General features: G+C 68.7%; 109 protein-coding genes and 1 tRNA gene (2 of these 110 cut by a window edge). 71 read left to right on the plus strand and 39 right to left on the minus strand.

The genetic code is table 11. The annotated features are described in order from the left end of the window. The 5 genes from ABU113_RS02460 to phbB all read left to right on the plus strand — a co-directional run. Positions 1 to 416: the 3' portion of an acyl-CoA dehydrogenase family protein gene (locus ABU113_RS02460; RefSeq protein ID WP_454557887.1), read on the plus strand. The gene continues 724 nt to the left of window position 1, outside the view; 416 of the gene's 1,140 nt are visible here — the last part of the coding sequence; its start codon lies off the left edge, out of view; it ends in the stop codon at positions 414 to 416. Positions 417 to 440: 24 nt separating this feature from the next. Further along, positions 441 to 2,174 (plus strand): class I adenylate-forming enzyme family protein, encoded by a 1,734-nt coding sequence (locus tag ABU113_RS02465; RefSeq protein WP_454557888.1) that lies wholly within the window; start codon positions 441 to 443, stop codon positions 2,172 to 2,174. 70 nt (positions 2,175 to 2,244) lie between these two features. Further along, complete coding sequence (locus ABU113_RS02470) at positions 2,245 to 4,542, plus strand: molybdopterin cofactor-binding domain-containing protein (RefSeq protein WP_454557889.1); 2,298 nt, start codon at positions 2,245 to 2,247, stop codon at positions 4,540 to 4,542. 47 nt (positions 4,543 to 4,589) lie between these two features. Then, positions 4,590 to 5,618 (plus strand): ferrochelatase, encoded by a 1,029-nt coding sequence (gene hemH / locus ABU113_RS02475; RefSeq protein ID WP_454557890.1) that lies wholly within the window; start codon positions 4,590 to 4,592, stop codon positions 5,616 to 5,618. A 158-nt stretch (positions 5,619 to 5,776) separates the two neighbouring features. Then, positions 5,777 to 6,499: an acetoacetyl-CoA reductase gene (gene phbB / locus ABU113_RS02480; RefSeq protein WP_454557891.1), complete on the plus strand. Its 723-nt coding sequence runs from the start codon at positions 5,777 to 5,779 to the stop codon at positions 6,497 to 6,499. A gap of 104 nt (positions 6,500 to 6,603) precedes the next feature. Here phbB and ABU113_RS02485 read toward each other — a convergent pair whose 3' ends face one another. The 3 genes from ABU113_RS02485 to purF are packed head-to-tail and all read right to left on the minus strand — an operon-like array spanning position 6,604 to position 9,733. Further along, the gene (locus ABU113_RS02485; protein ID WP_454557892.1) at positions 6,604 to 7,542 is read right to left on the minus strand and encodes a TraB/GumN family protein; all 939 of its coding nucleotides are present in this window, start codon (positions 7,540 to 7,542) and stop codon (positions 6,604 to 6,606) included. A gap of 2 nt (positions 7,543 to 7,544) precedes the next feature. Next, positions 7,545 to 8,261, minus strand: coding sequence for an SDR family NAD(P)-dependent oxidoreductase (locus ABU113_RS02490; protein ID WP_454557893.1), 717 nt, complete (start codon positions 8,259 to 8,261; stop codon positions 7,545 to 7,547). Beyond that, positions 8,258 to 9,733, minus strand: coding sequence for an amidophosphoribosyltransferase (gene purF / locus ABU113_RS02495; protein ID WP_454557894.1), 1,476 nt, complete (start codon positions 9,731 to 9,733; stop codon positions 8,258 to 8,260). Before purF ends, ABU113_RS02490 begins: the two co-directional genes overlap by 4 nt. A 188-nt stretch (positions 9,734 to 9,921) precedes the next feature. On the opposite strand from purF, the gene hisI reads away from it, so the two are divergent. Beyond that, positions 9,922 to 10,371 carry a phosphoribosyl-AMP cyclohydrolase gene (gene hisI, locus ABU113_RS02500; RefSeq protein WP_454557895.1) on the plus strand — a complete coding sequence of 150 codons (450 nt, stop codon included), beginning with the start codon at positions 9,922 to 9,924 and terminating at the stop codon, positions 10,369 to 10,371. 35 nt (positions 10,372 to 10,406) lie between these two features. Here the strand turns inward: hisI and ABU113_RS02505 are convergent, their stop codons facing one another. From ABU113_RS02505 to purB, 6 genes are all read right to left on the minus strand, one after another. Then, entirely contained in the window at positions 10,407 to 10,919 is a 513-nt protein-coding gene (locus ABU113_RS02505) for a hypothetical protein (protein WP_454557896.1), read from the minus strand. A 197-nt stretch (positions 10,920 to 11,116) separates the two neighbouring features. Next, positions 11,117 to 13,480, minus strand: coding sequence for an ATP-dependent Clp protease ATP-binding subunit ClpA (gene clpA, locus ABU113_RS02510; protein WP_454557897.1), 2,364 nt, complete (start codon positions 13,478 to 13,480; stop codon positions 11,117 to 11,119). 106 nt (positions 13,481 to 13,586) lie between these two features. Continuing rightward, on the minus strand, positions 13,587 to 14,300 hold the full coding sequence (locus ABU113_RS02515; RefSeq protein ID WP_454557898.1) for a transposase: 714 nt from the start codon (positions 14,298 to 14,300) through the stop codon (positions 13,587 to 13,589). Positions 14,301 to 14,398: 98 nt separating this feature from the next. Beyond that, positions 14,399 to 15,115, minus strand: a complete 717-nt coding sequence (locus tag ABU113_RS02520) for a DUF2971 domain-containing protein (protein WP_454557899.1) — start codon at positions 15,113 to 15,115, stop codon at positions 14,399 to 14,401. Positions 15,116 to 15,377: 262 nt separating this feature from the next. Further along, positions 15,378 to 15,710: a hypothetical protein gene (locus ABU113_RS02525; protein WP_454557900.1), complete on the minus strand. Its 333-nt coding sequence runs from the start codon at positions 15,708 to 15,710 to the stop codon at positions 15,378 to 15,380. Beyond that, the gene (purB, locus tag ABU113_RS02530; protein WP_454557901.1) at positions 15,670 to 16,974 is read right to left on the minus strand and encodes an adenylosuccinate lyase; all 1,305 of its coding nucleotides are present in this window, start codon (positions 16,972 to 16,974) and stop codon (positions 15,670 to 15,672) included. Before purB ends, ABU113_RS02525 begins: the two co-directional genes overlap by 41 nt. Positions 16,975 to 17,276: 302 nt before the next feature. Between purB and ABU113_RS02535 the strand changes: the two genes are divergently transcribed. Further along, positions 17,277 to 17,367: transfer RNA gene (locus ABU113_RS02535), tRNA-Ser, on the plus strand. A gap of 53 nt (positions 17,368 to 17,420) precedes the next feature. Here ABU113_RS02535 and ABU113_RS02540 read toward each other — a convergent pair. The 4 genes from ABU113_RS02540 to ABU113_RS02555 all read right to left on the minus strand — a co-directional run bounded on the left by ABU113_RS02540 (position 17,421) and on the right by ABU113_RS02555 (position 20,928). After that, complete coding sequence (locus ABU113_RS02540; protein ID WP_454557902.1) at positions 17,421 to 18,173, minus strand: class I SAM-dependent methyltransferase; 753 nt, start codon at positions 18,171 to 18,173, stop codon at positions 17,421 to 17,423. Next, complete coding sequence (locus tag ABU113_RS02545; RefSeq protein WP_454557903.1) at positions 18,170 to 18,604, minus strand: DUF2794 domain-containing protein; 435 nt, start codon at positions 18,602 to 18,604, stop codon at positions 18,170 to 18,172. Before ABU113_RS02545 ends, ABU113_RS02540 begins: the two co-directional genes overlap by 4 nt. 216 nt (positions 18,605 to 18,820) lie before the next feature. After that, entirely contained in the window at positions 18,821 to 19,552 is a 732-nt protein-coding gene (gene epsC / locus ABU113_RS02550) for a serine O-acetyltransferase EpsC (protein ID WP_454557904.1), read from the minus strand. A 95-nt stretch (positions 19,553 to 19,647) separates the two neighbouring features. After that, the gene (locus ABU113_RS02555; RefSeq protein WP_454557905.1) at positions 19,648 to 20,928 is read right to left on the minus strand and encodes a dicarboxylate/amino acid:cation symporter; all 1,281 of its coding nucleotides are present in this window, start codon (positions 20,926 to 20,928) and stop codon (positions 19,648 to 19,650) included. A 297-nt stretch (positions 20,929 to 21,225) separates the two neighbouring features. Here ABU113_RS02555 and ABU113_RS02560 point away from each other — a divergent pair, with 297 nt between their 5' ends. From ABU113_RS02560 to ABU113_RS02570, 3 genes are all read left to right on the plus strand, one after another. Further along, complete coding sequence (locus ABU113_RS02560; RefSeq protein ID WP_454557906.1) at positions 21,226 to 21,978, plus strand: sulfite exporter TauE/SafE family protein; 753 nt, start codon at positions 21,226 to 21,228, stop codon at positions 21,976 to 21,978. A 261-nt stretch (positions 21,979 to 22,239) separates the two neighbouring features. Next, positions 22,240 to 23,181, plus strand: a complete 942-nt coding sequence (locus ABU113_RS02565) for a hydrogen peroxide-inducible genes activator (RefSeq protein WP_454557907.1) — start codon at positions 22,240 to 22,242, stop codon at positions 23,179 to 23,181. A gap of 299 nt (positions 23,182 to 23,480) precedes the next feature. Further along, positions 23,481 to 24,632 (plus strand): acyl-CoA dehydrogenase family protein, encoded by a 1,152-nt coding sequence (locus ABU113_RS02570; protein ID WP_454557908.1) that lies wholly within the window; start codon positions 23,481 to 23,483, stop codon positions 24,630 to 24,632. A gap of 39 nt (positions 24,633 to 24,671) precedes the next feature. On the opposite strand, the gene ABU113_RS02575 is transcribed toward ABU113_RS02570, so the two are convergent. Further along, positions 24,672 to 26,252 carry an ABC-F family ATP-binding cassette domain-containing protein gene (locus ABU113_RS02575; protein ID WP_454557909.1) on the minus strand — a complete coding sequence of 527 codons (1,581 nt, stop codon included), beginning with the start codon at positions 26,250 to 26,252 and terminating at the stop codon, positions 24,672 to 24,674. 245 nt (positions 26,253 to 26,497) lie between these two features. Between ABU113_RS02575 and ABU113_RS02580 the strand changes: the two genes are divergently transcribed. The 10 genes from ABU113_RS02580 (at position 26,498) to pheT (ending at position 36,094) form a co-directional block, all read left to right on the plus strand. Then, positions 26,498 to 27,958, plus strand: coding sequence for a coniferyl aldehyde dehydrogenase (locus ABU113_RS02580; protein ID WP_454557910.1), 1,461 nt, complete (start codon positions 26,498 to 26,500; stop codon positions 27,956 to 27,958). Between the two features lie 265 nt (positions 27,959 to 28,223). Next, positions 28,224 to 28,994, plus strand: a complete 771-nt coding sequence (gene hisN, locus ABU113_RS02585) for a histidinol-phosphatase (RefSeq protein ID WP_454558022.1) — start codon at positions 28,224 to 28,226, stop codon at positions 28,992 to 28,994. Positions 28,995 to 29,014: 20 nt separating this feature from the next. After that, entirely contained in the window at positions 29,015 to 29,422 is a 408-nt protein-coding gene (locus ABU113_RS02590; RefSeq protein ID WP_454557911.1) for a VOC family protein, read from the plus strand. Between the two features lie 203 nt (positions 29,423 to 29,625). Continuing rightward, positions 29,626 to 29,835, plus strand: coding sequence for a cold-shock protein (locus ABU113_RS02595; protein WP_454557912.1), 210 nt, complete (start codon positions 29,626 to 29,628; stop codon positions 29,833 to 29,835). Positions 29,836 to 29,900: 65 nt separating this feature from the next. Continuing rightward, complete coding sequence (gene infA / locus ABU113_RS02600; RefSeq protein ID WP_454557913.1) at positions 29,901 to 30,179, plus strand: translation initiation factor IF-1; 279 nt, start codon at positions 29,901 to 29,903, stop codon at positions 30,177 to 30,179. A gap of 139 nt (positions 30,180 to 30,318) precedes the next feature. After that, positions 30,319 to 31,818, plus strand: coding sequence for a diguanylate cyclase domain-containing protein (locus ABU113_RS02605; RefSeq protein WP_454557914.1), 1,500 nt, complete (start codon positions 30,319 to 30,321; stop codon positions 31,816 to 31,818). A 154-nt stretch (positions 31,819 to 31,972) separates the two neighbouring features. Continuing rightward, on the plus strand, positions 31,973 to 32,176 hold the full coding sequence (gene rpmI, locus ABU113_RS02610; RefSeq protein WP_454557915.1) for a 50S ribosomal protein L35: 204 nt from the start codon (positions 31,973 to 31,975) through the stop codon (positions 32,174 to 32,176). A 22-nt stretch (positions 32,177 to 32,198) separates the two neighbouring features. Continuing rightward, the gene (gene rplT / locus ABU113_RS02615; RefSeq protein ID WP_454557916.1) at positions 32,199 to 32,561 is read left to right on the plus strand and encodes a 50S ribosomal protein L20; all 363 of its coding nucleotides are present in this window, start codon (positions 32,199 to 32,201) and stop codon (positions 32,559 to 32,561) included. Between the two features lie 81 nt (positions 32,562 to 32,642). Further along, positions 32,643 to 33,719 (plus strand): phenylalanine--tRNA ligase subunit alpha, encoded by a 1,077-nt coding sequence (gene pheS / locus ABU113_RS02620; protein ID WP_454557917.1) that lies wholly within the window; start codon positions 32,643 to 32,645, stop codon positions 33,717 to 33,719. After that, positions 33,716 to 36,094 carry a phenylalanine--tRNA ligase subunit beta gene (gene pheT / locus ABU113_RS02625; RefSeq protein ID WP_454557918.1) on the plus strand — a complete coding sequence of 793 codons (2,379 nt, stop codon included), beginning with the start codon at positions 33,716 to 33,718 and terminating at the stop codon, positions 36,092 to 36,094. Before pheS ends, pheT begins: the two co-directional genes overlap by 4 nt. Before the next feature lie 28 nt (positions 36,095 to 36,122). Here the strand turns inward: pheT and ABU113_RS02630 are convergent, their stop codons facing one another. Both ABU113_RS02630 and ABU113_RS02635 read right to left on the minus strand, forming a co-directional pair. Next, positions 36,123 to 37,274 carry a GGDEF domain-containing protein gene (locus tag ABU113_RS02630; RefSeq protein ID WP_454557919.1) on the minus strand — a complete coding sequence of 384 codons (1,152 nt, stop codon included), beginning with the start codon at positions 37,272 to 37,274 and terminating at the stop codon, positions 36,123 to 36,125. A gap of 156 nt (positions 37,275 to 37,430) precedes the next feature. Continuing rightward, positions 37,431 to 38,375 (minus strand): SMP-30/gluconolactonase/LRE family protein, encoded by a 945-nt coding sequence (locus ABU113_RS02635; RefSeq protein ID WP_454557920.1) that lies wholly within the window; start codon positions 38,373 to 38,375, stop codon positions 37,431 to 37,433. Between the two features lie 160 nt (positions 38,376 to 38,535). Between ABU113_RS02635 and rmuC the strand changes: the two genes are divergently transcribed. The 6 genes from rmuC (at position 38,536) to ABU113_RS02665 (ending at position 48,539) form a co-directional block, all read left to right on the plus strand. Beyond that, positions 38,536 to 39,972 (plus strand): DNA recombination protein RmuC, encoded by a 1,437-nt coding sequence (gene rmuC, locus ABU113_RS02640; protein ID WP_454557921.1) that lies wholly within the window; start codon positions 38,536 to 38,538, stop codon positions 39,970 to 39,972. A 114-nt stretch (positions 39,973 to 40,086) separates the two neighbouring features. Then, positions 40,087 to 42,582 (plus strand): ATP-binding protein, encoded by a 2,496-nt coding sequence (locus ABU113_RS02645; RefSeq protein ID WP_454557922.1) that lies wholly within the window; start codon positions 40,087 to 40,089, stop codon positions 42,580 to 42,582. A gap of 145 nt (positions 42,583 to 42,727) precedes the next feature. Further along, complete coding sequence (recA, locus tag ABU113_RS02650) at positions 42,728 to 43,792, plus strand: recombinase RecA (RefSeq protein ID WP_454557923.1); 1,065 nt, start codon at positions 42,728 to 42,730, stop codon at positions 43,790 to 43,792. 45 nt (positions 43,793 to 43,837) lie between these two features. Continuing rightward, positions 43,838 to 44,227, plus strand: coding sequence for a VOC family protein (locus ABU113_RS02655; RefSeq protein ID WP_454557924.1), 390 nt, complete (start codon positions 43,838 to 43,840; stop codon positions 44,225 to 44,227). 378 nt (positions 44,228 to 44,605) lie between these two features. Next, positions 44,606 to 47,263, plus strand: a complete 2,658-nt coding sequence (gene alaS, locus ABU113_RS02660) for an alanine--tRNA ligase (protein ID WP_454557925.1) — start codon at positions 44,606 to 44,608, stop codon at positions 47,261 to 47,263. A gap of 37 nt (positions 47,264 to 47,300) precedes the next feature. Next, positions 47,301 to 48,539 (plus strand): ion transporter, encoded by a 1,239-nt coding sequence (locus ABU113_RS02665; RefSeq protein ID WP_454557926.1) that lies wholly within the window; start codon positions 47,301 to 47,303, stop codon positions 48,537 to 48,539. A 96-nt stretch (positions 48,540 to 48,635) separates the two neighbouring features. Here the strand turns inward: ABU113_RS02665 and ABU113_RS02670 are convergent, their stop codons facing one another. Both ABU113_RS02670 and ABU113_RS02675 read right to left on the minus strand, forming a co-directional pair. After that, on the minus strand, positions 48,636 to 49,982 hold the full coding sequence (locus ABU113_RS02670; RefSeq protein ID WP_454557927.1) for an aromatic ring-hydroxylating oxygenase subunit alpha: 1,347 nt from the start codon (positions 49,980 to 49,982) through the stop codon (positions 48,636 to 48,638). Positions 49,983 to 50,405: 423 nt separating this feature from the next. Continuing rightward, the gene (locus ABU113_RS02675) at positions 50,406 to 51,449 is read right to left on the minus strand and encodes an NADP-dependent oxidoreductase (RefSeq protein WP_454557928.1); all 1,044 of its coding nucleotides are present in this window, start codon (positions 51,447 to 51,449) and stop codon (positions 50,406 to 50,408) included. Positions 51,450 to 51,616: 167 nt separating this feature from the next. Between ABU113_RS02675 and ABU113_RS02680 the strand changes: the two genes are divergently transcribed. The 4 genes from ABU113_RS02680 to ABU113_RS02695 all read left to right on the plus strand — a co-directional run bounded on the left by ABU113_RS02680 (position 51,617) and on the right by ABU113_RS02695 (position 57,934). After that, complete coding sequence (locus tag ABU113_RS02680; protein WP_454557929.1) at positions 51,617 to 52,339, plus strand: TetR/AcrR family transcriptional regulator; 723 nt, start codon at positions 51,617 to 51,619, stop codon at positions 52,337 to 52,339. Between the two features lie 90 nt (positions 52,340 to 52,429). Next, positions 52,430 to 53,818 carry an aldehyde dehydrogenase family protein gene (locus tag ABU113_RS02685; RefSeq protein WP_454557930.1) on the plus strand — a complete coding sequence of 463 codons (1,389 nt, stop codon included), beginning with the start codon at positions 52,430 to 52,432 and terminating at the stop codon, positions 53,816 to 53,818. 254 nt (positions 53,819 to 54,072) lie between these two features. Continuing rightward, positions 54,073 to 56,535: a TonB-dependent receptor gene (locus ABU113_RS02690; protein ID WP_454557931.1), complete on the plus strand. Its 2,463-nt coding sequence runs from the start codon at positions 54,073 to 54,075 to the stop codon at positions 56,533 to 56,535. 238 nt (positions 56,536 to 56,773) lie between these two features. Next, positions 56,774 to 57,934 (plus strand): MFS transporter, encoded by a 1,161-nt coding sequence (locus ABU113_RS02695; protein ID WP_454557932.1) that lies wholly within the window; start codon positions 56,774 to 56,776, stop codon positions 57,932 to 57,934. A gap of 9 nt (positions 57,935 to 57,943) precedes the next feature. On the opposite strand, the gene pabB is transcribed toward ABU113_RS02695, so the two are convergent. Together pabB and ABU113_RS02705 are read right to left on the minus strand one after the other, a co-directional pair. After that, the gene (gene pabB, locus ABU113_RS02700; RefSeq protein ID WP_454557933.1) at positions 57,944 to 59,749 is read right to left on the minus strand and encodes an aminodeoxychorismate synthase component I; all 1,806 of its coding nucleotides are present in this window, start codon (positions 59,747 to 59,749) and stop codon (positions 57,944 to 57,946) included. A gap of 86 nt (positions 59,750 to 59,835) precedes the next feature. Further along, entirely contained in the window at positions 59,836 to 61,374 is a 1,539-nt protein-coding gene (locus ABU113_RS02705; protein ID WP_454557934.1) for a S10 family peptidase, read from the minus strand. A gap of 230 nt (positions 61,375 to 61,604) precedes the next feature. Between ABU113_RS02705 and ABU113_RS02710 the strand changes: the two genes are divergently transcribed. The 4 genes from ABU113_RS02710 to ABU113_RS02725 all read left to right on the plus strand — a co-directional run bounded on the left by ABU113_RS02710 (position 61,605) and on the right by ABU113_RS02725 (position 65,171). Continuing rightward, entirely contained in the window at positions 61,605 to 62,381 is a 777-nt protein-coding gene (locus ABU113_RS02710; protein WP_454557935.1) for a THxN family PEP-CTERM protein, read from the plus strand. A gap of 241 nt (positions 62,382 to 62,622) precedes the next feature. After that, positions 62,623 to 63,453 (plus strand): THxN family PEP-CTERM protein, encoded by an 831-nt coding sequence (locus ABU113_RS02715; protein WP_454557936.1) that lies wholly within the window; start codon positions 62,623 to 62,625, stop codon positions 63,451 to 63,453. A gap of 194 nt (positions 63,454 to 63,647) precedes the next feature. Continuing rightward, positions 63,648 to 64,331, plus strand: coding sequence for an MBL fold metallo-hydrolase (locus ABU113_RS02720; RefSeq protein WP_454557937.1), 684 nt, complete (start codon positions 63,648 to 63,650; stop codon positions 64,329 to 64,331). Between the two features lie 312 nt (positions 64,332 to 64,643). Then, the gene (locus tag ABU113_RS02725; protein WP_454557938.1) at positions 64,644 to 65,171 is read left to right on the plus strand and encodes a PAS domain-containing protein; all 528 of its coding nucleotides are present in this window, start codon (positions 64,644 to 64,646) and stop codon (positions 65,169 to 65,171) included. A gap of 175 nt (positions 65,172 to 65,346) precedes the next feature. Here ABU113_RS02725 and ABU113_RS02730 read toward each other — a convergent pair whose 3' ends face one another. Next, positions 65,347 to 66,483, minus strand: coding sequence for an acyl-CoA dehydrogenase family protein (locus ABU113_RS02730; RefSeq protein ID WP_454557939.1), 1,137 nt, complete (start codon positions 66,481 to 66,483; stop codon positions 65,347 to 65,349). Positions 66,484 to 66,642: 159 nt separating this feature from the next. Between ABU113_RS02730 and ABU113_RS02735 the strand changes: the two genes are divergently transcribed. After that, on the plus strand, positions 66,643 to 67,989 hold the full coding sequence (locus tag ABU113_RS02735) for a TlpA disulfide reductase family protein (RefSeq protein ID WP_454557940.1): 1,347 nt from the start codon (positions 66,643 to 66,645) through the stop codon (positions 67,987 to 67,989). Positions 67,990 to 68,010: 21 nt separating this feature from the next. Here ABU113_RS02735 and ABU113_RS02740 read toward each other — a convergent pair whose 3' ends face one another. Both ABU113_RS02740 and ABU113_RS02745 read right to left on the minus strand, forming a co-directional pair. Then, on the minus strand, positions 68,011 to 68,343 hold the full coding sequence (locus ABU113_RS02740) for a hypothetical protein (RefSeq protein ID WP_454557941.1): 333 nt from the start codon (positions 68,341 to 68,343) through the stop codon (positions 68,011 to 68,013). Positions 68,344 to 68,488: 145 nt separating this feature from the next. Next, entirely contained in the window at positions 68,489 to 69,052 is a 564-nt protein-coding gene (locus ABU113_RS02745; RefSeq protein ID WP_454557942.1) for a helix-turn-helix domain-containing protein, read from the minus strand. A 99-nt stretch (positions 69,053 to 69,151) separates the two neighbouring features. Between ABU113_RS02745 and ABU113_RS02750 the strand changes: the two genes are divergently transcribed. From ABU113_RS02750 to ABU113_RS02870, 25 genes are all read left to right on the plus strand, one after another. Next, entirely contained in the window at positions 69,152 to 69,862 is a 711-nt protein-coding gene (locus tag ABU113_RS02750; RefSeq protein WP_454557943.1) for a DUF6456 domain-containing protein, read from the plus strand. A 206-nt stretch (positions 69,863 to 70,068) separates the two neighbouring features. Further along, complete coding sequence (locus ABU113_RS02755) at positions 70,069 to 70,647, plus strand: hypothetical protein (RefSeq protein ID WP_454557944.1); 579 nt, start codon at positions 70,069 to 70,071, stop codon at positions 70,645 to 70,647. Beyond that, positions 70,634 to 71,956 (plus strand): DNA-packaging protein, encoded by a 1,323-nt coding sequence (locus tag ABU113_RS02760; RefSeq protein ID WP_454557945.1) that lies wholly within the window; start codon positions 70,634 to 70,636, stop codon positions 71,954 to 71,956. The genes ABU113_RS02755 and ABU113_RS02760 overlap by 14 nt, the downstream gene beginning before the upstream one ends. A gap of 30 nt (positions 71,957 to 71,986) precedes the next feature. Next, positions 71,987 to 73,174: a phage portal protein gene (locus tag ABU113_RS02765; RefSeq protein ID WP_454557946.1), complete on the plus strand. Its 1,188-nt coding sequence runs from the start codon at positions 71,987 to 71,989 to the stop codon at positions 73,172 to 73,174. Between the two features lie 133 nt (positions 73,175 to 73,307). Then, positions 73,308 to 73,736 carry a hypothetical protein gene (locus tag ABU113_RS02770; RefSeq protein ID WP_454557947.1) on the plus strand — a complete coding sequence of 143 codons (429 nt, stop codon included), beginning with the start codon at positions 73,308 to 73,310 and terminating at the stop codon, positions 73,734 to 73,736. A 171-nt stretch (positions 73,737 to 73,907) separates the two neighbouring features. Continuing rightward, positions 73,908 to 74,246 (plus strand): DUF6127 family protein, encoded by a 339-nt coding sequence (locus ABU113_RS02775; RefSeq protein WP_454557948.1) that lies wholly within the window; start codon positions 73,908 to 73,910, stop codon positions 74,244 to 74,246. A gap of 87 nt (positions 74,247 to 74,333) precedes the next feature. Beyond that, on the plus strand, positions 74,334 to 74,822 hold the full coding sequence (locus ABU113_RS02780) for an HK97 family phage prohead protease (protein WP_454557949.1): 489 nt from the start codon (positions 74,334 to 74,336) through the stop codon (positions 74,820 to 74,822). Positions 74,823 to 74,825: 3 nt separating this feature from the next. Then, entirely contained in the window at positions 74,826 to 76,019 is a 1,194-nt protein-coding gene (locus ABU113_RS02785) for a phage major capsid protein (protein ID WP_454557950.1), read from the plus strand. A gap of 80 nt (positions 76,020 to 76,099) precedes the next feature. After that, the gene (locus ABU113_RS02790; protein WP_454557951.1) at positions 76,100 to 77,233 is read left to right on the plus strand and encodes a hypothetical protein; all 1,134 of its coding nucleotides are present in this window, start codon (positions 76,100 to 76,102) and stop codon (positions 77,231 to 77,233) included. A gap of 47 nt (positions 77,234 to 77,280) precedes the next feature. Then, positions 77,281 to 77,652, plus strand: a complete 372-nt coding sequence (locus ABU113_RS02795; protein WP_454557952.1) for a hypothetical protein — start codon at positions 77,281 to 77,283, stop codon at positions 77,650 to 77,652. A gap of 375 nt (positions 77,653 to 78,027) precedes the next feature. Then, positions 78,028 to 78,309, plus strand: coding sequence for a phage fiber-tail adaptor protein (locus tag ABU113_RS02800; protein ID WP_454557953.1), 282 nt, complete (start codon positions 78,028 to 78,030; stop codon positions 78,307 to 78,309). Beyond that, positions 78,309 to 78,863 carry a head-tail connector protein gene (locus tag ABU113_RS02805; RefSeq protein ID WP_454557954.1) on the plus strand — a complete coding sequence of 185 codons (555 nt, stop codon included), beginning with the start codon at positions 78,309 to 78,311 and terminating at the stop codon, positions 78,861 to 78,863. The genes ABU113_RS02800 and ABU113_RS02805 overlap by 1 nt, the downstream gene beginning before the upstream one ends. A gap of 23 nt (positions 78,864 to 78,886) precedes the next feature. Next, on the plus strand, positions 78,887 to 79,228 hold the full coding sequence (locus ABU113_RS02810; RefSeq protein ID WP_454557955.1) for a phage head closure protein: 342 nt from the start codon (positions 78,887 to 78,889) through the stop codon (positions 79,226 to 79,228). Beyond that, positions 79,225 to 79,524, plus strand: coding sequence for an HK97-gp10 family putative phage morphogenesis protein (locus ABU113_RS02815; RefSeq protein ID WP_454557956.1), 300 nt, complete (start codon positions 79,225 to 79,227; stop codon positions 79,522 to 79,524). Before ABU113_RS02810 ends, ABU113_RS02815 begins: the two co-directional genes overlap by 4 nt. A gap of 4 nt (positions 79,525 to 79,528) precedes the next feature. Further along, entirely contained in the window at positions 79,529 to 79,930 is a 402-nt protein-coding gene (locus ABU113_RS02820) for a DUF3168 domain-containing protein (protein WP_454557957.1), read from the plus strand. Positions 79,931 to 80,100: 170 nt separating this feature from the next. Beyond that, positions 80,101 to 80,508 (plus strand): phage tail tube protein, encoded by a 408-nt coding sequence (locus tag ABU113_RS02825; RefSeq protein ID WP_454557958.1) that lies wholly within the window; start codon positions 80,101 to 80,103, stop codon positions 80,506 to 80,508. Further along, on the plus strand, positions 80,505 to 80,837 hold the full coding sequence (locus ABU113_RS02830; RefSeq protein ID WP_454557959.1) for a GTA-gp10 family protein: 333 nt from the start codon (positions 80,505 to 80,507) through the stop codon (positions 80,835 to 80,837). The genes ABU113_RS02825 and ABU113_RS02830 overlap by 4 nt, the downstream gene beginning before the upstream one ends. Further along, positions 80,834 to 81,034, plus strand: a complete 201-nt coding sequence (locus tag ABU113_RS02835) for a phage tail assembly chaperone (RefSeq protein WP_454557960.1) — start codon at positions 80,834 to 80,836, stop codon at positions 81,032 to 81,034. Before ABU113_RS02830 ends, ABU113_RS02835 begins: the two co-directional genes overlap by 4 nt. A 21-nt stretch (positions 81,035 to 81,055) precedes the next feature. Next, entirely contained in the window at positions 81,056 to 81,625 is a 570-nt protein-coding gene (locus ABU113_RS02840) for a tail tape measure protein (RefSeq protein WP_454557961.1), read from the plus strand. A 15-nt stretch (positions 81,626 to 81,640) separates the two neighbouring features. After that, positions 81,641 to 83,986 (plus strand): phage distal tail protein, Rcc01695 family, encoded by a 2,346-nt coding sequence (locus ABU113_RS02845; RefSeq protein ID WP_454557962.1) that lies wholly within the window; start codon positions 81,641 to 81,643, stop codon positions 83,984 to 83,986. Beyond that, positions 83,983 to 84,825 carry a DUF2163 domain-containing protein gene (locus ABU113_RS02850; RefSeq protein WP_454557963.1) on the plus strand — a complete coding sequence of 281 codons (843 nt, stop codon included), beginning with the start codon at positions 83,983 to 83,985 and terminating at the stop codon, positions 84,823 to 84,825. Before ABU113_RS02845 ends, ABU113_RS02850 begins: the two co-directional genes overlap by 4 nt. 1 nt (position 84,826) lies before the next feature. After that, complete coding sequence (locus ABU113_RS02855) at positions 84,827 to 85,261, plus strand: NlpC/P60 family protein (protein ID WP_454557964.1); 435 nt, start codon at positions 84,827 to 84,829, stop codon at positions 85,259 to 85,261. Between the two features lie 3 nt (positions 85,262 to 85,264). Further along, entirely contained in the window at positions 85,265 to 87,523 is a 2,259-nt protein-coding gene (locus tag ABU113_RS02860) for a GTA baseplate fiber-binding domain-containing protein (protein WP_454557965.1), read from the plus strand. A gap of 13 nt (positions 87,524 to 87,536) precedes the next feature. Further along, positions 87,537 to 88,040 carry a DUF2793 domain-containing protein gene (locus ABU113_RS02865; protein WP_454557966.1) on the plus strand — a complete coding sequence of 168 codons (504 nt, stop codon included), beginning with the start codon at positions 87,537 to 87,539 and terminating at the stop codon, positions 88,038 to 88,040. 143 nt (positions 88,041 to 88,183) lie between these two features. After that, positions 88,184 to 89,224, plus strand: a complete 1,041-nt coding sequence (locus ABU113_RS02870) for an OmpA family protein (protein ID WP_454557967.1) — start codon at positions 88,184 to 88,186, stop codon at positions 89,222 to 89,224. A gap of 278 nt (positions 89,225 to 89,502) precedes the next feature. Here ABU113_RS02870 and ABU113_RS02875 read toward each other — a convergent pair whose 3' ends face one another. The 3 genes from ABU113_RS02875 to ABU113_RS02885 all read right to left on the minus strand — a co-directional run bounded on the left by ABU113_RS02875 (position 89,503) and on the right by ABU113_RS02885 (position 90,700). Beyond that, positions 89,503 to 90,018, minus strand: a complete 516-nt coding sequence (locus ABU113_RS02875; protein WP_454557968.1) for a hypothetical protein — start codon at positions 90,016 to 90,018, stop codon at positions 89,503 to 89,505. Between the two features lie 78 nt (positions 90,019 to 90,096). Further along, positions 90,097 to 90,396: an SCP2 sterol-binding domain-containing protein gene (locus tag ABU113_RS02880; protein WP_454557969.1), complete on the minus strand. Its 300-nt coding sequence runs from the start codon at positions 90,394 to 90,396 to the stop codon at positions 90,097 to 90,099. 109 nt (positions 90,397 to 90,505) lie between these two features. Next, complete coding sequence (locus ABU113_RS02885) at positions 90,506 to 90,700, minus strand: hypothetical protein (RefSeq protein WP_454557970.1); 195 nt, start codon at positions 90,698 to 90,700, stop codon at positions 90,506 to 90,508. A gap of 677 nt (positions 90,701 to 91,377) precedes the next feature. Here ABU113_RS02885 and ABU113_RS02890 point away from each other — a divergent pair. Then, positions 91,378 to 92,607, plus strand: a complete 1,230-nt coding sequence (locus tag ABU113_RS02890) for an EAL domain-containing protein (protein WP_454557971.1) — start codon at positions 91,378 to 91,380, stop codon at positions 92,605 to 92,607. A 21-nt stretch (positions 92,608 to 92,628) separates the two neighbouring features. Here the strand turns inward: ABU113_RS02890 and lipB are convergent, their stop codons facing one another. Then, a complete protein-coding gene (gene lipB / locus ABU113_RS02895; RefSeq protein ID WP_454557972.1) occupies positions 92,629 to 93,330 on the minus strand; it encodes a lipoyl(octanoyl) transferase LipB in 702 nt (233 codons plus the stop codon). 58 nt (positions 93,331 to 93,388) lie between these two features. On the opposite strand from lipB, the gene ABU113_RS02900 reads away from it, so the two are divergent. Further along, entirely contained in the window at positions 93,389 to 93,622 is a 234-nt protein-coding gene (locus ABU113_RS02900; RefSeq protein WP_454557973.1) for a FliM/FliN family flagellar motor switch protein, read from the plus strand. 72 nt (positions 93,623 to 93,694) lie between these two features. Here ABU113_RS02900 and ABU113_RS02905 read toward each other — a convergent pair whose 3' ends face one another. Together ABU113_RS02905 and ABU113_RS02910 are read right to left on the minus strand one after the other, a co-directional pair. After that, positions 93,695 to 94,840 carry an epoxide hydrolase family protein gene (locus ABU113_RS02905; RefSeq protein ID WP_454557974.1) on the minus strand — a complete coding sequence of 382 codons (1,146 nt, stop codon included), beginning with the start codon at positions 94,838 to 94,840 and terminating at the stop codon, positions 93,695 to 93,697. Further along, positions 94,837 to 96,468 (minus strand): GMC family oxidoreductase, encoded by a 1,632-nt coding sequence (locus ABU113_RS02910; protein WP_454557975.1) that lies wholly within the window; start codon positions 96,466 to 96,468, stop codon positions 94,837 to 94,839. The genes ABU113_RS02905 and ABU113_RS02910 overlap by 4 nt, the downstream gene beginning before the upstream one ends. A gap of 251 nt (positions 96,469 to 96,719) precedes the next feature. Here ABU113_RS02910 and ABU113_RS02915 point away from each other — a divergent pair, with 251 nt between their 5' ends. Next, complete coding sequence (locus ABU113_RS02915) at positions 96,720 to 98,198, plus strand: sulfatase-like hydrolase/transferase (RefSeq protein WP_454557976.1); 1,479 nt, start codon at positions 96,720 to 96,722, stop codon at positions 98,196 to 98,198. A 143-nt stretch (positions 98,199 to 98,341) separates the two neighbouring features. Here the strand turns inward: ABU113_RS02915 and ABU113_RS02920 are convergent, their stop codons facing one another. The 4 genes from ABU113_RS02920 to ABU113_RS02935 all read right to left on the minus strand — a co-directional run bounded on the left by ABU113_RS02920 (position 98,342) and on the right by ABU113_RS02935 (position 101,525). Continuing rightward, the gene (locus ABU113_RS02920) at positions 98,342 to 99,124 is read right to left on the minus strand and encodes an SDR family NAD(P)-dependent oxidoreductase (protein ID WP_454557977.1); all 783 of its coding nucleotides are present in this window, start codon (positions 99,122 to 99,124) and stop codon (positions 98,342 to 98,344) included. Positions 99,125 to 99,281: 157 nt separating this feature from the next. After that, a complete protein-coding gene (locus ABU113_RS02925) occupies positions 99,282 to 99,458 on the minus strand; it encodes a YegP family protein (protein WP_454557978.1) in 177 nt (58 codons plus the stop codon). 108 nt (positions 99,459 to 99,566) lie between these two features. Next, positions 99,567 to 100,469 carry an RNA polymerase sigma factor RpoH gene (gene rpoH / locus ABU113_RS02930; RefSeq protein ID WP_454557979.1) on the minus strand — a complete coding sequence of 301 codons (903 nt, stop codon included), beginning with the start codon at positions 100,467 to 100,469 and terminating at the stop codon, positions 99,567 to 99,569. Positions 100,470 to 100,553: 84 nt separating this feature from the next. Beyond that, positions 100,554 to 101,525, minus strand: coding sequence for an RluA family pseudouridine synthase (locus ABU113_RS02935; RefSeq protein WP_454557980.1), 972 nt, complete (start codon positions 101,523 to 101,525; stop codon positions 100,554 to 100,556). 99 nt (positions 101,526 to 101,624) lie between these two features. On the opposite strand from ABU113_RS02935, the gene ABU113_RS02940 reads away from it, so the two are divergent. The 5 genes from ABU113_RS02940 to ABU113_RS02960 are packed head-to-tail and all read left to right on the plus strand — an operon-like array spanning position 101,625 to position 104,394. Beyond that, positions 101,625 to 102,212: a LemA family protein gene (locus ABU113_RS02940; RefSeq protein WP_454557981.1), complete on the plus strand. Its 588-nt coding sequence runs from the start codon at positions 101,625 to 101,627 to the stop codon at positions 102,210 to 102,212. Next, positions 102,209 to 103,054, plus strand: coding sequence for a TPM domain-containing protein (locus tag ABU113_RS02945; RefSeq protein WP_454557982.1), 846 nt, complete (start codon positions 102,209 to 102,211; stop codon positions 103,052 to 103,054). Before ABU113_RS02940 ends, ABU113_RS02945 begins: the two co-directional genes overlap by 4 nt. Further along, positions 103,054 to 103,671, plus strand: a complete 618-nt coding sequence (locus tag ABU113_RS02950) for a TPM domain-containing protein (protein WP_454557983.1) — start codon at positions 103,054 to 103,056, stop codon at positions 103,669 to 103,671. The genes ABU113_RS02945 and ABU113_RS02950 overlap by 1 nt, the downstream gene beginning before the upstream one ends. Before the next feature lie 11 nt (positions 103,672 to 103,682). Beyond that, positions 103,683 to 104,108 (plus strand): Mov34/MPN/PAD-1 family protein, encoded by a 426-nt coding sequence (locus tag ABU113_RS02955; protein ID WP_454557984.1) that lies wholly within the window; start codon positions 103,683 to 103,685, stop codon positions 104,106 to 104,108. A 28-nt stretch (positions 104,109 to 104,136) separates the two neighbouring features. Further along, positions 104,137 to 104,394, plus strand: coding sequence for a cold-shock protein (locus ABU113_RS02960; RefSeq protein WP_454557985.1), 258 nt, complete (start codon positions 104,137 to 104,139; stop codon positions 104,392 to 104,394). 60 nt (positions 104,395 to 104,454) lie between these two features. Here the strand turns inward: ABU113_RS02960 and ABU113_RS02965 are convergent, their stop codons facing one another. The 4 genes from ABU113_RS02965 to ABU113_RS02980 form a co-directional block, all read right to left on the minus strand. Then, positions 104,455 to 105,201 (minus strand): DUF1134 domain-containing protein, encoded by a 747-nt coding sequence (locus ABU113_RS02965; RefSeq protein ID WP_454557986.1) that lies wholly within the window; start codon positions 105,199 to 105,201, stop codon positions 104,455 to 104,457. Between the two features lie 149 nt (positions 105,202 to 105,350). Continuing rightward, positions 105,351 to 106,244: a CHAD domain-containing protein gene (locus ABU113_RS02970; protein ID WP_454557987.1), complete on the minus strand. Its 894-nt coding sequence runs from the start codon at positions 106,242 to 106,244 to the stop codon at positions 105,351 to 105,353. 83 nt (positions 106,245 to 106,327) lie between these two features. Further along, a complete protein-coding gene (locus ABU113_RS02975) occupies positions 106,328 to 106,801 on the minus strand; it encodes a Dps family protein (RefSeq protein WP_454557988.1) in 474 nt (157 codons plus the stop codon). Between the two features lie 137 nt (positions 106,802 to 106,938). Beyond that, entirely contained in the window at positions 106,939 to 107,061 is a 123-nt protein-coding gene (locus tag ABU113_RS02980) for a hypothetical protein (RefSeq protein WP_454557989.1), read from the minus strand. A 27-nt stretch (positions 107,062 to 107,088) separates the two neighbouring features. Between ABU113_RS02980 and ABU113_RS02985 the strand changes: the two genes are divergently transcribed. Both ABU113_RS02985 and ABU113_RS02990 read left to right on the plus strand, forming a co-directional pair. Continuing rightward, the gene (locus ABU113_RS02985; RefSeq protein WP_454557990.1) at positions 107,089 to 107,862 is read left to right on the plus strand and encodes an energy transducer TonB; all 774 of its coding nucleotides are present in this window, start codon (positions 107,089 to 107,091) and stop codon (positions 107,860 to 107,862) included. Positions 107,863 to 107,955: 93 nt separating this feature from the next. After that, positions 107,956 to 108,969, plus strand: a complete 1,014-nt coding sequence (locus tag ABU113_RS02990; RefSeq protein ID WP_454557991.1) for a patatin-like phospholipase family protein — start codon at positions 107,956 to 107,958, stop codon at positions 108,967 to 108,969. A gap of 27 nt (positions 108,970 to 108,996) precedes the next feature. Here the strand turns inward: ABU113_RS02990 and metC are convergent, their stop codons facing one another. Together metC and sseA are read right to left on the minus strand one after the other, a co-directional pair. Continuing rightward, positions 108,997 to 110,226 carry a cystathionine beta-lyase gene (gene metC / locus ABU113_RS02995; RefSeq protein ID WP_454557992.1) on the minus strand — a complete coding sequence of 410 codons (1,230 nt, stop codon included), beginning with the start codon at positions 110,224 to 110,226 and terminating at the stop codon, positions 108,997 to 108,999. Further along, on the minus strand, positions 110,223 to 111,062 hold the full coding sequence (gene sseA / locus ABU113_RS03000; protein WP_454557993.1) for a 3-mercaptopyruvate sulfurtransferase: 840 nt from the start codon (positions 111,060 to 111,062) through the stop codon (positions 110,223 to 110,225). Before sseA ends, metC begins: the two co-directional genes overlap by 4 nt. A gap of 380 nt (positions 111,063 to 111,442) precedes the next feature. Here sseA and ABU113_RS03005 point away from each other — a divergent pair, with 380 nt between their 5' ends. After that, positions 111,443 to 111,905: the 5' end (the start) of an aromatic ring-hydroxylating oxygenase subunit alpha gene (locus ABU113_RS03005; RefSeq protein WP_454557994.1), read on the plus strand. Its footprint extends 917 nt past the window's final position; 463 of the gene's 1,380 nt are visible here — the first part of the coding sequence; its start codon is at positions 111,443 to 111,445; the stop codon falls past the right edge of the window.

A 111,905-nucleotide genomic window follows, 5' to 3' on the forward strand; every position in this document is an offset into this window, starting at 1 on the left:
GGGCCTGTCTGGCGGCGGAGATGCTGGGCGTGGCGGCGGAATCCTTCGATCGCACGGTGGAGTATCTCAAGCAGCGCGAGCAGTTCGGCGTGCTGATCGGCAGTTTCCAGGCGTTGCAGCATCGCGCCGCGCATCTGTTCTGCGAGGTGGAGCTGGTGAAGTCGGTGGTGCTGCGGGCCTTGCAGGCGCTCGACGCCGATGATCCGCGCGCGCCTGCGTTCGCATCGCTGGCCAAGGCCAAGGCCGGTGAGGTGGTCAGGCTCGCGACCAATGAGGCCGTGCAGCTGCACGGCGGTATCGGCATGACCGACGATTTCGATGTCGGTTTTTTCATGAAGCGGGCACGCGCCGCGGCGGAGACCTTCGGCGACATCGCCTTCCATGGCGATCGCCTGGCGCGCCTGGGCGGTTATTGAGGGACAGGGAGCGGGGAGAAAGACATGAGCGTGGCATTCGACAAGACCTACGACGCCATTCTGGCCGCCATGACCGGGCCGGGTACCCAGCTGGAGGTGCATGAGGCGGCCATTGGCGGCAATACCCTGCCGATGTTCAAGAATGTGCCGGCGACCATGGCCGACTTCCTGAAGCTGGCGCTGCTGCATGGCGACAAGGAATTCATCGTCTACGAGGGCGAGCGCTATACCTTCGCCCAGACCTATGCCCGCGCCGAGGCGCTGGCCGCCTGCCTGCAGAACGACTGGCACGTCGCCAAGGGCGACCGCGTGGTGATCGCCATGCGCAACTATCCGGAATGGATTTTCGCCTTCATGGCGATCGCCATGATCGGCGCCATCGCGGTGCCGCTCAATGCCTGGTGGCAGGCCGAGGAGTTCACCTATGCGCTGTCCGACAGCGACGCCCGGCTGGCCATCGCCGACGAGGAGCGGGCCTCGCGACTGGCCCAGGTGCCGCATGAGCAGCGGCCGCCGGTGCTGGTGGTGCGGCCGTCGGGCTTCGTCAATGGCGGCATGACCGCGCTGTCGGACAGCGTGTTCGAGAGCGGTGCCAAGCCGACGCCGGTGGCCATCGACCCGGAGGACGATCTGTCGATCATGTACACCTCGGGGTCCACCGGCTATCCCAAGGGCGCGGTGTCGCGGCAGCGCGGCATGGTCTCGGCGGTGTTCAACTATACCGCCGCCGGGCTGACCATGTTGCAGATCACCATGCAGGACGCTGCCGCACGCGGCGAGACGGTCGATCCCAATGCCATGCCGCAGCCAGTGGCGCTGCTGCCGGTGCCGCTGTTCCACATTACCGGCCTGGTGCCGATCCTGCTGGTGTGTTTCGTCATCGGCCGCAAGCTGGTGATCATGCACAAGTGGGATGTGGTGACGGCCTTCCGGCTGATCGAGCAGGAGAAAGTCACCTACTTCACCGGCGTGCCGACCATGAGTCTGGAACTGATGCAGCATCCGGACCGCGACAAGTTTGACCTGTCGTCGCTGGTGGATATCGGCGGCGGCGGCGCGGCGCGGCCGGCTGAACATGTGGGCCGCCTGAAGGCGGCGTTCCCCGGCCGGAATCCGGGTATCGGCTACGGGCTGACCGAGACCAATGGTGTCGGCGCCATGAATTCCCGCGAGAGCTACTACGACAAGCCGACATCGACCGGCCGCCCGACCCGGCCGCTGGTGGAAATGAAAATCGCCGGCGATGACGGCGCGGCGCTGCCGACGGGCGCGGTGGGAGAGGTCTGCATCCGTTCGATCTGCAACGTGCGCGGCTACTGGAAGAAGCCGGAGGCGACGGCGGAAGCCTTCACCACTGACGGCTGGTTCCGTACCGGCGATCTCGGCTATCTTGATGATGAAGGCTATCTGTTCATCGTTGACCGCAAGAAGGACATCATCATTCGCGGCGGCGAGAACATCGCCTGCCTGGAGGTCGAGTCGGCGATCTATCATCACCCGGCGGTCGCCGAGGTCGCGGTGTTCGGCCTGCCCGACGAGCGGCTGGGCGAGATCGTTGGCGCGGTGGTCTATCTCAAGCCGGGCGAGCGCGTGGATGCCGAGGATCTGCGTGATTATCTGGCGCAGCACCTGGCGGCGTTCAAGATTCCCGCGCGCATCTGGCTGGTGGCGGACCCGCTGCCCAAGCTGGGTTCGGGCAAGATCGACAAGGTGATGCTGAGGAAGGCTTATCGGGAACTGGCCAAAGCCGTCGCCTGAGGCTGCGGCGACGCCGGCTGGCAGCGAAACGGGGATTCAAGTGGCGGGTGAATTGGGGTAGGGGTGGGGAATGATCGACCCGAAATCCGACCTGCCCACCGCCATCAATACGCCGCTGCCGCAACCCCGGACGACGCGCCGGCGCTTCCTCATCGGTGGCGCCGCCGGGCTTGGTCTGCTGGTCGGCTATGCCCTGTGGCCACGCAATCCGGCACTGACACTGGTGGCGCGCGACGATGAGACCATCGTCAACGCCTGGCTCAAGATCGGCGCTGACGGCCGGGTGGTGGTCGTGGTGCCGCAGGCGGAAATGGGGCAGGGCGTCTATACGTCTCTGCCGCAGATCGTCGCCGAGGAACTGGGGGCCGACTGGGCCACCGTGGCGGTGGAACCGGCGCCGCTGCATCCGGTATACGCCAACAAGCTGGCCCTGCAGGAAGGTGCCGACGTGTTGCCGGGCTTTGCCAGGGGGGTGGCGCGCTGGACGCTGGCGACCATGGCCGAGCGCTTCTCGTTGCAGATGACCGGCGGCAGCACCTCGGTGCGGGCCTTCCATGACACCTTGCGGCTGGCGGGCGCCACGGCGCGTGAAATGCTGTGCCAGGCGGCGGCGCGACGCTGGGGTATCGACATTTCGCAGTGCCGGACCGAGAACAGCGAGGTGGTGGCGGGCGAGCAGCGGCTGTCGTTCGCGCAGCTGGCGGCCGCGGCCGCGCTGGAGGAGCCGCCGGTCAACCCGAAGCTGAAGAAACGGCGGGACTTCACGCTGATCGGCAAGAGCCCGGCCCGGCTCGATCTGCCCTCGAAGGTCGACGGGTCGTCGCGCTTCGGCGTCGATGTGCGCGTGCCGGACATGGTCTATGCCTCGGTTCGCGCCGGGCCGGTCAACGGCGCGGCACTGGTCACGGTCGACGACGCGGCGGCGAAGGCCCGGCCGGGCGTGCTGGCGGTGGTGCGCGGTCCGACCTGGGCGGCGGTGGTCGCCGGCAGCTGGTGGCAGGCCAATCAGGCGCTCGACGATCTCAAGCTGACCTTCGACACCGACGGACTGGAGCACGTCGCGACCGCGGCCCTCGACAAGGCGCTGACGGAGGCGCTGGCCGGCAGTGGCCGGGTCTACGCCGAATCCGGTGATGTGGACGCCGCGCTGGGTGCCGCGACCGATGTTGTCGAGGCGTCCTACAAGGTGCCCTATCTGGCACACGCGTGTCTGGAGCCCATGACCGCCACTGCGCGGGTGACAGCGGACAAGGTCGAGGTGTGGGCGCCGGTGCAGTCGACGACGCTGGCGGTCATGGCGCTGGCGCGGGCGCTGGATGTCGCCGAGGCGCGTGTCGCCGTCTATCCGACCCTGCTGGGCGGCGGCTTTGGTCGCAAGGTCGAGACGGATGCCGTGGTGCAGGCGGCTCTGATCGCGCGCGAGGCTGGCCGGCCGGTGCAACTGCTGTGGAACCGGCAGGAGGACATAACGCAGGACAAGTTTCGCCCGGCGGTGGTGGCGCGCCTGCGTGGCGCGGTATCGAAATCGGGAGGGGTTACCGTCTGGCATCATCACATGGCCGGTGCCTCGGTCCAGGGCAGTTCCATGGCGCGGCTGATGCCCAGGGTCAGTTTCAGTGAACCCGATGTGACCTCGGTGCAGGGAGCCGTGCATCTGCCCTACGCCCTGGGTGCGCGGCGTGTCAGCCATGCGGTGGTCGACGCGCCGGTGCCGGTGGGGTCGTGGCGCTCGGTCGGTCACAGCTACAATGCCTTCTTCATCGAATGCTTCATCGACGAACTGGCGGGCGCCGCCGGCAAGGATCCGTTGCAGTTCCGCCTCGACCTGCTGAAGGAGGCGCCGGCGCATGCGGCGGTGCTCGCCCTGGCGGCGGAGAAGGCCAGTTATCTGGCGCCGTTGCCGCCGGGTCATGGGCGAGGTGTCGCGCTGCACGAGTCGTTCGGTTCCATTGTCGCCCAGGTGGCCGAGGTGTTCGTATCGGCCGAGGGCGCGCTCAGCATCAAGCGTGTCACCTGCGCCATTGACTGCGGGCCAGCCATCCACCCCGACATCATCGCCGGCCAGATGGAGGGCGGCATCATTTTCGGCCTGACCGCGGCGCTCAAGGGCGAGATCACCTTCGCCGACGGCATGACCCAGCAGACCAACTTCGATGGCTATCCGCTGCTGACACTGGCGGAGACGCCGGCGATCGACGTGCATATCGTCAGTCCGTCCAGCCGGCCGCTGGGCGGCGTCGGTGAACCCGGCACACCACCGATCGCGCCGGCTGTCGTCAACGCCATCGCGGCCGCCACCGGCATTCGCATCCGCCGGCTGCCGATCGCCGATCAGCCGCTGCGCAACAGCACGCCGATCGGGCTTTAGCCCTTGCACACGGCCTGTCGGCGCTTATCTGCGAGACCATGAGTTCAATGACCACAGACACCGCCGCCCGTCCGCCTGATCACCCGCCCGTCGCGTTTGGCCGCGTCGGCGTGCTGCTGGTCAATCTTGGCACGCCGGATGCCACCGATTTCTGGTCGGTGCGCCGTTACCTGTCGGAGTTCCTGTCCGACCGCCGGGTGGTGGAGCTGCCGCGCCTGCTGTGGCAGCCGATCCTGCAGGGGATTATCCTGACCACGCGGCCCCGACGCTCCGGCCATGCCTATGCGCAGATCTGGGATCGCAGCCGCAACCAGTCGCCACTGAAAAGCATCACCGAGGACCAGGCGGCGGCGTTGCAGGCGCTGCTGGGGCCGGATGTCGACGTCGACTGGGCGATGCGCTACGGCAACCCCTCCATCGCCGGGCGGCTGACAGCGATGAAGGCGCGCGGTTGTGATCGAATCCTGATCGCGCCGCTCTATCCGCAGTACAGCGGCGCCACCACGGCCTCGGTGGTGGACAAGGTGGGCGAGGCAATGATGGCCATGCGCTGGCAGCCGGCGCTGCGCACCTTGCCGCCCTATTACGACGATCCGGGCTATATCGCGGCACTGGCGGGCAGCGTGCGTGCGCGCATCAACACACTGGACTGGGAACCGGAGGTGCTGCTGGCCTCCTTCCATGGCATGCCGCGCCGGACGCTCGATCTTGGCGATCCCTATCACTGCCATTGCCAGAAGACCGGCCGGCTGCTGCGCGAGGCGCTGGACTGGCCCGCGGCGCGTTTCCATATCACGTTCCAGTCGCGTTTCGGGCGGGCGGAGTGGCTGCGCCCCTATACCGACCAGACGCTGCGCGCGCTGGCCGGCAAGGGCGTGAAACGGCTGGCGATCATCGCGCCGGCCTTCACCGCCGACTGCATTGAAACGCTGGAGGAGTTGTCGCTGGCCAACCGCGACCTGTTCCTCAGCCATGGCGGCGAGGCCTTCGCCTATGTCCCGTGTCTCAACGCCGGCAGTGACGGCATGGCCATGCTGGCCGGGCTGGTGCGCCGGGAGCTGCAGGGCTGGATCTGACTCCACAGGACGGGCGGCGCGCTGACGACGGGCGGCGACCCGTCACGATTGAGTCACACCTCGCTGTCATTTGCTTGGAAGCGGCCAATAAATCTGGTTAGCTCTTGATTGTGCGCTGCAACGCGCTCTAGCGTCATCACGGATCTGGAGGGGTCTTTATGTCACGAGTGGCCATAGTAACCGGCGGCACACGGGGGATTGGCGAGGCGATTTCGATCCGGCTCAAGGACATGGGCATGACCGTTGCCGCCAACTACGCCGGTAACGACGTCAAGGCCGGGGAATTCACGGCGCGCACCGGCATTCGTGCCTACAAGTGGAATGTCGCTGACCATGAAGCCTGCCAGGAGGCGGTGACACGCATCGCCGGCGAGTTGGGTCCGGTGGAGGTGCTGGTGAATAATGCCGGCATCACCCGTGACGGCACCATGCTGAAGATGACCTACGAAATGTGGAAGGAGGTCATCGACGTCAATCTCGGTGGCTGCTTCAACATGGCCAAGGCGGTGTTCGGCGGCATGCGCGAACGCGGCTTCGGCCGCATCGTCAACATCGGCTCGATCAACGGCCAGGCCGGCCAGTACGGCCAGGTCAACTATGCGGCCGCCAAATCCGGCATCCACGGCTTCACCAAGGCACTGGCGCAGGAGGGCGCCAAGTTCGGCATCACCGTCAATGCCATCGCGCCGGGTTACATCGATACCGAGATGGTCGCGGCCGTCCCCCGGGACGTGCTGGACAAGATCGTCGCCAAGATTCCGGTGGGCCGGCTCGGCCATGCCGAGGAGATCGCGCGCGGCGTCGGCTTCCTGTGTTCGGACGACGCCGGCTTCATCACCGGCTCGACCATGTCGATCAACGGCGGACAACACATGTACTGAACAGACAACGCCGCGCTTTTGGGGAGGAGTGCCGTTGGGGAAGGGGTCGCTGAAAACAGCGGCCCCTCCTTTTATGGGCGCAAAGGCCGTGGCCTGATAACGGCCTACTGACCGGGGTTGGCCAGGCGAGCGACGGTGAGCCCCTTGGCGGCGAGCAGGTTCTGCACGCTCTTGCCGCCGGCCAGGTGGCCGGCGCCGACGGCCACGAACAACCGGCCGGGCTTGGCCAGCCGCGCGGCGATCCATTCGGCCCAGCGGGCATTGCGGTCATCGATCAGCACTCTGGCCAGCAGCGGCGTCGTGCTCATTGATTCATTGAGCCGCTCGCCGACTTTCTCGACGTCACCACGCGCCCAGTCGTCGATCAGGGCGCCGGATTCCTGACGCAGCTTGCCGAAATCGTTCAGCGTCGCGGCGAGCAGCGCGGTCTCTTCCGCCGGCGGCAGGCTGGCGAAGAAGCCGAACTGCTGGCCCGGCGTTTCCAGGCCCATGATGGTCTTGCCGGCCGCGCGCGCCTGCGTTTTCAGCACTTCCTCGGCGCCGTGCCGGGGGTCGAAGCCGAGCTGGGTCAGACTGGTGACGGCAATGGTGGTGCCGGCCAGCCATGGACGCATGGTGTCCAGCGCCGCCATCGGCAGGCCGACCTGCCCGGCAACGGTCTCCAGCTGGGTCAACACCTTGGGCGGCAGCTGGTCGGTGAGCCGCCGGTCGGGCGGGTTGAGGCCGAGCTGGCGGATCAGCGGCGCGATGGCGGCCGGGTCGTCGGGCATCACGGTTTCCAGCACCAGCGTGTCGGCGGTGTCGAACGCCGCCTTCACCGGGCCGTCGAACCAGCGCAGGCCCTCGGGCAGCAGGTGGGAGGTGCCGAACAGGAAGATGACGGTGTCGTGATCGTGGATCACCCAGAGCGCCGGGGTCGCCACCGTCGCCGCCGGCGCGTCCTGGCGGGCCCGCGCGGCGGTCGCGCCGCCCAGCAGCAGGCCGCACGCGAGGACACCCGCCGTGACGGCGTTAATCAGGCCGCGCAGGCGCGACGGACGCATCGTCAGGCCTTCTGTCCGAGGTCGAGCCGGTGGCCGGTCTCGAAGTCCCGCACCAGCAGGTCGGTGATGGCGTCGGCGACCACCGCGGCGGGCTTCAGCGTCGCCGGGTCCTCGCCGGGGAAGGCGTCCTTGCGCATGGCGGTGCGGGTGGCGCCGGGGTTGACGATGGCAACCCGGACACTGGTGAGACGCGCCACTTCCTCCGCATAGCAGTCGAGCATCGTCTCCAGCCCGGCCTTGCTGGCGGCGTAGGGACCCCAGTAGGCGCGCGGCCGGGTGGCGACCGAGGAGGTCAGCGCGACGACGCGGCCGGCGGGGCTGGCCCGCAGCAGGGCGTCGAAATCACGGATCAGCCGGTAACCGGCGGTCAGGTTGGTGGCGATCACCTGATCCCAGTCCTTGGGCGGGACGTGGCTCAGTGGCGACAGCGGCCCCAGCACGGCGGCGTTCATCACCAGGATATCGAGCCTGCCCCAGCGTTCAGCGACGTGGGCGGCCAGCTGGTCGACATGCTCGCCCTGGGTGATGTCCATCGGTACGATGGTGGCCGAGCCGCCGGCGGCGTGGATCTGCTCCTCCGCGTGGGTGAGCCCGCCTTCGGTGCGGCCGACCAGCACCACGTGAGCGCCGGCCCTGGCCAGTGCCACCGCGGTGACCGCGCCGATACCCCGGCTGGCGCCGGTGACGAGCGCGATGCGATCCGCCAGCGGCTGGGTCAAATCACCCGCTCCGCCAGCAGTGACAGCTGGTCCGGACGGTCGTTGTCCTCCAGGTCGGTGAGCCGGGTCGGGTAATCGCCCGTGAAGCAGGCGTCGCAATACTGCGGCGCGTCGTCCACCCGCATGTCCTCGCCGACCGCCCGGTAGAGGCCGTTGATCGACAGGAAGGCGAGGCTGTCCACCTTGATGTAGCTGGCCATGCGTTCGACATCCATCTGCGCCGCCAGCAGCTTCGAGCGCTCCGGCGTGTCGACGCCGTAGAAGCAGCTGTGCCGGGTCGGCGGGCTGGCGATGCGCATGTGGACCTCGGCCGCGCCGGCCTCGCGCAGCATCTGCACGATCTTCACCGAGGTGGTGCCGCGGACGATCGAATCGTCGATCAGCACGATGCGCTTGCCGGCGATCTGGGCGCGGTTGGCGTTGTGCTTCAGCTTGACGCCGAGGTGGCGGATGTGGTCGCCGGGCTGGATGAAGGTGCGGCCGATATAGTGGCTGCGGATGATGCCCAGCTCGAACGGCAGACCGGAGGCCTGGGAGTACCCGATGGCCGCCGGCGTGCCGGAATCCGGCACCGGCACCACCATGTCGGCCTCGACGCCGCTTTCCAGCGCCAGCTGGGCGCCAATGCGCTTGCGGATTTCGTAGACGCTGAGGCCATCCACCACCGAATCGGGGCGGGAGAAATAGACGTGCTCGAAAATGCACGGCCGCGCCCGCACGGCGGCGAACGGCTTGTGCGACTGCAGGCCGCGCTCCGACAGCACGATCAGCTCGCCGGGGTCCAGCGAGCGGATGAAGGTGGCGCCGACGATATCCAGCGCGCAGGTCTCGGAGGCGAGAATGTACGAGTCGTTCAGCCGGCCGAGCACCAGTGGCCGCACGCCCAGCGGGTCGCGCACCGCGATCAGGCCCTCGCGGGTGAGGCAGACCAGGCTGTAGGCGCCCTCGATGCGGCGCAGGGCGTCGATGAAGCGGTCCAGCAGCGTGCGGTAGCTCGACGTCGCCACCAGGTGGATGATGACCTCGGTGTCGGAGGTCGACTGGAAGATCGAACCCTGGCGGACCAGCTGGCGGCGCAGCGTCGTCGCGTTGGTGAGGTTGCCGTTGTGGGCGACGGCGAAGCCACCGGTGGCCAGTTCGGCGAACAGCGGCTGGACGTTGCGCAGCGCCGTCTCGCCGGTGGTGGAGTAGCGGACATGACCGATGGCCGAGGTGCCGGGCAGCTTGTCGATGATCTCGGCGCGGTCGAAGTTGCCGGCGACATGCCCCATGGCGCGGTGGTTGTTGAAGTTGGCGCCGTCCCAGCTGGTGATGCCGGCGGCTTCCTGGCCGCGATGCTGCAGGGCATGCAGCCCGAGCGCGGTGATGGCGGCGGCGCCATCGGTGCCATAGATGCCGAAGATGCCGCACTCCTCGCGCAGCTTGTCGTCATCGAAGGGGTTGGTGGTAAAGGCGGCGAACGGTTGATTCATCGCGGCTTCCATACTTGCCCCCCAACGACACACGCGTCCCGCCGCCGTCCTGCCCCGGTGGTGGTGACTCGGGCGGTCATATAACTGTCTTGAGCCGCTTTGTCCTCCCCTATTGTGCGTCCGGTGCCGGACGCGCTACCAGCATCAGCGGACGGGCACCGGTCCGGACGGCAAGGGCAGGAACAGCGATGGCAGGGACGACACCGGACGACATCACCACCGCCGAGCGGGAGGAAGGCAGCCGGCTGCTGCCGCGCTTCGACGAGCGCGGCCTGGTGGCGGCGGTAGCGACCCATGCCGAGACCGGCGAGGTGCTGATGCTGGCCTACATGAACGCCGAGGCGCTGGCGCGCACCATCGCGACCGGCGAGGCGCACTACTGGTCGCGCTCGCGGGCCGAAATCTGGCACAAGGGCGCCACCTCGGGGCATGTGCAGACAGTGGTCGAACTCAGGGTCGACTGCGACCAGGACGCGGTGTGGCTGAAGGTGCTGCCGCACGGGCCGGGCCAGTGCCATGTCGGCTATCCGGGCTGTTTCTACCGGCGGGCGCCGCTCGGCCAGCCGGCGGGCGAGCCGGTGCGGCTGGAAACGGTGGAGGCCAAGGCCTACGACCCCAAGGCGGTGTACGGCCATTAACCCGGCGGAGGCGCGGGTGCTGGCGCGGCGCGGGTTCAGGCGGCGTCCTGCGTGCTCGAACGAGGGGCGACCGGCACGAACAGGTTGACGGCGCCGGGTGCCAGCGGGTCGATGTCGAGCTTGCTGCCGGTCATGGTGATTGCCTTGGCCAGTTTCCTCTTCAGGGTCGCGGCGTCGACGTTGGGCTTGTAGCCCAGCGACTTGAAACCGATCTTGACGATGCTGCGGGAGGCGGCGACCTGGACGGTCATCTGCGAACTGTCCTTGAAATAGTCGCCGATCACCAGCAGCACGTGGTTGAGCGCCGGAATATCGACCGTCAGCGCGGCGGCGGCCGGGACCACCACTTTCAGTGATCGCTGGCCGATCAGCGCCCGTTGCAGGATCGTCTTCAGGCCGGCGGCGTCGAGGTCGGTCGGGTTGGCGCTCACCAGCCCCTGGGCGAGTGCGCGTTCATAGAGCAGCATGTCCATCAGCACCGCCGCCTTGGGATTGCGCGGCGCCGCGACGGCCATCAGATGATCAACGGAAATCTCCTTGCGCGCCATACTCGTACCGTCTGTCGCCAACTGCCTCAATGCCCTGTAGGTTCGTCATCGACCGGATGACTGGCACCATCAAACGGCACAGACGTCAACGAAACGTAAATGCTTGTCCAGCCGCGCCGCCGGAGGAGACCAATGGCCCATCGGCACCGGCGACTCGCCGGACCCGCAGCGGTTGCGGGCCGGGCCGGCGTCCGGCCTCAGGCCTCGATCCTCGGCTTGCCACGGGTGCCGCCCTTGCTGGCCCCTCCCTTGCTTGCCTTGGCACTGGGGGCCGCCGGCACGATCTCGAAGGCGAGCTTGTCGTCCTTGAGATGTACCCGCACCTCGCCGCCGTTGACCAGCTTGCCGAACAGCAGCTCGTCGGCCAGCGGCTTCTTGATCTCTTCCTGGATCAGACGGGACATCGGCCGGGCGCCGTAGAGCCGGTCGTAGCCGCGCGCGGTCAGCCAGTCCTTGGCCTCGTCGGTGAGCGCGATGTGAACGTTGCGATCGGCCAGCTGCATCTCCAGCTGGAGGATGAACTTGTCGACGACGCGGGCGACCACCGGGGTCGGCAGATAGTCGAACGGGATCACCGCATCCAGACGGTTGCGGAACTCCGGCGCGAACATCCGCCTGATCGCCTCCTCGTCCTCGCCCTCGCGGGTCGAACGGCCGAACCCGATGGCATCCTTGGCCATCTCTGCGGCGCCGGCGTTGGTGGTCATGATCAGCACGACGTTGCGGAAGTCGACGGTCTTGCCGTGGTGGTCGGTCAGCCGACCGTTGTCCATCACCTGCAGCAGGATGTTGAACAGGTCCGGGTGGGCCTTCTCGATCTCGTCGAGCAGCAGCACGCAGTGGGGGTGCTGGTCGACGGCATCGGTGAGCTGGCCGCCCTGGTCGAAGCCGACATAGCCCGGCGGCGCGCCGATCAGCCGGCTGACCGAGTGGCGCTCCATATATTCCGACATGTCGAAGCGGGTGAGCGGAATGCCCATCAGTTCGGCGAGCTGCTTGGCGACCTCGGTCTTGCCGACGCCGGTGGGGCCGGAGAACAGGTAGCAGCCGATCGGCTTGTTGGGCTCGCGCAGGCCGGCGCGGCTGAGCTTGATCGCCGCCGCCAGCGCCTCGATCGCCTTGTCCTGGCCGAACACCACCCGCTTGAGCTCGCCGTCGAGGTTGGCCAGCGTCTTCTTGTCGTCGGTGGAGACCGACTTGGGCGGGATGCGGGCGATCTTGGCGACCACGCCTTCCACCTCGCGCACGCCGATGACCTTCTTGCGCTTGTTGGGCGGCACCAGCATCTGCGAGGCGCCGACCTCGTCGATGACGTCGATCGCCTTGTCCGGCAGCTTGCGGTCGTTGATGTAGCGCGCCGCCAGCTCCACCGCCGACTTGATGGCCTCGGCGGTGTACTTCACCTTGTGGTGCTCTTCGAAATAGGGCTTCAGCCCCATCATGATCTTGATCGAGTCCTCGACGGACGGCTCGTTGACGTCGATCTTCTGGAACCGGCGCAGCAGCGCCCGGTCCTTCTCGAAGTGGGAGCGGAACTCCTTGTAGGTGGTCGAGCCGATGCAGCGGATGGCGCCCGACGACAGCGCCGGTTTCAGCAGGTTGGAGGCGTCCATGGCGCCGCCGGAGGTGGCGCCGGCGCCGATGACCGTGTGAATCTCGTCGATGAACAGGATGGCGTGCGGCATCGCCTCCAGCTCGGTGACGACCGCCTTCAGCCGCTCCTCGAAGTCGCCGCGATAGCGGGTGCCAGCCAGCAGCGCGCCCATGTCCAGCGCGTAGATGACCGCCGGCTCCAGCACTTCCGGCACCTGATGTTCAATGATCTTGCGCGCTAGGCCCTCGGCGATGGCGGTCTTGCCGACGCCGGGATCGCCGACATACAGCGGGTTGTTCTTCGAGCGCCGGCAGAGAATCTGGATAGTGCGCTCGACCTCGGCCTCGCGGCCGATCAGCGGGTCGATCTTGCCGGTACGCGCCTTGTCGTTGAGGTTGACGCAGAACTGCTTGAGCGCCGAATCCTGGGGCTTGGCCTGGCCCTTGCCCTTGGCGCCCTTCGGCTCCTGTTCGTCGCGCGGCGGTGTTTCATCGGCGGTGCCGCGCACCCGGCGCGGCTCGGCGGTGCCGGTCTTGGCGATGCCGTGGGAGATGAACGACACGGCGTCCAGCCGGGTCATGTCCTGTTGCTGCAGGAAGTAGACGGCATGGCTCTCGCGTTCGGAAAACAGCGCCACCAGCACGTTGGCGCCGGTCACGTCCTCCCGGCCGGACGACTGCACATGCAGGATCGCCCGCTGCACCACCCGCTGGAAGCCGGCGGTGGGGGAGGGCTCGACGCCGTCCTCGGCCTTCAGCGAGTCCAGCTCGGTGTCGAGATACTGGCTGACCTGCTGGCCCAGTTCGTCGATGTCGACGCCGCAGGCGCGCATCACCGCGGCGGCGTCGCGGTCGCCGACCAGCGCCATCAGCAGATGTTCCAGCGTGGCATATTCGTGCCGGCGGCGCCCGGCTTCCGCCAGCGCCTTGTGCAGGGTCTGTTCGAGCTGCTTGGAGAAGGACGGCATCTACGCACTCCCGTGGGGTCAGCCGCGGGGGTGAGACCGAACCCATGCCAGAAAGATTGGACGCTTTTGCCCGGCAATCAAGAGGGAGAAAGGCCCGGGCGGCGATTCAGGGTGATGTCGCCGCCCTGCCGCCGGGCTTGCGCCCCGGCTTGCGCCCCGGCTTGCGCGGCGCCAGCGCCCGGCCGACCTCGGCCTCGCGGGCGGCGATCCAGTCCGGGTCGGCCAGCGGCCGGCCGGTGCGCAGCCGCGCCTCGATGGCCTCCACCGCCGCCGCGTCCAGCCCGCCCGCCGCCATCCCCCGGCGCAGCAGCGCCCGCCAGTTGCGCACATGCCGGCCCAGCGCCGCGACATCGGTCAGCGGATCGTCCGCCACCCGTTTGCCCGCCACATGGCTGCGCGCGCTCGACCAGTGCCAGTCGGCCGCCGTCGCCACCAGCCCCGCCGCCACCGGGTTCTGCTCGACATAACGCACCGCCGCCATCAGGTGGCCGTCGTCCATCGGGTAGCTGGCGAAACGGCCCTGGAACAGGTGGCCACGCCAGCCCTCGCGGAAGTTGACATGGCGGGTGTAGCGCCGGTGCGCCTCGCCCAGCGTCGCGCGCAGGCCGTCCGCCGTGCGCGGCACCAGCACCAGATGGACGTGGTTGTCCATCAGGCACCAGGCGAGGCAGCGGGTGTCGCTGGCCCGCGCCGCCTCGGCCAGCAGACCGAGGTAAAGCTCACGGTCGTCGTCATGGAAGAACACCGGCAGGCGACGGTTGCCGCGCTGGGTGACGTGATGAGGAACATCGGGCAGGACGATACGGGCGAGTCTGGCCATGGCCCACCGTGTCACAGCAGGCGCAGAATGTCAAAATAGGTATACTGTCCCCGGAAATTCCAGCCGCATTCTGCACCCTCGGGCGTGGGGTGCTGCCACTACACGGGCGGCGGCGCTCGCATGTCCGACCATATGACCCAGTCCTTCAAGGCGGGGGCGTAGTCGGTGACAGCAGCCACAACCGTCTGCATAAAGGAATCGTCAGCCTCGGGATGCACTCGGATGCCGACAAGGTGTTCTTCTGGAGGCCAGTCCAAAGGAAGGCCGCTCTCTTCACTGGCATCCTCATTCGTCAGCAAGATTCGAAACTCTTGCTCATATTCAAATGGGGGCCGCTTCTTCGTTATGAGGTCTTCTCGTGTGGGGGTCCGCTTGGCGCTACCGGGGTTTTCATATGATACTTTGAAGAGCTGGGGACCATGCAGCGATGCAACGAGCTTGTCGTAGGTGGTTTCGAGTGCGACACCTTCCGCTGACCCACAGTAAATCCGCCAGAGCGCGTGAGATTCATGTTCTGACGCGCGCCAGCAATTTACGAAGGTCGTTTTGCGCCACTTCGGGATAATCCGCATGGCACGCTCTATGGCAGATTCAATCGGCCCGCCGTTTAACGGTAGCTGCGGAGGCGGATGGTGCTGGATGACGTGCTGAAGTTGGTTGCCCGCTAGTGCCATTTCCCAAGGGTCGCCCAACAGATCGGCTCTGGAAAGCCATAGTTGCTTGCGTTGAAGCATCCACAGAAAGCGGGAAAATTTCATATATCGCCACATCTTATTCGGTGCGGCACTCGAATTGGTTCCAATCTGCATGGTCAACGCACCCCCTCTCATGAGGTCATATGCGCAGCATTTCAGCGGCGGTGCTAGAAATACGCTTGAAGTGCGCCAGTGGCGGCTCAGTGTCCCAAAAGGGTGTTCGCGTAAGTGACTTTAATTGTTAGGAAAAATTGGTCGGAACGAGAGGATTCGAACCTCCGAGCCCCACACCCCCAGTGTCGGGGCCGGCTACATGTCGAGATTGGCGATGGCGGCGCGCGCCCGACCCGCATCACCGTGTCGTCCAGCCGGATGCGCGCGATCACGACCGCCCCCGGCGGGCCATCCACAGGCCGAAGCCGAGCAGCAGCAGGCCGAGGAAGGATTCCCACACCGCGCGGGTGATGTCGGCGACGGCGCCGTGCGACACCTGAACCAGCGCGCTCGACAGGCTGAGTAGCGCCAGCAGCACGCAGGCCAGACCGATCCAGCGGCGCACACCGCGCCGGCGGCCGGCCATTGGCGGCGACGGCCGGGGGGCGCGCGTCGACGCCCGGCGACCGCGCGGCGTCGCGGAGTCCGCCGCGCCGGAAGCCTCGGGGGTGCCGGGCGGCTCAGGCCGCGCCGAAAACTCGCCGGAAGATGGTATCGACATGCTTGAGATGGTAGCCGAGGTCGAACAGCGCGTCGAGCTCGGCGGCGCTGAGCGCCCTGGCCACCTCGGCATCGTCCTTCAGCAGCGCCAGCAGCGACAGCGCGCCGTCGGACTCCCACACCTTCATGGCGTTGCGCTGCACCAGCCGGTAGGCGTCCTCGCGGGAGACGCCCTTCTGGGTCAGCGCCAGCAGCACCCGCTGCGAGTGGACCAGGCCGCCCATCTTGTCGAGGTTCCTGGCCATCCGCTCAGGGTAGACCACCAGCTTGTCGATGACGCCGGTCAGGCGGGCGAGCGCGAAATCCAGCGTCACCGTGGCATCGGGGCCGATCATCCGCTCCACCGACGAGTGGGAGATGTCCCGCTCGTGCCACAGCGCCACATTCTCCATCGCCGGCATCGCATAGGCGCGCACCATGCGGGCAAGCCCGGTGAGGTTCTCGGTCAGCACCGGGTTGCGCTTGTGCGGCATCGCCGACGAGCCCTTCTGGCCGGGCGAGAAATACTCCTCCGCCTCCAGCACCTCGGTACGCTGCAGGTGGCGGATTTCGACCGCCAGCCGCTCGATCGACGAGGCGATGACCGCCAGCGTGGCGAAGTACATGGCGTGGCGGTCGCGCGGGATGACCTGGGTCGACACCGGCTCCGGTTCCAGCCCCAGCGCCTTTGCGACATGCTCCTCGACGCGCGGATCGATGTTGGCGAAGGTGCCGACGGCGCCGGAGATGGCGCAGGTCGCCACTTCCTTGCGCGCCGCCACCAGCCGGTCGCGGCAGCGGCTGAACTCGGCGTAGGCCTGGGCGAGCTTCAGCCCGAAGGTCACCGGCTCGGCGTGGATGCCGTGGCTGCGGCCGATGCACGGGGTCATCTTGTATTCGAACGCCCGGCGCTTGATCGCCGCCAGCAGGGCATCGATGTCGGCGAGCAGGATGTCGGCGGCGCGCACCAGCTGGACGTTGAGGCAGGTGTCGAGCACGTCCGAGGAGGTCATGCCCTGGTGGACGAAGCGGGCCTCGGGGCCGACATACTCCGCCAGGCTGGTGAGGAAGGCGATGACGTCGTGCTTCACCTCGCGCTCGATCTCGTCGATGCGGGCGACGTCGAAGTTGCCGCGCTCCCATACCGCCTTGGCGGCCTCGGCCGGAATCACCCCCAGCTCGGCCAGCGCGTCGCAGGCGTGCGCCTCGATCTCGAACCAGATGCGGAAGCGGGCTTCCGGCTCCCACAGGGCGACCATCTCGGGGCGGGAATAGCGGGGGATCATAGGGCGAGGCCTTCCTGAAAACCGGGGAGCGGCCGCACGCCCCGGGAAGCGCGCCAGCCGGCGACAAGGCCGCTGCCTATCAAAGGCCGCCCCGCCCGGCAAGCAGGGTCTGGCGGATCGGGTCGCGGGCGGGCGGATGGCGCGGCGGCACGGGCAGGGCGGGGTAGCCGGGGGACGGCTCGGGCGGGGTGAGGTGGACGGGGTGGGCCGGCCTGACCGGCGCCCATGAGGTTCCGCTTGCGGGCGGGCGGCAAATCCGTATAGTGCGCGCCGCTTTACAGGCTCTTGCTGGTGCAGCATGCGGAGAGGTGGCCGAGTGGTCGAAGGCGCTCGCCTGGAAAGTGAGTATAGGTCAAAAGCCTATCGCGGGTTCGAATCCCGCCCTCTCCGCCACCGGCCTGCGGCGCTCGTCCGGTCGGCCGCGACCGGCCCCCGCCTCTTGTCTCCTACGCCACCCGGCCGGTGATGGTGCGCAACGGCCAGCTGACAGTGCGGCGGGCTTCCGGCGTGTCGCCCCATAGCGGCGCCAGGGTCTGCGCGAGTGCCGGCAGCGGATCGCGGCCGGTGGCGCTGCGGTAGCGCTGCACCGCCGACCAGGTGGCGAGGTAGCCGGTGAACTGCTCCAGCGTCCACGCGACAGTCATGGTGAGGGTGGGAAAGGGCACCTCGGGGAAGCGGCGCGGGATGCTGGCGTAACCGCTATCGATATGGCGGCGATCGCCTGGCCAGTAGGGGCCGATGTCGCCCCGGTAGAACTCCAGCACGGCAGTGTCGATTGCCTCGTCGATGGTCGCCAGCTCGTACATCACCGCGACGAACAGCCCGCCCGGCCGACACACCCGCGCCACTTCGTCGTAGAAGCGCGGCACGTCGAACCAGTGCAGCGCCTGGGCCACCAGCACGGCGTCCACGGTGTTGCTGTCCAGCGTCGAGGCCTCCGCCGTCGACACCGAATAGTGCACCTTCGGGTGCCGCTCGGCCGAGCCGACCTGCTGGGCGCTGGCATCGGTGGCGAACACCCGGTCGAAGGCCGCCGCCAGCCCGAGGCTGGCCTGGCCGTTGCCGCAGCCGCAGTCCCACGCCGCCTCGCGGGCCGGCGCCGCCTCGGCGATGGCGGTGAACAGCGCCGCCGGATAGCGCGGGCGATAGTCCCGGTAGAGGGCGGCATGGCGGGAGAAATGATCCTGGAAGTTGCTCAACGGTCCACCACTTTCAGAAGCTTGCGCTCCAGCAGATTGAGAATATTCGCCAGCTCGTGACCGCGCTTGAGCACGGCGCCGGCCGGCCCCAGCAGCGCGTAGGCACCCTGACGACGGGTGAGGTCGGGGCGTTTGACAATCTGGGCATCCGGTCGTTCCGAGGCGCGCTGGAAGATCGAGAAGGTCGCCTGGTCGCGGCCCATGTCGATGGCGTAGTCGCGCCAGATGCCCGAGGCGACGCCGCGCCCGTAGATGTTGAGCAGGGCGCCCAGCTCGCGGCGGTCGAACACCACCTGCGGCGTTCTGGGGGAGACCCTGTCGGGCAGGCGGTGATCGGGCAGGCGGTGGTCGGACGGGCGGTTGTCGGACAGGCCGGGCCGGTCGTCGGACGACGCGGCGGGGCCGGGCCTTATGGGTGTGACATTCTCCATGACCCGACCAATATAGTCCGATCAGGACCGCCACACAGCGACCTAGATCAACTTTCCGGGACGGATTTGGGGGGGGGCTCAGCCCACGGAATGGCGCTTGTGGGCTCAGCCGACGGAATGCCGACTTGTGGGCTTAGCCCACGGAATGCCGACTTGTGGGCTCAGCCCACGGAAGGCCGGCCTGTCGGCTCAGCCGAGGTTCGCAGACTTGTCGGCTCAGCCGACGGAATGCCGCGGCGCGTCGTCGTCGCCATTGGCCGGGGCGGCCGGGGCGGGCAGGCGGCCGGTCTGCTCGCTCTCCAGCGCGGCCAAGCGGGCGCGCAGACGCTCCATCTCGCAGCGCAGGATGTCGAACTTCTGGGTCTGCGGGTCGTACTTCTCGTCGCACGGGGTGCCGTAGGCCATGAAGTCCTGCGCGAACACCTTGGCGTCCATCAGCACCGGCTTGGCCGGGTTGCCGACCATGGTGGCGCCGTCCGCCACGTCCTTGGTCACCACCGCGTTGGCGCCGATGCGCGCCCGGGTGCCGACGGTGATCGGGCCGAGAATCTGCGCGTTGGCGCCGATGATGGCGCCGTCGCCGATGGTCGGGTGGCGCTTGCCGCCCTTGCCCGAGGAGGGGTCGACGCCGCCCAGCGTGATGCCCTGGTACATGGTGACATCATCGCCGATCTCGGCGGTCTCGCCGATCACCACGCCCATGCCGTGGTCGATGAAGAAGTTGCGGCCGATGCGGGCGCCGGGGTGAATCTCGATGCCGGTGAGGAAGCGGCTGAACTGCGACACCAGCCGGGCCAGCCAGAACAGGTGCGCTTCAAACAGCCAGTGGGCGACCCGGTGCAGCGCCACCGCGTGGACGCCGGCATAAAGCAGCACTTCCCAGCGGCTGCGCGGGGCCGGATCGCGCGCCTTGATCGAGTCCAGATAGGCCACGAGCGCGTGCATCATGGCAGGCTCCCCACAATCTTCCTTGAGCCTGGCTTATGTCAGAATTGGTGTCGGCCTGCAATCGCCAACAACGCTCCTGAAATGGGACGGATTGTTCATGAATGGCGGACAGTTGGGTCGATGCCGGCGCCCGGATCCGCGCTCGCGTGGCCGGGCCCGAGTTGCTTTTCCCACTTGGCGACCACGGCGGTGGCCACCGAGTTGCCGACGACGTTGGTGGCGGAGCGGCCCATGTCGAGGAACTGGTCCACCGCCAGCACCAGCAGCAGGCCCTCCTCGGGGATATGGAACACCGGCAGGGTGGCGGCGATCACCACCAGCGAGGCGCGCGGCACCCCGGCCATGCCCTTCGACGTCACCATCAGCAGCAGCAGCATGGTGATCTGCTGGCCTAGGCTGAGCTCGATGCCATAGACCTGGGCGATGAACAGCGCCGCGAAGGTGCAGTACATCATCGAGCCATCGAGGTTGAAGGAGTAGCCCAGCGGCAGCACGAAGCTGGAGATGCGCTTCGACACGCCGAAATGCTCCAGCCGTTCGAGGATGCGCGGGTACGCGGCCTCCGAACTGGCGGTGGAGAAGGCCAGCAGCAGCGGATCGCGCATCGCCCGCACCAGGCCGCGGATGCGGGACCCCAGCACGACGAAGCCGGCGCCCACCAGCACCAGCCACAGTACCGCCAGCGCCACATAAAAACTGCCGATGAACTTGCCGTAAGTCAGCAGCACACCCAGCCCCTGGGTGGTGATAGTGGCGGCCACCGCCGCGAACACCGCCAGCGGCGCGAGCTTCATCACGTAGCCGGTGATGGTTAGCATCACTTCCGCCATCTGCTCGGCGATATGGGCCAGCCCGCGCGCCTTGTCCCCCAGCGCGGCAATGGCGGTGCCGACGAAGATCGAGAACACGACGATCTGCAAAATCTCGTTGTTCGCCATCGCCTCGATGAACGATCGCGGGAAGACGTGGGTGATGAACTCACGGAGGTTGAGCGAGGTCGTCTTGATGCCGGCGTCCGCTCCTGCCTCGGGCAGCGGCAGCGACAGGCCGGCGCCAGGCGAGAACAGATGCACCAGTATGAGCCCGAGTGTCAGCGATACCAGCGAGGCGCCGATGAACCAGGCCATGGTTTTCACGCCGACCCGGCCGACCGACGCGGAGTCCTCCATGTGGGCGATGCCGACCACCAGCGTCGAGAACACCAGCGGCGCGATGATCATCTTGATCAGCCGCAGGAAGATGTCGGTGAGGATGGAGAAGTAGCCGGCCAAGGTCTTGGCCTGGTCCGCATCGGCACTGTAGGCATGGCCGATATAACCAACGATGATGCCCAGCAGCATGCCGATCACGATGTAGACGGTGAAACGCCGCGACATGTCGCTGCCCCCCTGGCGTGTTGTAAGACTGTCCGCACCACGGATAGGCGGCGCCCGGAGCGAGTGCAAGTCCGGTCCCGTCGTGGCTGGTCGTTCCGGCTCCCGCCGCGGTCGCCGGGTTTCGCGCGCGCGGCGGCCTGTGTCTGGTGCCGGGATGGCCCGGAGGTTTGCCGGCTTCCAAGCTTAGCTTGTCGATGCGTCAGCAAATCTGTGTTGCGCCGCGAGAGGGGCAGCCGTTAGGGTCGCGCCGTTCAGACGCCGCCCTGATCTGGGTATCAACTGGGGAATCCTTACCGCGTGCCGGATCTGTTTGCCGCCGATACCCTGATCTTTGTCGCGATCGGCTTTGTCGCGCAGCTGTTCGACGGCGCGCTGGGCATGGGCTTCGGTGTCATCAGTTATACCGTGCTCACCGGCATGGGCGTGCCGCATGCGGTGGTGTCGGCCAGTGTCAATGGCGCCAAGATATTTACCGGCTCGGCGTCCGGGCTGGCCCACATCAGCCACAAGAACATCGACTGGAAGCTCTTCGGTCTGCTCGCTGTCTGCGGTTCGGTGGGGGGCGTTGTCGGGGTGCTGGTGCTGACACGGATGCCCTCCGACATCCTCAAGCCGGTGATTGCCGTTTATCTGATCGGGGTCGGCGTCTATATCGTCTGGCGGGCCTTCCGGCACATCCAGGTGCATGTCGGCCACAAGCGTACCGCCATGGTCGGCACCGCCGGCGGCTTCCTGGAAGCCACCGCCGGCGTGTGGGGGCCGCTGGTCACCAGCAACCTGATCGCGCTGGGCGCCAACCCGCGTTATGCTGTGGGGTCGGGCAATCTGGCCGAGACGGTGGTAGCGCTTGTCGTATCGCTGATGCTGGCGCACCACATCGGGCTGGAAAACTTCTCCAAGGCGGTGCTCGGGCTGCTGATCGGCGCCATCATCGCGGCGCCGTTCGCCGCCCGCTTCGCCCGCCAGCTGCCGGCCAAGACGTTGATGGTCGGTGTCGGCCTGCTGGTCATTGTCACCAGCGTCTACCGGCTGGCCCAGACGCTGCTTTAGGCCCGGCCCTGCCTCCCGGCGGCGCCCAGCCGGGTTTAGGTCCCACGGGGATCGCTGCTCATCGCCGCAACCTCTACGTCCGAAACGTGCCGCAGGAGCGCGGCGGTACGGGTGCGCATTGGTCAGGTCAAGCTTTCGTCAGGCCCGGCAGGCCGACGTCAGGCCGGGCAGGCGGGATCAGGGCGCGCGCCGGCGCGTCCTTCAGGCTGGACTTATCGTAAAATATGCATATAATGCAGAAATAAATCGAAAGTATCGATCATGATCCTGCCGACCATCAAGCAGCTGCAATATCTCACCGCCCTGTTCGAGCATGGCCATTTCGGCAAGGCGGCGGAGGCCTGCTTCGTCACCCAGTCCACCCTGTCGGCCGGCCTGCGCGAGCTGGAAACGGCGCTGGACGCCGCCCTGGTCGAGCGCACCAAGCGGGTGGTGCGGTTCACGCCGCTGGGCGAGAAGATCGCCCGCAAGGCCTACTTGGTTCTTCGAGAGGCGACGGAAATTGCCCATCTGGCACGTGCTGCCGGCAAGCCGCTGGCCGGGGAGCTGCGGCTGGGGGTGATCCCCACCATCGCGCCGTTCTTTCTGCCCAAGGTGCTGCCGGGCCTGCGCGCCGCCTATCCCGAGCTGAAGCTCTACCTGCGCGAGGAGATGAGCCACGTCGCCTGCGACGCGCTGGCGCGCGGGCATGTCGACTGCGTGCTGCTGGCGCTGCCCTATCCGTGCGGCGACGTCGAGGTGGCGGAGCTGTTCGACGACACGCTGGTCGCCGCCTTCCACAGGCAGGACCTGCCGGCGACCACCAGCGCCGTGCTGCCCTCGACGCTGGACAACGAGCATCTGCTGCTGCTGGAGGACGGCCACTGCCTGCGCGACCATTCGCTGGCGGCCTGCGAACGGCCGGACCTGCGCGGCGACCGCGCCATCCTCGGCACCTCGCTGCACACGCTGGTGCAGATGGTGGACAACCGGCTGGGCCTCACCCTGCTGCCGCAGATGGCGATCGATGCCGGCATCCTGGAGGGCACCGACGTGGTCACCCGGCCGCTGGCGTCGGACCACACCACCCGGCGCATCGCGCTGGTGTGGCGCCGGCGCAGCCCGCGCGACGAGGAGTTCCGTCTGCTCGCCGGCTTCCTGCGCGCGGCCCACGATGAGCTGCGGACCGACGCCGTCGCACCGGCGACGCTCGCAGCGGTGTGACGTCGGACACGATCACTCCCGGCACATGGGCACTCGGCCATTGGTTGTCGCGCCCCGTCAATCTTGAACGGTAAGCGGTGGCGGCCTGATTCCGCGAGACCCGGCGTCGCCACACCGGCGGCCGGCCGGTGGCCGTGGTGGGGGCGGACCGACCCCGGCATCCGACAGGCGGCCAATCCACATCCGGCGACGCAGCCGCCGCAGGGTGTCGGGTTAGCCCTTGGGAGCCTCTTGCAGAACGGGTCGCCAGGCAAAAACAGGAGGCATTCCACGACGGTGCGCCAGCAGGGAGGGATGCCATGGCGGGGAAAGACGAGGAACTGATCGCGCGCGCCAGGGCGCTGGCCCCGGGGATCAAGGCGCGGGCGGCACAAGCCGAGCAGTTGCGCCGGCCGCATGACGACAGCATCCGCGAGCTGATCGACGCCGGCATCATCCAGATGCTGGTGCCGCGCCGCTGGGGCGGGGCGGAGGCCGACCTCGCCACCATGGTCGAGGTGGTGGAAATCATCAGCGGCGCCTGCATGTCCACCGGCTGGATCGCGTCCTTCTACATCAACCACAACCTCTACATCACCAAGATGAACGAGCGGGTGCAGGAAGAAGTGTTCGGCCCGCGCGGCTTCGCGTTGCTGCCGGCGGCCAACGCCGCGACGATGAAAGCCAAACGGGTCGACGGTGGCTGGCTGGTCAGTGGTCGCGCGCCGTGGGGCAGCGGCATCATGCACGCCGACTGGGTGTTGGTGAGCGGGATCGACGAGGCCGCCTCGCGGCTGTTCCTGCTGCCGGCGGCCGACGCCAAGGTCGCCGACGTCTGGCACTTCGCCGGCATGGCCGCCACGGGCAGTAACGACATCGTGCTCGAAGAGGTGTTCGTGCCCGAGCACCGCGCCATCGAACACGCCGAGTTCGGCCAGGGGCCGACGGAAGCCTCGCTGCGTTATGACAATCCGCTCTATTCCATTCCAATGCTGCCGATCGCCTACAACACCATCTCCGGGGTGCTGTCAGGCGGTCTGCGCGGGGCGTACGAGGAGTTCGAGGCCACTGTCACGCGGCGGGTGCGCAATTTCAGCGGCGCGGTGGTCAAGGACCAGCAGCATTTCCACATCATGCTGGGCGAGGCCCGCATCGCCACCCAGATGGCGTCCGACCTGGCGCGGCTGACGGTTGCCCGCACCACGGCCCTGGCGCGCAAGGAGCCCTTCACGCTGGAGCAGCGGCTCGACCTGAAGGCCAAGGTGGCGTTCCTGTCGCGGCTGTGCCTCGACAGTGTCAACCAGATGATGTCGCGTGCCGGCTCGTCGAGTTTCCATCACGATCGGCCGATCCAGCGTTACTGGCGCGACCTCAACACCTTGTGCACCCACGCCTTCTGGGATTGGGACGCGACGCGCGAACTGGTGGGGCGCCACCAGCTCGGGCTGGAACCCAACCATCCGCTGGCCTGAGGGGGGTGCTACACTCGCTCGACGGCGAACGCGACGGCATCACCCCGCGCGGTCGGCCTGGATGCGGTAGGCCTTGTAGTCGGCGAGGTCGCCGTCGAACGGCGAGACGCGCCCCTTGTCGATCAGCCAGTAATTGTCGACCACCGTCTCGATCAGCGCGGTGTCGTGGCTGACCAGCACCACAGCGCCGGTGAAGTCCTGCAACGCCAGCGTCAGGGCCGCGCGCACCTCCAGGTCGAGGTGGTTGGTCGGCTCGTCGAGCAGCAGCAGGTTGGGGCGGTTCCAGATGATCGTCGCCAGCACCAGGCGCGATTTCTCGCCGCCGGACATGGTGCCGGTCTCCTGGAACGCCGTCTTGTCGGTGAAGTCGAAGGTGCCGAGGTAGGTCCGCAGCTCCTGCTCGCGCGCGTTGGGCGCCACCTGCTTCATGTGCCACAGCGGCGACTGGTCCGGCCGCAGCAGTTCCAGCTGATGCTGGGCGAAGTAGCCGAGCTTGGCCTTGCGGTCGCGCTTGACCTCGCCGGACTGCGCCTCCAGCTCACCGGCGATCAGCTTGATCAGCGTCGACTTGCCGGCGCCGTTGCGGCCCAGCAGGCCGACGCGGGTGCCGCCGCCGATACGTACCGAAACGTTGGACAGGATGGTCTTGTCGCCATAGCCGATCGACGCCTTGGTGGTCTCGAACAGCGCGCTGGCCATGCCTTCCGGTTCGCGGAAGGAGAAGGTGAAGGGGGTGTCGACGTGGGCGGCGGCGACCCGCTCCAGCTTGGCCAGCGCCTTGATGCGGCTCTGTGCCTGGCGCGCCTTGGTGGCCTTGGCGCGGAAGCGGGTGATGAAGCTCTCGATGTGGGCGATCTGGCGCTGCTGCTTCTCGAACATCGCCTGCTGCTGCATCAGTCGCTCGGCGCGCTGGCGCTCATAGTCCGAGTAGGTGCCGGTGTAGAGGGTGAGCTTCTGGCCGGAAATCTCCAGGATGCGGTCGACCACCGCGTCGAGGAAGTTGCGGTCGTGGCTGATCAGCAGCACCGTGCCCTCGTAGGCCTTCAGCCAGTCCTGCAGCCACAGGATGGCCTCCAGGTCGAGGTGGTTGGTCGGCTCGTCGAGCAGCAGCAGGTCCGAGCGGCACATCAGCGCGCGGGCGAGGTTGAGGCGCATCCGCCAGCCGCCGGAGAAGGACGAGACGGTCCGGTACTGCGCTTCCTCGTCGAAGCCCAGCCCCAGCATCAGGTCGGCGGCGCGGCGTTCGGCCGAGTAGGCGTCGATGCGCATGAACTCGCCATGCACCTCGGCGATCTCGTAGCCGTCGTCGTCGGCTTCCGCCTTGGCCAGCCGGGCCTCCAGCTGGCGCAGCTCGACGTCGCCGTCGATGACGAAGTCGAGTGCCGCCCGCTCGGTCTCCTCGATCTCCTGGGCGACGTGGGCGACCGTCCAGCGGTCGGGGAACTCGACGTTGCCAGCTTCCGGCAGCAGTTCATGACGCAGCAAGGCAAACAGGCTCGACTTGCCGGTGCCGTTGCCGCCCACCAGACCCATCTTTTCGCCGGCATTGAGGTTGAAGCTGCCCTTCTCGAACAGCAGCTTGGCGCCGCGCCGGAGCGTTACCTTGTCGAAGCTGATCATCGGGCGGGGCCTGTCGTCCTGTTCGTTAACGGTTCGCGGGTGCACAAACATCCCGCCGCCCGGCGCTTATAGAGGCTCGACGCGCCGACGCCACCGGCAATTCGCTGGCCGTCGCTCGGCAGGGGGGAAGCCCGACGCCGGCGGGGGGGGCTGAATTGCGGACTGGCGCACCGCATGGGGCTGGACTATTCTGAGTGGTAATCAAAATAGACCTGTACTGAACCAGACAAGCGGGGGAGTGGACCATGGCAACGAAGGTGAACGATTTGTCTGCGGTGGAGGCGCGGGAGGCCATGCTGCGGGTGCTGGAGCGGCAGAAGGCGGCGCACCTGAAAGACAGCCCGGTGCCGGCGGCGATCCGCAAGGACCGGCTGCGCCGCGCCATCGACCTGCTGGTGGACCATGAGAAGCGGCTGGTTGACGCCATGGCGGCGGATTTCGGCCACCGCCCGACGCCGATGTCGCGTCTGACCGACATCGCCGGTTCCATCGGCCCGCTCAAGCAGGCGCTCAAGCATCTTGACCGCTGGATGCGCCCCGACAAGCGCCGGCCCAACTTCCCGTTCAACCTGCTCGGCGCCAAGGCGTGGGTGGAGTATCAGCCGCTGGGGGTGGTCGGCATCATCAGTCCGTGGAACTTCCCGGTACAGCTGACCTTCGGGCCGCTGGCCGGCGTGTTCGCTGCCGGCAATCGGGCGATGATCAAGCCGTCGGAGTACACGCCGATCACCTCCGAGTTGATGAAGGAGCTGTTCGCTTCCGTCTACGACGAGACCGAGGTGGCGACCTTCACCGGCGGCCCGGAGGTCGGTCAGGCCTTCTCCGGCCTGCCGTTCGACCATCTGCTGTTCACCGGCGCCACCTCGGTGGGCCGCCATGTGATGCGCGCGGCGGCCGACAACCTGGTGCCGGTGACGCTGGAGCTGGGCGGCAAGTCGCCGGTGATCGTCAGTCGGTCGGCCGACATCGCCCGGACCGCCGAGCGGGTGGTGGTGGGCAAGATGCTCAACGCCGGGCAGATCTGCCTGGCGCCGGACTATATGCTGGTGCCCGAGGAGAAGGCCGACGCGCTGACCGATGCCCTGGCGCAGAGCGCGGCGAAATTCTACCCGACGCTGGTCGGCAATCCGGATTACACCTCGGTCGTCAACCCGCGCCACCGCGAGCGCATCGAATCCTACGTGACGGACGCCACCGCCAAGGGCGCGCGGGCGATCACGGTCAATCCGGCGGGCGAGGACTTCAGCCAGCAGCAGGGCACCAACAAGCTGCCGCTGACCATCCTGCGCGACGTTCATGACCAGATGAAGGTGATGCAGGACGAGATTTTCGGCCCGGTGCTGCCGGTGATGACCTACCGGCAGGTTGACGAGGCCATCGACTACGTCAATGCCCATCCGCGTCCGCTGGGTCTCTACTATTTCGGTACCGACGCCGCCGAGCAGCGCCGGGTGCTCGATCGCACGACCTCGGGTGGCGTCACCGTCAATGACGTGGTGTTCCACGTCAGCCAGGAAGACCTGCCGTTCGGCGGCGTCGGTCCCGCCGGCATGGGCGCCTATCACGGCTTCGATGGCTTCAAGACGTTCAGCCACGCCAAGGCGGTGTTCCGCCAGACCGGGGTCGACGTCGCCAAGCTCGGTGGCGTCAAGCCGCCCTACGGTCCGGCGCTGGACAAGACGCTGGCGCGGGAAATCCGCAAGTAACGACGGCGGCCTGATCCCGGCGTCAGCCGGGGCCGGGCCTCTGATCGTGACGCCAGGGTGAAATATCGCTGCGCAGGCGCATCGATACGCCGCAATCGGCTCGAAATCTCTAACCTCAGCGACCGCAACCGTTGATTAACTCGACGGCCCCTGCCGTCGATTAACTTGACGGCCCCTGCCGTCGATTAACTTGACGGCCCCTGCCGTCGATGGGAGAGAGCGCGTGTCCATTGCAGCGAGAGCCTTCGTGTCCGATCCCATGGTCCTGATCCCGCAGGACATCATCGATTTCGCCGTCAGCCTGGCCGACGCCGCGCGCCCGGTCACCCGCCGCTACTACCGGTCGCCAGTGGAGGTCGACACCAAGGCCGACGCGACGCCGGTCACCATCGCCGACCGTGAGGCGGAAGCCGCCATGCGGGCGCTGATCAACCGCGAGCGCCCCGGCGATGGCATCATCGGCGAGGAACATGGCCGCGAACGGGAAGGCGCCGACTGGGTGTGGGTGCTGGACCCCATTGACGGTACCAAGTCGTTCATCGCCGGCCGGCCGATCTTCGGCACCCTGATCGCGCTGCTGTGGGAGGGGATGCCGGTGGTCGGCATCATCGATCAGCCGATCACCGGCGACCGCTGGATCGGCGTCAAGGGCCAGATGACATGGTTCAACAACGCGCCGGCGCGCACCCGCGCCTGCCCGGCGCTCAGCCAGGCGCTGCTGGCCACCACCAGCCCGGAGATGTTCTCGGAACAGGAGCGCCGGGTGTTCGAGGCGTTCCGTGATGGCGCCCGCACCACGCTCTATGGCGGCGACTGCATCAACTATGGCCTGCTGGCGTCGGGCTTTCTCGATCTGGTGATCGAGGCGGATCTCAAGCTTTACGACTATGCCGCACTGGTGCCAGTGGTGCAGGGCGCCGGCGGCATCATCACCGACTGGTCGGGCAAACCGCTGGGGCATGACAGCGATGGCCGGGTGCTGGCCTGCGGTGACCCCCGGCTGCTGGACGCCATTCTGGGCGCGACAGCCGGCTGAACCGCGCGTACTGTGCAGGCATGGCCGCACGGTTGACCCACATCGCCCTGCATGTCCGCGATCTCGACGCCAGCATCGCATTCTACCGCGACTGGTGCGGGATGCACCTGGCGCACGACCGCATTGATGCCGGTACCGGGCACCGGGTGGTGTGGCTGGCGCAGCCGGGGCAGGATAGTCGTTTCGTTATCGTGCTGATTCCCGGCGGCCACGTCGACCGTCAGGCGGCTGGTGATTTCAGCCATCTGGGCATCGCGCTGGACAGCCGGGACGCGGTCGAGGCCACGGCCGGGCGCGCCGCCGCCGCCGGCCTGCTGGCCTGGCCGGTGACCGATAATCCACCGCCCGTGGGGACCTATTGTGGTGTATGCGACCCTGATGGCCGGGTGGTCGAGTTCAGCTTCGGACAGCCGCTCGGCCAGGACTGACGGGCGGTCCGGTCGCGAACAGGCGCGGGTTGCTTGCAAAATGGTCCCGCCTGAGGTTATGGTGCGCGCGCATTTGGCCGGACGATTGGGCCGCAAGGCCGGGCCTAGCCCGGGGCGATCGGATTATCTCACCAAATCTTGCGTCGTGCGAGGTGGCATCGTGCTGCCCCGCGCATCGTTTTCTCTCTACGAAAGATAGTCCCATGCAGACTGGCACCGTGAAATGGTACAATGGTCAAAAAGGTTACGGCTTCATTCAGCCGGATGATGGCGGCAAGGACGTGTTCGTCCACGCCACGGCGCTGGAGCGCGCTGGCATGCGTTCGCTGAACGAAGGCGACAAGATCGGCTTCGAACTGCAGACCGATCAGCGTTCCAACAAGGTCTCGGCTGTCAACTTGCAGACCGTCTGAGCTTGGCCGGCGGGCAGGGCGCGACGCCCGCCCGCCATCCACCTTTTCTCGAACGGAGAAGGCTTATGGCCAAGGAAGAACTATTGCCCTTCGAAGGGCTGGTGATCGAGGTGCTGCCGGACGCGCGCTTTCGCGTCGAGCTGGACAGCGGCCACACGGTGATCGCCTACACCGCCGGCAAGATGAAGAAGAACCGCATCAAGACCCTGGCGGGTGACCGCGTGACTGTCGAGATGTCGCCCTACGACCTCGACAAGGGGCGCCTGGTGTTCCGTCACAAGGACGAGCGCTCGATGGCGGCGACCGGCCGTCCGCCGGCGCGCGGGCAGTTCAAGCGGCGCTGAGGCGCGGTGAGCCGGCCCGGGGCTGCTCACCAGCTGGATAGTCAAATCCGATTATTTTAGCCTTTTACTAATTTTCAGTCGCTATCTGTTTGGATAACGACTGGGGACGCATCCCCTGAGAGCATAGGGGATGACCACGATGCCGCTTCGGGCCGAGTTGCAACTCAAGCCATATGGCGAACATCTGGAGGTGGAGGCGACAGCCAACGCCGTGCAGGAGCGCGAGCTGTTTGCCCGGTTGATCGATCATGCGCCCGATGCGTTGGTCCTGGTGGATGAAGCGGCCTGCATCGTGCTTGCCAATACCCAGTGCGAGCGGCTGTTCGGCTACAGCCAGGAAGAACTGGTGGGGGCCTCCATCGAGCTGCTGGTGCCGGAATCGCTGCGCGCCCGTCATGTTGGCTACCGCAACGGCTTCAAGCGCGATTCGACGCCGCGCCCGATGGGCCAGACCCAGGATCTGCTCGCCCGCGCGCGTGATGGCCGGCTGATCCCGGTCGAGATCGGGCTCAGCCCGATTTCCATGGGCGACTCCCGGCTGATCCTCGCCTCGGTGCGCGATGTTACCGAAAGGCGAGCCCTTCAGGGCGAGCTGGCGCAGGCCAAGAACGCGCTGGAGGCCAAGGTGGCTGAATTGCAGTTCGTCTCCCGGCGGCTGGAACAGCAGGCCGCCGATGCGATCGCCATGGCCGAGGAGCTGCACGAGGCCCGCTTCATGCTGCATGACGCGGTGGACAGCATCAGCGAGGGCTTCGCGTTGTGGAGCGCCGACGATCATCTGCTGCACTACAATCAACGGCTGGTCAGCCTGTTCGCCGGGGTCGAGCCGATCATCCGGCCGGGCATCGGCTTTGCGGAGCTGATGACGAGGGGCAAGGAGCAGCGGATCTTCGCGCCGCTGGCACCGGAGGTGCTGGAGCGCACCCGCGCCCGCATGGCCGGCCACCGGACCGGTGGCTGTTATGAACTGCCGCTGGCGAGCGGCCGCTGGCTGCAGGTCACGGAGCGCGCGACCCCCTCGGGCCATCTGGTGGCGATCGTCACCGATATCACCGACCACAAGGCGGAAACGACGGCGATTGCGCGGCTGGCCCACCAGGACCCGCTCACCGGCCTGCCCAACCGGCTGGCCTTCCAGGCGCAGTTCAAGGCGGCGCTGGCCGGCCGCGACCCCAGCGGGGCCTGCATCGGGTTGCTGATGCTCGACCTTGATCGGTTCAAGCCGGTCAATGACAGTTTCGGCCATGCCGTTGGTGACGAGCTGCTGCGGCAGGTGGCGGCACGGCTGGCCGCCACTCTTGGTGCGCGGGGCAGTCCGGCTCGGCTGGGCGGCGATGAATTCGCTGTCATTCTGCCGGCCGTCGGTTGTGTCGACGACGTGCGAACGGTGGCGCGACGGCTGATCGCCGCTTTCGCCGCGCCCTTTCTGGTCGAGGGGCGACTGGTGGAGATTGGCGTCAGCATCGGGGCGTCGCTCTACCCGCTGCATACCGATGATCCGGAACGGTTGCTGCGGCTGGCCGACATCGCGCTTTATCAGGCCAAGGACGGCGGCCGGAGCCGGCTGTGCGTCTATGGTGACGCGAGCGAGGCGGTGGCGCGGTCCGGCGGCGCATCGTCGTCCGACTATATCATCTGACGGCGGGGGCGGGCGCAACTGTCGCCTTGCCTCGCCCGGTGGTCTTGTGTATAGCCCCTGCCTTCGTGGGATCGCCCGGCCGGTATGGGCTGCCGTGGCGATCTGTAACGCGACTCTAGACGGGGACTGTCAAGTCCTTAGGAGGTAATGCAAAATGCCCAAGTTGAAGACCAAGAGCGGGGTCAAGAAGCGTTTCAAGATCACCGCCACCGGCAAGATCAAGCATGGTGTCGCCGGCAAGCGCCACCGCCTGATCAGCCACACCGCCAACTATATCCGTCAGAACCGCGGCACGTCCGTGCTCTCCGACGCCGATACGCGCACCGTGAAAAAGTGGGCGCCCTACGGGCTCGATTGAGACAGGCTAGAGGAGAACTGACATGGCACGTGTGAAGCGCGGTCAAGCCGCTCATGCCCGTCACAAGCGGGTTCTGGACGCAGCGAAGGGCTATTATGGCCGCCGCAAGTCCACCATCAAGGTTGCGCGTCAGGCGGTCGAGAAGGCCGGCCAGTACGCTTATCGCGATCGCAAGGCGAAGAAGCGCACGTTCCGGGCGCTCTGGATCCAGCGCATCAATGCCGGTTGCCGCGAGCTGGGCATGACCTACGGTCGTTTCATGAACGGCCTGAAGCTGGCCGGCATCGAGGTCGACCGCAAGGTGCTCTCGGACATCGCCACCCGCGAACCGGCAAGCTTCAAGGCGCTCGTCGAAAAGGCGCAGTCGGCCCTGAGCGCGGCGTAAGCCGTTTTCCCGAGTTTCTCGGTATAGCGTTGAGGGGTCCGTGCGTCGCGCGGACCCCTTGTCGTTTGTCTGGACCAGATCATGACCGATATCCAATCGCTCGAAACCGAGCTGCTGGGCGCCATCGCGGCGGCCGGCACCCTTGCCGACCTTGAGGACATCCGCGTCAAGGCGCTGGGCAAGTCCGGCAGCGTCACCGCGCTGCTCAAGACGCTGGGCAGCCTCAGCCCTGAGGAGCGGCAGGTCAAAGGCCCGCGGTTCAATGGCCTGCGCGAGCAGGTGACGGCGGCGCTGACCGACCGCAAGGCGGCGCTGGAGACGGCGGCGCTGGACGCGCGGCTGGCCAGCGAGCGGGTCGACGTGACGCTGAACCCGCCGCTGGCGCCCCGGGGGTCGATCCACCCGATCAGCCAGGTGATGGACGAGCTGACCGAGATTTTCGCCGACCTCGGCTTCTCGGTGGCGGAAGGCCCGGAGATCGAGACCGACTGGCACAATTTCACCGCGCTCAACATCCCGCCGGAGCATCCGGCGCGCGCGATGCACGACACCTTCTACTTCCCGCCCGACGACAAGGGCGAGCGGCATGTGCTGCGCACCCACACCTCGCCGGTGCAGGTGCGGACCATGCTGGAAAGCAAGCCGCCGCTGCGGATCATCGCGCCGGGGCGGGTCTATCGCTGCGATTCCGATGCCACCCACACGCCGATGTTCCATCAGGTGGAAGGGCTGGTGATCGGCCGCGACATCACCATGGCCCACCTGAAGTGGACGCTGGAGACCTTCGTCAAGGCGTTCTTCGAGGTCGACCATGTGACCATGCGACTGCGGCCCAGCTACTTCCCGTTCACCGAGCCGTCGGCCGAGGTCGACGTGCAGTGCTCCTGGTCCGGTGGCGAGCTGAAGGTCGGCGAGGGCAGCGACTGGCTGGAGATTCTCGGCTGCGGCATGGTCAATCCGCATGTGCTGGAAGCCTGCAACCTTGATCCCGACGAGTGGCAGGGCTTCGCCTTCGGCTGTGGCGTCGACCGGCTGGCGATGCTGAAGTACGGCATGACCGACCTGCGCGCCTTTTTCGACGCCGACCTGCGCTGGCTGCGGCATTACGGTTTCAGTTTTCTCGACGTTCCGACGCTGTCGGGGGGAGTGGGGGCATGAAGTTCACCCTGTCCTGGCTGAAGGACCATCTCGATACCGATGCCTCGCTCGACGACATCGCCACGGCGCTGGTGCGTCTGGGCCTGGAGGTCGAGGGCATCGAGAACCCGGCCGACAAGCTGGCCGCCTTCACCATCGCCCATGTGCTGGAGGCCGAACCGCACCCCAATGCCGACAAGCTCAGGGTGCTGAAGGTGGATACCGGCGCCGGCGAGCCGGTGCAGGTGGTGTGCGGCGCCCCCAACGCGCGGGCGGGCATGAAGGCGGTGTTCGGCGCGCCCGGCGCCTATGTGCCGGGCCTCGATGTCACCCTCAAGATCTCGGCCATCCGTGGCGTCGAGAGCCGGGGCATGATGTGCTCGGGCCGCGAGCTGGAACTCTCCAGCGACCACGAGGGCATCCTCGACCTGCCGGCCGACGCGCCGGTGGGCGCGCGCTATGTCGACTGGATCGGTCTCAACGATCCGGTCATCGACGTCGCCATCACGCCGAACCGGCAGGACTGCCTGGGTGTCGCCGGCATTGCCCGCGATCTGGCGGCCGCCGGGCTCGGCACCCTCAAAACGCCGGCGGTCGAACCGGTGGCGGGCGTCTTCGCCAACCCGGTGCCGATCGCCATCACCGACACGGAAGGCTGCCCGGCCTTTCTCGGCCGGCTGGTGCGCGGGGTGACCAACGGCCCGTCGCCGGACTGGCTGCGCAAGCGGCTGACCGCCATCGGCCTGCGGCCGATCTCGGCGCTGGTCGACGTCACCCAGTATGTCATGATCGATCGCGGCCGGCCGCTGCACGTCTATGACCTCGCCAAGCTCACCGGCGGGCTGACCGCCCGGCGCGCGGGCGAGGGCGAGCAGCTGCTGGCCCTCAACGGCAAGAGCTACACGCTCGACCCGTCGGTGACGGTGATCGCCGACGACGCGGTGGCGCACGGCATCGCCGGCGTCATGGGCGGTGAGCACAGCGGCTGCACCGAGGCGACCACCGACGTCGTGATCGAGTGCGCCTGGTTCGACCCGGTGCGCATTGGCGCCACCGGCCGCAGGCTCGGCCTGACCTCGGACGCGCGCGCCCGCTTCGAGCGCGGCATCGACCCCGCCTTCGTGGCGCCGGGCATGGAGCTGGCGACGCGGATGATCCTCGACCTGTGTGGCGGCGAGGCCTCGGCCGTCACCACCGCCGGCGCCGTGCCGGCGTGCGACAAGGTGGTAAGCTATCGCCCGGCCCGGGTGGCGAGCCTGGGTGGCGTCGATGTCGACGCCGGCACCCAGCGCGACATCCTGACCCGGCTCGGCTTCACCGTCGAGGGCGACGGTGACGTCTGGTCGGTGCGGGTGCCGAGCTGGCGGCGCGACGTTGATGGCGAGCCGGACCTGGTGGAAGAAGTGCTGCGGCTGGTGGGGCTGGACGCCGTGCCGTCGACGCCGCTGCCGCGCCCGGACGGGGTGGCGCGGCCGACGGCGACGCTGGCGCAGCTGCGGGCGCGTCGGGCGCGCCGGGCGGCCGCCGCGCGCGGCTTCAACGAGGCGGTGACCTGGAGCTTTGTCGCGCCGGCCGAAGCGGCACCGTTTGGCGGTGGCACGCACACGCTGGATAACCCGATCTCGGCCGAACTTGCCGTGATGCGGCCGTCGCTGCTGCCGGGGCTGGTGCGGGCGGCGGCGCGCAACCGCGATCGCGGCGCCACGACGATCCGGCTGTTCGAGGTCGGCAAGCGATACCTCGCCGATGGCGAACGCCCGACGCTGGCGCTGGTCGCCACCGGCGAGAAGGGCGGTCGTCACTGGCAGACCGGGGCCGCGACCGGCTTCGACGTCTACGACGCCAAGGCCGAGGCGCTGGCGGTGCTGGAGGCGGCCGGCGCGCCGGTCGACCGCGTGCAGACCACGGCGGACGCGCCGGGCTGGTTCCACCCCGGCCGCTCGGGCTCGCTGCGGCTCGATCCGCGCAACCCGCTGGCCCATTTCGGCGAGCTGCATCCGGCGGTGGCGCGCGCGCTCGACATCAAGGGCACGGTGGTGGCGGTGGAGGTCTATCTCGACGCCATTCCAGCGCCCAAGGCGGTCAGGCGGGCGCGGCCGAAATATGCGCCCAGCGACCTGCAACCGGTGAGCCGCGACTTTGCTTTCATCGTCAAGGCCGAACTGGAAGCCGCCAGGCTGGTGCAGGCGGTCAGGGGCGCCGACAAGCAGGCGATCACGGCGGTCGAACTGTTCGACGTGTTCCAGGGCGCCGGCGTCGAACCGGGCATGAAGTCGCTGGCGGTGGCGGTGACGCTGCAACCGGGGGCGGCCAGCTTTACCGAGGCCGATCTCGACGCGCTGTCGGCCAGGATCGTCGCCGCGGCGGCCAAAGTGGGCGCGACCCTGCGCGGCTGAGCCTGAACGGCGGGTTGCCTGGGGCGGCTCAGACCTGCTCGGGCAGCCGGTCATCCTCGCTGGAGGCCAGCCGCACGGCATCGCGGCCGGCGTGCTTGACGGCGTAGGTCGCCTGATCGGCGCGGTAGAGCGTCACGTCCGGGGTGACGTCGAAGTCGAAATCGACCTCGGCGACGCCGATGCTGGCGGTCAGCCGGATGGCCTCGCCATTCCAGATCACCGGGGTTTCGCGCAGCAGCGTCAGGAAGCGGTGGGCCGATGGCAGGGCCTGGCTCGCCGGCGCGTGGATGACGACGACGAACTCCTCGCCGCCGAAGCGGGCGATGAGGTCGGTCTCGCGGCGGAAATGATCGCGCAGCAGGCTGGCGACATGGGCGAGGCAATGATCGCCGGCCTGGTGACCGTGGGTGTCGTTGATCTGCTTGAAATGGTCGAGGTCGATCATCAGCAGCGCCAGCGGCGTGCGCTGGCGGCGGGCCTCGTGCCAGGCCTGGTGCCATGCAAGGTCGAGGCGCCGGCGGTTGCCAAGGCCGGTCAGCGCGTCGGTGAGCGACAGCTGCTCGATCTCGCGCCGGCTTTCGATGAGCGCGTACTCGATCTCCAGCTGGTGGCCGTACTCGGCGGTATAGCGCTTGAGCGACAGCAGCACGTAGATGCCGAAGATCGCCAGTGTCAGCATGAACGGCCGCAGCGATGGCACGGCCAGCGACAGCACGACGATGGCGGGCAGGAACAGCAGCGCGACGCTGGTCAGGGCCATGCGTGGCTTCATGGCGTAGGTCGGGCTGGTGGCGGCGCCATAGGCGACCGAGCAGATGATGGCGATCAGCACCGGCGGGGTGGGGGCGGCTTCGACCAGTCCCAGCCGGACGACGATCAGGCCCCAGGCCAGCGAGCCGATATGGATCAGCGCCCAGTGTCGCTTCTCCCAGCGCGCCAGTGCCGGTTCGAGCGCGCCCAGCGGTGCCCGGTGCCAGCGCCGCGCCAGCAGCAGGATCGCGAACACGCTCACCACGATGATCGCTTCCGACGGGCTCCGGGTCAGCAGGTCGCCGGTCCAGATCAGCACCAGGCAGCCGGCGAGGTAGAAGGGAATGCCAACCAGGGAGCGGGCGTAGAGATCGCGCCACGCCCGGCGGCGGCCATATTCTTTCAGCGAGGCAGCTTCTGTATTCGGCACGCGCACACCCGACTCCGACCGGTCCCGAGGCGATGCAACGGGGGCGTGATGCATCGGGAGCGATTCGTGTGGCGTTTATCGTTAACGCAACTCCCTTAACGTGGAATGAGCGGCACGGGCCGTAAGGCCCGCCAGCGGCGATCGGGCGCAGCCGGTTCAGCGTTGCGGCGCCAGCCGCAGGCCGGGCTCCGGCCAGCGCACCCGGGCGAGTTTGCCGGTGGTGGACAGGCAGACCCAGGCATCGCGCATGTCCGTCCCGCCGAAGCAGATGTTGGTGGTCAGCAGGTCGGGGAAGGGGTGCCAGGTGATGGCGCCGGTCGCCGGGTCGACGCTAGCGATGCCCGGCCGCTCCACCAGCGTGCCGACGCAGATATTGCCGCTGGCGGTGACAGCCAGCGAATCGAGCAGGGTATGGCCGGGGAAGGAGGCGACCACCCGGCCCGGCACCAGCCCCGGCGGCGCCAGCTCGCCCGGCGCCACCACATCGAAGGCCAGCAGGTTGCGCTCGTGGGTCTGGGCGACATAGAGGGTGCGGCCGTCCGGCGACAGGCCGATGCCGTTGGGGCCGCCCAGCGGGTAGAGCGCGGCGCGGATCAGGCTGCCATCGGCCCGGGCGTAGTAGATGCCGCCATGGTCGGTGCCGGTGGCGCGGACCTTGCCGAGGTCGGTGAACCAGAAGCCGCCCTGGGCGTCGAACACGATGTCGTTGGGGCCCGACAGCGGCCGGCCGTCGACATGATCGTACAGCCGCTCGACGGCGCCGGTGTCGAGGTCGATGCGCTCGATGCGGCCGACCTCGTAGTCGGCGGCGACACCGGCGGGCACCATCAGGCCGCCATGGTCGGGCCACTCGAAGCCGCCGTTGTTGCAGACATAGAGCTTGCCGTCGGGCCCCAGCGCGGCGCCGTTGGGGCCGCCGCCCGGCGTCGCCACCACCCGCCGGCGGCCATCGGGCCACAGTCGGGTGATCCGGCCGGTCTTGATCTCGACGACGACGACGCTGCCGTCGGCCAGCCATACCGGCCCTTCGGGGAAGCCCAGCCCCTCGGCGACGATCTCCATGCCGGCGGCCAGCGCCGGCTCGTCGGACCTGTTCTCCATGTCCATCGATCTCATCCCCCGCTATGGTTGCCCCGTGATGGCTGCCGGCCAGCGTGCCGCGCCGGCCCCGCGCCGGCAATGGGCGCCGGCGGGGGGGGATGACACGGGGCGTCATTTTCCGCTTTCCTACAAGCCTGTCCGTGGGGTAGATGTTCGTCTTATGTTCTTTTGGCTGATTCTCGCGGCGGGTGCCGCACTGGTTGTAGGATCGGGCGCCGGCTGGCTGCTGTGGGGCCGGGCGCTGGCGCAGACGCGCGCCGAGCGGGACGCCCGCGCCGCCGAGGCACAGGCTGAACACGAGCGCTTCGTACGGGCCATCGGCGATCTGCGGGCCGAGCAGGAAAAGGCCGCCCGGGTGGACGCGCTGGACGCGGCGCTGGCGGCGGAACGGGGCGAGCGGATGGCGGCGCAGACCAGGCTTGCCGCCCTGGAGGCGCAGCTGGCGGAGCGCGAGCGGGCGCTGACGGAACAGAAGGCGCAGTTGCTGCAGGATTTCGAGGCGCTGGCCAACAGCGCGCTGCAACAGAGCCAGCAGCAGTTCCTGACGCTGGCCGACCAGACGCTGGCGCGCCACCGGGCCGGATCGGCGGAGGAGCTTGCCAGGAACAAGGCCGAGCTGGAATCGCTGCTGGGGCCGGTGCGCGAGACGCTGGGGCGCTATGAGACCAATCTCGCCGAAATCGAGAAGGCGCGCGCCGAGGCCTATGGCGGCCTTTCCGGCCAGCTCCAGTCGATGCTCGCCGACCAGGCGCAGCTGCGGGCGGAGACGGTGCGGCTGGTGCACGCGCTGAAGTCGGCGCCCAAGGCGCGCGGTCGCTGGGGCGAACAACAGCTGAAGAATGTGCTGGAGATGGCCGGCCTTGCCGCCTACGTCGATTTCCAGACCGAAGTGCATGTCGGCACCGACGATGGCGCGCTGCGGCCCGATGTGCTGATCCGCCTGCCCGGCGGCCGCTCGCTGGTGGTGGACGCCAAGACCTCGCTGACGGCGTTCCTGGAAGCCATGGACGCGCCCGACGAGGCCAGCCGCGCCACCCATCTGGCGGCGCATGCCCGCGCGCTGAAGGTCCACGCCGACCAGCTAGGCGCCAAGCGCTACTGGGACCAGTTCAAGGACACCGCCGACTTCGTGGTGATGTTCGTGCCTGGCGAGCATTTCGTCACCGCCGCGCTGGAGGCCGACCCCGGCTTGTGGGAATATGCCTTCGGCAAGCGGGTGCTGATCGCCACGCCGACCAACCTGATCGCCATCGCCCGCACCGTCAGCCATGTCTGGCGGCAGGAGAAGCTGGCGGTGCAGGCGCGCGAGATCGGCGGCCTGGGCAAGGAACTCTACAAGCGCATGGCCGGCATGGGGGATGCCATCACGGCGCTGGGCAAGAGCCTGTCGCAGACGGTCAACCGCTACAACGGCTTCGTCGCCTCGCTGGAGGCGCGGGTGATGCCCCAGGCGCGCAAGTTCGCCGAACTGCAACTGGAGGATGGCGCCGCCGAGCCGCTGCCGGCCATCGACAAGGTGGAGCCGGCGGTGCGGTTGCCGGACCCCGGCCGCGATCTGCGGCTGACGGCGCCGGCCGTGCCGGATGCGGCGGAATAGACGCCGGGTGTGTCGGGCGTTCCGACCGTGGCCGGCCCGATGGCGCGGACTTGACGCCGGGCGCGGTTGCAGCGACGGTCGCCTGACGATGAGGACCGACGATCGCGCGCGACGATGACCATGGCAATGACCCGCTGGCTGCTGGGCGAGGCTGACAGTCTCGACCTGCCGGACCCGATGGAGGGGCCGCCGGCGGCCCATGCCTCGCGCCAGCTGGGGGTGTCGGCGGCGCTGGCCATTGTCATGGGCATGGCCTCGGCGGCGCTGATCGGCTGGGGCACCGGCCTGTGGGAAGTGACCATCCTTTATGCCGGCCTGATCGTCGGTGCCGTCGCGGTGGCCTATGCCTGGTCCACCGGCCAGCAGCGGCGCGGCGGTGGCGCGGTCAGCCGGGCGCTGGTGCGTGCCGCGATCGATGCGCGCGACGAGGCCATTGCCGTTACCGATGCCGCCGGCAACCTGGTGTGTGCCAACGAGGCCTATGGCGAGCGCTGCGGCGGCTATCCCTCGCCCTTCCATCTTGACGGCGGCGCCGGCGAGGAAGGCTCGCCGCTTGTCGCCGCCGGCGAGCTGGCCCGCAGTGCCGGTGTCGGCGAGACGGTGATCTACCGCGGCGGCGAGGGCAGGCCGGTGGCCTTGCGGGTGGTCTGCAGACCGGCGGGCGATCCGGGCGAGCATCTGATCTGGCAGGTGTCGCCGGCGGACATGGAATCGACGTTGTCGGCGACGGTGACCGCGGTCGCCGGTCATGTCGGCGCCTGGCTGGCCGGTGCCGGTGTCGGCGCCATCGTGACGGACGCCAGCGGCCGCGTCCTGGCCGTCAACGCCACCACCGCCGCGTGGCGACAGCTGTCGATGGATCAGATGCCAGGCAGCGACATCGCCGCCATGGTGGCCGTTTCCGAGGATCGTCAGGTCTATTTCAACGCCGTCGACGGCGCGCGCATGCCGGTGCGGCTGGTGGAGCTGCCGATCGTTCCGGCGGGCGAGGTGGAGGCGGAGGGTTATCTGTTCGCGCTGATTGCCGGCGCCGAGCGAACGGTGGCCGATGCCACCCAGACCACCCGGGCGATCGATGCGCTGCTGGACAGCCTGCCGCTGGGTCTGGCGACCGTCGACCACAACAGCCGTTTCCTGCACATGGCGCCGGGCTTCTGCGCGGCGGCGGGGGTGGCGACCCCCGGCGATCTGCTCTACCCCAGCGAACTGGTGCACGAGGAAGACGCGACGATGGTCGCCGACGTGGTGCGCCGGGTGGCACTGGGGCACCTGAAGTCGCGCGACCTCCAGGTGCGGCTGCGCGGCCGGCCGGAGGATTCCATCCGCATGTCGGTGCTGCATGTCACCGGCCTGCACGAGGCGGCCGCCGTGCTGGCGCTGTGGGATGACGCCGAGCAGCGCAAGCTGCAGCAGCAGATCACCCAGGCCACCAAGATGCAGGCGGTGGGCCAGCTTGCCGGCGGCGTGGCGCACGACTTCAACAACATCCTCACCGCCATCATCGGCTATTGCGACCTGATGCTGCTGCGCCACGCGCCCGGCGACGCCGACTTCGGCGACCTCAACCAGATTCGCCAGAACGCCAACCGCGCCGCCAACCTGGTGCGCCAGCTGCTGGCCTTCTCGCGCCAGCAGACGCTGCGGCCGCAGGTGTTGCAGGTGACCGACGTGCTGGCCGAGCTGTCCAATCTGCTCAAGCGGCTGATCGGCGAGACCATCAGCCTCAGGATCAACCACGGCCGCAACCTGGGGCCGGTGCGGGTCGATCCCGGCCAGCTGGAGCAGGTGATCGTCAACCTCGTGGTCAACGCACGCGATGCCATGAACGGCGTCGGGGAACTGACCATCCGCACCTCCCAGGTGGGACCGGAGGAGGTCCGCCGGCTTGGCCACGAGATCATGCCGCCGGCCGACTATGTGGTGATCGCGGTCAGCGATACCGGCTGCGGCATTCCGCCGGAGAACCTGTCAAAAATCTTCGAGCCGTTCTTCACCACCAAAGAGGTCGGCAAGGGCACCGGGCTCGGGCTGTCGACCGTCTATGGCATCGTGAAGCAGACCGGCGGTTTCATCTTCGCCGAATCCGAGCTGGGCCGCGGCACCACCTTCATTCTCTATCTGCCGGTCCACGCGGCGGCGGAAACGCCCCAGCCGGCGGCGGCATCCGATCAGCCGCCAGGTGCGGCGGCGGCCGAGCCGGTGCCCGACCTGTGGGGCCGGGGCACGGTGCTGCTGGTGGAAGACGAGGCAATGGTGCGCGCGGTCGCCAAGCGGGCGCTGGAACGCAAGGGCTACGAGGTGCTGACCGCCACCAACGGCGAGGAAGCACTGGAGCTGCTGGAGGCGCGGGCCGAGCCGGTCGACCTGCTGATCTCCGACGTCGTGATGCCGACGATGGACGGCCCGACGCTGGTCGGCCATGCCCGCCAGCGCTACCCCGATCTGCGGATCATCTTCATTTCCGGCTACGCCGAGGAACAGCTGCGCCGCTCGATCGACGTGCCGGATGTCGCCTTCCTGCCCAAGCCCTTCTCGGTCCAGCAACTGGCGGAGGCGGTGCGCGAGGCGCTGGCGCGCGTACCGGCGGCGGCCGACACGGACGCCGGTTGATTCGGGCCGGATCAAATCCGGAACAAACCGTAAATTTTAAACGAAAATCAACCAGTTAACGATGCCGCTTGCGTGTGAGAACAAATGGCGTACAAAGACCGCATTGCGTTCAGTGCCGCTAAACTCTATGCGAGAGGACAAGACGATGGCAGCAGGGCTCCGGGTGGTCGAGAAGGACGATATGGACAAGTCGAAGGCGTTGGAAGCGGCATTGGCGCAGATCGATCGCGCGTTCGGCAAGGGCTCGGTGATGAAGCTCGGCCAGCGCTCGACGGGGATCGAGATCGAGGCGGTGTCGACCGGGTCGCTGGGCCTCGACATGGCGCTGGGCATCGGCGGCCTGCCGCGCGGCCGCATCATCGAGATCTATGGTCCGGAGTCCTCGGGCAAGACGACGCTGGCGCTGCACGCCATCGCGGAAGCCCAGAAGGCGGGTGGAACGGCGGCGTTCATCGACGCTGAACATGCCCTCGACCCGATTTATGCCCGCAAACTTGGCGTCAATATCGACGAGCTGCTGATCTCGCAGCCGGATACCGGCGAGCAGGCGCTGGAGATCGCCGACACGCTGGTCCGCTCCGGCGCCATCGACGTGCTGGTCATCGACTCGGTGGCGGCGCTGACGCCGCGGGCGGAGCTGGAGGGCGAGATGGGCGACAGCCATGTCGGCCTGCAGGCCCGCCTGATGAGCCAGGCGCTGCGCAAGCTGACCGGCTCCATCTCGAAGTCGCGGGCAATGGTGATCTTCATCAACCAGGTGCGCATGAAGATCGGCGTGATGTACGGCAACCCGGAGACGACCACGGGTGGCAACGCGCTGAAATTCTATGCGTCGATCCGCCTCGACATCCGCCGCACCGGCCAGATCAAGGACCGGGAGGACATCGTCGGCAACACCACCCGGGTCAAGGTGGTGAAGAACAAGCTGGCGCCCCCGTTCAAGCAGGTGGAGTTCGACATCATGTACGGCGCCGGCATCTCCAAGACCGGCGAGATCCTCGATCTCGGCGTCAAGGCCGGGGTGGTGGAGAAGTCGGGCGCCTGGTTCTCCTACGACAGCCAGCGCATCGGCCAGGGTCGCGAGAACGCCAAGAAGTTCCTGACCGAGAATCCCGACATGGCCAACCAGATCGAGGCCGCCATCCGTCGCAACGCCGGCCTGGTGTCGGAAGCGTTGATGGCCTCGCCGGAAGAAGACGACGACATCTGAGGGTGACGTCGGGGCGGCGGGAGACGCCGCGCGAAAGGGGTCGGCATGTTCAGTTACGTGACGCTCGGCGCCGATGACATGGCGCGCGCCATCGCCTTCTATGACGCGGTGCTCGCGCCCCTGGGGCACACGCGCTTCCACACCGACGACCAGTTCGCCGGCTGGGGCGTCTATGACGGCGGCCTGAAGCCGACCCTGTGGGTGTGCCGGCCCTTCGATGGCCAACCGGCGGGTGCGGGCAACGGCACCATGGTGTCGCTGCTGGCGCCGGACCGGCCGACGGTGGACGCCTTCCACGCCGCCGCGCTGGCCCATGGCGGCACCTGCGAGGGCGCGCCGGGCCTGCGACCCCATTACGGACCCTCCTTCTATGCCGGATATGTCCGTGATCCCGACGGCAACAAGCTGAACGCGGTCTGCTACGCGGACGCCTGAGGGCGGGCCGCGGAAGGCGGTGCCTGAGTGGTTCGGGAGCCTGAGTGGTTCGGGAGCCTGAGTGGTCTGGGGCCTGAGTGGTCTGGGGCCTGAGGTCGGGGGGCTGGGGTCGGGTGTACGCCATGGCGACGGTCGACTTCGCGCGGGGGGGCGGTGAACTCGTCTCCGACCGGCTCACACAGGACCAAGCGGTCGTCTTCGCGCGCGGGGGGACGGCAACTCCGTACGCGGCGGATTTGCGGACGGGCGCCCCGCATCCTTGCTTCCATCTCGACCGCTGACACTATATGTCGTCAGGCATGCAAGAGTCCCTGTCCCGGAGGGTTGTTCGGCAAGAACGGCGCCGGCTGGCGGGGGAAGCAACAGGTGAGGACCATCTTGGCCAGTTCTAACGAAATTCGTTCGTCGTTTCTGGAGTTTTTTCGGCGCGAGGGCCACGAGATCGTGGATTCCAGTCCGCTGGTGCCACGCAATGACCCGACGCTGATGTTCACCAACGCCGGCATGGTGCAGTTCAAGAACGTGTTCACCGGTCTGGAGAGCCGCCCCTACCGCACGGCGACGACGGCGCAGAAGTGCGTGCGGGCCGGCGGCAAGCACAACGATCTCGACAATGTCGGCTACACCGCCCGCCACCACACCTTCTTCGAGATGCTGGGCAATTTCTCGTTCGGCGACTATTTCAAGGAGCGCGCCATCGATCTCGCCTGGCGGCTGATCACCCAGGAATGGGGCGTCGACAAGAAGCGGCTGCTGGTCACCGTCTACCACGACGATGACGAGGCCTACGGGCTGTGGAAGAAGATCGCCGGCCTGCCCGATGATCGCATCGTCCGCATCGCCACCAAGGACAATTTCTGGGCCATGGGCGACACCGGCCCGTGCGGACCGTGCTCCGAGATCTTCTACGACCATGGCGCGCACATCCCCGGTGGCCCGCCGGGCTCGCCGGACGAGGATGGCGACCGCTGGGTCGAGATCTGGAACCTGGTGTTCATGCAGTATGAGCAGGTCGACGCCGACACCCGGGTCAGCCTGCCGCGCCCGTCGATCGACACCGGCATGGGGCTGGAGCGCGTCGCCGCCCTGCTGCAGGGCAAGCACGACAATTACGACACCGACACCTTCCGGGCGCTCATTCAGGCCTCGGCGGACGCCACCCGCACCGACCCGGACGGCGCCCACCGGGTGTCGCACCGGGTGATCGCCGACCATCTGCGGGCATCGAGCTTCCTGATCGCCGACGGCGTGCTGCCGGCCAACGACGGCCGCGGCTACGTGCTGCGCCGGATCATGCGCCGCGCCATGCGCCATGCCCATCTCTCGGGCGCCGCCGAGCCGCTGATGCACAGGCTGGTGGGGGCGCTGGTGCAGCAGATGGGCGCGGCCTACCCGGAGCTGGTGCGCGCCGAGGCGCTCATCCGCGAGACGCTGAAGCTGGAGGAGACGCGGTTCCGCCAGACCCTGGTCAACGGTCTGCGGCTGCTCGACGAGGCGGTGGCCGGCCTGCCGGCGGACGCGGCCCTGCCGGGCGATGTCGCCTTCAAGCTCTATGACACCTACGGCTTCCCCTACGACCTCACCGAGGACGCGCTGCGCGCCCAGAGCCGCGCGGTCGACCGCGCCGGCTTCGACGCCGCCATGGCCGAGCAGAAGGCCAAGGCGCGTGCCGCCTGGACCGGCTCGGGCGAGAAGGCGACCGAGACGCTGTGGTTCGACCTCGCCCAGGAACTGGGCGCCACCGAGTTCGTCGGCTATTCCACCGAGGCCGCCCAGGGCCAGGTGCTGGCGATCGTGCGCGATGGCGAACGGGTGGACTCGGCGCGCAGCGGCGAGACCGTGCGCATCGTCACCAACCAGACGCCTTTCTATGGCGAATCCGGCGGCCAGGTCGGCGACGCCGGCACCGCGCTGGGCGCGGACGGGCTGAAGATCGCCATCAGCGACACCCAGAAGCCGCTCGGGCTGCTGCATGTCCATGTTGGCGAGGTGGTGTCCGGCACGCTCAGGGTCGGTGATCAGCTGGAGCTGCTGGTGGACCATGACCGCCGGACGCGGGTGCGCGCCAACCACTCGGCGACCCATCTGCTGCACGAGGCGCTGCGGCGCCGGCTGGGCGACCATGTCACCCAGAAGGGCTCGCTGGTGTCGGCCGAGCGGCTGCGCTTCGACATCGCCCACAACAAGGCGCTGGCGGCCGACGAAATCGCCGCGGTCGAGGCGGATGTGAATGCCCGCATCCGTGCCAACGACGCGGTGGTGACGCGGCTGATGACGCCGGAGGAGGCGAGCGAAGCCGGCGCCATGGCCCTGTTCGGAGAGAAGTACGGCGACGAGGTGCGCGTGCTGTTCATGGGCGCGGACGCGGACGGCCGCGGCGGACACTATTCCATCGAGCTGTGCGGCGGCACCCACGTCAGCCGCACCGGCGACATCAGCCTGCTGACCATTGTCGGGGAAAGCGCGGTTTCGGCCGGCGTGCGGCGTATCGAGGCGCTCACCGGGGAGGCGGCGCGCCTGCATCTGGTGGAGCAGGAAGCCCGCGCCCGGGCGGTGGCGGCGACGCTGAAGACCAGCCCGGCGGATATCGTCGATCGCGTTGCCACCCTGGTCGAGGAGCGCCGCAAGCTGGAGCGTGAGCTGGCCGAAGCCAAGCGCCAGCTGGCGCTGGGGGGCGGCGGCAGTGCCACGGGCGGCCCGGCGGCCGAGACGGTGGCGGGCGTCGCCTTCATCGGCCAGGTGCTCGACGGCATTCCGGCGAAGGAGTTGCGCGGCATGGTCGACGCCGCCAAGGGCAAGCTCGGCTCGGGCGTCGCCGTGATGGTGACCACCGAGGGCGGCAAGGCCTCGGTGGCGGTCGGCGTGACCGACGACCTGACGGCGCGGTTCTCCGCCGTCGACCTGGTGAAGGCGGCGGTGAGCGCCCTGGGTGGTCAGGGTGGCGGTGGCCGGCCGGACATGGCGCAGGGCGGTGGCCCCGACGCGACGGCGGCCGAGGCGGCTGTCGCGGCGGTGCGGACGGCGCTGGCGGTCTGATGCCGGTCCGCACGCTCGACGGGAGTGATCCCATCGCGTGACCGACGCCATCCGCCAGATCCGACGCAGGGTCTTCGAGATCCTGGAAGTCAGCCGCCACGGTGATCCGTGGTCCCGGGTTGTCGACTGGTGCATCATCGCGCTGATCGTCTCCAGCGCGGTGGTCATCGTCGCCAGCACGGTCCCGGCCCAGGCCGCGCGGTTCGGCACGGTGTTCACCGGCATCGAGCGCGCCACGCTGGTCGTGTTCGCCCTGGAGTATGCCCTGCGGCTGTGGGTCTCGGTGGAGCGGCTGGAGGCGCGCGGGCAGACCCCGCTGCGGGCGCGGCTGGCCTACATGGTGACGCCGTTCGCGCTGATCGATCTGGCCGCGGTCGTGCCGGCGCTCGTGGAGTGGGCGACGGGTGGCGGGCTTGAATTCCTGCTGCTGCTGCGTCTGCTGCGCCTGTTCAAGCTGGCCCGCTATTCCACGGCGCTGGATTCGCTGATCCGGGTGTTGCGCAGCGAACTGAAGGCGCTGGCGGCGGCCGGCTTCGTCATGGTCATCATGGTGTTCATGGCGGCGACGGTGATGTACGTGATCGAGCGACACGCGCAGCCGGCGGCGTTCGGATCGATTCCGGCGGCGATGTGGTGGTCGGTGGTGACACTGGCGACGCTGGGCTATGGCGATGTGGTGCCGGTGACGCTGCTGGGCAAGCTGGTGGCCGGTCTCGTCATCATGGGCGGGCTCGCCTTCTTCGCCATTCCGATCGGCATCATCGCCTCGGGCTTCACCAACGAGATGCACCGCCAGGATTTCCTGGTGCGCTGGGAAATGGTCGCCCGCGTGCCGCTGTTTCGCAATCTCGATGCCCGCACCATCGGTGAGATCAGCCATCTGCTGCGCACCCGCCGGGTGCGGCGCGGCGAAGCGATCTGCCGGGTCGGTACGCCGAGCGAGGGCCTGTTCTTCCTGGTCGACGGGCGCGCCCGCGCCCGCCGCCGCCGCAAGACGTGGTGGCTGGGGGCGGGGGATTTCTTCGGGGAACTGGCGCTGCTGCACGACGCGCCCCATGAAATCTCGGTGGTTGCCGATACGCCGTGCCGGCTGCTGATCCTCGACCCGCTGTCGTTCGAGGATATCTTGAGCGACCATCCTGAAGTGCGTCAGGTGCTGCAGGAAGTGCTCACCGAGCGGCTCGGCGATCTCAGCGAACCGGCCGAGGTGGCGCATCGGCTGGTGACGGACGCGCTGACCCGCTGGGGTCATCTCGATCCGCCCGAGCGCGATTAAGCCCCGGCGAGGTTCGGAACGAACCGCGCCGCCTGGAAAACGCACGGGCGTCCGCCGGTGGCGGACGCCAGGCCCTGCGCGCCGTGACGGGTGGCGTCAGCGCCGCCCTTCCAGATAGTCGTTCAGCACTTCGTGGTAGCGGCGGATGCGGGCTTCCTGACCGCTGAGCAGCGAGTCGGTGTAGCCGCGCGAGCGCAGCCCCTGCTGCTGGCCGGGGATGACGCTGAGATCCTGGTCGGCGACGAAACCCAGCGACTGGTCGCCATGCCGGAATACCTCGTGCGCCGCCGGCGCCACCGGGCGCGGACCGACCGGCGTTTCCACCGTCGTCTGGCCCTCCACCACCGGCACGAAGAACCAGTGGTCGAAGATGCACTTTTCCGGGTCGGTGGGGTGCGGCTGCGGCCGCAGCACCTGGAAGCCGTCGGAACTCATGGTCAGCGAGGTGTTGGGGAACAGGGTGTAATGGTAGTAATCGGTGAGCTGCTCGTCGCTGAGATCGACGTAATGCAGGTAGCCGCGCGATGGCCCGAGCTTGCGCTTCTGCTGCTGCAATGCCTCGCGCGCTTCACGCGCCCGGCCCTCGAACCGGGCGGGGTCGAGATCCCAGTAGGCCAGCATGTCGGTGAGCGGCGCCTGCGGGATGTCGCAGTTGCGCGAGCTGTAGGCGGGCTGGCCGCCGGGCATCAGCATCCGGTTGTGGCCGTTGGCGTACATGTCGAACTGGCACTGCTTGTAGCTGTCCTCGATGAAGGTGTTCAGCTCCGGATGGATGGTCGGCAGATGGTAGGATTCGTTGAAATTGTCGTGGATGATCTTCCAGTTGCAGTCGGCTTCCGCCGTCAGCCAGAGGACGCGCACCATCTTGTCCATGTTGTAGGGCAGCAGCTGGTCATAGACCGGGTCGAGCGCCTCGGCCAGCGGCGGGGCGTTTTCATCCATGTTGTACCAGACGAAGCCGCCCCAGGTCTCGCAGCGGATTTCCTTCAGCTTGTTCTTGCCGCAGGGGTTGCTGCCGGGGAAATCCTCGGGGTTCTGCACGCCGCGCAGCACGCCCTCGTTGTCGAAGGCCCAGCCGTGGTAGGTGCAGCGGAAATAGGGGGTGTTGCCGCGCTCGGTCTGCACCAGCCGGTTGCCGCGATGGATGCAGAAATTGTAGAAGGCGTGGATGGCGCCATCGCGGGCGCGGCTGATCAGGATCGACTCGCGCCCCAGCTTGCAGGTGATGAAGTCGCCGGGGTTGGGCAGTTCCGACACCAGGCCGCCGATGTGCCAGGTGCGGGTCCACATCCGCTCCCACTCCTTCTCCATGAACTCGCGCGACCAGTAGCGGTCGCCGCTGAGCGGATCGCCGCGAAGTTCGATCTCCGGCGCCTTGTCGCGCGGGGTGCCCATGATCTTCAACGCCTGTGCCGTCATGCCGATGCCTCCGTCCGTCCCCATGCCACGTGATCGATCGTCCTGCCGACAGCCGCCTGTCGCGCCATTGTGCGATTCTACATTGCACGATCGTTCAAATAAACTCTGCGGTACCGGGGTGCGGCCGTCAAGTTGGGGGCGGTCGAGCCTATCAAGCTTGAGAGGGTGTCGCCGGAAATCGGTGGATTGCCGACAGCGGCGGACGGTATGGCGGGGGCTGGTAAAAGTGGGCGTTAAACGACCGTGCAATCCGGTGCCATAATGGCGCGATCCAGCGGTGCCGGCGTGCGCGCCGGTACCGACCGGACCCGGGCCTGATGTCCGCCGTCGTTGCGGCGGCCCCCTCGGCGGGCGTGCTGACGATCGCTCCCCATGACATGGCTTCGGCACAGGCCCGAAGCCAGCGCTCGCCGAGGGGTTTCTCCGTGCCGGGACCGGCGGGGGTGCTCAGGGGCGCACCAGCAGCTTGCCGCTGTGGCTGCCGGTGAACAGCCGCAGGAAGGTGGCTACCGTGTTGTCGAGGCCGTCGACCACTTCCTCGGTCGAGATCAGCGCGCCTTGCGCGACCCATTGGCCAAGATCGCGCCGGGCGGCGGGCAGTGCGTCCTCATGGTCGTAGGTGAGGAAGCCGCGCATGTTCAGGCGCTTCACCACCAGTTGCCAGAGGTTCTTCACCCCATAGGGCTCGGCGGCATTGTAGTCGGCGATCATGCCGCAGGTGGCGATGCGGCCGCCGATATTCATGTGCCCCAGGATGGTGTCCAGCGTCGCACCGCCGACATTGTCGAAATAGACGTCGATGCCCGCCGGGCAGTGGGCCTTCAGCGCGTCGTCCAGCGGGGTGGGGTCATGGCGGTCGATGGCGGCGCCAACGCCCAGCGTCTCCACCAGCCAGCGGCATTTGTCGGCGCCGCCGGCGATGCCGACCACCCGGCAACCGCGCAGGCGGCCGATCTGCACCGCGATCGAGCCCACGGCGCCGGCGGCCGCGCTCACCACCACCGTCTCGCCGGCGCGCACCGGCGCGATGACGTGCAGGCCGACATGCGCGGTCAGCCCGGTCGGCCCCAGCGCGCTGAGGTAACGCGACAGCGGCACGTCGGGCGCGGGGTCGAGCTTGCTGACGATCGGCGACGGGGTGAGGCGGGAGTAGTCCTCCCAGCCGCCGAAGCCGGTGACGATGTCGCCGGGCGCGTAACCGGGCACCCGCGACTCGACCACCGTGCCGATGACGATGGCGTTGATCAGCGCGCCGAGCTGGATCGGCGGGAAATAGCTTTCCTTGTCATCCAGCCAGCCGCGGATCGCCGGGTCCACCGACAACAGCCGGTTGCGCACCAGAATCTCGCCGTCGCCGGCCGTCGGCACCGCCTCCTCGACCTGCCGGAAGTCGTCGGGCACCGGCACGCCGCAGGGGCGACGGGCGAGCAGGATACGGCGGTTGCGGGCGGGTGTGTCGGCGGGCGTGTCGGCGGGCGTCTGGGCAGGCATGGGTTGAGGTGCTCCGGCTGCCGGGGGGAGGCGCGCCATCCGGCACCGTTCAGGCCTTCCCCGGCACAGTTGTTGTTTGTACGGTTGACCAAACTTGCGGGATGGTCCCGCGCGGTGCAACAGGCGCTTGTCATAGGACGGTGCCGGAGACGGAAGGCGGGCGGCACGTGGCGGACGCGGATGCGGACATGCGGCAGACGGTGAAACCGCGACGGCGGCCGTCGCGTGGCGCCCGCGCGATGGGGGCGGGCGACGAGCGGACCACCAAGGAGCGCATTCTCGACGCGGCCGAGGCGCTGTTCTCGCTGCGTGGCTATCATGGCGTCGGGCTGCGCGAGATCACCGGTCATGCCGGCGTCGAACTGGGGCTGGTCAATTACCACTTCGGCGCCAAGGAGGAGCTGTTCCGCCAGGTGGTGGGCCGGCGGGCGGAAAGCCATTGCGACGCACTGATGGGTTCGCTGGCGGAGGCGACACGCGCGGCCGGCGACCGGCCGCCGGGCGTGGAGGCGATCATCGCCGCCTTCTGCCATCCGATCTTCGAGCGCACCCAGTTCGGCGGGCAGGGCTGGAAGAACTATATCCGGTTGCTGGGCCAGGTGGCGGATTCGCCCGAACGCGGCCCCTACATGCAACCGTTCAACGAACGCTATGATCCGGTGGTGACGGCCTACATCGCGGCGCTGCAGCGGGCGCTGCCGGCGGCCTCGCCGGAGAATCTCTACAGCTCCTTCTATTTCCTGCAGGGCAGCATCGTTTATCTGGTGGCCGAGACCGGCGCCATCGACGCGCTGTCGGCGGGCATGGTGCGCTCGGGCGACTTCCGGGCGCTGGAGGCCCGTCTGGTGCCGTTTTTCGCCGCCGGCTTCTATCGCCTCGCCGGCTGCTGAAGGGCGCGCGTTCGCGGCACGATCTCGGCTCTCGACGCCGGTCGGCGGGTACGGCTAGTCTGGTGCCTTCCCTGCTGCTGGAGCCTCCGTATGAGCGACATCGTCTGTACCTCGCCGATCGATGGCCGGATCGTTGATCGCCGGCCCACCGCCTCGGGCGCCGACATCGAGCTGGCGCTGGCGGCGGCGCGGGCGGCCCAGGCCGGCTGGAAGCGGACGCCGATCGCCGAACGGGCCGAGTTATGCCTGAAGTTCCTCGATGCCATGGTGGCGATGAGCGACGACATCGTGCCGGAGCTGGCCTGGCAGATGGGCCGGCCGGTGCGCTATGGCGGCGAGTTCAAGGGCTTCGAGGAGCGTATCCGCTTCATGGCCCGCCATGCCGAGGAGTATCTCGAACCGGTGCGGCCGCCGGAGGAATGGCAGGGTTTCAAGCGCTACATCAAACGCGAGCCGCTGGGCGTGGTGTTCACCGTGGCGCCGTGGAACTACCCCTATCTGACAGCGGTCAACTCCATCGTGCCGGCGCTGCTGGCCGGTAACGCCGTGGTGCTCAAGCACGCCGCCCAGACCATCCTGGTCGGCGATCGCTTCCAGCAGGCCTTCGAGGCGGCCGGCGCGCCGGCCGGCCTGTTCCGCACGCTGGCATTGTCGCACGACGACACCACCCGCCTCATCGGTTCGGGCGAGGTCGATCTGGTCTGCTTCACCGGCTCGGTGGCCGGCGGACAGGTGATCGAGCGGGCGGCGGCCGGCACCTTCACGCCGGTCGGGCTGGAACTGGGCGGCAAGGACCCGGCCTACGTGCGGGCGGACGTGTCGCTGGAGCACGCCATCGAGAATCTGGTGGACGGCGCCTTCTACAACAGCGGCCAGTGCTGCTGCGGCATCGAACGCATCTATGTGCACGAGGATGTCTATGACGATTTCGTCGACGGCTTCGTGACGCTGACCAACGGCTATACGCTGGGCAACCCGCTGGAAGACGCGACGACGCTGGGGCCGATGGCCCAGGCCCGTATCGCCGATACGGTGCGGCGCCAGACCGAGGACGCGCTCAATCGCGGCGCCGAGGCGCTGATCGACGCCCGCCGGTTCGCGGCCGATGTCGGCACCGGCACCTATCTGGCCCCGCAGGTGCTGGTGGAGGTCGACCACTCGATGTCGGTGATGGTGGAGGAAAGCTTCGGCCCGGTGGTCGGCATCATGAAGGTGAGCGACGATGCCGAGGCGCTGCGGCTGATGAACGATTCTCCCTACGGCCTGACCGCCAGCGTCTGGACCCGTGATCTCGAAGCCGCCGAACGGCTGGGCGACCAGCTGGAAACCGGCACCGTGTTCATGAACCGCTGCGACTATCTCGACCCCGCACTGGCCTGGACCGGCGTCAAGGACACCGGCCGGGGCGCCACCTTGAGCCGGGTCGGCTTCGAGGCGCTGACGCGACCCAAGTCATTCCACCTGCGCACGTCGCTCTGACGGGCCGGGGCGCCATGCCGGTCGCCCGGTCTGGCCGCCGAGGCGCCTTCTGACGTCGGCCGTGCCGCCCGCCACGCCGCCAACGGTTGTTGCCGCCGCGCCACAGCGGTGGCGGATGTTGCAATGCAGTATCGCTGCTTCCCTCGGTTAGATCAAAACATCATCATGTTGTCATCCAGCTGAAACATTGCCTGCGCAGGTGCAGCGTCAGGGGCCGACGACGTTCGGCAACAATGATAGGGGTTATTTACATGATGAGCCGTTTGCTTTCCGGGTGCGCCGTCGGCGCGCTTGCCCTGGGTGTCGCCGCGCCGGCGCTGGCGCAGTCCACCGCCTCGCAGATGCAGGATATCGTCGTCACCGCGACCGCCACGCAGCAGAGCGTCGGCGGTCTGATCAAGGCCGAGCAGGCGCCCAAGACCCGCTCGACCATCACCGAGGAGTTCATTGGCTCGCAGGCCGCCGGCCAGACGGTGGCCCAGCTGATCAACCTGCTGCCCGGCGTCAACTTCACCAACAGCGACCCGTACGGCAACTCCGGCGGTAACCTGCGTATCCGCGGTTTCGATGGCGCCCGCGTCTCGATGACCTTCGACGGCGTGCCGCTCAATGACACCGGCAACTACGCGCTCTACACCAACCAGCAGCTCGACTCCGAACTGATGGAGCGGGTCAACGTCAATCTCGGCACCACCGATGTCGACAGCCCGACCGCCTCGGCGACCGGCGGCACCATCAACTATGTGTCGCGCACGCCGGCCAACGACTTCGGCGTCGTGCTGCAACCGAGCATCGGCAGCTTCAACTATCGCCGCCTGTTCGGCATGGTCGATACCGGCGAGTTCACCGCGATCGGCACCAAGGCCTGGTTCGCCGCGTCCTATACGAACTACGACAAGTTCAAGGGCCCGGGCGAGATGGAGAAGCAGCAGTACAACGGCCGCATCTACCAGCCGATCGGCGACAACGGGGATTTCATCTCGATCGCCGGCCACTGGAACGTCAACCGCAACAACTTCTACAACAACATCAATCTCGCCAACTGGCGGCTCGACAAGTCGGGCGAGGATTTCGAGTACCTTGACGGCGACTATGTGATCGACGCGCCGACCGCCGGCGTCGCCGACAACGACGGCAGCGGCATGTCCAACTACTACAAGCTGCGCATCAACCCGTCGAACACCGGCAACATCCGTGTCCAGTCGCGTTTCACCCTGGCCGAGGGCGTGATCCTGACCGTCGACCCGTCGTTCCAGTACGTGCTGGCCAACGGCGGCGGCAGCCAGCTGTTCGCCGAGACCGACCCGCGTCTGCGCGGCACCAGCTCGGCGACCGGCGTCGATCTCAACGGCGACGGTGATGTCCTCGACCGGGTGCGCCTGTATGCCCCCAACACCACCAACACCCGCCGCTACGGCCTGACCAGCTCGCTGATCTGGGACATCAACGACAACAACAAGGTCCGCGTCGCCTATACCTTCGACCGCGGCCGTCACCGGCAGACCGGCCGCGTCGGCTACATCAGCGCCGACGGTTCGCCGGAGAACGTGTTCGCCGGCCTGAAGGGCGATCCGATCGAGACCGCCGACGGCAATGTGCTGCGCACCCGCGACCGTCTGTCGATTGCCCAGCTGCACCAGGTGTCGGGCGAGTACACGCTGAAGGCGTTCGACAACGCGCTGCGCGTCAACCTCGGTGTCCGCGCGCCGTTCTTCAAGCGCGAGCTGAACCAGTACTGCTACACCATCAACAGCATGAGCGTGTCGGGCGCCTTCTCGGGCACCTACACGCTGAACTCCAACCAGTACTGCACCACGGGCACGGTCGCCAACGCCACCGGCGTCACCTTCGGTTCGACCGTCGTCGCGCCGTACGAGGCGACCAGGAAGTATGACAAGGTGCTGCCGAACCTCGGCGTTTCCTACCGGCTGGACGGCGGCCATCAGCTGTATGCCAGCTACGCCGAGGGCCTGTCGGCACCGCGCACGGACTTCCTCTACGGTATCCAGATCGCCAATCCGCAGCCGGAAACGACCCAGGCCTACGACCTCGGCTACCGCTTCCAGGGCGACACGGTGACCGCCTCGCTGGCGGGCTGGTACACCAAGTACAAGAACCGTATCGTCACCTCCTACAACGACGAAACCGGCCTGTTCGAGGACCGCAACGTCGGTGCCGTCGATCTGTGGGGCGCCGATTTCGAGATCGGCGTGCAGCCGGTGAAGTCGCTGACCGTCTACGCTTCGGCGTCGTGGTCGAAGAGCGAGATCCAGGCCAACTACCTGACCTTCACCAGCTCGCAGATCGTCGAGGTGCCGACCAAGGGCAAGCGCCTGGTGGAAACGCCGGAGTGGACCTTCTCGGCCCGCGCCCAGTATGACTATGAAGGCTTCACCCTGGGCGGTCAGGTCAAGCATGTCGGTGCCCGCTGGGCCACCGATCTCAACGACCAGAAGTCGCCCGCCTACACGGTGGTCGACCTCGACGTCCGCTACGACCTGGGCGATCTGTTCAACCTCAAGGGCTCGTACCTCCAGGTGAACGTCACCAACCTGTTCGGCGCCGACTACCTCGGCAACATCAGCTCGACCCGCAATGCGGTGGCGACCACGGTCGACAGCGTCAACGGCACGCCGGTCACCCTGTCGGCGACCCAGCCGACCTATGCGATCGGCGCACCGCGGACGGTGCAGGCGACCCTGCGCCTGGCCTTCTGATCGCCTGGCGGCCACGACCGGACAGGGGGCGGTCCGGCCGCTGCTGGCGGCGAGCCAACCGGGATGGAGGCATTCGTGTCTCCATCCCTGCCGCCCGCCGGACCTCCGGCGCTGGTCCTGCCCTCATGGCAGGGACCGTGGCCATTCCCGCGCCGGCCGATCAAGGTCTCGACCGGGCGGTGCTTTTCTGGCAATCGGGTGCCCGACAAGAACGGGACAAGGTCGCCAACGATTGCCGATGCGTGCTGAACTGACCACGCCCCCGCCACCACTGGTGCGTAACCCCATCCCCGGACTGGTGGCGGTGATCCTGCATATGGGCTTTGTCGGCGCGACGGTGGGCGTGCTGGCGCCGCTGACCGCGCTGCGCTTCAAGGCGTGGGGCGCCAGCCCGCTGGAGGTCGGCCTGGCCGGCGGCATGACGGCACTGGCGCTGCTGGTGATGATCCCGCTGCTGGCGCGCCTGCCCAGGGTCAATCCCACCATCATCATGGGAGCCGGTTGCGCGGTCGGCGCCGCCGCGCTCGTCGCCATGCAGCTGCTGCCGGATACCTGGGCGTGGATCGGCCTGCGGTTCGTATCGGCGCTGGGGCTGACCATGCCGTGGCTGCTCGGTGAAAGCTGGGTCAATCTGGCGGCGCCGGAACATCTGCGCGGCCGCATCGTCGCCAGCTATGCCGCCGCTTTCTTCGTCGGCTTTTCCGCCGGGCCGATCCTCATCGATATCGTCGGCTATCAGGGGTGGGCGCCCATCATTGGCGCCATCCTGTTCCTGGTTGGCGCCGCCCTGCCGCTGATGGTCGCCCGCCGTTACGCGCCTGTCATCGCCATTCACGGCCTCGACAACCCGTTCCCGGTGCTCCGCCGGGCGCCGGTCGTCGCCATCGCGGCGCTGGCCGCCGGCCTGACGGAAAGCCTGTGCTTCGGCCTGTTCGTGGTCTACGGCCTCGATCTCGGCTGGGGCGCCTCGCAATCGCTGCACACCTACACCGCGCTGCTGGTGGGGGGCATCGTGCTGCAATATCCGATCGGCTGGCTGGCCGACCGCTGGTCGCGCCGGCGGGTGCTGTCGCTGATCTCCATGATCACCGCGCTGGCGGTGGTGGGGCTGTCGCTGGTCACCACCCAGCCGACCGTCGCCCTGCTGCTGTCGTTCCTGCTGGGCGGGGGGGTGCTGGCCTTCTATTCGCTCGGGCTGATCCTGCTGGGTGACCATTTTCACGGCGAGGACGTGGTCAAGGCCAATGCCGGCTTCCTGCTCGCCTATCAGGGCGGTTCGCTGGTCGGCCCGTCGCTGGGCGGCGGCGCCATGATGGCCGCCGGACCGATCGGCTTCACGGTCGTGCTGGCGGTGGCGGGCGGCGTGTTGCTGGCGCTCAGCCTGCGCCGGCGGGTCTGACAGGGCGTTCTACGCCGCCACCAGTCGGGCACGCAGCAGGCCGCGCAGACTGTTGCCCACCCACAGGGCGTCGGCGGCCTTGATGTCGTCGAGCGTCAACGCCGCCTCGATCGCCTGGCCGCTGTCCAGCAGCGCCGCGCGCAGCACGCCGGGCAACGCGCCCGCGGTGACCGGCGGGGTCAGCAACCGGCCGTCGCGCTCGACGAAGACATTGGTGAACGAGCCTTCCACCACCGCATCGTCCTGATTGGCGAACAGCACCTCGAAGCAGCCGGTGGCGGTGGCGAGCCGTGCCCGTTCGCTGTCATAGAAGCCGCGATGGCTGGTCTTGTGCGCGCGCAGCGGATCGCGGGCGTCGAGCCGTCGAGGCGACAGCACCACCGTCACCGGCTCGGCGGGAGCAGGCGGCATCGGGGCCGCCTGCACGCTGGCGGTGCCCGAACGGCCCACCAGCAGCCGCACCCGCATCGGCTGGCGCCAGTGCGTCGCGGCATCGGCCAGCAGGCCGCGCCAGGCTTGGGGATCGGTCCTGAAACGCCAGTGGGTCGCGCTCGCCGTCAGCCGGGCGAGATGGCGTTCCAGATGGCGGAAGCCCTCGCCGGGCAGCCATGCCATCGTCTCGATGAGGTCGAACGGCGGCAGGGTGGTGGCGGCGAAGCTGCCTTTGAGCGCGCACTCGGCCCATTCGGCGGCCGGGTCGCTGTCGGCGACGATACCGCTGCCCAGCCCCATGCGGGCCTGGCCGTCGCCGGTGACCAGCAGGGTGCGGATGGCGACGCTGAAGCAGGCGTCGCCCGGCCCGGCGGTGGCGCCGGCCGGCGCGAGCCAGCCGACGGCGCCGGTGTAGACCCCGCGCGGGCGGGCTTCCTGCCCGGCGATGATCTCCATGGCGCGGATCTTCGGCGCCCCGGTGATCGAGCCGCAGGGGAACAGCCGCGTCAGCACGTCCACGGCGTCGAGGCCGGGCGCCAGCGTCGCGGTGACGGTGGAGGTCATCTGGTGCACCGTCGGGTAGCTCTCGACGGTGAACAGCGCCGGCACCCTGACGGAGCCCACCGTCGCCACCCGCGCGAGGTCGTTGCGCAGCAGGTCGGTGATCATCAGGTTCTCCGCCCGGTTCTTGGCGTCCGCGGCGAGCGCCGCCGCGGCGGCGCGGTCGGCCGCCGGCGCGGGGCGGCGGGCGGCGGTGCCCTTCATCGGCCGGGCGGTCAGCCGGTCGCCGGCAAGCGCGAAGAACAGCTCCGGCGACAGCGACAGCAGCCAGCGCGCGCCGGTCCAGATCAGCGCGCCGTGCGGTGCGCGCTGGGCCTCCCGCAGGCGGCGATACAGGGCGACGGGATCGCCGGTGAAGGCGACCTCGGCGGGGAAGGTATAGTTGACCTGATAGACGTCGCCGGCGGCGATATAGTCGATGATGCGCGCCACGGCACGGGTGTACGCCGCCTCGGTGATGGCAGGTGTGACGGCGGCGGCCTGGCCGGCCGGCCGGATGGCGCGCCAGAACGTGTCCATGGCCTCGGGCGGCAGCAGCCGGCAGTCGCGGAACAGGCCGAACCACGCCAGCGGTTCCTCCACCGGCGCGCGCCAGAGGCCGGCGAGCCGGGGTTCGAGCAGCAGCCCCGCCTCGTAGGCGAGCCAGCCACCGGCATGCAGGCCCCGCGCGAGCCCGGCGCGGATGGCGGCGAGGGCGGTGGCGAGATCATCGGCGGCGTGCGCCTCGGCGGTATCGGCGAGCCCGGTGAGCAGGCGCGACGGGCCGGTGCCGGTGGCATCGTCGAACAGGGCGAACGGGCGCAGGGGCGCAAGCGGCAGCATGAGCGCCCTTTAAGCCCTCGGGCGGAGCACGACAACGGCTGTCGCACTCCGCCCCGGGGTCACGGCCTGTTTTCGGCCCGGCGAGCTTATTTCCCGCCGGCGAGGATGAACGCGCGGGCGTCGCGCGCCAGCGCCTCCAGCGACGGCCGGTGCAGATACATCATGTGGCCGGCCTCATAGTAGGTGTAGGTCACCCGGTCCGGCACCAGTCCGTTGCCGGCCAGCGTGTTCTCGGCGGCGAAGAACGGCGTGGCGAGATCATAGTAGCCGCTGGCCTGCAGCACCCGCAGGTCGGCGTTCTCGCGCATTGCCTTGCCCAGTCCGGTCGCGACGTTGACATTGGCGTAGCCGAAACTGCGTTCGGCCGTCTTCCAGTCCCAGTGACGGCCCGGTTCGCCGGAGAGCACCTTGTACTCACGGTCGAGGGTGACCTTCAGATCGCTCTGGTAATAGCTGTTGAGCGCCGCCGCGTAGCCGCCGGGAATGGCGTAGCCGGACGGATCGTCGTCAAAGGTCTCGCCGGCGTTGTCGAAGTCCTGGCCCTTGTAGCGGGTGTCGAAGCGACCGACGGTAAAGCCGCCGGCGCGGCCGAACTCCTTCATGAAACGCAGCGCATGGATGCGCAGCCGGGTGTTGTCGAGGTAGGTCTCGGACAGGCCGGTCAGCTCCGCCAGCTCCTTGCGGACGCGCGCGTGCTCCTCGGCCGGCAGGCGATCGCCCTTGAGCAGGGCGGGGGCATAGACATCCAGCGCGAAGCGGCGGGCGCGCTCGACGTGCTGGGTCAGCGTGACGTCGGTCCGGCCCCGCAGGTTGTGGTACCAGTGGGTGGCGGCGTAGGTTGGCAGGAAGCCGATGTAGGGCAGTTCGTTGCCGGTCTGGAAGCGGGCGGTGGAGAAGTCGAGGATGGTGGAGATCAGCATCACGCCGTTGAGCGCGATGCCGTTGAAACCCTCCTGCAACCGTTCCGCCAGCGCCGCCGCCCGGGTGGTGCCATAGCTCTCGCCGGCGAGGTACTTGGGCGAGTTCCACCGCTTGTGGGTGGTCAGCCACAGCCGGATGAACTCCGCCATCGAGTCCGCGTCCTGCTTGACGCCCCAGAAGGCCTTGCCCTCATGCTCGCCCAGCGGCCGGCTGTAGCCGGTGCCGACGGGGTCGATGAACACCAGGTCGGAGACATCGAGCAGGCTCAGCGGATTGTCGACCACCCGGTAGGGCGGGGCGCCATCGTCGCGGGCGTCCGACGGCAGGTCGACCCGCTTGGGGCCGAACACGCCCATGTGCAGCCACAGCGATGCCGAACCCGGGCCGCCGTTGAAGACGAAGGTCACCGGCCGCCGGCTGCTGTCCGGCACGCCCTCGCGGAGATAGGAGACTGTGAAGATCGACGCCTTCGGCTTGTCCTTGTCATCCTTCAGGTGCAGCTCGCCGGCGATGGCGGTGTAGCGAACGTCGGTGCCGTTGAAGCGCCCGCCGTGGCGGGTGACGACGCTGTAGGGCTCGGGAATGGCGGCGGCTTCAGCCCGGGCACCGGTCTTGCCCGGTGCCTCGGCGGCCGCGGCCGGGACGGTGAAGGTGGGGGACGCCAGCGCCAAGGCCAGCGCCAGCAGGGTTGTCGGACGGATCATGGATGCCCCGTGGATATGGTTTTCGCTGGCGCCAGCCTAGGAAACGCGCCGCTGACGGGCAAGCGACACGCGCCGGAGCGTGCGTCGCGCCGGGTTGAAGCGTCGAAGTTTTTGACAACTTTGCGACGGTGGGTCGTTCCGTGGGCGTTTAACACATTGAAACGCAACAAAACGGGCTGTTGGCACGGTTAATGCATTATTAACCACGCAGCTACTTCAGGGGTAAGGCCATGCAGATGCTCTCTCTCAAGACCTTCGCTTTGGGCGCCGCCACCGCGCTGGCGCTTGCCGCAACGCCCGCGTCCGCCGCTCTGGTGACGACGTGGAACTACACGCTGACCGACGAATTCACCGCCGCGACCAACACCGCCAACGACGATTCGGCGGCCGGCTGGTTCGAAAGCGCCACCGAGATTTCCTGGGGCTCGCCGACGCAGCGCAGTTCGCTGACGATCTCGCCGGCCGACGGTACGGTCAACGGTGTCGTCAACACCAACAGCGGTATTGCCGTCGGTCCGACGCTGACCCACAACAACACCGCCATTCCGGCCCAGTATGCGACGCTCAGCAGCGCGACCCTGCTGTCGACGCTGTATCTGACCGCCGCTGTGCCGGCGGGTCCGGCCGCCGATCCGATCGCGGTCAACTTCGACATCTCGTTCATCGAGACGCTGAACGAGGCGCCGTGCTCCGACCCGCAGGGGCCCGACTGCGCGGACATTTTCGTGCTGAGCAACCCGGGTTCGCTGACCCAGTTCATCGATTATGGTGGCATGACCTACAAGATCACCATCTTCGAGCTGACCGGCGCGATCAAGGTTCTCAATGAATCGGACTGCCTCGCGGTTGGCCAGGGTGCCGGCTGCATCGGCTTCGTCACCTCCGAGGGCGAAGCGACCTCCGCGCAGTTCGGCTTCATCATCCAGGCGCCGGAGCCGGCGGCTTTCGCGCTGTTCGGCGCGGGTCTGGCGGGTCTGGGCCTCGCGGCGCGCCGTCGCCGCAAGTAAGCCACGCGCTTATCCGGTTAAGCCACGCGCTTATCCGATAGAATGTGAAGCCGCGGCGCCGGGAGGCGTCGCGGCTTTCGCTTTTGCCGGCGAGGCAAGGCGGCCGGATTGTCGAGGAATCTGACACTTGCGTTGTCACGATACCGGCACGATTCAGCTATTTGTTTGTTTTTGTGGCGTTTTTTGTTCTTGGCACGCATCCTGCTTATATCCCGGCAAAGCTTGTTTATTGGAGAAGATCATGTTCGCAGGTTTCATGAAGGGTACGGCTCTGGCGGCGGTCACGGTGGCGGGTCTGTTCGGCGCGCAGGCCAACGCCGCGATGGTCAACAGCTGGAGCTACGTGCTGCAGAGCGAGTTCGGTGACGCCACCTTCTCGTCCGGCACCGGCTCCCAGGTGGAGGACCAGCTGGCGGTCAACTGGGGTTCCCCGTTCGGCAGCAGCGATCCGCGCTTCAACAGCAACCGCAGCGGTATCGAGCTGGAAGGCGACACCGTCAATGGCGCCGGCCAGGCCGAGACCAGCGGCAATTACAACACCAACGATCTGGTCAACGCCGGCCTCGGGCCGTCGATCTTCCACATCAACAACTCGATCAGCGGCAGCTACGCGACGCTGGAGACGGCCGAGCTGTTCGCCACCCTGCTGCTCACCCCGACCAGCCCGGCGGGCAGCCCGCTGGCGCCGATCGCGGTGACCTTCGACATCGAATTCTCGGAGACCGTCAACCAGGCGCCCTGCGCCGATCCGGTCGGTCCGGACTGCGCCGACATTTTCGTGCTGGGTTCGGGTTCGCTGAACCAGTCGTTCTCCTATGACGGCCAGACCTACTACATCAGCATCTTCGAGGTCACCAATTCGCTGACCGCGCTGGATGACGATGTCTGCGCCGCCGCCGGCGCGCCGTCGGGCTGCATCGGCTTCGTCACCGAGGAAGGCAAGATCAACGAAGCCAAGTTCGGCTTCGTCATCACCACCCGTCCGGTGCTGACGCCGGAACCGGCCGCCTTCGCGCTGCTGGGTTCGGGCCTGGTCGCGGGCGGTCTGGCCCTGCGCCGCCGCAAGAAGTAAGTCCCGGGATCGTCGCTGCCGCCCGAGAGGGGCGGCAGCGATGCCCGACCGCCAGGGCCGCGCCAGCAATGGCGCGGCCCTCGCCGTTTGTGACGGCGTTCGTTTCAGCCCCTCGCGCGGGGTGGGTGCCCTGCCCCTGTCAGGGCCAACCGGAGCGTTGACAAGGGGCGGCCCGGGCGGGCACGAGGGAGAGCATGAGCCAGTCAGCACCGTCACCAAGCCCGCCGCCGATCCAGGTCGCCGTCATTCCGGTCACCGCGTTCCAGCAGAACTGCAGCCTGCTGTGGTGTACCCGCACGATGCGCGGCGCGCTGATCGATGCCGGCGGCGACATCGACCGCCTGCTCGCCGAGGTGGCCCGCCATGGCGTGACGCTGGAGAAGCTGCTGGTGACCCACGGTCACCTCGACCACTGCGGCGCCACCGCCGAACTGGCCGAGCGGCTCGGCGTGCCGATCGAGGGACCGCACGAGGACGACCGCTTCTGGATCGAGCAGCTGGAGGACAATGCCCGCCAATATGGCTTTCCGCCCGCCCGGAGTTTCGTGCCTGACCGCTGGCTGGTGGACGGCGACACGGTGACGGTGGGCGATCAGACGCTGGAGGTCCGGCACTGTCCCGGTCATACGCCCGGCCATGTGGTGTTCTTCCACCGGGGCGTGAAGCTCGCCTTCGTTGGTGACGTGCTGTTCCAGGGCTCGATCGGCCGCACCGATTTTCCGCGTGGCGACATGCCGACGCTGATCACCTCCATCACTCAGCGCCTGTGGCCGCTGGGCGATGATGTGCATTTCGTCCCCGGCCATGGCCCGATGTCGACCTTTGGCGCCGAACGCCGCAGCAACCCGTTCGTCGCCGACCGGGTTCTTGCCGGCTAGCGATCGATCCGTCCGCCGGGCTGCGTGGCGGGCTGTAATGAGAACGACTCGCGACGTGGATGCAACCGGGCGTTGTTAACCATGATGTCTCGCCAGGCCGGGGGGACGGCCGGCGATGACCGCGCGTTGACCCGATCTGTCGGTATTCTGGCTAACTGCTTGCGATAGTGAAGAAATATCACTTGCGCGCAGTGATTGAATGGCCCGGATATTGTTTCGACTACGCAACAAGCTTGACGGCGCACGCTTCTAACACAAAGAGACTACCGGCAGACATGATTCGCGCCGTGAGCGGCGCACGCCGAGGTCGATGTGACAGGTACAGGTAAACCACTACGCCAGCTGGCCGCCCGCGTGTTCGCGCTGGCGGACCAGCAGTCGGTGCCGGTCCTGCTCATGGATACGCGCGCGGGCGAGCGGGGCAATCACCGCATTCTCTATGCCAACGCCTTTGCCGAGCGGCTGCTGGGCTACAGCCCCGGCGCGCTCGCGCGACAGATGCCCAGCGCGCTGTATGGCCAGGCGACCGACCTGTTCCAGATCATGCGGGCGCGGGACGCCGTGGTTACCGGCGCGCGGGTGACGTTTCAGGTACAGCTGTATCGCGGCTCGGGCGAGCCCTTGCTGGTGGATGGCGCGGCGGGGCTGGTGGTGCAGGGCCGGCCCGGCGCGCCGCCACGACCGCTGTGTGCCGCCGTGACCCTGGTGCCCGCGACGCGGCTGGCGCGGGATGGCAGCGGCGCGACGCTGGCGCTGGCGGCCTTGCAGGACATGGCGGAAGCGCTGGCGGACGGCGCTGGCGATCTGCGCATGAGCAACCGGCCAACGCCGGCCTTCTGAGCATCGATCTTCCGGGCATCGATCTTCCGGGCATCGATCTTCCGGGCGCCGGCGTTCCGCGGCGTTGGGCCACGGCACATCGCGGGGCCTCAGGCGGCAACGGCGGCCGCGCGGCAGGAGCGGGCGTCCGGGATGGCGGCGCCATCGCCCCATCCCGGATCGCCGCCGTCCGGCCTCAGATGGTCCGGCTGATCACTTCCTTCATGATCTCCGAGGTGCCGCCATAGATGCGCTGGACACGGGCATCGCGCCACAGCCGGGCGATCGGATACTCGTTCATGTAGCCGGCGCCGCCGTGGAGCTGGAGGCAGGCGTCCACCATTTCCCATTGCAGCTCGGTGTGCCACAGCTTGGCGGCGGAGGCTTCCGCGGCGTTCAGCTCGCCCTTGATGTGGCGGGCGATCGCCCAGTCGAGGTGCGCCCAGCCCACCTGCAGCTTGGTCTTGAGGTCGGCGAGCGTGAACTTGGTGTTCTGGAAGTCGAACACGGTGCGGCCGAAGGCCTTGCGGTCCTTGACGAACTCGACGGTGATGTCGAACGCCTTCTGGGCCGCGCCCTGGGCGGAGACGGCGATCGACAGCCGCTCCTGCGGCAGCTGGTTCATCAGGTAGATGAAGCCCTTGTTTTCCTCGCCAAGGCAGTTGGTGATCGGCACCCGCACCTCGTCGAAGAACATTTCCGAGGTGTCGGCGGAGTTCTGGCCGATCTTGTCGAGGTTGCGGCCGCGCCGGTAACCTTCGCGGTCGGTCTCCACCAGGATCAGCGAGGTGCCCTTGGCGCCCTTCTCGGGGTCGGTCTTGGCGACGACGATGACGATGTCGGCGTTCTGGCCGTTGGTGATGTAGGTCTTCGAGCCGCTGATGACATAATGGTTGCCATCCTTGCGGGCGGTGGTGCGCACGCCCTGCAAATCGGAGCCGGCGCCGGGTTCGGTCATGGCGATGGCGCCGATGGCCTCGCCGGAGACCATTTTCGGCAGCCAGGTCTTTTTCATTTCCTCCGAGCCGTAGGCGACCAGATAGTCGGCGACAATGTCGGATTGCAGGGTGATGCCGGCCGACGAGCCGGCATAGGCCAGTTCCTCGTCGATGATGGCGTTATAGCGGAAGTCGAGACCGAGACCGCCATAGGCTTCCGGCACCGTCGGGCAGAGCAGGCCGGCCTCGCCGCATTTCAGCCAGAACGCGCGCGAGCAGATGCCCTCTTCCTCAAAGCGGTCGAGGTTGGGCAGCAGTTCGCGGGCAAATACCTTGCGAACCTGGTCGCGGAACATCTCGTGGTCGGGCTCGTAAATGGCGCGGGTCTCGATCATGCTGATAAAATCCTCGGAACTGGAACTATGGTGATAAAAATAGGCCAAGGACTTTCGTTGACGTTTACGTAAGCGTCAAGAGGCGCCAACGGGGGGTGTGGTTGCCGTGTTGGGCTGACGGGGGCGGAAGCGTCGGCGATGGCACTGGAGAGCGGCGTGATGACGAAGAAGATGGTGGCCGGGCAACCGGCGGGGCGTGGCCGGCTGTCGCGGGCGGGTCGGTCGCGGGCCCTGATGATGACGCTGACGATGGTGCTGGCCGTGATGGCGGCGCTGGCGCCGCCGGCACGTGTCGCCCGGGCCGCGAGCCCCGCCCAGGCTATCAATCCCGCCGCCACCATCCCGCTGGGCGACTGGCGCCTGACGCTGGCCTTCCCCGGCGGCGAGCTGCCGGTGGGGCTGGAACTGGCGCGCGAAAAGGGCGCGGTGGTGGCCTATCTGGTCAACGGTGCCGACCGTACCCGCGCCGAGCAGACGCGGATCGTCGGGCGAACCCTGACGCTGGCCTTCCCCTCCTACGAGTCGAGCCTCAGTCTGACCCTGGCGGGCGACGGCCGGCTGGCGGGCACCGCCAGGCTGTTCCGGCGCGCGGGCCCGCTGACGCTGAAGGCGGTGGCGACCCATGGCGACCGCTGGCGCTTCGCCCGCGCCGCCGACCCCGGGGCCACCAGTGTCGCCGGCACCTGGGCGGTGTCCCTGGAGGAGGAGGGCCAGCGCGAGCAGGGCCTTGCCACCTTCCGGCAGATCGGCAGCCGGGTGGAGGGCACCTTCCTGTTTCCCTCCGGCGACTATCGCTTCCTGGCCGGCGACGTGATCGGCAAGACGCTGATGCTGTCGACCTTCGATGGCAACCAGGGGACGCTGTGGCGTGGCACGCTGGACAGGGATGGCACGCTGGCCGGCACCAAGATCGAGGCCAACAGTCAGGCGCCGGCGCGCTGGACCGCCCGGCGGGACGCCAGCGCCCGGCTTGCCGCGCCGGCGCGGCCGCGGCTGTTGCAACCCGGCTTCGAGCGGCTGACGTTCGCCTTCCCCGATGCCGATGGCCGGATGGTGTCGCTGGCCGATCCGCGCTTCAGGGGCAAGGTGGTGGTGGTGTCGATCGGCGGCACCTGGTGCCCCAACTGCCATGACGAGGCGCGCTTCCTGGTGCCCTATCACGCCCGCCACAAGGCGCGCGGGCTGGAAGTGATCGGGCTGCAGTTCGAGTATACCGATGATCCGGCGCGTTCGGCCGCCCAGATCCGGCGCTTCGCCCAGCGCTATGGCATCACCTATCCGATGCTGGTGGCCGGCGTCGCCAACCCGGAGGCGACGCGCAAGGCGCTGCCGGCGATCGGCGGCGTCAGCGTCTACCCGACCATGCTGTTCATCGACCGTGCCGGCCGGCTGCGGCGCATCCACACCGGCTTCTCCGGCCCGGCGACGGGAAAGCTGCACACGGATTTCGTCAAGGACTTCGACGGGTTTGTTGGCAAGCTGCTGGCCGAGCCGACGCCGCGCTGAGGGTGCGGGCGGGCCAGGGCGTCAGAGCACGAGGATCGGCCCGCGACCCAGCCGCGACAGCCGGCCGGCATAGGAGAGCAGGCGGTCGGTGAGGGACTGCTGCTGGCAGGTCTGGGGGCTCGACGGCAGGGCGCCGATCATGTCCTGCCGGTCGGGCAGCGGCAGCGGGCGTTCGATTGCGCTGGCGGCCCCGGCGGCGGCTCCGGCGCTGGCGGCATCGGTGCGCAGCGGGTCGCTGGCAGACCGCTCCAGCATCGCCGGCGATGGCGCGGCCTGGGCCACGGCGGCCAGAGCGATGACGGCCGGTGCGGTCAGCGCCAGCACGGCCAAGGCAGTACGGATCAATCTCGCCATGGTCCCCTCCACGGTCTTCAGCCCAAAGCATCTGGTAGCGCCCGGAATATGAGCGGCCTCATACGCCTGCCGCGTGTGCGACGCGAGAGGCTGCACGCTCAACAGTGAGCGGTGCGCGGCCAGTCGAGTGTGCCGGCGGGGCGGTTTACAGCTGGCGCACCAGCAGGCTGACGACGCCGATCCAGCCCGGCGCCGGCACCGGCACCGCCTTCTCGCCGGCGGCCAGCGGCAGGATCAGCAGCCGCTCGGGATAGGCCGACACCAGCCGGCCGAAGGCGAAGCGGCCGGCGGCCAGCGGCGCCAGCACGTCCTTGTTGAGGGCGGTGGCGAAATCCTCCGGCTCGATGCGTTGCAGCCAGACCTCGTCGCCGGCGCGATAGTCGCCCTGGCTGGCTTCCACCTTGAGGCCCAGCAGATCGGGGCGCACCAGCGGCGGCGCCAGCACCATCGGGCGGCGCGGCGCGTCCGGCCCCTGGGCGGTCAGCACGGCGGCCACCGCCACGTCCGGCCGGTCCGGCAGGCTCACCAGTTCCGACGGATCCACCTCCAGCGCGCCGGCGATGCGGTTCAGCCAGCCGACCGAGACGGTGCGCATCCCGGTTTCCAGCCGGCCGATGGTCTGCGCCGTGGTGGCGGGCGCGCAGCGCGCGGCGACTTCCGCCAGGGTCAGGCCCTTGGCCTTGCGGACTTCACGGATTCGCGTGTGCATCTCGACCTCCTCACCCAACCGGCACTTTTATCTGTCCTACAGCAACCGATGCAGCTTAGTCGAGAGGTCTTGTGTGAGTCGTGAACCAGGAGGCGTCGAATGGCACAGGCACGGGGGACATCCGAGGCGCGCACCGCCCGGCTGCTGGAGCGACTGGCGACGGGGGAGCGGCTGGAACCCGACGAGTCCGGGTATCGCATCGGCCGCGCGCGGGCCTCGGCGGCGCTGGTGGCGCAGTTGCGGCGGGCGGAGCTGATCGAGGCGGCCGGCGGGGGCTATCGGCTGAGCGGGCCGGGGCAGGCCTGGCTGGCGCGGCGGGCGGCGGCCGAGGCGGGGGGCGACGGTACCCACGCGCAGAACCGGCTGCTGGCGCGCCAGCAGCGGCGCGTCGCTGGTGTGGACAGATTGGTTACGGTTAACCTCGCTGAATCACCATTGGGGTGGCTGCTGCGCCATAAGCGGATCGACGCCCGCCAGTTCGAGGCCGGTGAGCGATTGCGCGGCGACTTCGAGACCGCCCGGCTGGGACCGCGCGTCACCATGGGCTGGGACATGCTGGCACCCTCACGCCAGCCGCGCGGCGCGCCGGAAGTGCTGGACCCGACGCTGGCGCAGCTCGCCGCCCGGCGCCGGTTCGATGCCGCGCTGGCCGCGCTCGGGCCTGGCCTGGGGGATGTGTTGTGGCGGGTGGCCTGCGCTGGCGAGGGGCTCGACCAGGCGGAGCGGGCGCTGGGCTGGCCGGCGCGTGCCGGCAAGGTGGTGCTGGGGCTGGCGCTCGACCGGCTGGCGGACCATTACGGGCTGGCGTGACGGGGCCGGGCCCGGTGTGAAAAATAGGATAAAACCTCTTGACCATCGTCACGATACTATGTAGAAGATTCGACATGCTCTGAAATTGCGCCCGCGCCGATCCGGCGGGGCCAGGGGAACGAACCGGTCGCCCCCGTGAACGGGCTCCTCGGAGCCGTGGTCGCGGGGGCGATTGCCTGTCCAGGCTTCCTGTTTCGGTGACTGCCATGACTGACGAGATCATTGCCGGTGCCAATGCCGGTGCCACGCCGCCCCGGCGCGCGTCCGCCGCCGCGCGCAAGCCGGCGCGCTGGACGATGGCCCGGCGGGAAACCTTCATTGCCCGGCTGGCCGAGTCCGGCAACGTCACGGCGGCGGCGAAGGCGGCGCGGATGCCGCGCAGCGCCGCCTACCGGCTGCGGCGAACCTCGGCGCCGTTCGCGGCGGCCTGGGACGAGGCGATCCAGGTGGCGCTCGACGCGCTGGAGGCGGCGATGCTGGAACGCGCCATCAACGGCGTGGAAAAGACCGTCTATTACGGCGGCCAGCAGTGCGGCACGGTGCGCCACTACTCCGACGCCGCCGCGATGTTCATCCTGCGCAGCCGGCGGCCGGAAATCTATGCCCGGCCGCAGACGGAGCGCGACAGCCCGGAGACGGCCGATCCGGTGGCCGAGGCCCGCCAGGCGCGCGCCGCCATCGAGGCCCGGCTCGACAGCCTGGCTCGCGGCGACGCGCCGATGCCCGAAGGGCAGGACGCCGATGACGGCACGGATGCGGCGGACAGGGCGGATGGCGATGGCTGAGGCGGCTTATCCGGCACTGGCGCTGGCACGGCTGCCGCTGGCCGAGCGCCGGGCGATGCTCGATGCGCTGAGCCCGGCGCAACTGCAGGCGCTGCTGCATGATTTCGGCTGCTGGGGGCGGCCGGAACAGCAGCCGCCGGCCGGGGACTGGCGGGTGTGGGCGGTGGTCGCCGGGCGCGGCTTCGGCAAGACCCGGGCCGGCGCGGAATGGGTGCGCGCCCTGGCCGAGGCCCAGCCGTGGCTGCGGGTGGCGCTGGTCGGCGCGACGCTGGCGGAGGCGCGCGCGGTGATGGTGGAGGGCGAAGCCGGCCTGCTCAACATCGCGGCGCCGGCCCAGCGGCCGCATTTCGAACCATCGCTGCGCCGGCTGAGCTGGCGTAACGGCGCGCGGGCGTTTCTCTATTCGGCCGAGGAGCCGGAGCAGCTGCGCGGGCCGGAGCATCATGTGGCGTGGTGCGACGAGCTGGCCAAGTGGCCCGATGCCGAGACGGTGTGGATGAACCTGCAGATGGGGTTGCGGCTGGGCACGCTGCCGCGCGCGGTGGTGACGACGACGCCCCGCCCGGTGCCGCTGCTGCGCCAGCTGCTCGACGATCCGGCGGTGGCCCGCACACGCGGCCGCACCGCCGACAATCGCGCCTTTCTGGCGCCGGGATTTCTGGAGGCGGTGACGGCGGCCTACGCCGGCACCCGGCTCGGCCGGCAGGAGCTGGACGGCGAACTGGTGGAGGACATCGCCGGTGCGCTGTGGAGCCGGGCCGGGCTCGATCGTGGCCGGGTGCGGGCCGCCCCGCCGCTGGTCCGTGTCGTGGTCGCGGTCGATCCGCCGGTGAGCAGCGGGCCGGGGGCGGATGCCTGCGGCATCGTCGCCGCCGGGCTCGATGCCGAGGGCCATGGCTATGTGCTGGCCGATCACACGCTCGCCGGCGCCAGTCCCGAGGCATGGGCGCGCGCGGCGGTGGCGGCCGCTGACCATCATGGCGCCGACCGGCTGGTCGCCGAGGTCAACAACGGCGGCGAGCTGGTGGGGGTGGTGCTGCGCTCGGTGGACGCGCGGGTGCCGCTGAAGCTGGTGCGCGCCAGCCGGGGCAAGGCGGCGCGTGCCGAGCCGGTGGCGGCGCTCTATGAACGCGGCCTGGTCCACCATGTCGGTGGTCTTGCCGATCTGGAGGACCAGTTGTGCGGTCTGCTGCCCGGCGGCGGCTACGAGGGGCCGGGCCGCTCGCCCGACCGCGCCGACGCCGCCGTGTGGGCGCTGACCGAGCTGATGCTGGCCCGCGCGCCACAGCCCAGGGTGCGCCGGGTGTGAGGGCATCCACGGATTGCAAGGAGACAGCAGATGGCATTTCCCCTGACCCGCTGGTGGGCCAAGGCCCGCCGGGCGCCGCCGTCGCGCGCGCCGCTGGCGCTGCTCACCGGCTGGGCCGGCGCCAGCCTGCCGCGCGGCCATGACACGCTGGCGCGTGAGACCTATGTCCGCAACGCCATCGCCCAGCGGGCGGTGAAGCTGGTGGCGGAAGGCGCGGCCTCGGCGCGCTGGCTGGCCGGCGGCACCGACCGCGTGGGCGTTGTCGACACCGGCGGCCATCCGCTGCTGGCGCTGCTGGCCCGACCCAACCCGCGCCAGTCCGGCCCTGACCTCGTCGAGGCGCTGGCGAGCCATCTGCTGCTGGCCGGCAACGCCTATGTCGAGGTGGTGACCGATGACGACGACCGGCCGGTCGAGCTGCATCTGCTGCGCCCGGAGCGGGTCAGCATTGTCGCCGGCGCCACCGGCTGGCCGGCGGAATATCGCTACCAGGCCGGCGGACAGGTGGCGCGCTATCCGGTCGATCCGGTGAGCGGGCGGGCGGAGCTTCTGCACCTGCGCGCCTTCCATCCGCTCGACGATCATTACGGCCTGTCGCCGCTGGAGGCGGTGGCGGCGGCGGTGGAGACCCACAACGCCGCCGCGCGCTGGAACAAGGCGCTGCTCGACAATGCCGCGCGACCCTCGGGCGCGCTGGTGTTCGACCCCGGCGAGGCCGGCGCCGCCTTGAGCGCCGACCAGTTCGAGCGGCTGAAACGCGAGATGGAGGAGGGTTTCGCCGGCGCCGTCAACGCCGGCCGGCCGATGCTGCTGGAAGGCGGGCTGAAATGGCAGCCGCTGTCGCTGTCGCCGGCCGACATGGATTTCGTCGCCGCGCGCGACGCCGCCGCGCGCGAGATCGCGCTCGCCTTCGGCGTGCCGCCGATGCTGCTCGGCCTGCCCGGTGACAACACCTACGCCAACTATCAGGAAGCCAACCGGGCGCTGTGGCGGCTGACCATCCTGCCGCTGCTGGCCAAGTTGACGGCCGGGGTCGCCGCCCATTTCAGCGCCTGGTGGCCTGACCTGACGCTGGACATCGACCGCGACGCCGTTCCGGCGCTCAGCGCCGACCGCGAGCGGCTGTGGGCGCAGGTGTCGGCGGCGGACTTTCTCACGGCCGTCGACAAGCGCCGGCTGCTCGGTCTGGAGGTGTCGGAAAATGTGACAGAGCAGTGACGGAATTCCTTACATCTTAACCAATGCTACCATTCCGCTAACCATCGAAGTTTCTGTCCCGATTGCACAAGTTTCAGTTGGCCCGCTCCTTGCGGTAGGGCAGTATTAACGGAACAAGTGTGGGAGCACGGACATGTTGGGGAAGATTCTGGCGGCGATCGGTCTGGCACTGGCGTTCATGGGCGCCACCTTGCTCAACACCGCGATGGCGCGGGCCGAGACCATGGATTTCGAGCTGGAACTGCCCGAGGGCGCCAGCATTGACGCCGCCACCATGGCCGGTGCGCTGATCGAGGCGCTGGCCACGGCGCCGGACGCTCAGAAGCCGGCGCTGGTCGAGGCGCTCGCCAACGTGCTGCGGATGAACCCGGAGGAGCGTATCGAATCGCCGGCCATCGCCATGGCGCCGCCGGCCGAGGCCGAGGGCGCCAGCGCCAGCGATCAGGTCGCCGAGGCCGAGGGCGAGGAGGCCGCCCCGGCGGACGAAGGCGCGATGACGCTCGATCTCGCGATCGTTCGCCGCGAGGGCGCCGAGGACGAAATCCTGCTGCAATGGCTGTAACGTCAGGCCTGTAAGGCCGGGCCGTTGAGGCCGGGTCGGCAGGACTGAACGGGCGTGGCTGGCGCGCCCACGATATTTTCCTCACCGCCTGTTCCCGAGGTGGAGGATGCACGGGCCGGGGTTTTCCCCGGCCCGTTTGCGTTTGTGCCCCTGTTGTTCACGGAGGTCGTGATGACCGCGCCGATCACGGATCGCTGTGCCGCGACGCTCGGCCTGCTGGTGGCCCAGGCGCGCGACGAGGGCGCCTCGGTGGTGACACTCAAGGCGCTGACCGAGGAAGCGGCGGAGGCTGGCGCCGCCCGCGCGCTGGCCCGGCTGGGTCTGCACGACGGCAGCGCCGGCGCCGACATTCTGGAGTTGCGCCAGCTGCTGTCGGCCTGGCGCGACACCCGGCGGGCCGCCCGCCATGCCGTCATCGGCTGGCTGGTGCGGCTGGTGCTGGCTGGCCTGCTGCTGGGGCTGGCGGTGAAACTGCGCCTGATCGACCTGGCGCCGGACCTGCACGGCTGAGGCCAACCCGCCGCGCTTGATGCGCGCGGCAATCCATGAGGCCATCCCGCCGCGCTTGATGCGCGCGGCAATCCATGAGGCATCGACATGACCGAGATCACGACCGGCGCGCCGCCGGGCGGCGGGCTTTGCTTCGCCGGCTATGCCAGCGTGTTCGACCTGCCGGACCGCGGCCGCGACGTGGTGGCGCCGGGCGCCTTCGCCCGCTGGCTGGCCGAAAGCCGGTCGGTGCTGCCGCTGCTGTGGCAGCACGAGGCGCGCGAGCCGGTGGGGCGGGTGCTGCATCTGGCCGAGGACGCGCGTGGCCTGCGGGTGGTGGCGGTGCTCGCCGAGGGCTGCGGCCGTGGCCGCGATGCCGCCGCGCTGCTGCGGGCCGGCGCGCTTGCCGGCCTGTCGATCGGCTATCGCGTGCGTCGTGCCGAGGCCGATCCGCGCCGCCGGCTGCGCCGCCTCACCGAGCTGGAGCTGATCGAGATTTCGCTGGTGACCTTTCCCATGCAGCCGGCCGCGCGGGTGCTGGCGCTGGATGACTCCCTTCTCGCCCGCGAACCGCTCACCGCACCAATCTGGAGATAGCCGATGACCGATTACGACACCAAGGCCGACACGCCCGCGCTGCCGGCGTTCGAGGATGCCTTCGCGCAGGCGCAGGCCGAGGCGCTGACGCCACGCCTTGACGCGCTGGACGCCGGCCTTGCCGCGCTGGAACAGAAGCTGGAGCGCAAGATGGCAGCACTTGCCACCGCCGGTCGCCGGCCGCCGCTCACCGCCACCAGGGCCGACTATGGCGACGACACGCATCGCGCCGCCTTCAGCGAGCGCTACCTGCGCAAGGGGCTGGAGACCGGGCTGGCCGGCATCGAGGCCAAGGCGCTCAACATCACCACGTCGGCCGAGGGCGGTTACGCGGTGCCGGAGGTGATCGACCAGGCGATCGCCACCCGGCTGAAGAATATCTCGCCGATCCGCGATCTCGCCACCGTGGTGACGGTGGGCAGCGCCAATTACAAGAAGCTGGTGGCGACCAGCGGCATCGCCTCCGGCTGGGTCGCCGAGAGCGCCGCCCGGCCGGAAACCACGGCGCCGCAATTCGCCGAGGTGGCGCCGCCGTGGGGCGAGATCTATGCCAACCCGGCCGCCACCCAGGCGATGCTCGACGACGCGATGTTCGATGTCGAGGCCTGGCTGGCGCACGAGATCGCGCTGGAATTCGCCCGCCAGGAGGGCGCGGCGTTCATCACCGGCAACGGCACCAACAAGCCCAAGGGCTTCCTGAGCCATGCCACGGCGGCGACCGGCGACACGGCGCGCGCCTTCGGCACGCTGCAGCATGTGCCCACCGGCGTCGCCGGCAATTTCCCCGCCAGCAACCCGGCCGATATTCTCATCGATCTGGTCCACGCGCTGCGGCCCGCCTACCGTCAGGGCGCGGCGTTCGTGATGAACTCGGCGACCTGCGCGCGGCTGCGCAAGTTCAAGGACGGCGATGGCAATTTCATCTGGCGACCGGGCCTCGCCGAGGGCCAGCCGGCGACGCTGCTGGGCTACCCCGTGCATGAGGCGGAGGACATGCCGGACGTGGCGGCCGACGCGCTCGCCGTCGCCTTCGGCAATTTCGCCCATGGCTATGTCATCGCCGAGCGGGCGGCGACGCGCATCCTGCGCGATCCGTTCTCCAACAAGCCGTTCGTCCACTTCTACGCCACCCGCCGGGTTGGCGGCGCGGTGGTCAATTCCGACGCCATCAAGCTGCTGAAGTTCGCGGCGAGCTGAGCCGGATCGGGAAGCCGCATCGGTGCCGGCATCAGGCCGGCGCCGGTGCGGAGGCCGGTTTCTGACGGAGCGGAATTCTCATGGCACTGCGCGGCACCAACAACGGCGGTTTCAGCTTCGCGCTGCCGGCGGGCTTCGACGACACGCGCGACCTGTCGCTGTTCCTGTGGCTGCGCCGGGCCGGCACGCCGGACGCCGCCGATCGCGTTATGACGCTGACCAACAGCGCCCGCACGCGCGGCCTGCAGCTGACCATGGGCGGCTCGACGCTGTCGGCGGCGGCCACCGACCTGGTGCTGTCGCTGGGGTCGGGCGGCACGTCGAGCTGGGGCGTGGCCAGCGGCCACGACGGGCGCGGGCGCTTCACCACCGGACCGCTGTCGAGCGCGGACTTCGAGGCGCTGGCGGTATCGGTGCGCGGCCCGGCCGCCAGCGACAACAGCGGCAGTGGTGGCGCCCAGCAGATTCATCAACTGTGGTGGAACGGCGTCGAGACGGCGCCCAACCTCACCGGCACCGGCGGCGCGGCGCCGCCAAGCCCCGGCGGCAACGTCTCGCTGCTGGCGCGCGACGGCACGACCGCCAATTATTTCGATGGCTGGATCGCCGAGGTGGCGGTGTGGCAGGATTATCGCCTGTCGGCGGCGGACGTGGCGGCGCTGGTGGCCGGCGGCGCCGCGCTGGCGATCGCGCCGGACAAACTGCTGTTTTATCGCCCGCTGCGCACCACCACGGCAGCGGTGGTCGGTGACGCCGCGCTCACTACCCATGGCACCGCGCCGGTGATCGATGTCGCGACCCATCCGCCGGTGCTGGTGGCGCCGGCGGACGCCCGGCACGAGCACGCCGCCGCCAGTGGCGCGCTGACGCCCATCGCCGCGCCGGCGGTGCTGTCGTCCGCGCCGGGGCTGCATGGTCATCACGCGGTGCCGGCGAGCCTCACGGTGGCCGGCACGCTGACGCCGGCGTCAACACGCCACGTGCAGCAGGCCGATGCGGCGACTCTGGTCTCGCCCGCCGTGCTGCACGCTGTCTCGACGGTCCATGGCCACGCGGCCACGCTGGCCAGCCTCGCGCCGCCGGGGTGGATCGCCCCGCGACGCGCGGTGCAGGCGCATCGGGCGAGCCTCGCCGCGCTGCTGACGGCGCGCGGCTATGGCGAGCTGTGGCTGCCGCCGGGGGAGACGCGGCTGACGCGCATCGAGACGCGCTGAGCGGCGTCGCTTTTCCAGTTCATCCGCATTTTCCAAGGAGAGAGAAGATGGCCAAGTCGGTCCACACCGACGTGCTCGATGCCGCGCTTGCCGTGGTCGGCGCGTCCACGTCCATGGTTGCCTGCACCGGCGAGCCGGCGAATTTCGCCGCCGCCAACGGCGCGCTGAAACTCGCCGCCGCCACCATGGTCGCCGGCGATTTCACGCTGGCCGATGGTGACACCTCGGGCCGCAAGCTGACGGTGGCGGCGAAAAGCGGTGTCAACGTCGTTGCCGATGGCACCGCCACCCATGTGGCGCTGCTCGATGTCGCCGGCAGCCGGCTGCTCTACGTCACCACCTGTGCCGCCCAGCCGCTGGCCAGCGGCGGCACGGTCAGCTTCGCCGCCTGGGACATCGAGATCGCCGATCCGGCGTGAGGCGGGGCGGAAGGCGCGGGTGAATTTTCCCGCGCTGGCCAGGGCGCCACCAGAATCCCCTGGGGCCAGAATCCGTTGAGGCCGTCATGGCCGGGCCTGGTCCCGGCCATCCACGGGCGGCGGCGCCGTCGCTGCAAGCCTTGCCGGTGAGGACGGTGTTCACGTGGATGCCCGGGTCAAGCCCGGGCATGACGGGAGCGTGGGGTGCCAGGCGCCGAGGTGGCGGACACCGGGGAAGCGGACGGCGCACGGGCGATGCCATCGCCGTCATGAGCCACTCGCCATGCGCCGCTGTCACTGAATCACGTCTCGCGTTTCAGACCGTTCATCCGCCTCCGGCCGCACCGGGGGCTTTTATTTGTCGGGATCACGCCAATGTCGCTTTATCTCAAGGATCCGCAGGGGTCGCTCGACTACACCATCGACTGGGCGGCCGGCTATCTGTCCGGCCAGAGCGTCGTCACCAGCCTGTGGTCGGTGCAGCCGGCGGAGGCGGACGGCCTGGTGATCGCGGCGACCATCCATGACGGCGCCCGCACCGCCGCGACGCTCGGCGGCGGTGTGGCGGGCCATGTCTATCGCGTCACCAATCATGTGGTGCTCTCCGACGGGCGCGCCGACGAGCGTTCGCTGGCCATCCGGGTGGAGCAGCGCTGATGCCGGCGACCCTGCTCACCGACGCCGGCATCGCGCCGGTGTCGCTGGCCGAGGCGCGGGCCTACCTGCGCCTCGACCTCTCGACCGAGGACGCCGAGGTGGCCGGGCTGGTGCGCGTCGCCACCCAGCTGTGCGAGGCGTTCACCGGCCAGGTGCTGCTGGCCAGCCAGTGGCGTGACCGCTGGCCGCTGCCGCTGGCGGGGACCGCGCGACTGACCACCGGGCCGGTGCGCGCCATCGCGGCGGTGGCCTGGCGGACCAGTGCCGACGATCGTCTGCCACTGGCGGCGGCGGACTGGCAGGCGGACCTCGACGATCGCGACGGTGCGACCATCCGCCTGTTGAGCGCGGCGCCCGCCACCGCGGTCTGGCTGGAGGTGGATTACTGGGCCGGGCTGGCGGCGGACTGGAACGGTCTGCCGGAGCCGTTGCGGCTGGGCATTCTGCGGCTGGTGGCGCACCTGCACGCCCACCGCGACGCGCCCGACGACAGCGGCCCGCCGCTGGCGGTTGCCGCGTTGTGGCGTCCCTATCGCCGGATGCGCCTGCAATGACCGGCATCGTGGGGAGCGCGACCATGGGGACGGCAGGCGGCGAATTTCTCGGCCGGATGCGCGAGCAGGTGACGCTGGAAAGCCGGGCCGGCGCCGACGATGGACTGGGCGGGCTCACCCGCGTCTGGCGTCCGGTGGCCCAGGTGTGGGCGGCCATCGAGACCGAGGCGCTGGGCGAGGCGCCCTATGCCGGGCAGGTCAGCCATCCGCTGCGCTTCCGGCTGGTGGTGCGCCGTCGCGCCGACCTGTCGCCGGCCTGGCGCATCGCCTGGCGTAACCGGCGGCTGGCGATCACGGCGATCGACGCCGTGCCGGGGCGCGCTGATCTGGCGCTGCTCACCGCGCGCGAGGTGCCTGGGCCATGAGCCGCGCAACCACTCCGGACACCGCGCGACTGACCGCGCGGCTGCACGCCGTCGGCGTGGCGGGCGCCGGCCGCGCGGCGGATGACCTCGCCGAGGAGATCCGCGCCGCCGCCGCCGGCCTGGCACCGGGCCGGCTGGGCGCGGCGCTGGATGTCGCGCGGGACGGCGACGGCGCGTCGGTGATCGCGCCCGGTTTCGCCCGTTTTGTCGAGTTCGGCACCCGCGTGATGCCGGCCCGCCCGTTCCTGCGCCCGGCGATCGATCAGGTTCGCGCCGGACTCGTGCCGAGGAGATGACATCATGGCTTCAGCCCAGCTTGCGGTGCAAAAGGCCGTGTATGACACGTTGCGCGCCGACCCCGGCCTGATGGCCGCCGTCACCGGCGTGTTCGACCATGTGCCGGATGGCCAGCCGCTGCCTTACGTGCAGGTGGGCGAGAACCTGGTCAGCGACTGGTCGGCGAAGGATTTTACCGGTCGCGAGCATCGGCTGAGCGTGCATGTGTGGTCGCATTATCCTGGTCAGGCGCAAGCCAGGGCGCTGCTCGACCTGGTGGATGCCGCTCTTGAACATGCGCCGGCGCTGCTCGACGGTCACCGGCTGGTCGGCCTGCGCTTTCTCGCCGCGCGGGTGCTGCGCGACGCCGACGGCGAGACCCACCACGGCATCGCCGACTATCGCGCCCGCACGGTGATGGACTGATGCGCGCTGAGCGCACGGTCCCTGAATCATGTGCGCTGAGCGCACGGTCCCTGAATCATGTGCGCTGAGCGCACGGTCCCTGAATCATGTGCGCTGAGCGCACGGTTGTTGACTGACGGCAACCGGCGCCGCGACCCCCACGCACCAACCGCAACTGCGAGGAGTTTTCCATGGCCATCGAAAAAGGCAGCGCGTTCCTGTTGAAAATCGGCGATGGCGGCGATCCGGTCGGCTACGCCACCATCGCCGGCCTGCGCACCACCCAGCTTGCCATCAACGCCGAGCCGGTGGTGATCACCCACAAGGGCTCCGGCGGCTGGCGCGAACTGCTGTCGGGCGCCGGCGTGCGCAGCCTGTCGATTTCCGGCGCCGGCGTGTTCACCGGCTCGCCCGCCGAGACGCGGCTGAAGCAGCAGGCGCTGGCGGGCACGCTCGACGATTTCGAGGCGGTGTTTGAAAGCGGCGAACGGGTGCGGGGCAAGTTCCTGGTGACGCGGCTCGACTATGCCGGCGACTTCAACGGCGAGCGGCAATATACGCTGGCGCTGGAATCCTCCGGCGCGGTGACGCTGCTGTGAGCGCGCCGTCCGAGAGCATGGCGATCAACCCGCGTCGCGGCGAGGTGGCGCTCGACGTGGCGGGCGCGCGTTGGCGGCTGGTGCCGCGCTTTGCCGCGCTGGCGGCGGCCGAGGCCGAGCTGGGCTCGCTGTTCGCGCTGATCGAGCGGGCCAGTGCCGGCGAGCTGCGGCTGGTCGAGCTGGTGGCGCTGTTCTGGCACTGCCTCGATCCGCGCCCCGAGACATTGACGCGCGCGGCGTTCGCCGACGCGCTGGCGGCGGCCGGGCTGGCGCGGCTGACGCCGGCCTACAAGGCGCTGGCGCTGGCCATTCTCGGCGGCAGCGCGTGAGCGGGGACTGGATCGCCACGGCACGGCAGCTGGCGCACGGGTGGCTCGGCTGGTCGCCCGCCCTGTTCTGGGCGGCGACGCCGGTGGACCTGCGCGCGGCGCTGGACGCCTGGGCGGCGGCGCATGGCCTCACGCCGCGCCAGCAGCCGCTCGACGGCGCGGCGCTGGCCGCGCTGATGGCCCGTCACCCGGACTGAGGCCGGATTGAGGACAATGCCATGACCGACATACTCGACACCCTGATCGTTCAGGTGCGCGCCGACACGCGCGCCTTCGCCAGTGATGTGCGGACGCTCACCACCACCCTCGACGACGGCCTGGCGGCGGGCATGGAAGCCGCCGGCCGGCGGATGGAGGTCGCGCTCGACCGTTTCGTGCGCACCGGCAAGTTCGGCTTCGAGGATCTCAAACGCGTCGCGCTGTCCGCGTTGGCCGACATCGCCAGCGCGCAGATCAGCAGTGCGCTCGGGCAACTGGGCGGACTGGGCGGCGGGGGCGGCTGGGGCGGCATTTTCTCCACGGTGCTCAGCGCGGTCGGTTTGGCCGGGCGGGCGACCGGCGGGCCGGTGACCGGCGGGCGGGCCTATGTGGTGGGCGAGCGCGGACCGGAGCTGTTCGTGCCGACCGCCGCCGGGCGGGTCGAGACGCTGGCGGCGACACCGGCGGCACGGCCGGTTGCCATCACCATCAACGTCGCGGCGCCGCAGGCTGCCACGCCGCAGCTGATGCAGCGGTCGGCAAACCAGGTGGCGCGCGCGGTGCGCCAGGCGCTGGCGCGGGCTGGCTAAGGGGAGACACGGACCATGGCCTATTGGCTGGCGGAGGAAGAGGACCGTATCGCCACCGACTGGATCAAGCGCTTCGATCCCCGCTTCTGGACGGTGAATTTTCCCCGCCCGGCGATGGCGGCGCTGACCACCCCGGCGGCGGACGCCCTGCGCGTCGATTGCCTGTTCTATCGCCGGCAGGATCTCGTCGGCCTGATCTGGGAGGCGCAGGACCAGCACGACCATCCGCTGCTGGCCTACGAGACATCGCGGGATTTTCGTGGTCTGACACTGAGCTTTCGCTGGCAGGCCAGCGGCGACCTCAAAGACCTCGATGCCCTGCACGGCGCGACGCTGACCATCGAGGGGCGCGACGCGGCGGGCAATCCGCGCACCTGGTATGTCCGGCTGTGGAATTATGCCACCGGCACGCCGGACGACTGCACCGTCGCGCTGGATTTCGACGCGTTGGATGGCGGCTTCCTGTTGCCGGGCGAGGCCGACCCGGTGTGGGCCGGCGACATCGACCGGCTGTTTATCTCGCTGGTGCCGCCGGACTACGACGGCAGCGACGGTGTGCGCGCGGTGCCGGGCGAAGCGGTGGTGACGCTCTCCGACATCCGCTGCGACGGTGGCGGCGCGGTGCTGGCGATTGGGGACGCCATGGTGCCGCCGCACGAGCTGCGGCTGGCCAGCGGCTATGACGACAGTTACCAAATTGCGCCGGCCCGGCTGCTGCGCGGCGCGCTGCATCTGGGCTATCGCCGGCTGATCGATCATTATGTCGGCATGAGCCATTATTTCCGGCTCGGTTGGGACGCGCTGGCGGGGCGGTTCGTCGTCCTGTCCGATGGCGCGGCGCTCAACGGTCCGTGCGAACGCTGGCACAGCGATTTTCTCGCCCGCGCCACGGCGCTGGATTTCCAGCTCATCCTGTCGCTGTCGTTCGAGCTGTTCGCCGACCATGCGCCCGATGCCTGGATGCAGCGAGCCGGGGATGGCAGCCCGGCGCTGACCGGCTGGTCGCCGCCCTCGACGCTGCTGTCGCCGTGCGTGGCGCCGGCGATGGCCTATCTGCGCGCCGTGGCGCTCGCCTTCACGGCGTTGCAGGCGACGGCGGGCCAGCCGGTGTTTTTCCAGATCGGCGAGCCGTGGTGGTGGTCGGGGCTGGGCGACGCCCGCGCGCCGTGCCTCTACGACGCGGCGACGACGGCGCTGTATGTGGCCGAGACCGGCAACCCGGTGCCGGATGTGCTCCACGACGTCACCGACGCGCCGACGTCCGACCAGTGGGACTATATCGACTGGCTGGGCGGCAAGCTCGCCGCCGCGACGCTGGCGCTGCGCGATGCGGTGATGACGGCGCACAGCGCGGCGCGGGTGGCGCTGCTGGTCTACACGCCGCAGATCATCGACACGGCGGCGCCGATGCTGGCCCGCCTCAATCTGCCGGGCGGCTGGGCCTGGCCCGCCTTCGACGTGCTGCAGCTGGAGGATTACGACCACGTCACCGCCGGCGCCTGGCATGCCCACACCACAGCGCTGACAACGGTGATCGCGGCGCTGGGTTATCCACCGACCGCCACCCATTATTTCGCCGGCTTCGTGCTGGCGGCGGCTGATCGCCCGCAGTGGCGGCTGATCGCCCGGGCGATCGACGCGGCGCGTGCGGGCGGCCTTGCGGAAACCTTCGTCTGGGCCTGGCCGCAGGTGGCGCGCGACGGCTTCACCTATTTCACCCTTGCAGCGGAGGACGACGTGGCGGGATTTCACGACGTGCTGTTTCCCCTTGACGTCGGCTTCGGCGCCAGCGGCGGGCCGGAATATGCGACCACGGTGGTCACCACCGCCAGCGGCTACGAGCAGCGCAACGTCAACTGGGCGCAGGCGCGCGCCCGCTACGACGCCGGGCTCGGCGTGCGCGGCGAGGCCGACCTTGCGGCGGTGCTGGCGTTTTTCCGCGCCCGCTACGGCCGGGCCTATGCCTTCCGCTTCCGCGACCCGCTCGATTGCACCAGCGGCGTCGACGTCTCGCCGCACGATCAGGCGCTGGCCACGGGCGACGGCGCCACGGCGATCTTCCCGCTGGTCAAGGCCTATGGCGACGGGGCGGGCCTCGCGCGGCGGCGCATCACCCGGCCAGTCGCCGGCACGGTGCGGGTGGCCCTCGATGGCGTCGAGCAGCTGAGCGGCTGGGCGCTGGACGCGGCCACCGGGCAGATCGTGTTCGAGACGCCGCCGGGGCCGGGCGTGGCGGTGACGGCGGGTTTCGTGTTCGACGTGCCGGTGCGTTTCGCCGACGATGCGCTCAGCGTGTCGCTGGCGACCTGGCGGGCCGGCGAGCTGCCGTCGATCCCGCTTGTCGAGGTGCGCGAGGCATGAGCCGCGCCGTGCCCGACAGCCTCGCCGCCCATCTGGGCGGGGAGGTGACGACGCTGGCCTTCCTGTGGACGCTGACCCGCCGCGACGGCGTGGTGCTGGGGTTCACCAGCCACGACGCCGACATTGTGCGCGCCGGTCAGCTCTATCGTTCTGCGCCGTCATTCGTGCCCTCGGCGATCCGCCAGAGCAGCGACTTTACCGCCGACGACTGGCAGGCCAGCGGCGTGCTGACCTCGGCGGCGATCACGGCGGCCGATCTTGCCGCCGGTCGCTACGATTTCGCCCGTGTGCGCATCACGCTGGTCGACTGGACCGATCCGGCGGGCGAGGGCGTGACTCTGGCGGTGGGGCAGCTGGGCGAGGTGCGCGCCGAGGACGCGGGTTTCACCGCCGAGCTGCGGTCGCTCGCCGACCGGCTGTCGACGACGGTGACGGAACGCTATTCGCCGGAATGCCGGGCCGACCTCGGCGACCGGCGCTGCCGGGTCGACCTTGCCCGCCACACGGTGCGGGCGACGGTGACGGGGCTAGTGGATGCCCACCGCTTCACCGCCGGTGGACTGGCGGCCGTCCCCGACTGGTACGCCTATGGCCGGCTGCGCTGGCTTGACGGCGCCAATGGCGGGCTGGCGCAGGAAATCCGTGGCTCGGGCGCCGGCACGATCACGCTGCACGAACCGCCGCCGTCGCCGGTCCGGGTCGGTGACCGCTTCGAGGCGCGCGCCGGCTGCGACCGGCGCTTCGCCACCTGCGGCGCGAAATTCGCCAACATCGTCAATTTTCGCGGCGAGCCGCATGTGCCGGGCACCGACTCGCTGCTCGACTATCCGGGATTGTGAGATGACCGCATCGGGAGACTCCGTCGTGGCGCTGGCGCGGGCCTGCCTTGGCACGCCGTTTCGCGCCCAGGGCCGGCTGCCCGGCGTCGGGCTCGATTGCGTCGGCCTGGTGGTCCATGTGGCGCGCGCACGCGGCCTGCGCGTTGACGATCGCGCCGACTATGCGCTCACCGGCGACCATGACCGGCTGGCCGGCGCGCTTTCGGGCGCCGGGCTGGCGCCGGTGGCGATCGCCGACATTACCGCCGGCGACGTGCTGCTGTTCCGGTTGGCCGGGGTGCAGTCGCACCTCGGCATCGCCAGCCGGACCGGCGACGGTGCGCCGGCGCTCATCCATGCCCACCTCGGCCTGCGCCGGGTGGTCGAGCATCGCCTCGACGACGACTGGCGGGCCGCCCTGGTGGCGGCGTGGCGTTTTCCGGTGCGGGAGGCCTGAGCCATGGCGACCCTGATCCTCAGCGCCATCGGTACGGCGGTGGCCGGGCCGGTGGGGGCCATCGTCGGCGCCGTCGCCGGCTCGATGGTCGACCGGGCGCTGTTCGCGCCGTCGCTGCGCCGTGAGGGCGCGCGGCTCGGCGACCTGTCGGTGCAGAGTTCGGCCTATGGCGCGGCGGTGCCGCTGGTCTATGGCCGGGCGCGGGTGGCCGGCAACGTCATCTGGTCGACCGGGCTGATCGAGAGCCGTCATGAAAGCCGGACGCGGGTCGGCGGCAAGGGCGGCGGCAGCGTGACCAACGTCACCTACAGCTATGCCGCGTCCTTCGCGGTGGCATTGAGCGCACGGCCGATCCTGGCGGTGCGGCGCGTCTGGGCCGATGGCAAGCTGATCCGCGACAGTGACGGTCATCTGACGGTGGGCGGACGGATGCGGCTGCATGGCGGCTCCGAGCGGCAGCCGCCGGACCCGCTGATGCAGGCGGCCCTGGGCCTGGCGATGACGCCGGCGCATCGCGGGCTGGCCTATGTGGTGTTCGAGCAGCTGGAGCTGGCCGAGTTCGCCAACCGCATTCCGGTGCTGACCTTCGAGGTGGTGGCCGACGATGGCCCGGCGCTGGCGCTGGGCGCGCTGCTGGCGGACCTTGGCGCGCGGGCGGGTGTCGGGCTCGACATCGCGGCGGTGACGGCCACGGCGACCGGCTTCGCGGTCGGCGCCGGGGCTACCCCGCGCGGCGTCGGCGAGGCCTTGCAGGCGCTGGCGCCGTTGCGGCTGGTCGATCGCCAGGGCGTGCCGACGCTGGCCGACACGCCGCCGGCGGCCGGCCGCGTGCTCGACGAGGATGGGCTGGGCGCGGCGCTGGAAGCCGGCGACCCTCCGGCGCGGCGGACCTGGACACGGCTGCCGGAAACGGCGCTGCCGCGCGAGATCAGTCTCGGCTATCTCGACCCGGCGCGCGATTATCAGGCCGGCCTGCAACGGGCGCGGCGGCTGGCCACCGCCTCACGGCTGACCGAGCCGGCCGACTTGCCGGTGGTGCTCGCCGCGCCGGCCGCCAAGCAGGCCGCCGAGGGGCTGCTGGCGCGCCGCTGGTGCCAGCGCGAGCAGTGCCATGTTCAACTGCCGTGGGGGCTGGCGGCGGCGGGGTTGACGCTGGAGCCCGGCGACCGGGTGGCGTTCGCCAGCCAGCCGGCGCGGGACTGGCAGGTGGTCGAGACGACCATCGAGGCCGGTCGCGTGGCGCTGGCGCTGGTGCCGCTCACCGGTCTTGCGGGCGATGGCGTGACCGAGGCCGAGTCCGGCGTCGCCCCGACCCAGCCCGGCACACCGCATGGCCCGACCACCGTGCAGCTGCTTGATCTGCCGCCCCTGTCGTCCGTGCCGGCGGACAGTCCGCGCCTGCATGTCGCCGCCGGCGGCGCGTCGACCGGCTGGCGGCGGGCCAGCATCCACGCCAGCAGCGATGGCGGCCTGAGCTACGTGCGTGTCGCCGATATCGCCGCCCGCACCATCATGGGCGTCACGACCACGGTGCTGCCGGCCGGCGCCACCGATCTGTGGGACCGGATGGCCAGCGTCGAGGTCGAACTGCTGGCGGCGGACATGGCGCTGGCGAGCGCGCCGCCGGCCTCGGTGCTGGCCGGCGCCAACCTGTGCCTGATCGGCCAGGAGCTGGTGCAGTTCACCACCGCCGAACAGCTGGATGTCGCGCGCTACCGGCTGTCCGGCCTGCTGCGCGGCCGGCGCGGTACCGAGGATGCGATGGCGGGCCACCTCGCCGGCGAACGTTTCGTGCTGTTGGCCGATGCCGCGCTGGCGACGTTCGAGGGCAGCGCCACACTCGGTCAGACACTGCTGGTGAAGGCGCTCAGCCCGTATCAGAGCCTCGCCGAGGTCGCGCCGGTGGCGGCGACCATGGGCGCGCGTGCGTTGCGGCCGCTGTCGCCGGTGCGGCTGTCGGCGGTCCGGCTCGCCGGCGGCGACGTCGCGCTGGCCTGGGTGCGACGCAGCCGGCTCGGCTTCGACTGGGTCGATGGCGCCGACGCACCGCTGGCCGAGGAGAGTGAACTCTACGATGTCGCGGTGCTGGCGGGCGAGGCGGTGGTGCGCGCCTGGCGGGTCACGACTCCGGCACTGGTCTATGCGGCGGCCGAGCAGATCGCCGACTTCGGTATCGCGCCGACGACACTGGATGTCCGGGTGGCGCAGGTGAGCGCGCGCGTTGGCGCGGGGGTGCCGGCGCGGCGGGTTCTCACGATCTGAGAGGAGTGGAATGATGAGCGGACAGACCGATCGGCATGGCCTGCCCCTGCTGGCGGCGGGGCAGGCGCAGAAGGAAGTCAGCCACAACGAGGCGCTGCTGGCCATTGATGGCCTGCTGCACGCCGCTGTCGAGGCTGTCGGACTGACCACGCCGCCGGTGGCGCCGGAGCCGGGGCAGGCGTGGATCGTCGGCGCCGGCGCGACCGGCGCCTGGGCCGGGCAGGACGGGGCACTCGCGCTGCATACGGTCGGCGGCTGGCGGTTTTTCGCCGCCCGCGCCGGGATGCTGGCCTGGCTGCCCGCGGAGAGTGTGTTCGTCCGGCATGACGGCAGTCAGTGGCTGGCGGGGGACTGGCCGGTGGCGCAACTGCGGGTGGATGGCCAGCGGGTGGTCGGCGCCCGGCGGCCGGCGATCACCGGGCCCGCCGGGGGCGGTGTCGTCGACACCCAGGCGCGCGATATTATCGAGGCGATACTTTCCGCGTTGCGCGCTCATGGTTTGATCGACGCTGCCTGAATGGTGGATGAACAATCCCTCGACTGACGTATTCTTGCAACAGTCGCGGCATGAGTTAGGACTTGCTTGCCCTTTTCGAGTGCTCTACCTACGCGAGGTCGCTATTGTCCTGCGACTGTTCCATAAATCGAAAGGGGACATCCATGCGGAAACTTTCGTTGGCCGTCATTCTGGCCTCGACCGTGCTGGCGGGTTCCGCGCTCGCCAAGGATGATTACTGGTATGCCGGCATCAAGGGCGGCCCGACTCTCGTCGAGGACGTTACCTGGGATGTCACTGGAGACGCTGATGGCGTCAAGTCGAGCAATGGCAGCGGTGTGTTCGTCGCCGGCCAGCTGGGCTATGACTTCGGCATGTTCCGTACCGAGTTCGAGCTGGGCTACCAGCACTCGAACATCGATCAGCTGAACATGATCAATACCGAAGGCGCCACCAATGTCCTGAGCTTCATGCTCAACGGCATGTTCGACGTGATGTCGGAAGGCAAGTGGTCGGCCTACGTCGGCGGCGGCGCCGGCATCGCCCAGGTCAAGGCCAACAGCTGGGGCGCGGGTGTCGATGACAGCGATACCGGTCTCGCCTGGCAGGCGTTCGCGGGCATTCGCCGCGCGGTGTCCGACAATGTCGACCTGTCGCTGGAATATCGCTTCTTCAAGGCGCCGGGCGTCGACCTGGTGTCCTACGCCAACACGGACTGGGAAGGCAGCTATCGCTCGCACAGCCTGCTGCTGGGCCTGAGCTACAACTTCGGTGGTGAAGAGCCGGCTCCGCCGCCCCCTCCGCCGCCGCCGCCCCCGCCGCCGCCCCCTCCGCCGCCGCCTCCGCCGCCGCCGCCTCCGCCGCCGCCGCCGGGTCCGTTCCTGATCTTCTTCGATTGGGACAAGTCGGTGATCACGCCGGAAGCCGCCGCGATCCTCGACAAGGCCGCGGCCGCGTACAAGGAAACCGGCCAGGCGACGATCCTGCTCCAGGGTCACGCCGACAAGTCGGGCAAGGACGCCTACAACGACAAGCTGTCGGCGCGTCGCGCCGACGCCGCCAAGGCCTACCTGCAGAAGGCCGGCCTGGGCGCCGACGTGATCACCACCGAGAGCTTCGGTGAATCGCGTCCGCTGGTCGAAACCGCCGACGGTGTGCGCGAACCGCAGAACCGCCGCGTGGAGATCCTCTTCCCGAAGAACTAAGCTTCGGCGAAGTGCTCTGAACGGAAACGCCCGGCCTTGTGCCGGGCGTTTTCTTTTTGGCGGCCTTGTCTTCTGCTCGTTGGGGCGTGGGTGGCCGTCAGGGCGTCAGTCGCCGACGGTGGCTGACTGACCGGGATCAGTGCCGGGTGTCCGGATCGGGATCAGCGGATGACGAGGAGGACGGCAGGGCCGCACGCTTTCAGGCCGGCGCTGGCGGCGGATGTCGTATCCCGGGCGCGAGCCGGGGAAGGGGGCGGTGATGCTCCGCCGCCGGGGGTCTATTTCGCGACCCGCTTCTTCTTGGGCGCGGCGGCCGCCACCTTGACCGGCAACGGCACGGGCGGCGTCGGGAAGAAGGCGGCGATCTCGCCGATCGCCTGCGGGGCCAGGTCCCTGAGACGCGAGGCCGGCAACGCCAGCGAGGCCTCGCTGACTTGCGACGCCTTGTGGCAGAACGGCACCTGGTTCTCGAACGCCGAGAACGAGTTGTAGGTGCGGGTGTTGTAGCGGTCGAACGCGGCCTCGCCCCCACTGGTGCTCACCAGCCGCTGCCGGGCGCTGCTGATTTCAGCGCCGTGATGTTTGAGAAAGGCGTTGTAGCGCTCGACGATCTTGAGCTCGGGGTCGAACTGGCATTGCAGAGCGGCGACGTTGAGCGCCGCGCGCAGCCGCCAGATTGCCTCTGCCATGGCCAGGTTCGACGGCGCGGCAGCGGCATGCGTAGCGACCATTACCCCGGCCGCGCCAATTGTCACGGCGGCAGAACGAGCAAAGCGCGAAATCGAGCGTGTCATGACGGGAAATTGACGCAAATAAGCCGGGCGGTCAACAGATGACAGCGCCCGGCTCATCGCAATTACGGTGAAGGTGAATCAACCGAGAATCTTGCCCAGTTGCAGGGCGATGCTCATGTCGCCTTCAACCTTGAGCTTGCCCATCATGAAGGCCATCTGCGGGTTCTGCTTGCCGCTCACGATGTCTTTGAAATCGCTCATCGACACCTTGACGGTGCAGTCGGCGGGGCCGTCGCTGTTGTCGACGACGTTCGGCGACGCCTTGCCGTCGATGCGCACAATGCCGTCGGCGCCGAAATCGAACTTGATGATCTTGGGCAGGCCGGCATCGGCGCCAACGCGGTTGCGCATGCCTTCGGTGATTTCCGCCAAGCTCATGATATTCCTCCCTCTGATGATGATGGCTGATTTTGAACTGCTGACACAATCAGCCTATGCGGGAACTGAGTAAAGGTCAAAAGTTACGCTCGCGCGACGGCGGGTGCCGTCAGGCAAAAAAAGAAAGGCCACCCGGGCGGGTGGCCTTTCCTGCGTAACTGCACTGAAGCGTGCGATTACTCGGCAGCCGGAGCGGCAGCAGCGTCAGCCGGCGCAGCAGCAGCGTCAGCCGGAGCAGCAGCGTCAGCCGGAGCAGCAGCGGCGTCAGCCGGAGCGGCTTCTTCAACCGGAGCAGCTTCTTCAACCGGAGCGGCAGCCGCGTCTTCGGTGGTGGCAGCCGCTTCGTCGGTGGCAGCCTGCTCGCCGCCGCCGCAGGCGGCCAGAGCGACGGCCGCGCCAGCGACCAGAGCAGCAGTTTTCAGTTTCAGCAGAAGATCACCCATGTTTGACTCCTTGTTTGTCAACGAGTGGTTTTGGTTAGCCCGTGTTGTCCCTAAACCGCGCGGAACCTTAGCCACAATTGCGCATCGTCACAAGCGGCTAAAATAACCGTTCCCTAACCATCATTGCTGCGAAACAATAATGATGATCCCGGGTGGTCGGAACCTTGCCGCGATCTCCGCCTATCCCAACGCCGGGGCCGATGCAACAGGGATGATGCGATAATCCCTATAAAATCGATCGCGATAAGCGAGTGACTTTTCCATCTGTATAACAACATGAAATGAAACGGTAATGTTCATCGGCGCCGGACTGGCGTTCGTCCGGCGCGGCGGCCGGGCGTGGCGGCGGGCAGGGGTTTCCGCCGGGGAAGCGGGGGTGCCCGGGCGGGTTGCGCGCGGTTGCCGGCGCCCGCGTCGTGATTCGATCGGGCCGCCGCCGGCGGCGGCGATGCCGCAAATGCGAACGCGTTGTTAACGTTATCGCAAGGTTAAGACCCGATGCTCCCCGGTGCTTCAATCAACGGGTGGAGTGGGCGTTATGCGCCTGGGGCAACATTCGACGGCCATCGCCTGCATGGCCTATCTCGGCTTTGGGCTGGCCTTCGCCGCCGGTGCGCCGTCATGGCTGTCGCTGACGAGCGGGCAGGCGGCTGGCGCCGGCATGGCGGCGGCGCTGGTCCTGGTGTTCTGCCATCTGCTGGTTGTCGGCCAGCGCGACCGGGCCGCCGACCGTCGACGCACCCGACGGATCACCCTCGCACTGCCCCGGCTGGAGGACCGCCTCGACCAGATTGATGCCAATCTGGAGGCACTCGCGAACGATGTCCGGGCCGCCCAGCATCGGCAGATCGCCGATCTGGCGACCGAGCTGGCGCTGCTGCGCACGGTGGTCGAACGCTTCGTGGTCGAGGCCCGTCCGGCGGAGGACGAGGCCGACGGCCCGCCGCCGCCGGCCGGCGAGATGCCGGTGGCGGTGCTGGCATCGCCGCGGCGCGGCCACAACCGGCGCGGCGACGTGCTGCCGGTGCTGGAACACGCGCTGGAGGAAAGCCGGGTCGATCTCTATCTGCAGCCGGTGGTGCGTCTGCCCAGCCGCAAGGTCGCCCATTACGAAACCTTCTCGCGCGTGCGCGATGCCGCTGGCGCCGTGATCGGCCCTGACGATTACCTGAAGGCCGCGGAAGAGGCAGGTCTGGCCGGTGCGCTCGACAACCTGCTGCTGTTCCGCTGCGTCAACCTGATCCGCAAGCTCGGCCCGCGCCGGCCGGGCGTGCGGCTGTTCTGCAACATGTCCAACGCCGCGCTGGAAGACCCCGGCTTCCTCGCCGAGCTGATCGGCTTCATGCGCGCCCATCCCGATCTCGCCGACCGGCTGGTGTTCGAGATCGCCGCCGCCGACTGGGCGGCGCTGACGCAGGAGACCCGCGTCCAGCTCGGCGTCCTCGCCCGCTTCGGTTTCGCCTTCTCCATCGACCAGGTGACCCATCTGGAGGCGCTGGAACCGGCCCGGCTGGCGGCGCTCAACGTGCATTACGTCAAGGTGGAGGCGCAGGTGCTGTTGCACGGCCGCTGCCCCATCGAACGCGAGGAACTCAAGGATTTCCTTGGCCGTTATGACATCGAGCTGATCGCCACCCACATCGAGGACGAGCGCACTGTCGTTGAAATCCTCGATCTCGGCATCGCCTACGGCCAGGGCTATCTGTTCGGCGGCCCCAAGCCGAGCCGGGGCGATGTCAACGGCGGCCCGGACGCCCGCGCCGCCTGAGCCGCCGTTCCCGACCTTCGCCTACGCCAGCGCGCAGGTCTCGCCGTTCACCCGCGCCAGGAACGCCGGCAGATGCCGCAGCAGGGCGGCGTCCACCTCGGCCATCGTCGCGCTTACGCCCAGCGCCGCCAGGCTGGTGACGCCATGCTCGGCGATGCCGCACGGCACGATGCCGCCATAATGGCCAAGGTCGGGCGCCACGTTGAGCGACAACCCGTGCAGGCTGACCCACCGGCGCACCCGCACGCCAATGGCGGCGATCTTTTCTTCCCGGCCATCCTCGCGCACCACCCAGACGCCGACGCGCCCCTGCCGGCGCTCGCCGGTGACGCCGAAATCGGCCAGCGTGGCGATCACCCAGCCTTCCAGCGCGCTGACATAGCAGCGCAGGTCGCGGCCGCGCCGGCCGATGTCGAGCACCGGATAGACGATGCGCTGGCCCGGCCCGTGGTAGGTGAACTGGCCGCCCCGGCCGGTCTCGAACACCGGAAAGCGGTCCGGGTCCACCAGATCCTGCCGGCGGGCGCTGGTGCCGGCGGTATAGAGCGGCGGATGTTCGAGGAACCAGATCAGCTCCGGCTCCCGGCCGTCGGCGACGGCGGCGACACGCGCTTCCATCTCGGCCATCGCCTGCGGGTAGGGAACGGAGGCGGTCGCGAACCGCAGCTCCGGCGACGGCAACGGCGCTTCTCTGGCGGCGGCGGTGGCGATGTCATCCGGCATTAACGAGTCCCTAACCATCACGGGCGCACCATGCATGCTGTTCCCACGGGGCTAGGTCATGAGCGTCATCGATAAAGTCAAGATCGAGGTTACCGTCGTCATCGGCCGCAACCACATGCCGATCAAGCATCTGCTGAAGATGGGCCGTGGCGCCGTCATCGATCTCGATGCCCGCCATGACGATCCGGTGTGGATTTACGCCAACAATGAACTGATCGCGCGTGGCGAGATCGTGCTGGTGGGCGACCGCATCGGCGTCACCGTCATCGACCGCGTGCGCAAGGCCGCCTGAGGCCCCAGGGCTACAGGCTGGCAACAAACCGCCCCGCCAGCCTACAGGCTGGCAACGAACCGCCCCGCCAGCCTACAGGCTGGCCACAAACCGGCGCACATCCGTCAGGAACAGCTCCGGCTCCTCCAGGCTGGCGAAATGACCGCCGCGCGGCATGTCGGTCCAGTGGACGACATTGTAGCCGCGTTCCACCATCGAGCGGGGCGGGAAGGCCAGCAGGTCGTGTGGAAAGGCCGCCACTCCCACCGGTTGCTCGATGCGCCGCCCCTCGGGAATCGTGAAGCCGCCTTCCTCGAACATGCCCCGGTAAATCCATGTCGCGGTGACGAAGCTGCGCGTCGTCAGGTAGATCATGATGTTGGTGAGCATCTGGTCGTAGGTGAAGGGGGGCTGGGCGAAAGCCGGCCGGCCATCATCGGCGCTGAGATCCGACCAGCCGCAGAATTTCTCCGCCAGCCAGGCCGCGACGCCCATGGGCGAGTCCATCATCGCATAGCCCAGGCTCTGCGGCTTGGTGCCCTGGAGCATGAGATAGGCGGTCTCCGTTTCGCGGATGCGGGTGGCCCAGGCCAGCCACCGGCCTTCCGCCTCGCTCTGCGGCGTCATGTCGGCGTTGCGCAGGCCGTAGCCGTTGAGGTGGATCGCCGTCACCGCCGACGAGTCGAGGCCGAGCCAGGCGGAGATGACGCACCCCCAGTCGCCGCCCTGGGCGATATAGCGGGGGTAGCCCAGCACCTCGGTCATCAGCCGGTCGTACAGGCCGGCGACCGCGCGCGGCCCGATGGGGGCTGTTGGCGCATCCGACCAGGCGAAGCCAGGCAACGAGGGCGCCACCACATGAAAGGCTGGTGCTGCGGGGTGCTGCGGCTCGGCCAGCCGGTCGATCAGGTGCGCGAACTCAAACACCGAGCCCGGCCAGCCATGGCTGAGCAGCAGCGGCTTGGCATCGGCGCGCGACGAACGACGGTGGATAAAGTGCAGGTTGAGGTCGCCCACGGGGGCGCGGAAATGCGGCAGCGCGTTGAGGCCGGCCACCGCCGCCGGCCAGTCGAACCTGTGCAGCCAGTGTTCGCGCAGGCCCTCCAGATACTGGCGATTGGCGCCATAGGCCCAGCCGGCGTTCGCGGGTTCGGGGATCCAGCGATGCGCCTTCACCCGCTCCATGATCCAGTCGACTTCGGCGGCCTCGACCGGGACGGTGAACGGCGTCACGCTCATGCCGCCATCCTTCCGCTCGCCTTGTGCACAATGAGGTCGGCGGCCTTTTCCGCCACCATCACCGTCGGTGCGTTGGTGTTGCCGGAAACCAGGGTCGGCATGATCGAGGCGTCGATCACCCGCAGGCCCTCGACGCCGCGCACCCGCAGCTCGGGATCGACGACGGCGCGGGCATCGACGCCCATGCGGGCGGTGCCGACGGGATGATAGATGGTCTCCGCCCATTCCCGCGACGCCGCCACCAGCTGTTCGCGGGTGGTGATGTGCGCGCCCGGCCACAGCTCCGTGCCGCGATAGGGCGCGAAGGCGGCGGCATTGCCGATGGCGCGGGTGAGCTCGACGCCGGTCATCAGCGTGTCGATGTCGCTCTCGACGCTGAGGTAATTGGGGTCGATGACCGGATGGGCCGCCGGGTCGGGCGAGGCAAGGCGAACGGTGCCCCGGCTGTCCGGCCGCAGCTGGCAGACGTGAATCTGGAAGCCGTGCTCGGTGGTCATGTCCTCCAGCCCGTGCGGCGCGCCTTTGGAGCACATCATGTGCAGCTGCAGGTCCGGCGCGTCGACGTCGGGACGCGATTTCACGAAGGCACCGGCTGGCGTCGGCATGTAGGAGCCGATGCCCTCGCGCTTGAGCATCCAGGTCAGCCCGGTCTTGAGCTTGCCGAAGAAGGTCAGCCCGCCGTTGATGCTCACCGGCTGCGCGCAGCGCCATTGCAGGATGATGTCGAGATGGTCCTGCAGATTGCCGCCGACATCCGGCGAATCCACCACCACCGGCAGATCGAGCGCCTTGAGGTGCGCCGCCGGGCCGACGCCGGACAGCATCAGCAGCTGCGGCGAGTTGACCGCGCCACCGCACAGCAGGATTTCGCCCCGCGCGCTGAAGCGCTGCGGTCGGCCGTTGACGCGGGCCTCCACCGCCACGGCGCGACGGCCGTCGAACACCACCCGCTCGGTCAGCGCGCCAGTGACCACCTTGAGGTTGGGGCGTTTGAGCACCGGCGTCAGATAACCGCGCGCCACCGACCAGCGTTCGCCGTCCTTGGTGGTGGAATCGTAACGGCCGACGCCTTCCATCTGCGGGCCGTTGAAATCGTCGGTGAACGGAATGCCAACCTCCTGGCCGGCGGCGAGGAAGGCATCGATCAGCGGATGGTCCATCGAGCGGCGGCTGGTGTGCAGCGGCCCGCCGACGCCGTGCAGGTCGTCGGCACCGCGCTCGCTGTCCTCCGACTTGCGGAAATAGGGCAGCACGTCCTCCCACGACCAGCCGGTGCAGCCGAGCTGGCGCCAGCGGTCATAATCCGAGGCGTGACCGCGGATGTAGACCATGCCGTTGATGCTCGACGAGCCGCCGAGCACCCGGCCGCGCGGCCAGTAGAGCCGCCGGTTGTTGAGGTGGGCCTGCGGCGCGGTCCAGAATTCCCAGTTATGCTTGGATTTGCCGGGCGGGATGATCTGGCCCAGCCCCATCGGCATGGTGATCATGGTGTCGCGGTCGTGGCTGCCAGCCTCCAGCAGCAGCACCCGCGTCGCCGGATCGGCGCTCAGCCGGTTGGCCAGAACGCTGCCGGCGGAACCGGCGCCGACGATGATGAAATCCCACGCCTCGTTCGTGGCCTCGGTCATTCGGATACTCCCCCAAGTCTGTTCTGTTTGGCGGCAGGATGAGGCAAATCGGTCCGGCCTGCAAGCCAAAGTGCGGAGTCTGGCTCCGCAAATTCCGATGGCGTGCCGGCGACCCGTGACCCGGTCCGGCCACATTGTCGATGATGTTTGCATGACACGCGGTCAACCGGCGCGGCAACGGGTTGTCGCGTGTGTGAAAGCATGACACACAGCCCGCGACGAACGGACCGAACCGATTGGGATGGTTGAAGATGCTGGATTGGACTGTGCGGCGGTGGTCGTGTTTGCTGATGGTGTCGCTGGGGTTGGCCGCGTGCGGCGGCGGCGAGGACGACGGCGGCATTGATTCCGCCCACAACGATCCGAAATGGCCGGCGCCCAATATCGTGCTGATCCAGGCCAGCGACCTCAGCCCGCATGATATCTCGGCCTATGTCGACGGCCGGTTTCCGACCCCCAACCTGAAGCGGCTGGCCGACGCCGGCGTGCGCTTCACACAGGCCTACACCGCATCGTCGGCGGCCGGACCCGCGCGCGCCGGGCTGATGACCGGCCGCCACCCCAGTCGCTTCGGCTACGAATATGACAATCTGCCCCCCGAGCAGGATCAGGCCCAGAGCGTCGGCCTGCCCACCGACGAGGTGGTGATCGCACGCATGCTCAAGGATACCGGTTACAACACCGTGGGCATCGGCGTGTGGGGACTGGGCGGCATGACCCCCGATTCGCCGCGCTATCCGGTCAACAAGGGTTACGATGATTTCTTCGGCACGCTGGCCGGCGAGACCGCCTATGTCGACTCTCCCGACGACACGATCACCTATGTCCCGGCGGTAAAGACCTCGGTGTCGCCGATGCGTGACCACAACGCGATGATCGTTTCCGGCAAGGACGCGCGGATGGTGCCTTCAGGCGGCTACGCGACCGATCTCTTCGCCGACAAGGCGGTGGAGGCCATCGACCGTCTGGCCGGCAAGCCGTTCTTCCTGTCGGTGACCTTCAACGCCCCGAGCGTGCCGCTGCAGGCGCCGGCCGCGATGGTGGCGAAGGTGACCAACATCGCCGACCCGGCGACGCGGGTTTATGCGGCGATGATCATGTCGCTGGATGCCGGTGTCGGCCGCATCCTCGACGCGCTGGACAAGCGCGGCCTCGCCGGCAACACGCTGGTGATCTTCACCGCCAACCGCGGCTGCAACGGGCTGGCCGAGGTCTGTGCCTGTGATGCCGGCGGCATCGGCGCGCCGACGCTGTACGAGGGCGGCCTCAAGGTGCCGCTGATCATGCGCTGGCCGGCGGCGCTGACGGCCGGACACAGCTACGACAAGGCGGTGTCGACCATCGATCTCTATGCCACCATCATGAAGGCGGCGCGCGCCCGCAAGCCGGTGGGCGTGCGGCTGGAAAGCATCGACCTGCTGCCCTATGTGCGCGGTGACAAGAAGGGGGCGCCACGCCAGCAGATGATCTGGCTGCGCCGGCCGATGTCGGCGCTGCGCCAGGGCCAATGGAAGCTGATCGAGGATCCCGATGCGGGCCAGACGCGGCTGTTCGACCTGAGTGTCGATCCGTTCGAGCACACCGATGTCGCCGAACAGAATCCGGCGCTGGTATCGCAGCTCAAGGCGCAGCTTCAGATCGGCCGGGCGTTCGCGGTCGACCCGCTGTGGCTCTCGCGCGGCAAGGTGGACGTGGACGCCTGCGGTACCGCCACCACGGTTTTCCAGTAAGCCTGGCCGCCGGCAGGGTCGGCAAACACGGCTTCCGGCAGGGCCCTGAAACGCCAACGCCCGCCGGGTGATCCCGACGGGCGGTTCGCGTTGCCGCACCCCTGCCGCCGCGTCCGGCGCGACGACAGGTCACGGGCGTCGGGTCAGCGCGGCGCCATGCGGATGCCGCCGTCGAGGCGCACGTCCTCGCCGTTGAAATAGCCGATGGTGATCATCGCCAGCGCCAGCTTGGCATATTCCTCCGGGTCGCCGAGGCGCTTGGGGAACGGCACCGAGGCCGCCAGCGCCGCCTTCACATTGTCCGGCGCCGCCTGCAGCAGCGGCGTGTTGAAGATACCGGGCAGGATGGTGTTGACGCGGATGCCCTCGCTCATCAGGTCGCGGGCGATCGGCAGGGTCATGCCGACCACGCCGCCCTTGGAGGCGGAGTAGGCGGCCTGGCCCATCTGGCCGTCTTCCGCCGCCACCGAGGCGGTGTTGACGATGGCGCCGCGCTCGCCGTCCTGCAGGGGGTCCAGGGTCAGCATGCCGGCCGCCGACTTGGCAATGCAGCGGAAGGTGCCGACGAGGTTGATCTGGATGACCATGTTGAAGGCATCCAGCGGGAAGTGCTTGATCTCGCCGCTGTTCTTGTCGCGGCTGGCGGTCTTGATGGCGTTGCCGACACCGGCGCAGTTGACCAGGATGCGCTCCTGGCCATGGGCGGCGCGCGCCTTGGCGAAGCCGGCGTCGACGCTCTCGTCCGACGTGACGTTGACGTTGCAGAACACGCCGCCGATCTCGGCCGCGACCGCCTCGCCCTTCTCGGCGTTCATATCGAAGATGGCAACCTTGACGCCCTGGGCGGCCAGCGCGCGGGCCGTGGCGGCACCGAGGCCGGAGGCGCCGCCAGTGACAACGGCGGCGACGGAAGAATCAAGTTTCATGAATGGCTCCCCAATTAACAGTCGTGGCAAGTGCTATGCCCCTCAAGGCATGGGCGCGTCATAGTACAGCGCGGCACGCTGGGGAATAGGGGTAAGCGACGGTTGTCGGTGGGGGGGCTCCGCCCGGCATCCGGCCCGGCAATGCCGGCGATCGGCCTCAGCTGTTGTCTTCCACCGGGGCGTCGGGGCCGTGCTTCTTGATGGAGTCGATGGCGTTCTGCGCCGAGGCCTTGGAGCTGTAGCCCTCGGTCGAGAACATGGTCTCGGCGTTGTACTTGAACCGCACCCGGTATTCGCCCGCCTTGTCCTTGTAGATCTCGAACTTGTGCGCCATGGCGACTGCTCTCTCCTCTGAATGGACTCCGGCAGCTTAACCATATGGCACAGGTGTTGGAACCCCCCATGGCCCCACGCGACACAGGGCGGGCAGAGCCGGGGGGCGTCAGTCGGCGTCGAGCAGGTGACGGCTGGTCGCCGTGCGCTGGATCGCCTTTTGCACCTTCTCGAAGGCGCGGACCTCGATCTGGCGGATGCGTTCGCGGCTGACGCCATATTCCCTCGACAGATCCTCCAGCGTCGCCGGCTCGTCCTTCAGCCGGCGTTCGGTGAAGATGTGGCGCTCGCGCTCGTTGAGTTCGTCCATCGCCTCCATCAGCAACTGGTGGCGGATGCTGGCTTCCTCGCGGTCGGCGACGATCTCGTCCTGCGGCGGCGCGTCATCCGCCAGCCAGTCCTGCCATTCACCCTCGCCGTCCTCGCGCAGCGGGACGTTGAGCGAGGTGTCGCCGCCCATCGCCATGCGGCGGTTCATCGACACCACGTCATCCTCGCTCACCTGCAACGTGGTGGCGATGGTCCTGACGTTGTCGGGATGCAGGTCTCCTTCCTCGACCGCCTGCAGCTTGCCCTTGAGGCGACGCAGGTTGAAGAACAGCTTCTTCTGCGAGGCGGTGGTGCCGATCTTCACCAGCGACCAGGAGCGCAGGATGAATTCCTGGATCGCCGCCTTGATCCACCACATGGCATAGGTCGCCAGCCGGAAGCCCTTTTCGGGGTCGAACTTCTTGACGCCCTGCATCAGGCCGATGTTGCCCTCGGCGATCAGTTCGGACAGCGGCAGGCCGTAGCCGCGATAGCCCATGGCGATCTTGGCAACCAGGCGCAGGTGGCTGGTCACCAGCTTGTGGGCGGCCTCGGTATCCTCATGCTCGGCCCAGCGCTTGGCCAGCATATATTCCTCCTCCGGCGCCAGCACCGGAAACTGGCGGATCTGCTGGAGGTAGCTGGTCAGCGAGGCCTCGCCGCCCAGCGCGGGCATGGTGGCGGGGAGAGAATTGGACGCCATGATGATGATTCCCTGTCTGACTGGCCTTCTTATACGTCTGTTCGCTGTTCCCGAACAAGCATGGCTATGTTGGACGGACTGTTTCTATCGGCGAGCCGATGGTGTGAGGGAGGTGATCAGCGCCTCCATGTCGGCCGGCAAGGGACTTTCGAAGCGCAGTGTCGCGCCGGTGACCGGGTGAACGAAGCCCAGCACGCCGGCGTGCAGCGCCTGGCGGTGGAAGCGCAGCCGGTCCAGCACCGGCTTCACCGAGCCGGTGCGGCCGGCCCGGCCATAGACCGGATCGCCGAGCAGCGGATGGCCGATCGAGGCCATGTGGACGCGCACCTGGTGGGTGCGGCCGGTTTCCAGCTGGCATTCCACCAGCGCTGCGTGCGGTCCGAGCGGGCGGATGAGACGATAGTGGGTGACGGCATGCTTGCCGCGGCCGTCGGCGACAATCGCCATCTTCTTGCGGTCGTGCACCGAGCGGGCCAGCGCGCCCTCGATGCGGCCGGCCGCCGGCTTGGGCCAGCCGGACACCAGCGCGGTATAGACCCGCTCGACGCTGTGATCCTGGAACTGGCGCGACAGGCCTTCGTGGGCGGCGTCGGTCTTGGCCACCACCAGCAGGCCGGAGGTGTCCTTGTCGATGCGGTGGACGATGCCGGGCCGGGCGACGCCGCCGATGCCCGAGAGCTGGCCGTGACAATGATGCAGCAGGGCGTTGACCAGCGTGCCGTCGAGATTGCCGGCGGCCGGATGCACCACCAGCCCGGCCGGCTTGTCGACCACCAGCAGGTGGGCGTCCTCGAACACGATGCCGAGCGGAATGTCCTGGGCGGTGGCGTCGGCCGGCGCCGGTGGCGGCACCTGCACGGTAAAGACGTCACCCGCCTTCACCTTGAGCGCCGGGTCGTCGACGGTCCGGCCGTCGCGGCACACCTGGCCGGCGCCGATCAGCGCCTTCAGCCGTTCGCGGCTGAGGGTGGGCAGGGCACTCGCCAGCGCCCGGTCGAGCCGCTGGCCCGCCGTGTCCGTCGTGATGCCGACCTGATGCACATCGCCCCCGTTCATGCGCTCATAAGTAAGGGGGCCGACGCCGGGATGTAAGGGGGCTTGCAAAGGCACGGCACGCGGCCCACCTTCGCCCCACACGATCACAGGAGGGTGCTCATGAGGCTTGCGCGTGTGGGTTTGGTCGCCGTGGCGGCGCTGGGTCTGGCCGGCTGCGGCATCAACGACGTGCCGACCAAGGACGAGGCGGTGAAGGCCGCCTGGGCCGAGGTACAGAACCAGTATCAGCGCCGCGCCGACCTGGTGCCCAATCTGGTCGAGACGGTGAAGGGCTATGCCAGGCAGGAGCAGACCGTGTTCACCGACGTGACGCAGGCGCGCGCGGCGGCGACATCGGTCAAGATCGATGCGAGCACCATCACCGATCCGGCGAAGTTCGCGGAGTTCCAGGCCGCCCAGGACCGGCTGACCGGCGCCCTCGGCCGGTTGCTGATGGTGGCAGAGAACTACCCGCAGCTGAAGTCCAACGAGAATTTCCTGGCCCTGCAATCACAGCTGGAGGGCACGGAGAACCGCATCACCGTGGCGCGGCGCGACTATATCCAGCAGGTGCAGACCTATAACCTTGAGTTCCGCAATATCCCCGACAAGTGGGTGGCGGGGATCTTCCACGGCGACTCCAGGCCGGCGGAGACCTTCAAGGCGGCGCCCGAGGCCCAGAGCGCGCCCAAGGTGAGCTTCCAGTGACACCGGCGGCGGCGCCCGCCTCGCGGACTCCGCCGCGGCCGGGCCAACATCTGTGGTGGGCGGTGCCGTTCGTCCTGCTTCTGGGGCTGCTGTCGCCGCTGGCGATGGCGGCGGCACCAGCGTTCCCGCCGCTCACCGGCCGGGTGGTGGACGCCGCCGATATCCTGAGCCCGCAGACCGAGCAGCAGCTGGCGCAACTGTCGGCGGCGCTGGAGGCCAGGAGCAGCGACCAGCTGGTGGTGGCGACGGTACCGTCGCTGGGCGGCACCGACATCGCCGACTATGGCTATCAGCTCGGCCGTCACTGGGGCATCGGCACCGGAAAACTCAGCAACGGCGTGCTGCTGCTGGTGGCGCCGGCCGAACGGCAGGTGCGCATCGAGGTCGGTTACGGGCTGGAAGGCACGCTCACCGACGCGCTGTCGAGCGTCATCATCCGTCAGGCCATCGTGCCGCGCTTCAAGGCCGGCGACTATGACGGCGGGGTGCTGCGCGGGGCGACCGCCATCAGCGAGATCCTCACCGGCGACGCCGCCGAATGGCAGGCGCGCGCCGCCCAGCGGCCGACACACGAGGGCGGCGGCAGCATTGCGCTGGGCATCATCGTCGCCATCTTCGTGCTGGTGTTCATCATCAACCTGACCACCGCACGACGCCGGCGCGGCCGGTTCGGCGCGCTGGGCGGCGCGGGCGGCAAGGCGGTCGGCGGGGCGCTGGACGCCCTGCCGTGGATCATCATGTCCGGCCGGGGCGGGCGCGGCGGCGGCTGGGGCGGCGGCGGTGGCGGCTTTCGCGGCGGCGGGGGCTCGTTCGGGGGCGGTGGCGCCTCGGGAGGCTGGTGATGGCGACCTTGCAGCTGAGCGAGGCGGATCAGGCGCGCGTTGCCGATGCCGTGGCGCGCGTGGAAGCCGGCAGCGGCGCGGAAGTGGTGTGCGTGCTGGCCCGTCGCTCGGAAGATTTCCGGCTGGTCGGCGTCGCCTGGGCCGGCGCGCTGGCGCTGCTGGTGCCGTGGCCGCTGTTGCTCACGCCGTGGGCGGTCACCACCATCCTGACGGTCCAGATGCTGCTGTATCTCGCGCTCAGCCTGCTGCTGGTTTCGACGCCGGCGCTGCAGTGGGTGACGCCGCGCGCCTGGCAACGGCGCGAGGCGGCGCAGGTGGCGCGCGAACAGTTCCTGGCCCAGGGGCTGCACCGCACCCACGGCCGGGTCGGTGTGCTGCTGTTTGTCTCGCTGGCCGAGCATCACGCCGAGATCATCGCCGACGTCGGCCTCGACGGGCGTGTGGCGCCGACGGTCTGGCAGCAGGCGGTGGCGTTGCTGACGCAGGCCGCCCGGGATGGCCGGCTCGCCGACGGCGTGGTGGCCGCGCTCGATCATCTGGCGCCGGTACTGGCAACGGCCTGTCCGCGTGGCGCTGACGACAGCGACGAACTGCCGAACCTGCCGGTGCTGATGTAGGAGAGGAGGGCATGGCGGAACGTCTCGATATCGCGCCCGACCTGCTGGCGTCGATTGTCGCGGCGGCGGACGCCGACCCGACCCGCGAATGCTGCGGCCTGCTGGTGGGGCGCGGCGATGGCGAGGTCGTGGTGGTCGAGCGGGTGGTGCCCGCCGGCAATCATGCCCCCGACCCGCGTGTGGCGTTCGAGATCGAACCGGCGGTGCTGCTGGCGACCCATCGGCAAGCGCGCCTGGCGGGCCTTGCGGTGGTCGGCTGGTATCACTCGCACCCGGACGGGCTGCCGTTCCCGTCGGCGCGCGACGCCGAGCATGCCGACGAGACCGGCAAGATCTGGCTGATCGTCGCCCGTGGCGAGGCGCGGGCGTTCGAGAGCGTGATTGCCGGGCCCTACGAAGGGCGCTTCCGGGAAGTGGCGCTAGCGCCTATAGAATGACGGCAATGGCGTTGATGTGGTGAGGACGATGGCGACCGGCACGGTCAAATGGTTCAATCGCAAGAAAGGATTTGGTTTCATCCGGCCCGACATCGGCGCCAAGGATGTGTTCGTGCATGTCTCGGCCGTGCAGCGCGCCGGGCTGGCGGCGCTTGATGAAGGCCAGCGGGTCGAGTTCGAGCTGACCCAGCTGCAGGATGGTCGCACCGCGGCACTGGGCCTGCGGCCGATCGACGACGAGCAGGACGACGCGCCGGCCACCGCCAGCCCCGGCTCCGCCGCCTGACGCCAGCGCCGTCGCCCTGGCCACCGCGCGGCCGGGGCGGACGCGGTGACGGATCGCCGCTCAGAACGGCAGGTAGGTGCGTTCCTTGGTGTAGTTCAGGTAGCCGATATTGGCGCCAATCCGCCAGCCGGCGCCGAGATGGATCGGCACCAGGATCACCTGCTCGCGCTGGTGATAGTTGGCGGTGAAGCCGCCGATGAAATAAACCTTGCCCTCGACCGCCGGATAGCGGCGGAACAGATCCTCGCTGTCGTTCAGGTGGTAGACCAGCGTGAACGACTTGGAGAGGTCGCCGCCGATGTCGAAGCCGACCGACGGGCCGGTCCAGTGCACCGTTCGCTCCCCCTCCACCTTGTGGTAGAGCGTGCCGTTGCCGTAGCGCAGGCCGACGATCAGCGCGCCACCGCCTTCCTGACCGACGATATAGGCGTTCGGGCGGCCCTGTTCGGCGAAAATTTTCTCGATCAGTTTGCCAAGCCCTTCCGCGCCCTTGCCGAACACGCCGGTGGCGGCCTTCAGCACCGACTCCTGGTCATAGGTGGTGGCCTCGTCCGCCGTGGCAGCGGCGGCCTGCGGGGTCGTTGCTGGCGCGGGGGCGGCTGGGGTCGTGGTGGCCGGCGTGGCGACGGGCGCGGGCGCCGGAACCGCGGCGCCGGTACCAGGCACATCGGGCGGTGGCGCGGCGGTGACGTTGCCATGGTCCTGCGCCCGCGCCCGTTGAGACGGGGTGACCAGCGTCACGCCGAGCGCGAGGCCTGCCAGACACAGTCCGATCATCGAAACCGTGAACCGATGAGATCGCCGCATGCGAATGCTCCACTCCGTAAATCATGATCTTGGACGTTCGAGGATGCGTCCCGCGACGTGGTAAATCAATATTTCGTTGGAGGCGAGAGCGCGGCTCACGAAATCTCGTGCGTTAACCGCGACGAGTCGAGCAACAGGCGCTGGCGGCGTCAGCCGCGTTCGATGGTGCGCAGTTGGTGCAGCAGCCGCTGGGTCGCCACGACATCGGCAAAGGGCGCGAACGCCGCCGGGAAGGTGGCTGTCATCCGATCGCGCTCGGCGATGGCATCGTCGTACCACTGATGCAGCGCGGCGACGGTGGCCGGCGATGACCGGGCCGGCGGGTCCGATGCCAACCGCTCCAGCAGGTCCGCCCGCACGGTCAGATCCTGATAGTGGCCAAGCCAGTCCTGCAGCGTCTTGAGTGCGCTCAGGCAGGGCCTTAGCCACGGCTCATCCTGATGCGCGCGCAGCAGTTCCAGCGTGTATCGCACTTTCTTGAGTTGCTTGCGCAAATCGTGAATGGGGGTGGGCGGGCCGGCGTCGCCAATGGCGCGCGCCGCCCGCAGGCCGTCACGCAGCAGCTTGCGGGCACGCCTGGCGGCCTGCTGTTCCTGCGCGTCGTCGCCGATGGCGCCGGCCGCCTCGATGGCGGCCGTCAGCCCGTCATGCAGCCGCCGCAACCGGGGCAGGGCAAGGCCGTGCCGGACCGCGATCAGCGCCTGTTGCTGGCGGGCGTCGAACAGCGGCGACAGCCGGGCCCAGACCTCGGGCGGCAACAGGCCTGCGAGCTGTTCCGCCGCCACCACCAGGTCGCGCCGGGGGCCGACGAGGCCGGCCAGCCAGTGCAGATCCCGCTGCAGGGTGCGGGCCGACTCTCCGCCGAACCGCCGACCCATTGCCCGCAAGGCCGCCCGCGCCCGGCGAATGGCGACACGGGTGGCATGGCCGTAGTCGGGGTCGGAACCATCGGCGAGGCCCCGTTGGGCCGCGATGAGCGTGTCGTGCAGGCGCATCAGCACCCGGGCGACCGGGGAGGGCCGGACAGGGCGGCCATCCGCCATCACAGGTCACCCGCGACGCGCGTGGCCGGCAATGGCGAACTCCCGGTGTCGTCCATGGTGTTCCAGTGCCCCCGGAGATGGCTTCAGGCGAGCATGCTGCGCAGCATCCACGCGGTCTTTTCGGCCACCTGCATGCGCTGGGTCAACAGGTCGCAGGTCGGCTCGTCGCCAGCGGCCTCGGCGATCGGGAACACGCTGCGTGCGGTCCTCGCCACGGCTTCATTGCCCCGGACGAGATTGCGGATCATGTCCTCCGCGTTCGGTACGTCCTGTTCTTCCTGGATGCTGGAGAGCCTGGCGTAGGCGGCGTAGCTGCCCGGCGCGAACTGGCCCAGCGCCCGGATACGCTCGGCGATGTCGTCCACCGCCACCGACAGCTCGGTATACTGGGTCATGAACATCGCGTGCAGCGCGTTGAACATCGGCCCGGTGACGTTCCAGTGATAATTGTGGGTCTTGAGATAGAGGGTGTAGGTGTCGGCCAGCAGCCGCGACAACCCCTCTGCGGTCGCCTGGCGCTGTTCCTCGCTGATGCCGATGTCGATTTCCATGGCCATGGGCTTCTCTCCTGCTGGAAGTTGGGCTGGGCGTTGTCGTAACGCCCTCGTGTTCCTGACATGGCGCTTGCGTACGCGGGGTTCAACCGGTGCCGGTCAGCACTAGGGGAACCGCCGCCTGGCGGCCTTGCGCTCAATCAAGTCGCGCCGGGATAATAATAATAGCGATAACCATTATCATAAACACCCTTGACCGTGCGGCTGTTAATATGAGAATGAGTCGCAACAGCATCGGCGGTGCCTGAATCCGCCATCGTCATCTCGCTTGTGGGCATGGAAGCGCGGGCATGATGCTTCAGACCTCCAAAGGACACGTCCGCGCGGCCCGGCGCAACCCGCTGCCGCGCACGCTTTTGCGCCCCCCGGTGCCAGCGTCGCCGGGTGCGCCGTTGCGGGATGGCCGGCTGGCGGTCGCGCGGCCGCGCGCTGCCATGAACTGGCCGGTCATCGCGCTGGTCGGCGCGCTGCATGCGGCGGCGCTGGTGGCGCTGGCGCTCTCCCGGATTGACCTGCCGGTCCTGACCGTCGCCCCCGCGCTGCGGGTCGATCTGCTGCCGGCGGCCGCGCCGCTGCCACCGCCACCGCCACCGCCGGCGCTGGCGCCGCCGGCGCTGCCATTGCCGGTGTTCGTCATGCCGGACATCGCGCCGCCGGCGCCCGCCCCGACGCCGGTGCTGGCCGCGTTCCGTCCTCCCGGCGCGCCGGGAGGTGAGGGGACGCCCGGCAGCGGCCAGGGGGGCGCCACGGTCGCGCCGTCGGCCGCTGATTCGGCGCCTGTCACGGCGCCCGACTTCGAGGCGGATTACCTCAACAATCCGGCGCCGCCCTATCCCATGGCGTCGCGGCGCGCCCGCGAGCAGGGCACGGTGATGCTCCGGGTGCTGGTGAGCCCGGCCGGCACGGCGCAGATGGTCGAGCTGGAGGCCAGCAGCGGCTTCTCCCGACTCGACCACGCCGCCAGTGACGCCGTGCGACGCTGGCGGTTCGTGCCGGCCAGCCAGTCCGGCCGCCCGGTGACCGCCTGGGTGCTGGTGCCGGTGATCTTCTCGCTGGCGCGCTGAACCGGTCCCGCCAGTGCTTTTCATGTCGCCGCGCTAGACAGGACGCGCATTCGGTTCCATGACGATGTTGCAATGCAGCAAAGGAGTGGGCCGATGGCGCGCGTGAAAAAGATCAGCCTGGGTCTCCAGGGTGGCGGCAGCCACGGCGCCTTCACCTGGGGCGTGCTCGACCGGCTGCTGGAGGAAGAGCGGCTGGACATCGAGGCGGTGTCCGGCGCCAGCGCCGGCGCGGTCAACGCGGTGGCACTCGCCCACGGGTACGCCACCGGCGGCCGCAAGGGCGCCAAGGAAGCGCTCGACAAGCTGTGGCACCGGGTCGGTGGCTTCGGCGAGTTCTCGCCGTTCCGCCGGTCCTGGCTCGATGTCGCCCGCCAGAGCTGGGGCATGGAGCTGTCGCCGACCTTCCTGTTCTATGACGTGCTGTCGCGCATGGCCTCGCCCTACGACCTCAACCCGTTCAATTTCGGCGTGCTGGAGCATGTGCTGGACTTCATTGACTGGGAGGCGGTGCGCCGGTCGCCGGAGTTCAAGGTGTTCGTCGCCGCCACCAACGTGCGCTCGGGCAAGGTCAAGGTGTTCGAGCAGCGCGAGCTGTCGCTCAAGGCGGTGCTGGCCTCCACCTGTCTGCCGCAGGTGTTCCAGGCGGTGGAGATCGACGGCGAGGCCTACTGGGACGGCGGCTTCCTCGGCAATCCGCCGCTGTTCCCGCTGTTCTACGTGACGTCGAGCTGCGACATCCTGGTGATCGAGAGCAACACCCTGTACCGCGCCGACGTGCCGCGCACCGCCCACGAGATCAACGAGCGGCTGAACGAGATCAACTTCAACAGCGCCCTGCTGGCCGAGCTGCGGGCGATCGAGTTCGTTGGCCGGCTGGTCGATCGCGGCGCGGTGGACACCAGCCGCTACCGCAAGATGCTGGTGCACATGATCGATGGTGGCTGCGATCTGGCTGAACTGGGCTCGGCCAGTAAGCTCAATGCCGAGATGGAGTTTCTGCAACACCTCAAGGCGATCGGCCGACGCCGGGCGGACGAATGGGTGCGTGCCAACTTCGAGAAGCTGGGCGTCGAGTCGAGCGTCGATCTCAGGGAACTGGTTGGCTGAAGGAACTGGTGGTCTAAGCGGCGTCGCTCAGGCGGCGAGGGCCGCCGCGTAGCGGGCGAGCCCCTGGTCGAGGTCGGCGATCAGGTCGGCGGGGTCTTCCAGGCCGATGTGCAGCCGCAGCGTCGGGCCGGGCGCCTGCCAGCGGGTGACGGTGCGCAGGCCGGCCGGGTCGACGGGCAGGATCAGGCTTTCATAGCCGCCCCACGAGAAGCCCATTTTGAAGTGCGCCAGATGGTCGACCAGCGCCGGCAGGTCGGCCCGCGTGCCGCGCTTGAGCACGAACGAAAACAGGCCCGAGGCGCCCTTGAAGTCGCGTTGCCACAGGTCGTGGCCGGGGCAGTCGGGCAGGGCCGGGTGGAGCACCCGCGCGACCAGCGGATGGCGCTCCAGCCAGCGGGCGACGGCCAGCGCGTTGGCCTGGTGGCGCTCCAGCCGCAGCGGCAGCGTGCGCAGGCCGCGCAGCGCCAGCATGGCATCGTCCGGCGCCGCGCACTGGCCGAGCCGGTAGGTGGCGGCCTTCAGCCGGGGCAGCCAGCGGGCGTTAGCGGTGACGGCGCCCATCATCAGGTCGGAATGGCCGCCGACATATTTGGTCAGCGACTGCATGGCGAGGTCGACGCCCAGCCCGATCGCCGGCAGCAGCAGCGGCGTCGCCCAGGTGTTGTCGAGGATCACCGCCGCGTCCCGTGCGTGGGCGGCGGCCACGATCGCCGGCAGATCCTGCACCTCGAAGGTCAGCGAGCCCGGCGACTCGGTGAACACCGCGCGGGTGGTGGGGCGCATCAGCCCGGCGATGCCGGCGCCAATGGTGGGGTCGTAATAGCTGGTCTCGATGCCGAGGTTTTTCAGCACCTTGTCGCAGAAGGCCCGTGTCGGCTCATAGGCCGAGTCGACCATCAGCAGATGGTCGCCACCGTTAAGGGTGGCCATCAGGCAGGTGGCGATGGCGGCGACGCCGGAGGGAAACAGCTTGGTGCCGGCAGCCCCGGGCTCCAGCGCCGTCAGCGCTTCCTCCAGCGCCCAGGTGGTCGGCGTGCCGCGCCGGCCGTAGTAGAGACCGCCGTCGGGGTTGGCGACCGCGGCATCGAACTCGGCCAGCGTCTCGAACACGCAGGTCGAGGCGTGATAGACGGGCGGATTGACGACGCCGTGGGTCCATTCGCGTCGCCGGCCGGCCTCGACGATCTGTGTCGCCGGCCTGGCGTCGCGATGTCCCTTGTCCGTGCTCGCCAGGGCCGGATCGCCGTCCTGGCTCACGCGCCCGTGACCACCGGGGTGTCGGCCTGGCTGCCCCATTCGGTCCACGAGCCGTCATAGACCGACACGTTCTTGTGACCGAGCAGATTGAGGCCGAACGCCAGCACGCAGGCGGTGACGCCCGAGCCACAGGTGGTGACCACCGGCTTGCCAAGGTCGACGCCGGCGCCCTCGAAGGCGGCCTTCAGCGCGTCGCCGGTCTTGAAGGTGCCGTCGGCGTTGAACAGCTCGGTGTAGTGCAGGTTCAGGGCGCCGGGGATGTGGCCGGCGCGCAGGCCCGGCCGCGGTTCCGGCTCGCTGCCGGCGAAGCGGGCCGGCGAACGGGCGTCCAGCACCTGCTCGGTCTTGGCGGCGAGGTTGGCCTTCATCTGGTCAAGGCTGCGGACGCCGGCCTTGTCCATCCAGGCGGTGAAGTGGCGATGGCGGACGATCGGCTTGCCCGACTCGATGGGGCGGCCTTCCGACTGCCACTTGGGGAAGCCGCCGTCGAGGATCGCCACCTGATGCTGGCCGAACACGCGGAACATCCACCAGGCGCGCGCGGCGCTCTTGATGTCGCTGTGATCATAGACGACGACGCGGCAGCCATCGCCCAGACCCAGCGCCTGCATGCGGCTGGCGAACTTCTCCGGCGACGGCAGCATGTGCGGGTAGGCGCTGGAGGTATCGGCGATTTCCTCCATGTCGAAGAATACCGCGCCGGGAATGTGCGCCTGCTCGAACTCGCCGCGTGCATTGCGGTCGCAGCCGGGCAGATGGCAGCTCGCATCGACCACGCGCAGGTCGCTGGCTCCCAGTTCCTTTGCCAGCCATTCGGTGGTGACCAACGCGTCCATCACATCGTCTCCTTGAGTATGCATGACTTCGCTCAGAGCCGCACACTACACGCGCGTCGCGCCTCTCGGGAAGGGGCAAAGGGGCATGTGGTGGCGATGTGCCGCGTCTTTCGTTCGCGTTGCCCGATGGTTCGCCTTGCCGCCGGCGAAGTGACGCGCCTGCCCGCCGGCCGGAGGCGGGCCGGCCTATCGGAGTGGATAGGGTGCTGCCTGCTGTTGACCTGGGTCAACGCGGCGCGCCGGGCCGGACGGTAAAAACAAACCAGGCTGTTTGTTTTTGATCCGGGATGGACCGTGCAACGCGCCCGCCGACAGAGACTGGCGTGGCAGGATCGCGGCGGCCTGCCGGTTCGCAGCCCCGATCCGTGGGAGGACAAGCGATGAATCTCGACATCCGGCCGCAGGCCGACCGCTGCAACGATCTGAGCTACGAGGACATTCTGAACCTCGATACGCGGCCCGTGCCGGCCTATCTGCGCCAGGGGCCGGTGCCCGACATCGGCACCGACCCGGTGCCGGCCGGCAACTATACCGATCCCGCCTTCTTCCAGCAGGAAGTCGACAAGCTGTGGTCGCGCTGCTGGCAGATGGCCTGCCGCGAGGAGGACATCCCCAACGTCGGGGACTATGTGGTCTATGACATGGTGGGGAAATCCTACCTCATCGTCCGCACCGCGCCGGACACCATCAAGGCGCTGCTCAACGTCTGCCTGCATCGTGGCCGCAAGCTGGCGACCCAGGGCGGCTGCAAGTCGCGTTTCCGCTGCATGTTCCATGGCTTCGAGTGGAATATTGACGGCTCGTTCAAGCACAACCCGATGGCCTGGGACTTCCCGCAGTGGG

Origin of the sequence: Parapedomonas caeni (assembly GCF_041060555.1) — a bacterium.
GTDB lineage: Bacteria > Pseudomonadota > Alphaproteobacteria > Sphingomonadales > Sphingomonadaceae > CAUJIW01.

Bases quoted from the DNA above. Each gene is read 5' to 3' on its own strand.
- ABU113_RS02990 (WP_454557991.1), top strand. From the start codon at position 107,956: ATGGCGCGCGTGAAAAAGATCAGCCTGGGTCTCCAGGGTGGCGGCAGC.
- ABU113_RS02855 (WP_454557964.1), top strand. From the start codon at position 84,827: ATGACCGCATCGGGAGACTCCGTCGTGGCGCTGGCGCGGGCCTGCCTT.
- ABU113_RS02780 (WP_454557949.1), top strand. From the start codon at position 74,334: ATGACCGAGATCACGACCGGCGCGCCGCCGGGCGGCGGGCTTTGCTTC.
- pheT (WP_454557918.1), top strand. From the start codon at position 33,716: ATGAAGTTCACCCTGTCCTGGCTGAAGGACCATCTCGATACCGATGCC.
- pheS (WP_454557917.1), top strand. From the start codon at position 32,643: ATGACCGATATCCAATCGCTCGAAACCGAGCTGCTGGGCGCCATCGCG.
- pabB (WP_454557933.1), bottom strand. From the start codon at position 59,749: ATGCTGCCGCTTGCGCCCCTGCGCCCGTTCGCCCTGTTCGACGATGCC.
- ABU113_RS02525 (WP_454557900.1), bottom strand. From the start codon at position 15,710: ATGTCGATACCATCTTCCGGCGAGTTTTCGGCGCGGCCTGAGCCGCCC.
- ABU113_RS02770 (WP_454557947.1), top strand. From the start codon at position 73,308: ATGTTGGGGAAGATTCTGGCGGCGATCGGTCTGGCACTGGCGTTCATG.
- ABU113_RS02515 (WP_454557898.1), bottom strand. From the start codon at position 14,300: ATGGCCAGACTCGCCCGTATCGTCCTGCCCGATGTTCCTCATCACGTC.
- ABU113_RS02900 (WP_454557973.1), top strand. From the start codon at position 93,389: ATGAGCGTCATCGATAAAGTCAAGATCGAGGTTACCGTCGTCATCGGC.
- lipB (WP_454557972.1), bottom strand. From the start codon at position 93,330: ATGCCGGATGACATCGCCACCGCCGCCGCCAGAGAAGCGCCGTTGCCG.
- ABU113_RS02465 (WP_454557888.1), top strand. From the start codon at position 441: ATGAGCGTGGCATTCGACAAGACCTACGACGCCATTCTGGCCGCCATG.
- hemH (WP_454557890.1), top strand. From the start codon at position 4,590: ATGACCACAGACACCGCCGCCCGTCCGCCTGATCACCCGCCCGTCGCG.
- ABU113_RS02940 (WP_454557981.1), top strand. From the start codon at position 101,625: ATGAGGCTTGCGCGTGTGGGTTTGGTCGCCGTGGCGGCGCTGGGTCTG.
- ABU113_RS02755 (WP_454557944.1), top strand. From the start codon at position 70,069: ATGACTGACGAGATCATTGCCGGTGCCAATGCCGGTGCCACGCCGCCC.
- ABU113_RS02790 (WP_454557951.1), top strand. From the start codon at position 76,100: ATGGCACTGCGCGGCACCAACAACGGCGGTTTCAGCTTCGCGCTGCCG.
- ABU113_RS02605 (WP_454557914.1), top strand. From the start codon at position 30,319: ATGCCGCTTCGGGCCGAGTTGCAACTCAAGCCATATGGCGAACATCTG.
- ABU113_RS02470 (WP_454557889.1), top strand. From the start codon at position 2,245: ATGATCGACCCGAAATCCGACCTGCCCACCGCCATCAATACGCCGCTG.
- ABU113_RS02985 (WP_454557990.1), top strand. From the start codon at position 107,089: ATGATGCTTCAGACCTCCAAAGGACACGTCCGCGCGGCCCGGCGCAAC.
- ABU113_RS02785 (WP_454557950.1), top strand. From the start codon at position 74,826: ATGACCGATTACGACACCAAGGCCGACACGCCCGCGCTGCCGGCGTTC.
- ABU113_RS02845 (WP_454557962.1), top strand. From the start codon at position 81,641: ATGGCCTATTGGCTGGCGGAGGAAGAGGACCGTATCGCCACCGACTGG.
- ABU113_RS02840 (WP_454557961.1), top strand. From the start codon at position 81,056: ATGACCGACATACTCGACACCCTGATCGTTCAGGTGCGCGCCGACACG.
- ABU113_RS02565 (WP_454557907.1), top strand. From the start codon at position 22,240: ATGATCCTGCCGACCATCAAGCAGCTGCAATATCTCACCGCCCTGTTC.
- ABU113_RS02645 (WP_454557922.1), top strand. From the start codon at position 40,087: ATGACCATGGCAATGACCCGCTGGCTGCTGGGCGAGGCTGACAGTCTC.
- ABU113_RS02925 (WP_454557978.1), bottom strand. From the start codon at position 99,458: ATGGCGCACAAGTTCGAGATCTACAAGGACAAGGCGGGCGAATACCGG.
- ABU113_RS02880 (WP_454557969.1), bottom strand. From the start codon at position 90,396: ATGAGCTTGGCGGAAATCACCGAAGGCATGCGCAACCGCGTTGGCGCC.
- ABU113_RS02915 (WP_454557976.1), top strand. From the start codon at position 96,720: ATGCTGGATTGGACTGTGCGGCGGTGGTCGTGTTTGCTGATGGTGTCG.
- hisI (WP_454557895.1), top strand. From the start codon at position 9,922: ATGGCAGGGACGACACCGGACGACATCACCACCGCCGAGCGGGAGGAA.
- ABU113_RS02825 (WP_454557958.1), top strand. From the start codon at position 80,101: ATGGCCATCGAAAAAGGCAGCGCGTTCCTGTTGAAAATCGGCGATGGC.
- rpoH (WP_454557979.1), bottom strand. From the start codon at position 100,469: ATGGCGTCCAATTCTCTCCCCGCCACCATGCCCGCGCTGGGCGGCGAG.
- ABU113_RS02545 (WP_454557903.1), bottom strand. From the start codon at position 18,604: ATGGAGAATGTCACACCCATAAGGCCCGGCCCCGCCGCGTCGTCCGAC.
- ABU113_RS02720 (WP_454557937.1), top strand. From the start codon at position 63,648: ATGAGCCAGTCAGCACCGTCACCAAGCCCGCCGCCGATCCAGGTCGCC.
- ABU113_RS02685 (WP_454557930.1), top strand. From the start codon at position 52,430: ATGAGCGACATCGTCTGTACCTCGCCGATCGATGGCCGGATCGTTGAT.
- ABU113_RS02980 (WP_454557989.1), bottom strand. From the start codon at position 107,061: ATGACGATGGCGGATTCAGGCACCGCCGATGCTGTTGCGACTCATTCT.
- ABU113_RS02935 (WP_454557980.1), bottom strand. From the start codon at position 101,525: ATGAACGGGGGCGATGTGCATCAGGTCGGCATCACGACGGACACGGCG.
- ABU113_RS02815 (WP_454557956.1), top strand. From the start codon at position 79,225: ATGAGCCGCGCAACCACTCCGGACACCGCGCGACTGACCGCGCGGCTG.
- ABU113_RS02890 (WP_454557971.1), top strand. From the start codon at position 91,378: ATGCGCCTGGGGCAACATTCGACGGCCATCGCCTGCATGGCCTATCTC.
- ABU113_RS02695 (WP_454557932.1), top strand. From the start codon at position 56,774: ATGCGTGCTGAACTGACCACGCCCCCGCCACCACTGGTGCGTAACCCC.
- ABU113_RS02595 (WP_454557912.1), top strand. From the start codon at position 29,626: ATGCAGACTGGCACCGTGAAATGGTACAATGGTCAAAAAGGTTACGGC.
- ABU113_RS02730 (WP_454557939.1), bottom strand. From the start codon at position 66,483: ATGATCGAGACCCGCGCCATTTACGAGCCCGACCACGAGATGTTCCGC.
- ABU113_RS02820 (WP_454557957.1), top strand. From the start codon at position 79,529: ATGGCTTCAGCCCAGCTTGCGGTGCAAAAGGCCGTGTATGACACGTTG.
- epsC (WP_454557904.1), bottom strand. From the start codon at position 19,552: ATGATGCACGCGCTCGTGGCCTATCTGGACTCGATCAAGGCGCGCGAT.
- ABU113_RS02850 (WP_454557963.1), top strand. From the start codon at position 83,983: ATGAGCCGCGCCGTGCCCGACAGCCTCGCCGCCCATCTGGGCGGGGAG.
- ABU113_RS02800 (WP_454557953.1), top strand. From the start codon at position 78,028: ATGTCGCTTTATCTCAAGGATCCGCAGGGGTCGCTCGACTACACCATC.
- ABU113_RS02955 (WP_454557984.1), top strand. From the start codon at position 103,683: ATGGCGGAACGTCTCGATATCGCGCCCGACCTGCTGGCGTCGATTGTC.
- infA (WP_454557913.1), top strand. From the start codon at position 29,901: ATGGCCAAGGAAGAACTATTGCCCTTCGAAGGGCTGGTGATCGAGGTG.
- ABU113_RS02745 (WP_454557942.1), bottom strand. From the start codon at position 69,052: ATGCACACGCGAATCCGTGAAGTCCGCAAGGCCAAGGGCCTGACCCTG.
- ABU113_RS02765 (WP_454557946.1), top strand. From the start codon at position 71,987: ATGGCATTTCCCCTGACCCGCTGGTGGGCCAAGGCCCGCCGGGCGCCG.
- ABU113_RS02715 (WP_454557936.1), top strand. From the start codon at position 62,623: ATGTTCGCAGGTTTCATGAAGGGTACGGCTCTGGCGGCGGTCACGGTG.
- purF (WP_454557894.1), bottom strand. From the start codon at position 9,733: ATGAATCAACCGTTCGCCGCCTTTACCACCAACCCCTTCGATGACGAC.
- ABU113_RS02735 (WP_454557940.1), top strand. From the start codon at position 66,643: ATGACGAAGAAGATGGTGGCCGGGCAACCGGCGGGGCGTGGCCGGCTG.
- ABU113_RS02655 (WP_454557924.1), top strand. From the start codon at position 43,838: ATGTTCAGTTACGTGACGCTCGGCGCCGATGACATGGCGCGCGCCATC.
- ABU113_RS02505 (WP_454557896.1), bottom strand. From the start codon at position 10,919: ATGGCGCGCAAGGAGATTTCCGTTGATCATCTGATGGCCGTCGCGGCG.
- ABU113_RS02570 (WP_454557908.1), top strand. From the start codon at position 23,481: ATGGCGGGGAAAGACGAGGAACTGATCGCGCGCGCCAGGGCGCTGGCC.
- ABU113_RS02970 (WP_454557987.1), bottom strand. From the start codon at position 106,244: ATGGCGGATGGCCGCCCTGTCCGGCCCTCCCCGGTCGCCCGGGTGCTG.
- ABU113_RS02635 (WP_454557920.1), bottom strand. From the start codon at position 38,375: ATGGAGAACAGGTCCGACGAGCCGGCGCTGGCCGCCGGCATGGAGATC.
- purB (WP_454557901.1), bottom strand. From the start codon at position 16,974: ATGATCCCCCGCTATTCCCGCCCCGAGATGGTCGCCCTGTGGGAGCCG.
- ABU113_RS02675 (WP_454557928.1), bottom strand. From the start codon at position 51,449: ATGCCTGCCCAGACGCCCGCCGACACGCCCGCCGACACACCCGCCCGC.
- ABU113_RS02705 (WP_454557934.1), bottom strand. From the start codon at position 61,374: ATGATCCGTCCGACAACCCTGCTGGCGCTGGCCTTGGCGCTGGCGTCC.
- ABU113_RS02965 (WP_454557986.1), bottom strand. From the start codon at position 105,201: ATGCGGCGATCTCATCGGTTCACGGTTTCGATGATCGGACTGTGTCTG.
- ABU113_RS02750 (WP_454557943.1), top strand. From the start codon at position 69,152: ATGGCACAGGCACGGGGGACATCCGAGGCGCGCACCGCCCGGCTGCTG.
- ABU113_RS02485 (WP_454557892.1), bottom strand. From the start codon at position 7,542: ATGCGTCCGTCGCGCCTGCGCGGCCTGATTAACGCCGTCACGGCGGGT.
- recA (WP_454557923.1), top strand. From the start codon at position 42,728: ATGGCAGCAGGGCTCCGGGTGGTCGAGAAGGACGATATGGACAAGTCG.
- phbB (WP_454557891.1), top strand. From the start codon at position 5,777: ATGTCACGAGTGGCCATAGTAACCGGCGGCACACGGGGGATTGGCGAG.
- rpmI (WP_454557915.1), top strand. From the start codon at position 31,973: ATGCCCAAGTTGAAGACCAAGAGCGGGGTCAAGAAGCGTTTCAAGATC.
- ABU113_RS02875 (WP_454557968.1), bottom strand. From the start codon at position 90,018: ATGACACGCTCGATTTCGCGCTTTGCTCGTTCTGCCGCCGTGACAATT.
- ABU113_RS02960 (WP_454557985.1), top strand. From the start codon at position 104,137: ATGGCGACCGGCACGGTCAAATGGTTCAATCGCAAGAAAGGATTTGGT.
- ABU113_RS02905 (WP_454557974.1), bottom strand. From the start codon at position 94,840: ATGAGCGTGACGCCGTTCACCGTCCCGGTCGAGGCCGCCGAAGTCGAC.
- ABU113_RS02950 (WP_454557983.1), top strand. From the start codon at position 103,054: ATGGCGACCTTGCAGCTGAGCGAGGCGGATCAGGCGCGCGTTGCCGAT.
- ABU113_RS02590 (WP_454557911.1), top strand. From the start codon at position 29,015: ATGGCCGCACGGTTGACCCACATCGCCCTGCATGTCCGCGATCTCGAC.
- sseA (WP_454557993.1), bottom strand. From the start codon at position 111,062: ATGGACGCGTTGGTCACCACCGAATGGCTGGCAAAGGAACTGGGAGCC.
- rmuC (WP_454557921.1), top strand. From the start codon at position 38,536: ATGTTCTTTTGGCTGATTCTCGCGGCGGGTGCCGCACTGGTTGTAGGA.
- ABU113_RS02555 (WP_454557905.1), bottom strand. From the start codon at position 20,928: ATGTCGCGGCGTTTCACCGTCTACATCGTGATCGGCATGCTGCTGGGC.
- ABU113_RS02920 (WP_454557977.1), bottom strand. From the start codon at position 99,124: ATGAAACTTGATTCTTCCGTCGCCGCCGTTGTCACTGGCGGCGCCTCC.
- ABU113_RS02910 (WP_454557975.1), bottom strand. From the start codon at position 96,468: ATGACCGAGGCCACGAACGAGGCGTGGGATTTCATCATCGTCGGCGCC.
- ABU113_RS02795 (WP_454557952.1), top strand. From the start codon at position 77,281: ATGGCCAAGTCGGTCCACACCGACGTGCTCGATGCCGCGCTTGCCGTG.
- ABU113_RS02810 (WP_454557955.1), top strand. From the start codon at position 78,887: ATGGGGACGGCAGGCGGCGAATTTCTCGGCCGGATGCGCGAGCAGGTG.
- ABU113_RS02670 (WP_454557927.1), bottom strand. From the start codon at position 49,982: ATGGGGACGGACGGAGGCATCGGCATGACGGCACAGGCGTTGAAGATC.
- rplT (WP_454557916.1), top strand. From the start codon at position 32,199: ATGGCACGTGTGAAGCGCGGTCAAGCCGCTCATGCCCGTCACAAGCGG.
- ABU113_RS02775 (WP_454557948.1), top strand. From the start codon at position 73,908: ATGACCGCGCCGATCACGGATCGCTGTGCCGCGACGCTCGGCCTGCTG.
- ABU113_RS02860 (WP_454557965.1), top strand. From the start codon at position 85,265: ATGGCGACCCTGATCCTCAGCGCCATCGGTACGGCGGTGGCCGGGCCG.
- ABU113_RS02760 (WP_454557945.1), top strand. From the start codon at position 70,634: ATGGCGATGGCTGAGGCGGCTTATCCGGCACTGGCGCTGGCACGGCTG.
- ABU113_RS02580 (WP_454557910.1), top strand. From the start codon at position 26,498: ATGGCAACGAAGGTGAACGATTTGTCTGCGGTGGAGGCGCGGGAGGCC.
- ABU113_RS02975 (WP_454557988.1), bottom strand. From the start codon at position 106,801: ATGGCCATGGAAATCGACATCGGCATCAGCGAGGAACAGCGCCAGGCG.
- ABU113_RS02575 (WP_454557909.1), bottom strand. From the start codon at position 26,252: ATGATCAGCTTCGACAAGGTAACGCTCCGGCGCGGCGCCAAGCTGCTG.
- ABU113_RS02740 (WP_454557941.1), bottom strand. From the start codon at position 68,343: ATGGCGAGATTGATCCGTACTGCCTTGGCCGTGCTGGCGCTGACCGCA.
- ABU113_RS02805 (WP_454557954.1), top strand. From the start codon at position 78,309: ATGCCGGCGACCCTGCTCACCGACGCCGGCATCGCGCCGGTGTCGCTG.
- ABU113_RS02690 (WP_454557931.1), top strand. From the start codon at position 54,073: ATGAGCCGTTTGCTTTCCGGGTGCGCCGTCGGCGCGCTTGCCCTGGGT.
- ABU113_RS02870 (WP_454557967.1), top strand. From the start codon at position 88,184: ATGCGGAAACTTTCGTTGGCCGTCATTCTGGCCTCGACCGTGCTGGCG.
- ABU113_RS02710 (WP_454557935.1), top strand. From the start codon at position 61,605: ATGCAGATGCTCTCTCTCAAGACCTTCGCTTTGGGCGCCGCCACCGCG.
- ABU113_RS02865 (WP_454557966.1), top strand. From the start codon at position 87,537: ATGAGCGGACAGACCGATCGGCATGGCCTGCCCCTGCTGGCGGCGGGG.
- clpA (WP_454557897.1), bottom strand. From the start codon at position 13,480: ATGCCGTCCTTCTCCAAGCAGCTCGAACAGACCCTGCACAAGGCGCTG.